We start from the raw sequence: 88867 nt of genomic DNA on the forward strand, positions 1-88867 counted from the left end.
AAGTGTGGTATGAGGACGCCCGCAGCGTGGCGGACAAGCTCCAGCTGGCCAGGATGTTCGGCATTACCGGGGTATCCCTGTGGCGGGTGGGCACCATCCCCGCCAGCAGCGGATATGACGTGTGGAGCGCCGTCCAGGCCGCCCGATGACCTGCTCCGCACCCCTTGAAGAAAAGGAGAGATGGACATGATATCGGACAAAAAGCGATTCTGGAAGGAATTTCTTTGGATGAACGTGGCCACGGTCATGATCTCCGTGGGCGTCTACTGCTTCAAATTCCCCAACAACTTCTCCATGGGCGGTGTGTCCGGCCTGTCCATCCTGCTGGGCAAGGTGCTGCCTGTGCTGTCGGCCTCCTCCTACAACACCATTATTAATGTGCTCTTCCTCATCCTGGGCTTTCTCATGCTGGACAAGAGCTTTGGGTTCCGGACAGTATACTGCTCCCTGCTGTCGGCGGGCCTGATCCAGGTGTTCTCCTGGGTGTGGCCCCTCACCGCTCCCCTCACCGACCAGCTGATGCTGGAGCTCTTCTTCGCGGTCATCCTGCCCGCCCTGGGGGCCGCCATTCTGTTCAACATTGACGCCTCCTCCGGCGGCACCGACATCGCCGCCATGATTTTGAAGAAGTACACCGGTCTGGACGTGGGCACCGCCCTGCTCATCTCGGACGTGGCCATTGCGGCCGCCGCCCTCTTCGTCTTTGACGCCACGGCGGGCCTGTGCTCCCTTCTGGGTCTGGCCCTCAAGTCGGTGCTGGTGGACTCGGCCATCGAGTCTCTCAACCGCCGGAAGGCCTTCTTTGTCATCACCTCCGACCCGGAACACGTCTGCGACTATGTGACCCATACCCTGGTGCGGGGCGCCACCGTCTGGACCGCTCAGGGCGCCTACACCCACGACGTCCACCATGTGGTGCTCACCGTCCTCTCCCGGGGCCAGGCGGTGGCCCTGCGCCGCCACCTGAAGCAGGTGGACCCCCACGCCTTTATGATCGTGGCCAACTCCAGCGAGATTTTCGGCAAGGGCTTCCTGCGGGCGTAGGGGCAGAACACCGATAGATCTATACCCCCTGTACCGGGGCGGCGTTTGTGAATTTTCGATGAACGCCGCCCCGGTTTTCTTGCCTGTAGAGAAAAAAAGGTGTACACTAATGCTGTTTCGCCGGAACAGTCCGGCAATCACAAGGAGGAACGAGATATGAATTGGAAGAAGCTCTTGTGCGCCGGACTGAGCGGCGCGCTTCTGGCCGGGGCCATGGCCGGTTGCAGCACGGCGGAGCCTCAGCCCACCCCCGCTGCCGACGACATCGCCTACCAGGCCACCGGCCTGAGCCGGGATACCGTACTCTTTACCGTGGACGGCCGGGAGGTCACCGCCGACCAGTATCTGTATTGGCTGCTGACCAGCATCTCCACCGCCAAGAGCGCCGGCTATCTGGCCGACGACGAGGCCTGGGAGGAGGAGATCGAAGGTCAGCCCACCGCCGACTATCTGAAGGAGCAGGCCCTGGAGATCAGCAAGCTGTACGCCTCCGTGGCTAACCACGCCGATGAGGCGGGCATCGTGGTCACCGAGGATCAGCGGGCCGAGGCTGAGGAGCAGCTGGACCAGATGGGCGCCATGTATGAGGCCTACTACGGCCTGACCACCCAGGAGTGGCTGGACCAGCAGTGCATCAGCCGGGAGGGCTACCTGGGCCTGAACGACGCCTACTACCTGGTGTCCGGCCTGGAGGAGTCCCTGAAGGAGTCCGGCGAGCTGGACCCCACCAATGATGACATCCGGAACATGATCGATTCCGAGGGCATTTACAGCTGCAAGCACATCCTGCTGGCCTTCCCCCAGCACGACGACGGCTCCGATCCCACCGATGAGGAGAAGGCGGCCACCAAGGCGGAGGCCGACGCCCTGTATGCTGAGATCACCGCCGCTGCCGATCCCGCCGCCGCCTTTGACGCCGCCATGAATGAGAAGAGCGACGACGGCCGGGACGAGACCACCGGCGAACTGTATAAGCCTGAGGGTTACACCTTCCTGTCCACCGGCGCCATGGTGGACGGCAGCGGCTCCCTGGTCACCGAGTTCGTCACCGCCGGTACCGAGCTGGAGGTGGGCCAGATCAGCCAGCCCGTGGAGACCGACTACGGCTACCACATCCTGCTGCGGCAGGACGCCGACAATGAGGAGACCCGCACCGCCTACACCGACTATGCCATGAACCAGCTGCTGGACCAGTGGACGGCGGACGCCAAGGTGGAGACCACCGAGGCCTATGACAACCTGGACCCCAAGGCCTTCTACGACTTCATGATGAACATGGTCCTGGAGTGGCAGGAGGAGCAGCAGGCCGAGGCCGAGGCCGCCGCCTCTGCCAGCCCCTCGGCAGAGACCGAGAGCCCCGCTCCTGAGACCGAATCCCCCGCGGCGGAGCCTTCCGCCTCCCCCGCAGCCTGAGGCCCTTTTTCGCATCCCCACGCAGCAGCCCGGCTTTGTCCCGGCTGCTGCGTTTTTTATTCATTCTTTCAACTATAATTATTTGATTTAAAACGATAGTTTCTTGTAAAAATACTGAGTTGTGACACCCTATATCTATAGTTGGGATATCCTCAGATATGCGGGGTGGCTGCTGTGGAAAAACAAGAGAAAAAGCGGTGGCTGGGTGAAGTGGGCACACGGGTGTGGAACTCCCGCGCCCAGCTGGGCATGAGCCGGGAACAGCTGGCCGAGCGGCTTGGCATTACAGCTCAGTACGTCAGCGACATTGAGCAGGGTAAAAAGTGTATGTCTATGTCTATTTTTGTCGAAATGAGCCAGGTGCTGGGAGTAGGACTGGACTTCCTGGCCCACGGCACTCCGCCGGAGGACCCGGCGGTGGATCGACTGGAGCGCCATCTGCGCCAGACCTCTCCTCTGGACCGGGAACTGGCCGCCCATATGCTTCTGCTGGCCCTGGAGGCGGCAGAGGCCATGGGCCCGGAGGAATAGGGCATGGCTGCCCACATTCGGGTGCTGGTGGCGGAGGACGACCCCGCCGCCCGGCGGCTGCTGAGCGAAGCCCTGCCCCGGCTGCCCGGGCTCTCCCTGTGCGGTGTGGCCGCCGACGGGCTGGAGTGCCTGGCCCTCATAGACCTGCTGCAGCCCGACGCGGTGCTGCTGGACCTGGTCATGCCCAACCTGGACGGGCTGGGGGTGCTGCGGGCCATGGGCCGGCGGCGGGATGGCCCTGTGGTGGTGGTCACCTCCCAGATCTCCCACCAGGGGGTGGTGGGGTGCGCCCTTTCCCTGGGCGCCAGCTACTATCTGGTCAAGCCGGTAAACGTTCAGGCCCTGCCGGAACTGCTCCAGTTCCTCTGCGGTGCGCCTCTGGAGCGTCAGGCTCTGGAACTGCTGTCCTCCATGGGAGCCTCCGGCCTGGGCATGGAGGCGGCTGCACGGGCCGCCGTGGTCCTCCATCAGCACCCCAACGCCCTGCTGAAGGAGGCTTACGCCCCCACCATTGCCGGTCAGCGCACCTGTTACGGCAGCGTGGAAAAGAACATCCGCTCCATGGTGGACAAGCTCCACGCCGCCGCCCGCCCGGCTTACATCGACCTGATGGGCGGCCTGCCGCCCCAGCGGCCCAGCAATCTGATCTTTCTCCGCCACCTGGCCCAGGCTCTGGACCAGGGCGGCGGGTAAATGGAAAATATTTCCCATTCGACACCCTTAGGCCTCTTTTGCGGAAAAATATGGTAATCTATAGTCAGACCAACTACTTACCACCGCGAAGGAGGCGCTTTTATGCCGTTGCTACGTCGAAAGGGCCTGTTTGAAAGCAACCGGGTCCAGTTTATGCCCATTTCCGCCATCTCCCCCAATCCGGCCCAGCCCAGAAAGGTCTTTGCCCAGGACGGGCTGGAGGAATTGGCGGCCAGCATTAAGGAGCACGGGGTGCTTCAGCCCCTGTCGGTGCGCCGGACAAGCACCGGGCTGGAGCTGGTATCGGGAGAACGCCGTCTGCGGGCCTCCAAGCTGGCGGGGCTCACCGAAGTGCCCTGTATCATTGTCAGTGTAGACGGGCAGGAGTCCTCCCTGCTGGCCCTGGTGGAAAATTTGCAGCGCCGGGACCTGGACTTTGTGGAGGAGGCCGCCGCCCTGTCCTCTCTCATTCAGACCTACCGGCTCTCCCAGGAGGAGGCCGCCAAACGGGTGGGCAAGTCCCAGTCCGCCGTGGCCAATAAGCTGCGGCTGCTGCGGCTCCCCCCTGCCGCCCTGTCGGTCCTGCGGGAACACGGCTGCACCGAGCGCCACGCCCGGGCCCTCCTGAAACTGGACGACCCTGCCGCCCAGGAGGCCGCCGCCCGCTATGTGGCGGAGGAGGGACTGACGGTGGCCAAGACCGAGCAATATGTGGAGGAGCTGCTCCACCCCGCCCCGGACAAGCCCGCCCGAAAGAAGCCCGCCTTTATTATTAAGGATGTGCGGCTCTTCCTCAACACCGTTACCCGTGGGCTGTCCATTATGAAGAGCGCCGGGGTGAACGCCAACTGCAAACGCCAGGAGACGGCGGACTCCATCCAGCTGACCATTACCATTCCCAAATCATAGCCTTCCCTCTCTTTTGGAGTGTTTCACTGTTTCACGTGAAACACTCCCTCTTTTTTTATAGTGCCCTCGCGCCAGCACAGCTGCCGCGACCTACGCTAAAAATGTGCCACCGGCACATTTTCTTTACGCTGCGGCGTGGAACATCCGGTCTTTTTCTGTTTGACAATTAAGCTGTGTTTCACGTGAAACACCCATTCTTTTTCTTTTGCTGTTGAATTGCGTCAGGCAAGGGGATATAATAGAGCCTGAACCTTTACAAGAAAAAGGCAGGTGCGCTATGGCAAAAACCATCGCTATTGTAAATCAGAAGGGCGGGGTGGGCAAAACCACCACCTGCGTCAACCTGGCCGCCGCCCTGAAAAAGCTGGACCAGCGGGTGCTGGTCTGCGACTTTGACCCCCAGGCAAATACCACCTCCGGTTTCGGCGTGGACAAGACCATCTCCCCCAACATCTACGATGTGCTTCTCAACGGCGCCGACGTACACAAAGCCGTGGTATCTACCCCCTATGTGGACGTGATCCCCGCCAACAAGTCTCTGGCAGGCGCCACGGTGGAGATGATCACCGCCGACCACCGGGAGTATCTGCTAAAAAACGCCCTGGATACCCTGGAGACAGACTATGACTATATCTTCATTGACTGTCCCCCCTCTCTGGAGCTGCTCACCCTCAACGCCCTGTGCGCCGCCGATTCCGTGCTGGTACCGGTGCAGTGTGAGTATTACGCGCTGGAAGGACTGAGCGACCTGCTCTCCACCATCCGCATCGTCAAGCGCTCCCTCAATCCCAGAATCGGACTGGAAGGTGTCATCCTCACCATGTACGACGGACGGACCAATCTGTCCATGCAGGTGGCGGAGGAGGTCAAGCGCCACTTCCCTGGGCAGGTGTACGCCACGGTGATCCCCCGCAACGTCCGTCTGTCCGAGGCCCCCAGCTTTGGCAAGCCCGTGCAGGCCTATGACCCCTATTCCCGGGGGGCCGAGGCCTATGGCGCCCTGGCGGCCGAGCTGCTGGAACACAACCAATTTGCCATTACCCGGGAAGAAAGGAGCGAATGACTATGGCATTGGAACGCGGCCTGGGCAGAGGCCTGGGCGCGCTGCTGGGCGACGCCGCCCTCCAGTCCCAGGAGGGTGGTTCCCTCTCCCTCCCCATCTCCCAAGTGGAACCCGGCCTGAAGCAGCCCCGGAAGCGGTTCGACGAGGAATCCCTCCAGGATCTGGCCGACTCCATCCGCACCCACGGGGTCATTCAGCCCCTCACCGTGCGGCGGCTGGCCTCCGGCTACTATCAAATTATCGCGGGCGAACGCCGGTGGCGGGCCGCCAAGATCGCGGGCCTCACCGAAATTCCCGCCGTTATTATTGAGGCCGACGACCGGAAGGTCATGGAGCTGGGCCTCATTGAAAACCTCCAGCGGGAGGACCTGAACCCGGTGGAAGAGGCCAACGGCTACAAAGTCCTGATGGACGAGTACGGCCTCACCCAGGAGGAGGTGGCCCAGCGGGTGGGCAAATCCCGCCCGGCGGTAGCCAACGCCCTGCGTCTGCTGGCCCTTCCCGATCCCGTCCACCAGCTGCTGGAGGAGGGCAAGCTGTCCGCCGGACACGCCCGGGCCATTCTGGCCGCCCCCACCGGCGAGCTGCAAAAGAAGCTGGCCCAGAAAGTCATTGCCGAGGACCTGAGCGTCCGGCAGACCGAAGCCCTGGCCAAGCGGTTGGCGGCCGGGGAAAAAGAGCCCTCCTCTCCCCCGCCCGGCCCCGACCTGACCATCTACCTGCGGGCAGCGGAAAAATCCCTGGCCGCCCGGTTTGGCCGCAAGGTCAATATTATCAGCGGTAAGAAAAAGGGTAAAATAGAACTGGAATACTATAATCCGGAGGATCTGAATACGCTGCTGGACCTGCTGGAACAGCTGCCTTCCTCCAATCAGGGAGGTGCCGACCTTTGAGCAAACCCGATCCCGAGAAGCAGGAGCGCAGCCGCCTCCAGCACGAGGCCGAGCATGAAAAGCCAACCAAGCGCAACCCGGTGCTCTTCTATCTGATGATCCTGTTTGCAGCGGCCTTCCTGCTGCTGCTCATGTCCTTCCTCATGCAGCGCCGGGCCAATCAGGAGGCCATCGACAACCTGCAGGAGACCTCCAACTCCGCCACCCAGTCCCTGCAAAATACCATTGCCCAGAATGAAACCCTGACCAAACAGGTGGAAGATCTGCAATCCGCTGTCTCCGACAACCAGCAGACCATCCGGGATCAGGAGGACCGTCTGGAGGAGCTGGAACAGGAGAACGAGGAGCTGACCAAGAGCACCCAGGCCATGGACTGGTTCTGGCAGATCAACGAAGCCTATGTGCGGGGCCGCTACACCCAGGCCCGCACCCTCATTGAGGATATGGGCGAAGAGCTGCCGGAGTACCTGCCCAAGGAGAGCATCACCGACAACGACCGCTTCTCCCCCTACGACCGCTATCAGGAGATCTACGAAGCCCTGTATTAAACGGTTTAGTGGGATATAACGCCCACCTTACCGAAGACATGATAGCCGAACAGAAGGCTTGGGCCACCTGTCACAACATTCTGCCCCGCACATTGTTTCACGTGAAACGGCAGGCGGAACAAAACCGCCTGCCTTCTCTTCCCTATCACACATCAGAAAGGTTGTATCACACCATGCTGGATATCAAGTTTGTTCGTGAGAACCCCGAGATCGTTAAGGAAAACATCAAGAAGAAGTTCCAGGACGAGAAGCTGCCCCTGGTGGATCAGGTTATCGCCCTGGACGCTGAGAACCGCAAGACCATCCAGGAGGCCCAGGATCTGCGTACCGCCCGCAACGCCAAGAGCAAGCAGGTAGGCGTGCTGATGGGCCAGTCCAAGAAGGACCCCTCCAAGCTGGTCGAGGCCGAGGCCCTGAAGGCCGAGGTCAAGGCGGACGCCGACCGTCTGGCCTTCCTGGAGAACCGGGAGACCGAGCTGGCCGAGGAGATCCGCAAGATCATGCTGGTCATCCCCAACATCATCGACCCCTCCGTGCCCATTGGTCCCGACGATTCCTGCAACGTGGAGGTTCAGCGCTTTGGCGAGCCGGTGACTCCCGACTATGAGATCCCCTACCACACTCAGATCATGGAGTCCTTCGACGGCATCGACATGGACGCCGCCGGCCGGGTGTCCGGCAACGGCTTCTACTATCTGATGGGCGACATTGCCCGCCTCCACGAGGCTGTACTGGCCTACGCCCGGGACTTTATGATTGACAAGGGCTTCACCTTCTGCGTGCCCCCCTTCATGATCCACGGCAACGTGGTGGAGGGCGTTATGTCCCAGACCGAGATGGACGCCATGATGTACAAGATCGAGGGCGAGGACCTGTATCTGATCGGTACCTCCGAGCACTCCATGATCGGCAAGTTCATCGACCAGATCATCCCCGAGGAGAAGCTGCCCCAGACCCTCACCTCCTACTCCCCCTGCTTCCGCAAGGAGAAGGGCGCTCACGGCATCGAGGAGCGGGGCGTGTACCGCATCCACCAGTTCGAGAAGCAGGAGATGGTGGTTGTCTGTAAGCCCGAGGACTCCATGAAGTGGTACGAGCAGATGTGGCGCTACTCTGTGGAGCTCTTCCGCTCCCTGGACATCCCCGTCCGTCAGCTGGAGTGCTGCTCCGGCGACCTGGCCGACCTGAAGGTCAAGTCCTGCGACATCGAGGCCTGGTCTCCCCGTCAGCAGAAGTACTTTGAGGTGTGCTCCTGCTCCAACCTGGGCGACGCCCAGGCCCGCCGCCTGAAGATGCGCGTCAAGGGCGAGAAGGGCACCTACCTGCCCCACACCCTGAACAACACCGTGGTGGCTCCTCCCCGTATGCTCATCGCCTTCCTGGAGAACAACCTCCAGGCCGACGGCAGCGTGAAGATTCCCGAGGTCCTGCGTCCCTACATGGGCGGCAAGGAAGTGCTGGTGCCCAAGCACTAATGAACGCAGGGTCGGCCCTTGTGGCCGCCCGCACAGAATAAAGGAGTACCAAATGTCCGCAAAAGAGAAAACCAAAGGCTTTATGGCCGAGTTCCGCAAGTTTATTGCCCGGGGCAACGTGATGGATCTGGCTGTCGGCGTCATCATCGGCGGCGCCTTCAAGACCATCGTGGATTCCCTGACCAACGACATCCTCATGCCCTTCGTGGGCCTGTTCATCGGCGAGTCCACCTTCGCCGCCCTCACCTTCCAGCTGGGAGGCGCCACCATCGCCTTCGGCAGCTTTATCCAGGCGGTGGTCAACTTCCTCATCATGGCCTTTGTCATCTTCTGTCTGGTGAAGGGCATCAACCGTTTCCACCGCAAAAAGGAGGAGGCCGCCGAGACCGCTCCGGCAGAGCCCGTGCTCACCACCCAGGAGCAGCTGCTCACCGAGATCCGTGACCTGCTGAAGGAGCAGAACCATGACTGACCGGCCCGACAACAACACCAACCGGGAGGAGCGGGAACCCTACGTTCCCGCCTCCCCGGTCAAGCGCATTATGGCCTGGGTGGGCATCGTGTATATGGTGGGCTTTGTGATCCTCAATATCTACCCCTTCTTTAACCAGGGGAACTACCTCACCGGCATCGCCCCCCTCTTCGCCTGCCCCGGCATTGCCGGCATCTTCGCCATCTCGGTCTATCTGGCCCGCCACCCGGACAGCACCTATTCCCGGAAGGTGTCTATGGCCATTCTGGCGGTACTCTGCGCCGTGGGGTTTGTGGTCAGCCTGATTCTGGGTGTGCCGCCCCTGCTGGCCAACTTCGGCGTCTGAACAAACAAAAGCCCGGAACGGCGCATCCCGCCGTCCCACCGTGAAATGGAGTACGCACGATGAAACGACTGCTCTCCCTGCTCGTGACCGGTTCTCTGCTTGTAACACCCGTCCTGGCCGCCCAAACCGGCGTGAAGGACTCCTTCCCCGCTGTGCGGGAGCCCGCGTCCTTCGCAGACGTGGCCAGCGGCAGCTGGTATACCGACGCCGCCGGTCTGTGCTATGCCACCGGCCTGCTCAACGGTACCGGCAGCGGAAACTTCTCCCCCAGCCGCTCCGTCACCATCGGCGAGGCTGCCACCCTGGCCGCCCGCATCCACCATATCCTGAGCGGCGGGGACGGCACCCTGCCTGAAGCACCGGCGGAGTGGGGCCAGGTAGTCCTCACCCGCGCCGACGGCGCCTCCGTCGGCCTCCACGAAAACAGTGACACCGGCTTCTGGCTGGATGAAAAGAGTCTCCAGCTCTGTTTCAATCTGGATGAAAGCTGGAATGCCGCCGAAGGCCAGACCGTTACCCTCACCTTCAACGGTACCAGCTACACCGGCACCCTCAATCGGCAGACCCAGAGCTGGAAGCCGCCGTTTTACTTCCAGCCTGACTTCCACAGTCAGAACTACCAGCAGTATTACGATGATCTGTGGGACGCCCTGTGGCGGCCCGCTCCCGGCAACTGGAGCCGAAACACCGCCTACTATCTGGAGACGGTGCTCCATACCGGTCCCAACCAGATCAACGATCTGGGCACAACCGCCACCCGGCTGGACTTTGTAAAGCTGCTCTCTCTGGTGTCCGGCGATCTGCTGGAGCCCATCAACGACATCACCGACTTCCCCGATGCCACCGAGGAGACCAAGGATGTGGTCCTCCCCTTCTATCAGGCGGGCATCCTCACCGGCACCGACGACTACGGCACCTTCCGGGCCAACGGCACCCTGAGCCGGGCGGAGATGGCCACCATGGCGGCCCGGCTCATCCGGCCGGAGCTGCGCCAGGAATTCACCATTAAGACGGTGGACGACAGCCGCTATACCCTTACTGCCCTGGATCTGAAGGGCGGTCAGGCCGAGGGCAGCTGGTCCACCTCCTCCCTGCTCCCTGTGACCTACGAGGACCACTGGGCCCTGTACCGTGCCGACGGCAGCTGGTACACCCCGGAGGAGGGCATGGTGTTCCTGGACGCCAACGAGGACGGCCTGGTGATGATGCAGGCCGCTGACGATAGCTACGCCGTGGCGGACAGCACCAAGGACTGGGCCGCCGTTCCCTTTACCCCCAACTGGTCCTGCAAGCTGCTGGGCGACGGTTTGTTTATCAGCCAGCCCTCCTATGGGGCCGATCCCATCCTCCACGACCGGACCGGCGCCTCCATTGCCACCCTCACCGGCGGCGGCCACTGGGACGTGCTCAGCGGCGGTCTGGCCCCCTGCCTGGACGAGAGCGCCCGGCTGTACGGCTTTGTGAACACCAAGGGCGAGTGGGTCATCCCGGCCCAGTACAACAGCGTGGAGCACTTTGCCGACGGCTATGCCATGGTCCGGAAGGACAGCGGCTGGGGCGTCATCGACACCACCGGCAAACTGGTGATCCCCTGCTCCTATCCCCAGCTCCGCCACCGGGGCGGCCCCTACTTCTACAGTTCCGCCGTGGGGGCGTCCGACGGCATCTGGCTCACCGCCGACGGCTCCGCCGTACCTGCCGCCGCCTCCTCCTACAACGGCCAGAACATCACCCTCACCGGAAACTACTTCCCCTGCGGCACCTACTACCTGGACCGGAACTTCCAGCCCGTCACCCCCCAGATCTTCGACTGGACCGGGCCGGTGGATGAAAACGGGCAGGCCTTTGTGGGGCTGGACGGGGCCACCTACCGGATCACTCTGAAGTAAGGGCCGGTTTTCCACATTCTCTCCCCTCTTGGGGAAACGTATCTGAAAAAGGAGTCAAATCCATGGCCGACGAGAAAAACACCACCCAGACTTCCACATCCTTTCGTCTGGACGCCCAGCTGCCCCGCATTCAGCAGGGGCTGGATACCCTGGGCATCCACACCCCGGGAGGCGCGGAAGCCCTGGCCCAATACGGCGCCATGCTGCTGGAGCAGAATCAGGTCATGAATCTGACCGCCATCACCGATCCCGACCAGGTGGTGGACCTCCACTTCCTGGACTGCGCCGCCCTGCTTACCATCGGCGAGGACTTCAAAGACAAGACCCTCATCGACGTGGGCACCGGCGCCGGGTTCCCCGGTATGCCCCTGAAGATCCTGGAGCCCTCTCTGAAGGTCACTCTGCTGGACAGTCTGGGCAAACGGGTCAACTGGTTGGAAACTGTATGTAAAGCGCTTTCCCTTGACGAAGTTACCTGTCTCCACGCCAGGGGCGAGGAGCAGGCTCACCAGGAGGGCTTCCGGGACAGCTTTGACTTCGCCGTGTCCCGGGCGGTGGCCTCTCTGGAGCTGCTCAGCGAACTGTGCCTGCCCTATGTAAAGGTGGGCGGCAAGTTCCTGGCCATGAAGAGCGTGGACAGCGGCGACGAGGTGGACAAGGCCTCCCGGGCCATCGCCAAGCTGGGGGGCCGCCTGCTGCCCCGGGTGGACTATGAGATCCCCGGCACCGGGGTCACCCACCGGGTGGTGGTGGTGGAGAAGGTCTCCCCCACCCCCAAAGGCTATCCCCGCCGGTGGGCCAGAATGCAGAAATCCCCCCTTTAGGGCAGATTTGTGCATATGTTACTAAGTTAAGCATTGCGTCTGACGAAATAATGTGTTATTCTAATCTTGTATGTCGGGAGTGAACCTATGTCCACAGCAATCGTTATCACTTCAGGGAAGGGCGGCACAGGAAAGACCTCCCTCACCGGCGGCGTAGGCTCCTGCCTGGCCGCTCTGGGGCATCAGGTCCTGTGCATCGATATGGATATCGGCCTGCGGAACCTGGACCTGAATCTGGGCCTCAGCGACCGGGCCCTGATGGACTTTACCGACGTGCTCTGCGGACGCTGTCCGCTGGAGCGGGCGGCAGTCCCCCACCCGGTGATCCAGGGTCTGAACCTGATCACCGCACCGGTGAATCTGCCCGACGAGCCCCTCAGCGAGTACGCCATGCGGGATCTGGTCCGCCAGGCCAAGCAGAAGTACGACTATATTTTGATGGACTCCCCCGCCGGACTGGGCGAGGGCTTCCGGCTGGCCTGCTGCGCCGCGGATCGGGCCATCGTGGTCTCCACCACCGATTCCTCCGCCCTGCGGGACGCACAGCGCACCGTGTCGGTGCTGCGCAAGCAGCTGCCCCAGCTCCACCTGGTGGTCAACCGGGTGCAGCCCAAGATCCTGCGGCGGCTCCACACCACCATTGACGACGCCATGGATACCGCCGGTCTGCCCCTGCTGGGCATCGTGCCGGAGGACCCCCAGGTCATCCTCAGCGCCAACCGGGGAGAACCCCTCATCCTGTGCGCCAGCCGAGGGGCTGCCATCGCCTACTTAAACATTGCCAAGCGGCTGACGGGACAAAAAGTCCCCCTGATGAAGCTTCGAGCCTGATATCTCGAAAGGAAGAGAAGGTGTAGTATGAATATCGCGTTGATGAGCCACGATCGAAAAAAAGAGCTGATGGTGCAATTCTGTATTGCGTACTGCGGCATCCTGTCCAAGCACACGATCTGCGCCACCAACACAACAGGCCGTCTGGTGGCGGAGGCTACCGGTCTGCCCGTCCAGCTCTTCCTGTCCCATGAGCACGGCGGCAGCCAGCAGATCGGCGCCCGCATCGCCTACAATGAGATCGATATGGTGCTCTTCTTCTCCGATCCTCAGTCCAACGATCTGGACGCGGATCTGAAGTATATCACCCGCCTGTGCGACCAGTACAACATCCCGGTAGCCACCAATGTGGCCACCGCTGAGATGTTGATTCATGGTCTGGAGCGGGGCGATCTGGATTGGAGAGACATCATCAATCCCAAGACCAAACCTTTTACCGCCTAAACAGCAAACCATCGCCCCGCTCCAGCACGCCGCCCCGGCGGCGCGGCGGCTCATGCCGCCGAAGGCCGGCGGAATTCACTTCCGGCGGCCGCATCTGAAATCACTGGGGTCCCCGCACGATGGATACCATCGGGTGGGGCGCGGGGCGACCTTGATTGGAGAGACATCATCAATCCCAAGACCAAGCCTTTTACCGCGTGATTCAGACGGGCGGCCCTGTGGGCCGCCCGTTTTATTGCCGCAAAGCGTGGAAAAGGATTGACTTTTCCCCCTTTTCGGGATAATATCGTAAGAGCTGAAACCGCAATGACGGAGCAAGTACCGCTCACACCGCCGCACCAGAGAAGGGTCCCCTGGCTGGAAGGACCTGCGGCAGGCGGCCGGGAGACGGCTCCACCAGCGGGCCCGGAGACGGGCGCGGTCCCCTTCCCGCAACAGAAGGCCAGAGGGCGCTTTTGAAGCGCCGAACATGGGTGGCACCACGAAAGCAGGCGCTTTCGTCCCGTGACAAGGGACGAGAGCGCCTTTTTGCGGCAAGACGGGCGACCATAAAGGTCGCCCCTACGTCCCCAACGGGCCGATGTGGGCATCGGCCCCTACACTCATACAGGAAAACCACAACAAAGGAGCATCACTATGGCCCAGATCAAACCCCGTACCCTGTCCGGTTTTATGGAGCTGCTGCCTGCCCGCCAGGTGCAGTTCGACCGGATGGTGGACATCCTTCGCAAGAGCTACTCCCTCTACGGCTTCACCCCCCTGGACACCCCGGCCATCGAGGCCAGCGAGGTGCTGCTGGCCAAGGGCGGCGGCGAGACCGAGAAGCAGATCTACCGCTTCACCAAGGGCGACAGCGACCTGTCCCTCCGCTTTGACCTGACCGTGCCTCTGGCCAAGTATGTGGCCCTCCACCAGAACGAGCTCACCTTCCCCTTCCGCCGGTTCCAGATCGGCAAGGTGTACCGGGGTGAGCGGGCTCAGAAGGGCCGCTACCGGGAGTTCTATCAGGCCGACATCGACGTCATCGGCGACGGCGCCCTGGACATCACCAATGAGGCCGAGATCCCCTCCATCATCTACAAGACCTTTACCGCCCTGGGCCTGCGCCGCTTTAAGATCCGGGTGAACAACCGGAAGGTCCTCAACGGCCTCTTCGCCCTGCTGGGCCTGGAGGAGCAGGCCGGCGACGTGATGCGCACCATCGACAAGCTGGAGAAGATCGGCCACGAGAAGGTGAAGGCCATCCTGGTGGACGACTTTGCCGTGGCCGCCGACACCGCCGACACCCTGCTGGGCCTGCTGGCGGCTGAGGACCCCATGGCCGCTCTGGAGCCCTTCAAGGGCAAGAACGAGCTGTTCGACCTGGGCGTGTCCGAGCTGGAGACCGTGGTCAAGTATATGTCCGCCTACGGCGTGCCGGAGGACCACTTTATGGTGGATCTTACCATCGCCCGCGGCCTGGACTACTACACCGGCACCGTGTATGAGACCGTCATGCTGGACCACCCCGAGGTGGGCTCCATCTGCTCCGGCGGCCGGTACGACAACCTGGCCGAGTACTACACCGACAAGCAGCTGCCCGGCGTGGGCATCTCCATCGGCCTGACCCGGCTGTTCTCCGTGCTGGAGGCCCAGGGCTACCTGAACGATGAGCTGCTCACCGCCCCCGCCGACGTGCTCATCCTGCCCATGACCGAGGACCTGTCCGCCGCCATCTCCTTCGCCACCACCCTTCGGGACGCCGGCGTCCGGGCCCAGCTCCACTGCGAGAAGAAGAAGTTTAAGCAGAAGCTGTCCTACGCCGACAAGCTGTCCATCCCCTACGCCGCCTTCCTGGGTGAGGACGAGATTGCCCAGGGCAAGGTGACCGTGAAGGACCTGACCACCGGCGAGCAGCAGACCGTCACCCCCGCTGAGGCCGTGGCTCTGGTCCAGGCCGGTCTCACCGCCCGGTCCGCCGGCGCTCCCATCCGGGACAAGGACTGAATGGAACTTTCCCCCTTTCAAGCCGTCTATAAAAGACAAACCTGTGCCCATTTGACAAGGAGGAATTTTTCCATGAAAAAGCTTGCCGCTCTGATTCTGTCCGCCGCCCTGCTGGTGGGCTCCGCCGCCGCCATCTCCCCCGAGGAGGCCTTCCCCAAGGTCAACGAGTACCCCGGCTTCATTGATGTGGAGGCCGGTTCCTGGTACGAAGATCCCGCCCGCATCTGCGCCGAGGTGGGACTGATGCAGGGCACGGGCCACGCCTTTGCCCCCTTCCAGATCCTCACCGTGGGCGAGGTGGCCACCATCGCCGCCCGCATGAACGAGGCCATCACCGGGGACCCTATCCCCATGGCCACCCCCAAGCCCGGCGAGACCCTGCCCTGGTATTTCTCCTATGTGAAGTACCTGGAGGATCTGGGCATTGACGTGCCCGACCCGGAAAAGCAGGCCACCCGTCAGGAGTTTGTGTCCATCCTGGCCGCTGTGGTGCCCGAGGAGATGCTCTCCCCCATCAACACCATCACCACCCTGCCCGACACCAAGGACGAGTCGGTGCTGCGCTTCTACAACGCGGGCATCCTCACCGGCGTGGACGACTGGGGCACCTTCGCTGCCAATAACAGCCTGACCCGTGCCGAGACCGCCGCCATGGTGGCCCGTGTGGCCCGCACCGACCTGCGCCAGACCTTTACCCCCGCCGACTACACCCCCTTCACCGCCGCCGGACTCAAGCCCTCTGACGTGCTGTTCACCAACGGCACCACCGCCGGGGCCTGGCTGCCCTATGTGCAGGAGCTGATCGACGGCCTGGAGGCCGACTGCGCCGCCGCCGGCATGGAGTTCAACTGGTTCAACACCGTGGACGGCGTCACCTTCCTGGACTACGTGAAGAACACCGCCCTCACCCACTTCGGCGTCACCGCCAAGCAGGGCACCGACCTGTACAAGAACTTTGACGTGCAGGTGTACTACAGCAAGGTCATCGACCTGCGGGGTTAATTGCAAACAAGGGCAAAAACCCAGCTATTTTGTAATATAGAAAAGAAATAATACAATCTGGAGTTGATTTCACATGGCTAATGTCAAAACCGCCTACCGCACCCACACCTGTGGGGAGCTCCGCATGGAGCACGTGGGCCAGACCGTCACCCTGGCGGGCTTCCTGGAGAACTTCCGTGAGGTGGGCGCCAGCCTGGGCTTCGCCGTCCTGCGGGACTTCTACGGCACCACCCAGGTGGTGGCCGAGACCGAGGAGATGGTCAAGACCATCAAGGCCCTGAACAAGGAGTCCACCATTGCCGTCACCGGCGTGGTGCGGGAGCGTGACTCCAAGAACCCCAAGCTGCCCACCGGCGACATTGAGGTGGTACCCGAGAAGATCGAGGTGCTGGGCCGCTGCCGCCACAACGAGCTGCCCTTCCAGGTCAACCGCAGCCGCGAGGCCGACGAGACCCAGCGGCTGAAGTACCGCTACCTGGATCTCCGTAACCCCGCCGTGAAGAACAACATCATCCTCCGCTCCCAGGTGGTGGCCGCCCTGCGGCAGGCCATGACCGCTCAGGGCTTTATGGAGATCACCACCCCCATTCTGACCGCCTCCTCCCCCGAGGGCGCCCGTGACTACCTGGTGCCCAGCCGCAAGCACCCCGGCAAGTTCTACGCCCTGCCCCAGGCTCCCCAGCAGTTCAAGCAGCTGCTGATGGCCTCCGGCTTCGACAAGTACTTCCAGATCGCCCCTTGCTTCCGGGACGAGGACGCCCGCGGCGACCGCTCCCCCGGCGAGTTCTACCAGCTGGACATGGAGATGGCCTTTGCCGGTCAGGAGGACGTGTTCGCCGTCCTGGAGCAGGTGCTTCCCCCCATCTTCGCCCAGTACGGCACCTACAACGTGGCCTCTGAGGCTCCCTTCCAGCGGATCTCCTACCGGTCAGCCATGGACAAGTACGGCTCCGACAAGCCCGACTTGCGCATCGACCTGACTGTCACCGACGCCACCCAGGTACTGGGTTCCTGCGGCTTTGGTCCCTTCGAGGGCAACACCGTCAAAGCCATCGTGGTGTCCGGCTTTGAGGGCACCCGCAAGCAGATCGACGGCATCTGCAACGAGGTGGAGGTCCAGTCCGGCAACAAGGCCTACTGGTTCCGTCTGGATGAGAAGGGCGAGATCGTGGGCGGCATCGCCAAGTTCGTCCAGCCCATTAAGGACGCCGTGGTGTCCGCTCTGGGTCTGGAGCCCGGCTGCTTCGTGGGCCTCACCGCCGGCAAGCTGCTCACCGCCCAGAAGACCGCCGGTGTGCTTCGCTCCAAGCTGGGCAACTTCTGCCCCAACCACATGGACAAGGAGCGCTACGAGTTCTGCTGGATCGTGGACTTCCCCATGTACGAGATCGGTGAGGAGTCCGGCGAGCTGGAGTTCTGCCACAACCCCTTCTCCATGCCCAACGGCGGCCTGGAGATCCTGAAGAAGGCCGCTGCCGGCGAGGTGGACCCTCTGTCCATTACCGCCTTCCAGTACGACCTGGTGTGCAACGGCGTGGAGCTGTCCTCCGGCGCCGTGCGGAACCACGACCCCGAGATCATGATCGAGGCCTTCCAGCTGGTGCGGCTGGGCGAGGAGGACGTGAAGGCCAAGTTCCCCGCCATGTACAACGCCTTCACCTACGGCGCGCCCCCGCACGCGGGCATCGCCCCCGGCGTGGACCGTATGGTCATGCTGCTGGCCGGTGAGGACTCCATCCGTGAGATCATCCCCTTCCCCATGAACAAGAACGCCCAGGACCTGATGATGGGCGCTCCCTCTTTCGTCACCGACGCCCAGCTCAACGAGCTGAACATCGTGTGCACCAAAAAGGAAGAGGACGAGTAAAGCGCCCATCATCAGGGGCCACGCACAGCGGGGCGCGCTTTGCGCGTACAAGCGTTTTCGCCTGTGGCGAAAACCTTGGCGCAGGCGGAATTCACTTCCGCCGAGCAAGTAAAATCATCCCTGGGTCCCCGGACAGCCCAGGCTGTCCGGGATCTGGGCGCTCCCTCCTTCGTCACCGACGCCCAGCTCAACGAGCTGAACATCGTGTGCACCAAGAAAGAGGACGAGGAATAAGACAACAGAGAACGGCCCCCATCGGATATCCTCCGATGGGGGCCGTTTTTTATTTTATTTCTTGCCCAGCAGCTCCATGCCCACCTGGCGGCCCAGCTCTTCGGCCTGGGCGGTGACGGTGTCCACGATCTCATGGACGTAGTCGCAGTTGCCGCACAGGGAGGCCCAGCCCGGCAGCTTCCCCCCCAGCCCCGCCAGCAGCTCCCGCTCGGGGATGAGGCCCAGGGCGGTTATGAGGGTGTCGCAGGCCACCTGTTCCTCCTTGCCGCTGTCCAGATGGCACAGCGTGACGCCGGTAAGCCGCCCCTCCCCGTGGAGCTGGGTGACGGTGGTCCGGGTGATCAGGGGAATGCGGTGCTCCAGCAGACAGGACCGGTAGTTGCGTACCATGCCGCCGCAGCTCCCCTTCTGCTCCACCACCCCCAGCACCTGGCAGCCCTCCAGCACAAACCGGCGGGCCATAATGAGGCCCAAATCCCCGCTGCCCAGCACCAGCACCTTTTTCCCCGGCCGCCAGTGGCGGAGGTTGATCATCCGCTGGGCCTCCCCGGCGGTAAATACCCCGGCGGGGCGGGTACCGGTGACGGGGAGAGAACCGATGGTCTTTTCCCGGCAGCCGGTGGCCAGAATGAGCCGCCGGAAGGCCACCGGCTCATATCCGCCGGGGCCGGACAGCTCCGCCGTCCGCCGCTGGGACAGGGAGAGCACGGTGGTGTTGAGGCGCACGCTCACCGCCGCCCCCTCCATCTGGGCCACAATGCGCCCGGCGTACTCCGGCCCGGTGAGGTTGCGCTGGAAGTAGCCCAGGCCAAAGCCCTGGTGGATGCACTGGGGCAAAATGCCTCCCAGCCGCTCCTCCCGGTCCACCAGCAGCACCGAAACCGGCCCCGCGCCCGCGGCGGCCAGAGCGGCGGACATCCCTGCCGCGCCGCCCCCCACCACCAACAGATCAACCTTCTCCATGCCGTCCTCCTGTCAGCAGCCGGGAACCCGGCCCGTCCTTTTGCAGATCTTCCGGGGGCACCCCCAGCATCCGGGCCATGAGGGCCATGATCCGGTCCCCGCAGAAGGCCCCCTGACACCGGCCCAGGCCGGCGCCTGTCCGCCGCTTCACCCCGTCCAGGGTGACCGCTCCCCGGCGGATGGCGTCCCGCACCTCCCCTTCGGTGATCCCGCCGCACCGGCACAGGATGCGGCCATAGGCCGGGTCCCGGGCCGCCAGGGCCGCCCGCGCCTCCCGGGTCAGCTCGCGGGGCCGCACCGGGGCCTTTTGCTCCGGCCGGAAGGTGGGGTCCAGCTCCCCCTTCCCCAGCTGGTCCGCCACCTGGGGGGCCAGCCAGGCCCCCAGGGCCTGGGCGCAGGTGAGGCCGGGGGTCTTGATGCCGATGAGGCTCCACAGCCCTCTGGCGGGATTGGTGACGGTAAAATCGTGGATGCTCTGGGCCCGCACCACGTTGTAGGGCTTGGGCCGCACCCCGGCAAAGGAGCGGATGGTGAGTTCCAGATCCAGCTCGGGGGCCACCTGGGCCGCCAGCTGGCGCAGCCGGTCCAGCCCCGCCCGGGTGGTGGCGGACAGAGGCCCCACCCCCGGCTGCTCCGAGGGACCCAGCAGCAGCTTGCCGTCCAGGGTGGGCACCATGGTCAGGCCCTTGCCCTTCTCCTCCGGCTCATGGAAGATCACATGATTGACATAGTGGCCCGCCCCCTGATCCAGGATCAGATAGTCCGCCTTCTCCGGGGTAATGCGTACCGTGGGCGGGGCGGCCAGCTCCTGGACCTGGTCGGCGTGGAGGCCGCAGCAGTTGACCACCGCCGCCGCCCACAGCTCCCCCCGGAGGGTGACCACCCGCCAGCCTCCGTGTTCCGGCAGCAGGTCGGTGACCGGGGCGTTGAGCCAGGGGGTGACGCCGTTGGCCAGGGCGTTCTCCCAGGCGGCGTAGCACAGGGCCCAGGGGTCGGTCACCCCGGTGTCGGGGGCATAGAGGGCGGAGGACACGCCGGGGGCCAGCCCCGGCTCCCACTCCAGGGCCGCCCGGCCCGACATGAGCTTGAGGCCCTCCACCCCGTTCTCCATGCCCTGGATCATCTTCCGCTGGAGGGTCTGGTCGGCGTTGGGCCCATAGCTCACCATCAAAGACCCCCGCCGGGCAAAGGGCACCCCCAGCTCCCGGCACAGGTCTCCGAAGCCCTTGCAGGCCGCCACGCACAGCCGGGTCTTGAGGGTGCCCGGCTTGGTGTCGCAGCCGGTATACACAATGGCGGTGTTTGCCCGGGAAATGCCGGTACACACGTCCTCCCGGGCCTCCACCAGGGCCACCTTCAGGGGGTGGCGGCGCAGCTCCCGGGCCATAAAGCAGCCCAGCAGCCCGCCCCCCAGTACCGCCACATCATAGCGCTCCATGGTCCATCCTCCTCTCTTGATGTGCCGCCTTAAAAGTGCCGCCGCACCCGGCCGGGCCGGTCCAGGGTGTAGCCCCCCAGGGCCTCCAGCCGGGCCTTGAAGGCGGGACATTGCAGCACCTCCAGCAAAGCCCGCACCGCCGGGGTGTCCCAGGCGTAGTCGGGGATAAGCAGGTCGTACTGCTCCACGCACACCGGCAGAAAGTCCAGGTCATACAGCCGGGCGGCGGACAGGATGCCCATACCGGCGTCGGCGGTGCCGGAAGCGATCTGGGCGGCCACCGAGGTGTGGGTCAGCTCCTCCCGGTCGTAGCCGTACACAGTGGCGGGGTCAATGCCCTCCTTCCGGCACAGGTAGTCGGCCAGAATACGGGTGCCCGAGCCCTTCTGCCGGTTGACGTACCGCAGGTTGGCGATGTCCCCAAAGCCCTTGATGCCCAGGGGATTGCCCTTGGCCACCATCAGGCCCTGGGTGCGGCCCACGCACTCCATCTGATACACGCCCCCGTGGGGGAAATACTTCTCCAGATAGGAGGTGTTGTAGCTGCCGTCGGCCTCGTCCAGCAGGTGGCACCCCGCCCCGTGGGCCTCCCCCCGGCGGAGGGCCATAATACCCCCCATGGAGCCCACATGGGTGGAACTCATGTACAGATGGGGGTGGGTCTGGTGGAGCAGGTCGGCCACCTCGTCCAGCAGGGGGTCGTGGCTGCCCATCATCACCAGGGTGTGCTCCAGCTCCTCACGGGGCCGCAGGAGAGAGACGGTGACCCTCTCCCCCGCCTCCAGGCCCTCCTTGCCCTGGGGGATATCCAGGATGCCGTCGGCCTTCAGGAAGGAGGACACCACTCCCGCTCCCCTAGCCAGGGGGGAGGCCACCAGCCTATCCCCCACCTGGCCCAGCCGCACCCGGACAAACTCCCGGTATTTCAGCCCCGACACCACCCGCCGGGCCAGCACCGCCTCCGCCTGTTCCCGGGCGGGGGCTTTCTTGCCGGTCCAGTGTTCGATGAGGGGGCGGAGCAGGTGCTCCAGCACCAAAATGCCGCTGACCGGATAGCCGGGCACCCCCAGCACCGGCACCGGACCTCTCCGGCCCAGAATGGCGGGCTTGCCGGGGCGGATGGCCAGCCCGTGGCACAGCACCTCCCCCACCGTGCCGATGACGGCGGCGGAGTAGTCCTCCCGGCCCGCCGACGACCCGGCGTTAAGCACCACCAGGTCGCACTCCTCTGCGGCCCTGGTGAGGGCGGCGGTGAGGTCGGCCCTGTTGTCCTTCACGATGGGGTAGGTCCTGGCCGTCCCGCCCCACTCCCCAATCATAGCGGAGAAGATGGAGGAGTTGAACTCCAGCACGTCCCCGGGCTGGGGGTGATCGGTGGGAGGCACCACCTCGTCCCCGGTGGGGATGATCCCCACCACCGGGCGGGTAAACACCTCCACTGCCAGCACGCCACCGGCGATCATGGCCCCGATGGCGGCCGGGGTAATGGAGGTATGGGCGGGGAGGAGCATCTCCCCGGCGCACACGTCCTCCCCGATCTGCCGGATGTGCTGCCAGGGGGCGGCGGCCTCATGGAGGACGGCCTTCTCCCCCTCCCACAGCACGTCCTCAATCATTACCACCGCGTCCTCCCCCTCGGGCAGGGGGTCACCGGTGTCCACCACGGTGAATTGCGTCGGCTCCAGGGTCACCGGCGTGGTCTCGGTGGCCCCGAAGGTGTCCGCCGCCGCCACGGCGATGCCGTCCATGGCGCAGGCGGGATAGTGGGGGGCGCACAGGGTAGCGTAGACCGCCCGGGCGGTCACCCGGCCTGCCGATTGGGCCACCGGCACCGTCTCGGTTTTGGGCTGAAATCCCCCCTCCGCCAGCCAGGCGGGGTAGCGCTCCTCCGCCTGCTCCAGGGGGAGGTTGGTCAGATAAGTAAAGGGCATAAAAACGCCTCCTGATATAAAACTACCCGAAGAGGGACACCTCTACAGATTCCCCCGCCGGGATGCCCTCCCGGTCCCGGGGGACGCAGAAGAAGCCGTCCGCCCCGGCCAGGGTGGTAATGAGCCCCGACTTGCCCCAGATGGGCACGGCCCACAGCCCGTCGGGCTTCTCCTCCAGAGTGACGCCGGTGTACTGGGCCCTGCCGTGGTTGGCGGGGACGGTCTGGGCCAGACGTGCCGACACCGTCCGCTCCACCCAGGTCCGCCCCTCCAGCCGGGCCAGCAGTGGGATGAGGAAGAGCTTTGCGGTAAACAGGGCGGCCACCGGGTGGCCGGGCAGGCCCAGGATGGGCTTGCCCTCCGCCTTTCCCAGCAGGGTGGGCTTGCCCGGCTTCATAGCCACCCCGTGGCACAGCACATCACCCAGCGCTGCCATCACCCGGCAGGCGGCGTCTTTCTCCCCCACCGAGCTGCCTCCCGACAGCACCACGCAGTCACATTTCTCCAGAGCTCCCTCCACCGCTTTCTTTAGCAGTTCCTCCCGGTCGGGGACAATGCCCAGGGGCACCGCTTCCGCCCCCGCCTGGGCCAGCAGAGCGGCCACCAGGGGGCCGTTCACGTCCCGCACCTGTCCGGGGCCGGGGTCCTGCTCCGGGGGCACCAGCTCGTCCCCGGTGGAGATCAGGCCCACCCGTAGTTTGGGGACTACCGGCACCTGAGTCACCCCCAGGGCCGCCAAAGCCCCCACGTCCTGGGGCTCCAGCCTGCGGCCCTTCCGCAGCACCAGGTCCCCCGGCTTCACGTCGTCCCCTTTAAAAATCAGGTTGGCCCCCGGGGGAACGCTCTTTACAATGCCGATCTCCCCGCCGCCGTAGTCCTCGGTGTGCTCCACCATTTGGACGGCGTCGGCGCCTTCCGGCAGGGCCCCACCGGTGGGGATGGCGCCGCACTGATAGGGGCCCACGGCAAAGGCGGGCTCCTTGCCCATCTCCACCGCCCCGGTGCAGGTGAGCAGGGCGGGGATGGACTCGCTGCACCCGAAGGTGTCCGCCCCCCGCAGGGCGTAGCCGTCCACGGTGGAGCGGTCAAATCCGGGGACAAATTGGGCGGCCCGGATCTCCCGGGCCAGCACCCGGCCCAGGGCACGGTCCAGCCCCACGGTTTCCGGGGGCCGGTCCAGGGGGCCGAAGGTATTTGCAATCCGTGTCAAAAGTTCCTCAGGGGTCATGACGGTGAGCATGGTCCCCCTCCTTTCCCACCCCGAAAAAGTCCAGGGCGAAGGCTTGAAATTCCAACCCCACAGGGCTGAGATGTTTTTCCCGCTTGAAGCACAGCATCAGGGGCCGGGCAAACCGGCCGCTGGCCAGCCGGGCCAGGGCAATGCGGGAGTCGGCCCGGTAGGGGGCGGCGGCTCCCTCGGGCACAAAGCCCAGGGCCAGTCCCGCGGCCACCACCTGCCGGTGACCCTCCCGGTCGTTGACCAGACAGCGGGTGGCCGGATGGAGGTTGAGCCCGGCGCACAGGTAGTAGGGCTCCTCCAGCCAGTGGCCGGGGCTGCTGAGAAAGACCATGGGCTGGCCCTCCAGGGCCTTCAGATCCACCGGCTCCCGGCGGGCCAGGGGGTGATGGGCAGGCAGGGCCAGCAGGTAACGCTCGCTGCCCAGGGGGTAGCCCCGGAACTTCTCATACCGGCTGTCGTCGGGACAGAGCAGCATATCGTATTTGTTGATGTCGGGGACCTCCAGCTCCTCAATGCGGCAGTCCAGCTGGAACTCCACCCCCGGCCGGGTATCGGCAAAGGCGGCCAGACAGGCAGCCACCTTCTCCTCTCCGCCGCAGCACCCTACCGACAGCCGCTTCACCGGCCCGGCGGACAGCTCCCCCAGCTCCAGCAGGGTGTCGTCCAGGTCCCGGAGCATGGCCCGGGCGCTCTCCAGAAACCGGCGGCCCGGCTCGTTGAGCAGGATACGCTTGCCGGAGCGGGTAAACAGCGGGGTGCCCAGCTCCTCCTCCAGCCGGGCAATGCTGCGGGACAGGGAGGGCTGGCTGAGGTGGAGGGCCTCCGCCGCCTTGGACAGGTTTTGCAGCTGGGCGGCGGTGACGAAATATCGGATCTGGGCGATCTGCAAGCTGCTCCCTCCTTATAGCCAAAAGGTATATGCCCTCAGGCCGGGAATCTCCGGCGTTCCCCGGTTTTCGCCCCGGTTTCTGTGGCAGAACGTACAGTTTAGCTGCCCTTATTATACGGCCCTTTATGCACAAAAGCAATATGAATTCCCAGTCCTTCCCTTTACTTCCCGCCCCCGTGCTCCTACACTAAAATCAGGAGTTCAAATTCTGTTTCAAAAGGAGGTGTGCCTCCCTTCCCGCCGGGAATGGGAGGAAGGGGATGAAACAACTCGTTGTCAAGCCGGAGAAATGCATCGGCTGCCGCACCTGCGAGCTGGTGTGCTCCTTCGGCCACTACCAGCAGTTCAACCCCCGCCTGGCCAACATCACCGTGCTGGAGTATGAGGCCGCCACCCTGGCGGTGCCGGTGGTGTGCCAGCAGTGCGAGGACGCCAGCTGCATGAAGGTGTGCCCGGTGAAGGCCATCCGCCGGGACGAAAACGGGGCCTGCGTCATCAACTACGACAAGTGCATCGGCTGCAAGATGTGCCGCAGCGCCTGCCCTCTGGGCAATATGTCCTATTCCACCATTGTAAAGAAGGTATTCAAGTGCGACCTGTGCGGCGGGGACCCCAAGTGCGTCAAGTACTGCCCCGGCGGGGCCCTGAGCTTTGAGGACCCGGACGCGCGGGACGTACGAAAAAAATTGACGGCGGACAAGATTGTGGCCGCCATGGGAACGGAGGGGTGAGCCATGGGAAACGGATATACCGGCACGATTTTACGCATTGATCTGGCGGCGGGGTCCATCCGCAGGGAGCCCCTGAACCAGAAGAACGCCCGGGAGTATGTGGGAGCCCGTGGTCTGGGCACCAAGTATTACTGCGACGAGTGCGACCCCAACTGCGACCCTCTGGGGCCGGACAACAAGCTGATCTTCATGACCGGCCCTCTGACGGGCACCTGCGCCACCTCCTCCGGCCGGTACAACGCGGTGGCCAAGTCCCCCCTGACGGGCACCATCGGGGCAGCCAACTCCGGCGGCCACTTCGGCCCCGAGCTGAAATACGCCGGGTACGACGGCATCATCTTTGAGAACATCTCGGAGAAGCCGGTGTACCTCTACATCAACGACGGCACGGTGGAGCTGCGGGACGCCTCCCACCTGTGGGGCAAGGACGTGTTCGAGACCACCGACCTGCTGCGGGAGGAGCTGGGGGACGAATTCCGCATCGCCTGCATCGCCCCCGCCGGGGAGACCGGCTGTCTCTTCTCCGCCATCATGAACGACAAGCACCGGGCGGCGGGCCGGGGCGGTATGGGCACGGTGATGGGCTCCAAGAAGCTGAAGGCCATCGCCGTCCGGGGCACCGGCTCGGTAACGGTGGCCAGGCCCGAGGCCTTCTTTGAGGCCTGCGTGGACGCCCGGGCCAAGCTGAAGGCCCACCCGGTCACCGGAGCCGGCCTGTCGGCCTACGGCACTCAAATTCTGGTGAACATCGTCAACGCCACCGGCGGCCTGCCCCTGAACAACGGCCGGGACGGCTCGGTGTTTGACAAGGCCGACGACATCTCCGGCGAGACCCTGGCCGCCAAGTACCTGCTGCGGAACAAGGGCTGCTTCGGCTGCTCCATCGGCTGCGGCCGGGCGGTGGAGATCAAGGAGGGCCCCTTCGCCTCCAAGGGCGAGGGTCCCGAGTACGAGGCGGGCTGGTCCTTCGGCGCCGACTGCGGCGTCAACGATCTGGCGGCGGTGTGCGACGCCAACTTCCTGTGCAACCAGTACGGCATCGACCCCATCACCATGGGAGCCACCGTGGCCTGCGCCATGGAGCTCTTTGAGATGGGGGCCATCCCCGAGTCCGACATCGGCTTCCCCCTCCGCTTCGGCGACGCGGCGGCCATGGTGAAGGCGGTGGAGATGACCTGCAAGGGGGAGGGCTTCGGCAAGATCATGGGCCTGGGCTCCTACCGCATGGCAGAAAAATACGGTCATCCCGAGCTGTCCATGTCGGTAAAGAAGCAGGAGATGCCCGCCTATGACGGCCGGGCCATCCAGGGCATCGGCCTGGAGTACGCCACCTCCAACCGGGGCGGCTGCCACGTCCGGGGCTACATGATCTCCCCCGAGGTGCTGGGCATCCCCATGAAGATGGACCCCCTGGTCACCGAGGGCAAGGCGGGTCTGCTGAAAACCTTCCAGGACCTCACCGCCCTGGTGGACGCCACCGGCATCTGCCTGTTCACCACCTTCGGCATCGGCCTGCCCGAGGTGGCCGCCCAGTACCGGGAGGCGGTGGGCAGCGACGAGAGCGACGAGGAGATCCTGCTGAAAGGTGAGCGGATCTGGAACCTGGAGAAGCAGTTCAACATTGCCGCCGGTGTGGAGAAGGACACCCTGCCTCCCCGGCTGCTGCGGGAGAAGCTGCCCGAGGGTCCGGCGGCGGGCAAGGTCAACGACCTGTACACCATGCTGGCGGAGTATTACGCCGCCCGTGGCTGGACGGCGGAGGGCATCCCCACCCCGGAGAAGCTGGCCTCCCTCAACCTGAAATAAGCCCATGACGGTGAAATTCTTTGCCTATCTGCGGGAAAAGGAGTTTGCCGGGACCAAGGAACTGGTCCTCTCCCCGCCCCCCACCGTGGGGGCGCTGGGGGAGGACCTGTCCCGGCGTTTTGGCCCCCGGTTCCGGGGGGAGTTTTTCTCCCCCGCCGGGGACGCACTGGGGGAAAAAATCATCGTGCTGGTCAACGGCCGCCGGGTGGAGTTTCTCTCCGGCCTGGACACCCCGCTGAAAGACAGCGACACGGTGCAGATCTTCCCGGTGGTGGCCGGGGGCTGAGCCCCCGCTCCCCCGCCAAACCCAAAAAAGGCGGTGAAACCCATATGGATATCCCCATGGAGGACATTCAGGCCATCTTACAGGCCTATCCCCCGGAGCAGCGGTTCAGCCTGGCCATGCTCCAGGATATGCAGCACAAGTTCAACTACATCCCCCGGGAGGGCATGGTGGCCCTGGCGGCCTATCTGGGCTGTCCCCTGTCCTCCCTGTACGCCATGGCCACCTTCTACAAGGCCCTGAGCCTCAAGCCCAAGGGCAGGCACATCATCAAGCTGTGCGACGGCACCGCCTGCCACATCCGGGGCTCCACCACCCTGCTGGACGGGGTACGGCGTCTGCTGGGCATCGACGCCGGGGAGACCTCGGAGGACGGGCTGTTCTCTCTGGAGCTGGTGAACTGCCTGGGCTCCTGCGCCCTGGCCCCGGTGATGGTAGTGGACGACACCTACTACGGGCGGGTGACCCTGGAGAAGCTGCCCAAAATTCTGGACCAGTACCGGGAGGTGGAGCGCCATGAATAAAACGGTATTGGTGTGCTGCGGCACCGGCTGCCTGGCCAACGGCAGCGCCAAGGTGGCCGCCGAATTCCACCGCCTGCTGGAGGGCTCAGACCACGCCGTGGCGTGGCTGGTAAAGGAGACCGGCTGCAACGGCTTTTGTGAGAACGGACCTCTGGTCAAAATCGACCCGGATGATATCACCTACTACAAAGTCCAGGTAAAGGACGTCCCCGAGATCGTGGAAAAGACCGTCCTGGGCGGTGAGACGGTGGACCGCCTCCTCTACAAAAACGACCAGGGCCAGCGGGTGCGCAGCCAGCGGGAAAACCCCTTCTACGCCCCCCAGCACAAAATCGCCCTGCGCAACATTGGCGCCATCTCCCCCACCAGTGTGGAGGACTATGTGGCCCACGGTGGCTATCAGGCGCTGCGCAAGGCTCTCACCATGACCCCGGAAGAGATTCTGGACCAGATGGACCGCTCCGGCCTGCGGGGTCGGGGGGGCGCGGGCTTCCCCACCGGCCGGAAGTGGCGCACTGCCGCCGGATACCACAAATTCCCCAAATATGTAGCCTGCAACGGCGACGAGGGCGACCCCGGCGCTTTTATGGACCGCTCCATTCTGGAGGGGGACCCCCACAGCGTGCTGGAGGGTATGGCCATCTGTGCCCTGGCCATCGGCGCGGAGGAGGGCTTCCTCTATATCCGGGACGAGTACGCTCTGGCGGTGAAAAATGTGCGGGAGGCCATCGCCCAGGCCCAGGCCTACGGCGCACTGGGTGATCACATTCTGGGATCTGACAAGAAATTAGAACTCTCCGTTGTCAGAGGCGGCGGCGCTTTCGTGTGCGGCGAGTCCACGGCGCTGATGGCCTCGGTGGAGGGCCGGGTGGGCGAACCCCGGGCCAAATATATTCGCTCAGTGCAGCGGGGCCTGTGGAACCAGCCCACCGTCCTCAACAACGTGGAGACTCTGGCCAATGTTCCGGTGATCCTCTCCGGCGGCGGCGACGCCTTCGCCCAAATGGGTACCGAGGGCTCCAAGGGCACCAAGGTATTCGCCCTGGTGGGCAAGGTGAAGCGCACCGGCCTGGTGGAGGTACCCATGGGGGTCACCCTGCGGCACCTGATCTACGATATTGGCGGCGGCATCCAGGGAGACCGGCCCTTCAAGGCGGTGCAGACCGGCGGCCCCTCCGGCGGATGTATCCCGGCAGAGCTGCTGGACCTGCCGGTGGACTTCGACACCCTGAAAAGCCGCGGAGCCATGATGGGCTCCGGCGGCATGATCGTCATGGATGACCGCAGCTGCATGGTGGAAGTGGCCCGGTATTATATCAAGTTCCTCTCGGAGGAGTCCTGCGGCAAGTGTACCCCCTGCCGGGAGGGATTGCGGCATATGCTCCGACTCCTTACCGATATCTGTGAGGGCCGGGGACAGCTCAGCGACCTGGATCTGCTGGAGCAGCTATGCGAGACCCTGGAGGGCAGCGCCCTGTGCGCCCTGGGCAAATCGGCCCCCAACCCGGTGCTCACCACCCTGAAGTATTTCCGGCAGGAGTACGAGGCCCACATCCTGGAGCACCGCTGTCCCGCCGGCGTGTGCCCCGCCCTCACCTCCTTCGCCATTCAGCCGGACAAGTGCGTGGGCTGCGGAGCGTGTAAGCGGGCCTGCCCCGCCGGGGCCATCTCCGGCGGCGTGAAGGAGCCCCATGTCATTGACCCCGCCAGGTGCATCGCCTGCGGCTCCTGCCGGGAGGCCTGCAAGTTCGGCGCGGTGGAGACGAAAGGCAAGGTGGCGGGATGATCATTACCATTGACGGAAAACAGTGCAGCTGTGAGAAGGGGGAATTTCTCCTCCAGGTGGCCCGGCGCAACGGCATCTACATCCCCACCCTGTGCCACCACGAGGCCCTGCCCGGTCAGGGCTGCTGCCGGGTGTGCATTGTGGAGGTGGACGAGGGCAAGGGCCCCAAAATCGTGGTGTCCTGCGTCTACCCGGTGGAGCGGGAGTGTACCGTATCCACCGACAGCGACAAGGTCCGCAGTCAGCGGGGGATGATTCTGTCCCTCCTCCGCAAGCGAGCCCCGGACAGCGAACTGATTGCCCAGATGTGTACCCACTACGGCGCGCCCCCTCTGGAGCGCCTCAAGCCGGTGGACAGCGGCAAGTGCATCCTGTGCGGGCTGTGCGCCCGGGCCTGCGCCGAGCTGAGCGTGGGGGCCATCTCCACGGTCAACCGTGGAGTCACCAAGGAGGTAGCCACCCCCTACCACGACCCCAGCCCGGTGTGCGTGGGCTGCGGCTCCTGCGCCAGCGTGTGCCCCACCGACGCCATCCCCCTCACCGAGACGGCGGACACCCGCACCATCTGGGGCAAGACCTTTACCCTGGTGCGGTGCGCCCGGTGCGGCGCGGTCATCGGCACGGCGGAGGAGCTGGCCCTGGCCGCCCAAAAGGCGGGCGAGGAGCCGGAAACGCTGTGTGAGCGCTGCCGGAAGGCCGCCCTGGCCCAGGTGCTGGCCCACACCTACGGAGACCAATAACAGCACAAAAAAGCCCGGCGCGTCACACGACGCGCCGGGCTTTTTATGTTTGATGATTACCCCAGGTAAGCCAGGGGGTTGACGGCGGTGCCGTTGATCTGTATCTCAAAGTGGCAGTGGTTGCCGGTGGACCGGCCGGTGGAACCCACACGGGCGATGGGCTGGCCCTGGTAGACCTTTTCGCCGGTGGAGACCAGCAGGCTGGAGCAGTGGGCGTACAGGGTGCGCTTGCCGTTGCCGTGGTCCACCACCACATAGTTGCCGTAGCTCCAGTAGCTGCCGGTACCGGTGCCCGACCACACCACGGTGCCGCCGTCGGCGGCCTTGATGGTGGTGCCGTAGGAGGTGGCGATGTCCAGACCGCTGTGGTAGCTGTAGGAGCCGAAGATGGAGCGGTAGCCAAAGCTGGAGGTGATGTTGCCGTACACCGGCCAGCTGTAAGTGCCGGTAGGCAGCCAGGAGGGCCGCACCTTGGTGCCCACCGCGATGACCTTGTTGGTGGCCTCACGGGTGACCTGGGTCTCCAGCACCGTGCGCTCCTGCTCCACGCCGTTGAGGTAGGACACATCGGCGGTGGCCACCTGCTCGCCGGGGGTACCGGCGTCCAGCACCTTGGACTCACCCTGGTACATGGAGTCATCCTCCACTTCCACCACAGGGCAGGCAATCTCCTCGGTGTAGGTCACGTGATCCACCGTCTTAACGGACAGGAAGGGGATCTCTTCCTTCACGTTGACGATCTGACCGATGTAAATGCGGCTGCTGTCCACACCGGGGTTGAGGGCCTCCAGCTCGGACAGGGTCATGCCGTTGGCCACGGCGATGTCCACAAAGGTATCGCCCTGCTGCACCTCATAGGTGGTCTGGCCGTTCTGATTGGCGGTGAGGGCGGCCACCATGGCGTCGGCATCCTGGTTGACGTCGGAGGCGGTGTACTCGTGGGTGATGTACACGCCGGAGGTAAACTCGGCGGAGATGGTGTTCTCATTGATATAGGGGGCCTTCACCTGGTCCAGAACGATATCCAGAGTCTCACGGTCCTGGGCGGCGCCGATAAACTGGCCGTTGACGGTGAGCACATAGTTCTTCATCACGTCGCCGATCTGATCGAAGAGATAGGTCTCAAACTCAGCGGCGGGGGTAATGTTCTCCTGCTCAACCAGGGCGAAGGAGTAGGCAATATCACCGTCCAGAGTGTAGTCATATCCCAGGATCTGCGTGGCCCGGGCCTCTACCCGATCCACCGCGTCCTCAAAGACCTGAGGAGAGGTGACGGTGCCCAGAGCCACGCCGTTCATCTCCACCACATAGGCGGGGGCGTAAACGGAGGTGACCACAGCGGCCACGCCCACAACGGCGGCCACAGCCAGGAAGTGGAACGGGCTGACAATGCGGCGGCCACCTGCGGTGGCGGCGTCGGCCCAGTGCTGGAACCGCTTGGCGCCAACGCGGATGGCGCCGCCGGCGGTCTGGGCCTTGGCCCGCAGCCGGGCGGTCAGACTCTCAGTCTCCCGTTCCTGTGGAATATGAAGGATCTCGTCCATGGGGGGATTCCCCTCCTATATCGTGGAATATCAATGAGTCTGTATCCGGTCTGTATCCGATCGGTAACAGCCGGAAACGAAAAGGTTACAAATGGTTACAGTCGTAATGATACACGCATCTGATCCAAAAGTCAAGGCTTTCCGGGAAAAGCGAACAGTTTCTCTCCCTGTGGAGAAAGGAATTTTCACACCACGACATCTGGTGGATAGGACAAAAAAGGAACCGCCCCACCCCCAAGACCGGCGGTTTTCCGCCCCTGTCCGCCAAACTTTTTTGTCAATTTGCCGGAAGCCTTCCATATATAAAAAACCGGAGCACCCTGACGAGTGCTCCGGTTTCCGTAAGTAACTGATTAAGCCAGCGCAGCAGTGATAATAGCCATAGAATAGACTTCCTGGGCGTTGCAGCCGCGGGACAGGTCGTTGATGGGGGCGTTCAGGCCCAGCAGCACGGGGCCGTAGGCGTCGAAGCCGCCCAGACGCTGGGCGATCTTGTAGCCGATGTTGCCGGCGTTGATGTTGGGGAAGATAAAGGTGTTGGCCTGACCGGCGACCTTGGAGTCCTTGCACTTGGTCTCAGCCACCTTGGGGGACACGGCGGCGTCAAACTGGAGCTCGCCGTCCACGGCGAAGTCGGGGTTGGTGGCCATCACCTTCTCGTAGGCGTGGCGCATCTTGTCCACGGTCTCGCCCTTGCCGGAGCCCTTGGTGGAGTAGCTCAGCATGGCCACCTTGGGGTCGATGCCGAAGGTGCGGGCGCAGTGGGCCACCTCGGTGGTGATCTCCACCAGGTCGTCCTCGGTGGGGTCAATGTTGATGGCACAGTCGCCCATGGCCAGCACGGTGTTCTCGCCCACGCCCTCACGGACCAGGATGAAGCAGGAGGACACGATCTTGTTGCCGGGCTTGGTCTTGATCAGCTGCAGGGCGGGACGGACGGTGTCGGCGGTGGAGTAGGTGGCGCCGCCCAGCAGGCAGTCGGCCACGCCCATCTTCACCAGCATGGTGCCGAAGTAGTTGCCCTTCTTCAGAGCAGCGCGGCACTCGTCGGCAGTCATCTTGCCCTTACGCAGTTCCACCATGGCGTCCACCAGCTTATCCATCTCGGGATAGGTGGCGGGGTCAATGATCTCGGCGCCCCGGATGTTGTAGCCGGCCTCCTCGGCGGCGGCGTGAACCGCCTCCTCGTTACCGATGAGCACGGGAGTCAGGAAGGTACCGGCCAGCAGACGGGCGCTGGCCTCCAGGATACGGGGGTCGGTACCCTCGGTGAAAATGATCTTCTTGGGGCTCTTCTTCAGAGTGTCAATCAGGGTCTGAAACATATGAATAGCCATGGGAATCTCCTCCATTTCAAAGTTCCGTACTTTTGCCAAATACTTGGCGGTATAGCTATTATACACCTGCTCTCAGGACAATCACAAGGACCAGTACGAAAAAATATTGTGGAAAAATCCGCTTTACTTTTGGTATTTTTGCAATTATACTATACACACTGTTTTTTAGGAGAGGTGTGCTATGACTTCTGATTTTTCCCGCTGCCTGTCTCTGCTGCGGCAGGAGAAGGGCGCGTCTCAGCGGGCGGTGGCCAAGGACCTGGGCATCAGCCAGGCGCTGCTGTCCCACTATGAAAACGGCGTCCGGGAGCCCGGCCTGGCCTTTGTCATCAAGGCCTGCAACTACTATAACGTATCCGCCGACTTCCTGCTGGGCCGGACCCTGAGCCGGGACGGCACAACCATCGCCGCCGAGGAGCTGTACGACTACTCCACCGAGAAGGACAACGTGCTCCACGGCTCCATCCTGGCCACCCTGAACAAGAAGCTGCTGGTCAACTCCACCGGCGTGCTCTTTGACCTGCTGGGCAAGACCGGCAAGAAGGAGGCCATCAACGCCGCCGCCGACTATCTGGGCACCGCCATCTATAAGCTGTTCCGCCACCTCTACCGGGCGGACGGCACCCAGAACGAGGACTTTTTCTCCGTCCCCGCCCGGCAGTTCACCGCCGGCGTGCCCTTTGCCGACATGATCTGCGCCGAGGCTGACTACACCGAGGCCCTGGCCGCCCACGTCAAGGACAAGGGCAACTTCCCTCCCATGAACAACGACGCCCTGATGGAGAACTACCCCGGCCTGTACCAGTCCCTGCTCCAGATTATCCACAACACCGGCGAACGTATCAACCGCCGGACGGCAGAGCGCCGGGAGAAGTAACAGACCTTCCCCCCACCCCATCACCAAAATCACATCATTACGGGAGGTATGACCTCGTCCTCCCAAACTCCATATCCTTCGCTTTCCCCTGACGGGCAAAGCTCACTCATTCCGTTGCTCGTCCTCTCCAAATCAAACCCGCTGCGCTGGGCTTTGATTTGGTTCATCCCCCAACTGGAGGTTTGTCTATGACTGATCAATCCAAGATTCGTAACTTCTCGATCATTGCTCACATCGACCACGGCAAGTCCACCCTGTCCGACCGGCTGATCGAGCAGTGCAACGCCGTGACCGCCCGGGAGATGGAGTCCCAGCTGCTGGACAACATGGACCTGGAGAAGGAGCGGGGCATTACCATCAAGGCCCGGGCCGTCAAGCTCAACTACGCCGCCGAGGACGGCAACACCTACGAGCTCAACCTCATCGACACCCCCGGCCATGTGGACTTCAACTACGAGGTGTCCCGGTCCCTGGCCGCCTGCGAGGGCGCCATTCTGGTGGTGGACGCCGCCCAGGGCATTGAGGCCCAGACCCTGGCCAACACCTACCTGGCCATGGAGCACGACCTGGAGATCCTGCCGGTGGTCAACAAGATCGACCTGCCCGCCGCCGACCCCCAGCGGGTGAAGGACGAGATCGAGAATATCATCGGCATCCCCGCTCAGGACGCCCCCGAGATCTCCGCCAAGGTGGGCATCAATATCCCCGCCGTGCTGGAGGACATCGTGAAGAACGTCCCCGCCCCCAAGGGGGACCCCAATGCCCCCTTGAAGGCCCTCATCTTCGACAGCCAGTACGACGCCTACCGGGGCGTCATCGTCTACTTCCGGGTGATGGAAGGCACCATCAAGACCGGCATGAACGTGAAGCTGATGGCCTCCGGCGCCACTTATCAGGTGCTGGAGTGCGGCCACCTGCTGCCCCTGGGCATGGAGAGCTGCAAAGAGCTCATCGCCGGCGAGGTGGGCTACTTCACCGCCTCCATCAAGAACGTGAAGGACACCCAGGTGGGCGACACCATCACCGGGGCGGAGGCCCCGGCGGCGGAGCCTCTGCCCGGCTACCGCCCCGCCCGGGCCATGGTGTACTGCGGCATCTACACCGAGGACGGCTCCAAGTACCCCGACCTGCGGGACGCCCTGGAGAAGCTCCAGCTCAACGACGCCTCCCTGTCCTTCGAGCCGGAATCCTCCGTGGCTCTGGGCTTCGGCTTCCGCTGCGGCTTTTTGGGGATGCTCCACATGGAGATCATCCAGGAGCGGCTGGAGCGGGAGTTTGACTTGGATCTCATTACCACCCTGCCCTCCGTCATTTACCGCATCACCAAGACCGACGGCAGCGTGGTCATGGTGGATAACCCCCACAACTACCCCGATCCCGCCGTCATTGAAATGGCGGAGGAGCCCTACGCCAAGGTGTCCATCGTCTCTCCCCCCGACTATGTGGGCAACATCATGCCCATGTGCCAGGAGCGCCGGGGCGAGTATAAGGATATGCAGTATCTGGACACCAATCTGGTGGAGCTCCACTACTCCATGCCTCTGGGCGAGATCATCTACGATTTCTTCGACACCCTGAAGGCCCGCACCAAGGGCTACGCCTCTCTGGACTATGAGATGGACCGGTACGAGCCCTCCGAGCTGGTGAAGGTGGATATGCTCCTCAACGGCGACCAGGTGGACGCTCTCTCCTTTATCGCCCACAAGGACAAGGCCTATCCCCGTGCCCGCCGGCTGTGCGAGAAGCTGAAGGAGAACATTCCCCGTCAGCTCTTTGAGGTCCCGGTCCAGGCCGCCATCGGCGGCAAGGTCATTGCCCGGGAAACCGTGAAGGCCATGCGGAAGGACGTGCTGGCCAAGTGCTACGGCGGCGACATCACCCGAAAGAAGAAGCTGCTGGAGAAGCAGAAAGAGGGCAAGAAGAAGATGCGCTCTCTGGGTACGGTGCAAATTCCCACAGAGGCGTTCATGGCTGTGCTTAAGCTGGACGAGGAGTAAACGAAAAGCATCTTCTTGTTGCCCTCCGGGGCCCCGCAAGGCGGGGCGGCGCTGTGCGCCGTACAAGCGTTTTGGGGCAACGTCCCAAAACCTTGGCGCAGGCGGAATTCACTTCCGCCGAGCATATGAAATAAAATGGGGTCCCCACAAAGAGCAAGCTCTTTGTGGGGCGGGCAAGAAGAAGATGCGCTCTCTTGGTACGGTACAGATTCCCACAGAGGCGTTCATGGCTGTGCTTAAATTGGACGAAGAGTAAACGAAAAGACCTGCCGCGAAATTGCGGCAGGTCTTTTTTACGGGCGAACACAAGGGTCGCCCCTACGGGTCAGCTCAAAAACAGCTCCACATCCTCCACCGTCAGGCCGGTCTGGAGGGCCAGGTTGATGCCGAACCCCACCACCTTGGCCAGGTCGGTGACCCGGGCGTCAATGTCTCTGGGGGTGACCATCAGCCCCTCCCCCGCCCCCCGGAGGGCCTGGGGGTCCAGATGGGCCTGGCCCGCCTCAGCCAGCAAGTCGGCGGCCAGGGTGGCCCCGTCCACCACCGTGGGCACCCCCACGGCAATAACGGGCACCCCCAGGCTGGCCCGGTCCAGAGCCGCCCGGGCGTTGCCCACCCCGGAGCCGGGGGTGATACCGGTGTCGGCCAGCTGGACGGTGGTACACACCCGGCTCAGGCTGCGGGAGGCCAGGGCGTCCACCGCAATGACGCAGGAGGGGCGGATCTTCTCGGTCACCGCCCGCACCAGTTCCCCGCTCTCCACGCCGGTGGTGCCCAGCACTCCCGCCGCCAGAGCGGCCACCGGCCGGAAGGAGCCGAAGTGCTCCGGCACCTGCTCCACCAGATGGCGGGTGACCATGGTGTGGTCGGCGGCGGCGGGTCCGATGTTGTCCGGGGTGATAGCCCGGTTGCCCAGCCCCACCACCAGGGCAGGGGCCCCTTCCGGCAGCTTGAGCAGAGCGGACAGCTCCGCCGCCACCGCCCGGACCGCCCGGCCAAAGGCGTCCTCCTCCCGGCGGACCAGAGCGGACAGGTCCACCGTCACGTAGGTGCCCACCGGCTTGCCGATGGCCTTTGCCCCCCGGTCGTCCAACACTTTGACTGTGGTCACCGGGTAGCCCTCCCGGGTGGATTCCTCCTGAGTCACGCCGGGCAGCTCCCCGGTATTTCCCCCCTCCCGCCACAGCTGGGCGGCCTCCAGCGCCAGATCCGTCCGTCTTTGTTCCATATGCGTCCTCCTGTACACCCCAAGATATGGTGTTTTGTATGCTGCTTGCCTCTATTTTTTGCGGAGAGCGGCCCCATATACAAAAAAAGTGAAAAAACCTAAAAAAACTGTTGCAATTTCTCTTGCTTCCTGCTAGAATGTAAAAATGCACAGGCAAACTATGTGTATTTACTATCGTCATCGGAGGAGGTGTTTGGTTTGCCGAATATTAAATCTGCCAAGAAGCGTGTCCTGGTGAACGAGACCAAGGCCATGCAGAACAAGGCCGCGAAGTCCGCTCTCAAGACCGACATCAAGAAGTTTGAGGCTGCGCTGGCTGAAGGCAACCGCAGCGAGGCCGAGGGCGCTTACAAGGTGGCCGTTAAGGCGGTCGACAAGGCCGTGGTTCATGGTCTGCTGCACCGGAACAACGCTGCGCACAAGAAGAGCGCCATGACCATCAAGCTGAACAAGCTGGCCTAATCTGTGGTCAACATGAAACCGCCTGCCATGCAGGCGGTTTTTTGCTGCCCAAACGGGACCGGCCGGTCTCTCCCCTTGCATTATCTTCCATTTTATGGTATATCTAAAAGGAACCTGTGTCCGGGAGGTGGGCCCATGCCCAAAGAGCTGCTGAAAAAGAAGCCGGTGAAATTTGCGCTGGAGATGGTGGACATTTATTTCTCCAAGCACATCTCCCGCTCGGCGGCGGAGCTGGCCTACTTTCTCATCCTGTCCTTTTTCCCGCTGCTCATCTGCATCAATGCTTTTATCAGCCTGCTGCCGGTGGATCTGGAGGAGGTGCTGGCTGCCGCCTCCCCCCTGCTGCCCAGGGCGGCCCGGGATATTCTGATGGAGTATGTGGGCTATATCACCACCAATCAGTCTCCCGGCCTGCTCATTGCAGGGGTTTTCATGACGGTGTTCTTTGCCTCGGCGGCCTTCCGGGCCCTGATGAACATTATGGAGGAGATCTATGGCCGTAAGGGCTACCGGGGCCTGCGGCAGGTGATTGCCAGCGTGCTCTTTGCCCTGCTGCTGCTGGTCACCATCTTCCTCTCTTTAGTGGTGCTTCTCACCGGCGGCTGGCTCTTCCAGGCGGCAGAGCGGCTGCTCCATCTGGATACCAACTCCCTGCCCTGGGACTGGCAGTGGATGCGCTTTCTGCTCCTCTTTCTGCTGGTATTTCTCTTCGTGATGCTGGTGTATCGGGTGGCCGCCCCCCAGGGCAAACCACGCCCGCCGGTGATGACCGGGGCCTTTCTGACCGCGGTGGTGCTCTCCGTCTTTTCCATCCTGTTTTCCTGGTTCATCGGCCTGTCCTCCCGGTACTCCCTGGTGTACGGGTCCCTGGCCTCCATCATTATCATGCTGGTGTGGCTCTACCTGTGCGGCAATATCCTCATCATTGGCAACATCTTCAACTGCGTGTGGTACAAGCACAAAAAGCTGAAGCTGCTGAAAGATCTGAAAAAAGAAGAGAAATAAAAAAGCACGCTGCATCAGCAGCGTGCTTTTTTATCGGTTATTTTGTTTCCAGATCTCTGCTAACCCCAGGAAGGTCAGGTGGGGTTCCCAGGCGGTAGCGATGGAGAGCAGAGGGCGTACCAGAGTGCTGTTGCCGCCGGTGAGCACCACCGTCAGGGGACCCAGCTCCTCCTCCAGACGCCTGACAATGCCCTCGATGGCCCCGGCGGCCCCGTAGAGGGCGCCGTACTTCATGCAGGACACGGTGTCTGTCCCCAGCAGCCCCTCCGGCGTGGACAGGGTGATGGGGGGCAGCTGAGCGGCCCGGGCGGACAGGGCCTCCAGGGACAGGGCCAGGCCGGGCAGGATCATGCCGCCCCGGAAGAGGCCGCCCTTGTCCACCACCGACAGGGTGGTGGCGGTGCCCATGTCAAAGACGGCCACCGGGGGGGTATACCGGGCCAGAGCGGCCACGCAGTCCACCACCCGGTCCATGCCCAGGTTGGCGGTATCGTAGCCGCTGAGATCCAGACCGGTGTGGGTGGTTTTGTCCACCACCAGGACAGGCTTTCCGGTGATGGCGTTCAGCCCCTCCCCCACCGGGCCGGTAAGGGCGGGTACCACCGAGGAGAGAACGGCCCCTTGGGCCTCCACCCTCTCCAGCAGATCTTGGAGAGATGCGGTCCAGTCCAGAGCGGGGTCACTGGGCAGCTTTTTTACAAAGGCCACCCGATCCCCCCGCAGGCCGGCGATGGCAACGGTGGTGTTGCCGATGTCAACCGTCAGCAGCATCTCAGGCAGGCTGCTCCACGGCGGTGGAAACCTTCTTCTCCAGCTTGAGAGCGCGCACCATGGGCACGCACACCGCGGGGGTAATGACGGCAGCCACAATGGCCTCAGGCACGCCGTTGGCGGCCACAATGCCCAGGATGAAGCCCAGCACCGCGTCGGCGGGGATGCCCTGGGCGGCGGCATAGGCCTCGGTGAAGATGACGCCGATGGAGCCCATGACCAGGGCGGTGTTGGTGAGCGCGCCCACAATACCGGCGATCACCATGCCAACCGTCTGGATACCGGCGTTGGACTTGCGGAAGAGGGTCTTAATGAGGGTGTACACCAGCCAGGGGGTGACGCCCACCAGGATACGGGGCACAAAGCAGATGAACAGGGCCCAGGGGCTGCCCCGGTCCAGGCCGGGCACGGGAATGAAGGGGGAAAACACAAAGGAGGAAAGACCGGGTACCAGCGTATTTTTGATCATGCTGGACAGACCGAACATTCCTCCCAGGAACGCGCCCTTCTTGGGCCCCAACAGAATGGAACCGATGATGACCGGCACATGGAGAATGGTGGCCTTGATCACAGGCAGGTCGATAAGACCCAGGGGTGTAAAGGTGAGCAAAAAGATGATGCCGGTAAACATCGCCAGAATGGCCATACCCTGCACCTGCTTGCTCCGCTGAGACCGGGTGAGCGCTTTTTTCATATTCAATTACCTCCAGCTGCCGTTCCTCTTAAGAGGATACAGCGCATATTTTGGGTGACTGACCACCGATGGGCTGGGACCTGCCGTCTCCTGAGAGTACAGCGGTCCCCGACGGGGACAGCCGCAGATATTATAGCGGTTTTATCCCCAAAATGCAATGGGAATGTGGAAAACTTACTTTGTGTCTGCTATAATTGAGGGACACATCACGGCGGCGGAAGGCCGTCCCTACAGATCATAAGGAGCTTCTTGCTATGCAGTTAAAAGGAAAAACCGTGCTGCTGGGGGTCACCGGCGGCATCGCCTGCTACAAATCCGCCAACCTGGCCTCCGCCCTGGTGAAGCAGGGGGCCAACGTCCAGGTGCTCATGACCAAAAATGCCACCGAGTTCATCGGTCCCCACACCTTTGAGTCCCTCACCGGCAACCGGGTGAGCGTGGACACCTTCGACCGCAACTATCAGTTCCAGGTGGAGCACATCGCCCTGGCCGATCAGGCCGACCTGGTGCTGGTGGCCCCCGCCACCGCCAACGTGCTGGCCAAGCTGGCCCACGGCCTGGCCGACGATATGCTCACCACCACTATTCTGGCCTGCAACTGCCCCAAGATCGCCGCTCCCGCCATGAACACCAAAATGTACGAGAACCCTGTCACCCAGGACAATCTGGACATTTTGAGAAAATACGGCTGGGAGATCGTGGAGCCCGCCAGCGGCCGTCTGGCCTGCGGGGCCGTGGGCAAGGGCAAGATGCCCGAGCCGGAGGACCTGCTGGAGACTGTTCTCCACGCCCTGAGCCACGAGAAGGACATGACCGGCCTCAAGGTGCTGGTCACCGCCGGTCCCACCCGGGAGGCTCTGGACCCGGTGCGCTATCTCACCAACCACTCCACCGGCAAGATGGGCTACGCCATTGCCAAAGCCGCCGCCGCCCGGGGGGCCCAGGTCACCCTGGTATCCGGGCCGGTGAACCTGAAAAAGCCCCCCTACATGGAGGTGGTGGACATTGTGTCCGCCCAGGATATGTTTGACGCGGTGACCAGCCGTGCCCCCGACCAGGATATCATCATCAAGGCCGCCGCCGTGGCCGACTACCGCCCGGCTTCCGTGGCGGAGGACAAGATCAAGAAGAGCGGCAATGATTCCGACCTCTCCCTCCCCCTGGCCCGCACCAGCGACATCCTGGCCTGGCTGGGGGAACACCGGGTGCCTGGTCAGTTCCTGTGCGGCTTCTCCATGGAGACCCGTGACATGGTGGAAAATTCCAAAAAGAAGCTGGAGAAAAAGCACATCGACCTCATCGCCGCCAACAACCTGAAGCAGGCGGGTGCAGGCTTCGGGGTGGATACCAACGTGCTCACCCTCATCGCCGCCGACGGGGCCAAGGAGCTGCCCCTCATGAGCAAGGAGGAGGCCGCCCACGCCCTGCTGGACGAAATTATGAGCCGCCGGTGAGGATTCCCCCCTTTTTGCCTTGACGGTAGGGGGAAAAAATGATAGAATAGCCCGCGATAAGGCAGTGATCGGGAAGAGTACCCCCATGTTTCCGCACCAGAGAGGAGCCGGACGGTGCAAGGCTCCGGCGGAGGTGGAGGGAAGGCGCCCGTGAGCCGCGGGGAGGCAATGCCCCGCCGGTCCCCCGCCGTTACCGGGTTCGAGTGCGGACAACTTGTCCGAATTCAGGTGGTACCACGGATTTTTCCGCCCTGAGCTTAGGCTCAGGGCGGTTTTTTCTTAGCCTTCCCCTGGGGGAAGGTGCCCCAGTGCGCACACTGGGGCGGATGAGGGAAACGGTACCATATATGTATAAATTACAAACAAAAGGAGTTTGATTGTACCATGAAAAACACCGAAAAGACCATGGAGCAGATCGTCACCCTGTGTAAGGGCCGGGGCTTCATCTTCTCCGGCTCCGAGATCTACGGCGGCCTGGCCAACACCTGGGACTACGGCCCTCTGGGTGTGGAGCTGAAAAACAACGTGAAGAAGGCCTGGTGGAAGAAGTTCGTCCAGGAGAACCCCTACAACGTGGGTCTGGACGCCGCCATCCTGATGAATCCCCAGACCTGGGTGGCCTCCGGCCATCTGGGCGGCTTCTCCGATCCTCTGATGGACTGTAAGGAGTGTAAGGAGCGCTTCCGCGCCGACAAGCTCATCGAGGACTGGTGCGCTGAGAACAGCGTGGAGCTGCCCAAGCCCATCGACGCCTTCTCCCAGGAGGAGATGAAGAACTTCATCGAGGAGAACAACATCCCCTGCCCCACCTGCGGCAAGCACAACTTCACCGACATCCGTCAGTTCAACCTGATGTTCAAGACCTTCCAGGGCGTCACCGAGGACGCCAAGAACACCGTGTACCTGCGGCCTGAGACCGCCCAGGGCATCTTCGTCAACTTCCAGAACATCCAGCGCACCACCCGCAAGAAGCTGCCCTTCGGCGTGTGCCAGGTGGGCAAGTCCTTCCGCAACGAGATCACCCCCGGCAACTTCACCTTCCGCACCCGTGAGTTCGAGCAGATGGAGCTGGAGTTCTTCTGCAAGCCGGGCACCGACATGGAGTGGTTCCAGTACTGGCGCTCCTTCTGCAAGGAGTGGCTGCTGAGCCTGGGTATGCAGGAGGAGAACCTGCGGCTGCGTGACCACAGCCCCGAGGAGCTGTGCTTCTACTCCAAGGGCACCACCGACTTCGAGTTCCTCTTCCCCTTCGGCTGGGGCGAGCTGTGGGGCGTGGCCGACCGTACCGACTACGACCTGACCCAGCATCAGAACGTCTCCGGCAAGGACATGACCTACTTCGACCAGGAGACCGGCGAGCACTATATCCCCTATGTGGTGGAGCCCTCCCTGGGCGCCGACCGCGTGACCCTGGCCTTCCTGGTGGACGCCTTCGACCAGGAGGTGGTGGGCCAGGACAAGAAGGGCAACGACGACATCCGCACCGTGCTGCGCCTCCACCCCGCTCTGGCCCCCTTCAAGTGCGCCGTGCTGCCCCTGAGCAAGAAGGAAGTGCTGGCCGGCCCCGCCCAGCAGCTGCGTGATGAGCTGGCCCGCGACTTCATGGTGGACTACGACGACGCCGGCTCCATCGGCAAGCGCTATCGCCGCCAGGACGAGATCGGCACCCCCTTCTGCATCACCCTGGACTTCCAGACCGTGGGCGACGAGAACACCCCCGCCGACAACTGCGTCACCATCCGTGAGCGCGACTCCATGGAGCAGGTGCGCATTCCCATGGACCAGGTCAAGGCTTATATTGCCGAGCGCGTGAAGTTCTAATTTCCATCAAAAAAATCCCTGTTGCTAACGCAACAGGGATTTTTTCTTACTTTTTATGCCTTCATGGCCTCCCGGGCGAAGTCGGCGGCCTGGTCCAGATCACTCTGGTCCGGGTGGGTCAGGGCCAGGTCAAAGGCCTGGATCATGGATTTCAGCTTGGCGTTGTCCGGGTCGGCCTTCAGCTGGGCCTCGTACCGGTCCTTCACCGTCTGGGGCATCTTGCCGGTGCAGAAGAAGCTGCTCACCACCTGGTTGCCCTTGGGGACCTCCGCCTTGAAGCGGTCGGACAAAGAGGCGAAGTACAGCTCGGAGATGCCGAAACCGGCGGTGCCGAAGATGGCCACCCGCTTGCCGTACAGGCTATGTAAAAATTCCTGCATAGCCGGAGTGAGGGTACCCTTGTCGGTCCAGGACCCGGCAAAGACCAGCTCCGCCTGGTCCACGTTCTGGGGCGGCGGGCCGAAGGCCACAATGTCGTGGCCCTCACAGGCCTCCCGGATGGCCTGAGCCACCTGGGCGGTGTTGCCGGTCTGGCTGTCAAATACAATGGCGATTTTCATAGGTCCTCCTTTGGACAATGGACGGGCCGATGTGGGCAGAAGGTGAATTGCCCCAAAGGGGCAAGAGAAGCCACCCTGGGGTGTCGGCCCCTACTTATACTTCCGGCTTTCGGTCACCGCCAGCTCATCGCAGCGGTTGTTGTACGGGTTATCAGCGTGGCCTTTGACCCAGTGGAGGTGGACGGTGTGGTAGTCGCACAGGTCCAGCAGGGTGGCCCACAGATCCGGGTTGAGGGCGGGCTTCTTGTCCCCCTTCACCCAGCCTCGGGCCTTCCAGCCCCGGGCCCAGCCCTTTTCCAGGGCGTCAATGACGTACTTGGAGTCGGAGTAGAGCTCCACGATGCAGGGCTCCTTCAGGGCCTTCAGGGCAGTGATGACGCCGGTAAGCTCCATACGGTTGTTGGTGGTATGGGCCTCCCCGCCGGAGAGTTCCTTTTTGAACTCCCCATATTGCAGAATGGCCCCCCACCCGCCGGGGCCGGGATTGCCCGAGCAGGCCCCGTCGGTGTAAATGGTAACTGTTTTCATAGTTCTCCTATTACAGCTCCTTCAAAATCTCCTGCCGCTTCTGCTCATACTCCTCGGTGGTAATGAGCCGGCGGTCATAGAGGGACTGGAGCTGCTCCAGCCGCTGCTCCGGGGTGCCCTTGGGGTTGTCCACCGACACCCCCTCCTCCTCGATGCGGATCTCGGGGCCGATATACTTCTTGCCGAAGGCAGAATAGAAGTTGGTACCGGCGATGACAGCGGCAAGGATGGTCCAAAAGATGCCGAAGATGAGGCCAAAGCCCCCCACCATGGCAAACTGGGGAATGACGACGAACAGGCCGATGAGCACAAAGACACAGCCCACCACGCCCCCCGCCACCGAGCCGGTCTTACTGGGACGGTAAGTTACCCGTTTTCTGGACATGGCTTATTCCTCCCCTTCGGTGGCGCCGGTGTCCTCCTCTTCTTCCTCGTGGTCGGTACGGGCGAAGGAGATGACCTTCACGCCCTCCTCCAGGTTCATGATCTTGACGCCCTGGGCGGTACGGCCGTAGGTGGAGATGCCGGACACCGCCATGCGGATGATGACGCCGGCGTCGTTGATGACCAGCACGTCGTCGTTGTCGCTGACCACCTTGACCCCCACCACGGGGCCGGTCTTCTCAGTGACGTTGTAGCCCTTCAGGCCGTAGCCGCCTCTCTTCTGGGGACCGTCGGCACGGATATACTCGTCCATCTCGGTGCGCTTGCCGTAGCCGTTCTCAGTGATCATAAGCACCTGATGGTCGTACTTGGCCCGGGCGGCGCCTACCACGAAGTCGCCCTCCCGCAGGCTGATGCCCCGGACGCCGCAGGCGTCACGGCCCATGCAGCGCACGTCGGTTTCCTTGAAGCAGATGGCCATGCCGTCGTGGGTGACGATGAGGATGGCCTGCTCCCCGTCGGTCTCCCGGACGGTGATGAGCTCGTCTCCCTCCTCCAGGGTGATGCAGCGGATGCCCGCCTTCCGGGCGGTGTGGATGGAGGAGAGCTGAATCCGCTTGACAGTGCCCGCCCGGGTGACCATCACCAGATACCGGTCCTCGGGGAACTCCCGCAGGTGGATCATGGCGGTGACCTTCTCGTCCTGCTCGATGGGCAGCACGTTCACCAGGTTGGTACCCTTGGCGGTGCGGCCGGCCTCGGGGATCTGATAGCCCTTCTTCCGGTGGACCCGGCCCTTATTGGTGAAGAAGAGGATGTAGTCGTGGGTGGAGGCGGTAAACACCGTATCCACATAGTCCTCCTCCTTGGTGGCCATGGCAGTAATGCCCTTGCCGCCCCGGCGCTGGGTACGGTAAGTGGAGGCGGGGGTGCGCTTGATGTAGCCCCCGTCGGTGAGGGTGAACACGCACTCCTCCTCCTCGATGAGGTCCTCGATGTCGATCTCGTCCTCCACGTCCTGGATCTCGGTGACCCGGTCGTCGCCGTACTTGTCCCGAATGGCGGACAGCTCGTCCTTCAGCACGCCCCGCAGCATCTCCTCGGAGCCCAGCAGCTGCTGGAAGTAGGCGATGCGCGCTTCCAGCTCCTTGTACTCGGCCTCCAGCTTCTCCCGGTCCAGGCCCTGGAGAGCTTTCAGGCGCATATCCAGAATGGCCTGGGCCTGCACGTCGTCCAGGCCGAACCGGTTCATCAGGTTCTCCCTGGCGTTGTCGTAGCTGGAGCGGATGATGCGGATGACCTCGTCGATGTTGTCCTGGGCAATGAGCAGACCTTCCAGCAGGTGGGCCCGCTCCTGGGCCTTCTTCAGGTCGTACTTGGTGCGGCGGATGATGATCTCCTCCTGGAAGGCGATGTACTCGTCCAGGATGTGCCGCAGGGACAGGATCTTGGGCTGGGACTGGTCGTCCACCAGAGCCAGCATATTGATGGCGAAGGTGGTTTGCAGCTGGGTCTGGGCAAACAGGCGGTTGAGCACCACCTGGGGGTTGGCGTCCCGCTTGAGCTCAATGACCACCCGCATACCGTTGCGGTCGGACTCGTCCCGGATGTCGGAGATGCCCTCCAGACGCTTGTCCTCCACCTGGTCGGCCATATTCTTAATGAGCTGGCGCTTGTTGACCTGGTAGGGGATCTCGGTGACGATGATGCGGGTACGGTTCTGGCCGAACTCCTCAAACTCGGTGCGGGCCCGGACGCACACCCGGCCCCGGCCGGTGGCGTAGGCGGCCCGGATGCCGGAGCGGCCCATGATGATGCCCTTGGTGGGGAAATCGGGGCCCTTCACGTGCTCCATCAGGTCGGCCAGGGTGGCCTCCGGATTGTCCAGCACGCAGATGGTGGCATTGATGACCTCCCGCAGGTTGTGGGGCGGGATGTTGGTGGCCATGCCCACGGCGATGCCCGCCGAGCCGTTGACCAGCAGGTTGGGGAACCGGGAGGGGAGCACACGGGGCTCCTTCCGGCTCTCGTCGAAGTTGGGGTCCCAGTTCACCGTGTCCTTCTCGATGTCCCGGAGCATCTCGTCCGAAATCTTGGACATCCGGGCCTCGGTGTAACGGTAGGCGGCCGGGGGATCGCCATCGATGGAACCGAAGTTGCCATGGCCGTCCACCAGGGGATAGCGCATGGAGAAGTCCTGGGCCAGACGAACCAGGGCGTCGTACACGCTGGCGTCGCCGTGGGGATGGTACCGGCCCAGCACATCGCCCACGCAGGTGGCGGACTTCTTGAAGGGCTTGTCGGCGGTCAGGTTGTCCTCGTACATGGCGTACAGGATACGCCGGTGGACGGGCTTCAGGCCGTCCCGCACGTCGGGCAGGGCCCGGCCCTTGATGACGCTCATGGCGTACTCAATATAGGACTGCTCCATCTCCTTCACCAGAGGTGAAGTGACGATGGTCTGGTCCGGATACCGGATCTCCTCCGGATCGTACTGTGGCTTTTTGCTCATGCTGTTGCCTCTCAATCTTTATGATAGGGTGGTTCACGGCGGGCGGCCGCAAGGGCCGCCCCTACGTCAGGGCCGTGTAGGGGCGACCTTTATGGTCGCCCGACCTCCCTTAATAATCCAAATTCACCGCGTACTTGGCGTTGCGCTCGATGAACTCCTTCCGGGGCTCCACCTTCTCGCCCATGAGGACGGTGAAGGTCTGGTCGGCCAGCACGGCGTCGTCCAGCTCGATGCGCTTGAGGGTGCGCCGCTCCGGGTCCATGGTGGTCTCCCACAGCTCGTGGGGGTTCATCTCGCCCAGGCCCTTATACCGGGAGATATCCACCTTGGCGTTGGGGTTGTCCCCCCGGAGCTCGGCGGACACCTGGTCCCGCTCCTCATCGGAGAAGGCCACCCGGGTGGTCTTGCCCCGGGTCAGCTTGTACAGCGGAGGTACGGCGGCATAGACGTAGCCGTGCTCGATGAGGGGCCGCATGAAGCGGAAGAAGAAGGTCAGCAGCAGGGTGCGGATGTGGGAGCCGTCCACATCGGCATCGGCCATGATGATGATCTTGTGATAGCGCAGCTTGTCCAGGTCGAAGTCGTCCCCGATGCCGGCGCCCAGGGCGGTGATGACGGGGGTCAGCTTGTCGTTGCCGTACACCTTGTCGGCCCGGGCCTTCTCCACGTTGAGCATCTTGCCCCACAGGGGGAGGATGGCCTGGAAGCGGCTGTCCCGGCCCTGGGTGGCCGAGCCGCCTGCGGAGTCGCCCTCCACGATGTAGAGCTCGGTGAGCTCGGGGTTGACCTCGTTGCAGTCCCGCAGCTTGTCGGGCATGGCGGCGCCGCCCAGGGCGGTCTTGCGGCGGATGGACTCTCTGGCCTTCCGGGCGGCCTCACGGGCCCGGTTGGCCATGAGGGCCTTCTCCAGAATGGCCTTGCCCACGGCGGGGTTCTCCTCCAGGTACTCGGACAGCTTCTCGGTGACGATGTTGTTCACCAGGGTACGGATGGAGGCGTTGCCCAGCTTGGCTTTGGTCTGGCCCTCGAACTGGGCCTCGGTGAGCTTGACGGAGATGACGCAGGCGATGCCCTCCCGGCAGTCCTCGCCGGACACCTTGTCCTCGTCCTTGAGGATCTTCATTTTTTTGCCGTAGTTGTTGAGCACGGTGGTGAGGGCACGCTTAAAGCCCTCCTCGTGCATACCGCCTTCGGGGGTGTGGACGTTGTTGGCGAAGGAGACGATGGTCTCGTTGTAGCCGTCGTTGTACTGGAAGGCCACCTCCGCCATGGAGTCCTCCTTCTGCCCCGCCATATAGATCACGTCGGGGTGGATGGGGTCCTTGGAGCGGTTGATGTAGGACACGAACTCCCGGATACCGCCGGCGTAGTGCATGGTGTCGCTCTGCTCCCTGCCGGGGCGGTTGTCGATGGTGTGGATCTTCAGGCCGGCGTTGAGGAAGGCCTCCTCCCGCATCCGGGTGTGGAGGGTCTCGTAGTTATACTCGGTGACCTCGAACATCTCGGGGTCGGGCTTGAACACCACCTCGGTGCCGTGGCGGTCAGTGTCCCCCACCACCTGCATGGGCTGGGTCACCTTGCCCCGGGAGAACTTCATCTCGTAGATCTTGCCCTCCTTGTGGACCCGGACCTCCAGCCACTCGGACAGGGCGTTGACCACGCTGGCACCCACGCCGTGGAGGCCGCCGGACACCTTGTAGCCGCCGCCGCCGAACTTACCGCCGGCGTGCAGGATGGTGAACACCACCTCCAGGGCGGGCAGGCCGGTCTGGGGCTGGATGTCCACGGGGATACCGCGGCCGTTGTCCACCACGGTGATGATGTCGCCCTCCCCAATGGCGACGGTGATCTCATCACAGTAACCGGCAAGGGCCTCGTCGATGGAGTTGTCCACGATCTCATACACCAGGTGATGCAGGCCGGACTCGCTGGTGGAGCCGATATACATACCGGGGCGCTTGCGGACGGCCTCCAGACCCTCCAGCACCTGGATCTCGGAGCCGCCGTACTCATGCTCCACCTGGGTGGTGTTCAGTTCCAATTCTAACTCGTCAGACATAATAACCTCCGCTAGATTAACCATAGGTTGGGTATGGCTCTGTGAGAGCGGCCATACCCCAAATTTTTTTATTCAAAACTGTTGTTCTCCGCCCGGCGCAGCAGGGTGGCGGCGGAGAGCTGGCACAGGTAGATCACCGGCGGCCCCTCCCGCCGGGCGCACAACACAAAAGAGCGGGGCAAATCGTCGGACACGTTGACCAGCCGCCCCTCCTTTTCCGCCCGCTCCAGAAAGGACCGGGTCAGGTGGGAGGAGGAGGTGTTGTCCAGATCGAAGAGCCCCACCACGTCTCCAAAGGGCACCACCACGTTCTGACCGATGTGCAGATACATCTACTTGCCCTCCTTCTTGTCCCGGACGATTTTGGGCTTCCACAGCCAGCGGTACAGCTTCCAGCCCAGAAAGAGCCCCACAAAAAAGCCCAGGGCGGGCAGGCCGGGAATGAAGAGCAGCTGGGTCACCGGGGAGGTATCCGCCTCCCACAGGTTGAGCCGGTGGACCACAATGGCGGCTGTCACCAGAACGGCAGCCACCGGAGGAATCAGCTTCCACAGCTTGCTTCCCTTCCGGGTAAACTGGCACACCAGAAATTCCAGCAGAAAGCCCCCCACCAGGGGGACCAGGGCAAGGATCAAAAGTATCATAGTGTTCTCCTGAATCTGATCTGTATCACGGGCCGGTTTGTCATCCCACCAGTACGCCGTTGTGAATGTGGAAGGTCTTGCCCTCCCCCAGCCGGTCCAGGCTCATTTCCTCGCAACAGGTGATAAAGACTTGACCGCCGGTAATCCGCTTCAAAACGAACTCCTGCCGCCGGTGGTCCAGCTCGGACAGTACGTCGTCCAGCAGCAGCACCGGCCACTCCCCGGTCTCCTGGAAGAAAATTTCCCGGGAAGCCAGCTTGAGGGACAATGCCGCCGTCCGGGTCTGGCCCTGGGAGGCGAAGGTTTTGGCGCTCACCCCGTCCAGTTCCACCACCAAATCGTCCTTGTGGGGCCCCGACAGGCACTGCCGGGCCTCCAGCTCCGCCTTCCGGTGGGAGTCCTGATGTTTCAGCAGCTGCTCCAGCAGAGTACGGGTAGGGGCCAATGGATCATCGATGGTGCTCACCGTCTGGTAGCTCAGCCCCAGCTCCTCCCGTCCGCCGGAGAAATTCCGGTGGATGGGAGGCGTCACCTCCCGGAGCCGCTTGATGAAGTAGGCCCGGTAGTGGATGAGCATGGCCCCGGTCTGGGCCATGCGCAGATTGAACTCGTCCAGAGTGTCCAGCAGCGAGGGATGCTCCTCCCAGTCCCGCAGAATCCGGGTCTTATGTTCATAAAGACGCCGGTATTCCGCCAAAGCCTCGGCATAGCGGGGCCGCAGCTGACAGATGCAGTCGTCCAGGAACCGGCGGCGCACCGCGGCCCCCTCCCGGATGAGCCACAGGTCCTCCGGGCAGAAGAGCACCGTGTTGAGTACCCCCGCCAGCTCCCCGGCGGTCTTTAATTTCACGCCGTTGGAGAAGAGCTGCCGCCGCACCCCCCGGCCCAGCTTGGCCTCCAGGGTGAAGTCCCGCCCCCGGGAAAAGACCTCCGCCTTCACAAAGGCGTGGTCCACCCCCATCTGGATCAGCTCCCGGTCGTACCGGGCCCGGTGGGAGGAGGCGGTGGACAGGTAGGCGATGCCCTCCAGCAGGTTGGTCTTGCCCTGGGCGTTCTCCCCCCAGATCACATTGACGTTGGGAGAAAAGCTCCCCTCAAAGTGAAGATAATTGCGAAAAAAGTCCAGGCAGACCGACTTTACGATCATAAAACTTCTACGCGCAGGTCATCCAGGGTGACCACGTCGCCGGGGCGCAGCTTCTTGCCCCGCATGGTGCACACCTCGCCGTTGACCTGGACCTCTCCGTCCTGGATGCGCTCCTTGGCCTCCCCGCCGGTCTCCACCAGACCCTCAAATTTCAGCAGGGATTCCAGTTTGATAAATTCCGTTGTGATTTTGGACTGAATGGTCTTCATACTTCTGAATTTCTCCCTTCTTCGTGCAGGGATTGCAGCAGTTCCCACAGGTCGGGCAGGGCCTTTTTCAGGGCCACCGGCCGGGCCTTGGCCCGGTCATAGAAGAAGTGGCCGGAGGTACCCTCCGCCCGCAGCTCCCCGGTGTCGGCGTTGACCATCTTGTAGGACAGCTGCATTTTGGCGGGAGACAGGGACTCCACCGCCATGTGGATGGCTACCGTCTCCCCAAACCGGGTCATGGAACAGTACTTGCAGCTCACGTCGGTAACGGCAAAGTCGATGCCCACGTCCACCGCTCTGTGGTAGCTCCAGCCGATCTGGTCCATAAAGTCGGTACGGGCCTCCTCCATCCAAAGGATATAATTTCCATGGTGGACGATGCTCATGCCGTCGGTCTCATAAAATTGAACCTTATGCAGGTAAGGATGCAGTTCCAAGGTGTTTTTCCTTTCTTTCAGAACCTTTGTGCCTAATTTATTCCCCGGCTTTCAGGCGGACGGGCAGTACCATATACAGGAAATTCTCCTCCCCCTCGGTGGGCAGGATGACGCAGGGGGACACGCTGGTGGACAGCTCCAGCCGAACCTTGTCGGCGGGGGCGGCCTTGAGGGCGTCCATCAGGTACTTGTTGTTGAAGCCGATCTCCAGACCCCGGCCGTCGCCGGTGACAGGGCACTGGTCGTAGGCGTCGCCGATGGCGGTTTTGGTGGAAATCTTCATCAAACCGTCCTCAAACACGCACCGCAGGGGACATTTCAGCTTCTCGGTGATGATGAGGGACACGCGCTCGATGGAGGACAGCAGCGCCCGGGTCTCGCCCTCCAGGCAGATGTCGTTGCTGCGGGGGATGGCCTGGCGGTAGGCCAGGAACTCACCCTCCAGCCGGCGGGTCACCAGCATGGTGGAGCCGGCCTTGAACATGACGTGCCGGGCGCCCTGGGTCACCGACACCGGCTCGTCGCAGTCGGTGCAGATTTTTTCCACCTCGGACAGGGCGGAGCCGGGGACCACGAAGGAGAATTCCGGAGCGCCGTCCTTTTTGTCGATGGCCTCGTGGCGGAGGGCCAGCCGGAAGCCGTCCACCGACACCACGGTGAGGCCGTTTTCGTCGGCCTCAAAGAGGGAACCGGTGTGGACCGGGCGGCTCTCGTTGTCGCTGACGGCAAAAATGGTCTGGGAGATCATGGCTTTCAGCTTGGACTGGGACAGGGTAAGGGAGTTCTGATATTCCACCGTGGGCAGCTCGGGGAACTCCTCCGGGTCGGTGCCCAGGATGTTGAACTCACTGGGTCCACAGGTGATGTGGACCATATAGTTGTCGGTCTGGAAGGTGACGATGTCGTCAGGCAGCTTCCGGATGATCTCGCCGAAGAGCCGGGCGGCCAGCACCAGGGTGCCGGTTTCGCTGATGTCGGCAGGGACGATGGTGCGGATGCCGGTGTCCAGATTGTAGCCGGTGAGCCGCAGCTCCTGTCCGGCCTCCAGCAGAATGCCCTCCAGAGCGGGAATGGAGCTCTTGGGGGAAACGGCACGGGAGGCGGTGGAGATGGCGGATTGCAGCAGGGCTTTTTCGCAGGAAAATTTCATATTTGTTCGGTCCTCCGTTTCGTGGGGAGAGAAGGGGCTCCCCGGGATCTCTCGCGCTCCTCCGGAGAGAGGAGGGATATAGTTCGTAATAGTAAGCCGTAGGGGAAAACATTGTGGAAAAGTGGCGAAACTCCTTGAGGCCCATGGTTTGGCCCGTCCACAGGGGGTGTGGACAAAAAAGAGGGGGTTTCCACAGGGGAAAAGGAGCAAAAAAGTTTTCCACATCCCCTTTTCCACATATCCCCGAAAGAGGGTGGAAATGTGGAAAGCGGTCTGGAAACCGGATTTCCAGTGGGAATCCAGTTCCATTCATATTTATGCAGGAATATTCAGAAGCCATTCGGTCTTATTCATACCGGGCGTTGATGTTGGCGTTGATGTCCTTGATGACTTCTGCAATTTCGGGGCTCTGCTTGGTCAATTTCTCGATCCGGTCGATGGAGTGCATGACAGTGGTGTGGTCCCGGTTGTCAAATTCCTTGCCGATCTCCTTCAGGGACAGGTTGGTCATGCGGCGGATCTGGTACATGGCGATCTGGCGGGCCAGCGCGGTGTCCTTGGTGCGGCCCTGGCCCCGGAGGGCCTCCTCATCGATGTTGTAGAACTTGCTGACCTCATCAATGATGATCTCCGGCGAGGGGAGGAACTCCGCCTTGTCCTTGAACATATCCCGGACGGCCCGGGTGACGGTGTCCACGTCCACGCTCTCCCCCATCAGCTCCTGGAAGGCCAGGATCTTGTTGACGGTGCCCTCGATCTGCCGCACATTGGAGGTGATGTTCTCGGCGATATATTGGAGGACGGGATCGGGCAGGTTCATACCCCGGCGGATGGCCTTGGTCTTGATAATGGCCACCCGGGTCTCATAGTCGGGGGGCTGGATGTCCACGGGCAGGCCCCACTCGAACCGGGTACGCAGCCGGTCGTCCAGCCGCAGCATCTCCTTGGGGGGACGGTCGGCGGTGAACACAATTTGCCGCTTGGCCTCGTACAGGGTGTTGAAGGTGTGGAACATCTCCTCCTGGGTGGACTCACGGCCGGCGATAAACTGCACGTCGTCCATGAGGAACACATCGGCGGAGCGGTACTTCTCCCGGAACTCCGGGTTGCGGCCTTCCCGGATGGCCTGGATCAGCTCGTTGGTGAAGGAGTCGCCCTTGATATACACGATGCGGTAATCGGGGTGGGACTGATGGATTTTGTGGGCGATGGCGTAGAGCAAGTGGGTCTTGCCCAGGCCGGACTCGCCGTAGATAAACAGGGGGTTGTAGGTCTGGGCGGGCTGCTCGGCCACCGCCAGGGCGGCGGCGTGGGCAAACTTGTTGGAGGCGCCCACCACAAAGCGCTCGAAGGTGTATTCCTCAGTGCCCGGGAGAAATACATCGTCCACCTTCTTCTTGCCGTAGCCCTCCAGCTCCCCCTCTCCCAGCACCACAACCTCGAAGTCGGAGGAGAACAGCTCATGGAGGGCCTTCTGGATGTTGGGGATGTAGCGGGAGTTGATGATATCCCGCTTGAAGTTGGTGGGGGTGTGGAGCACAAACCGGTTGGACTCCAGCGCCACGGGGGTGGCGTCGTCAAACCAGGTGTTGATGGCGGTGGCTGTCATCTCCCCCTCCATCAGGGAGAGGACCTTGGCCCAGAGATCGGCCGGTAGATTCACGGAAAGACCACCTCTTTTGTAGAATAGATGGCCGCTGTGGGCGCAGCAAAACAAGACCTTGAAAGCCTGGGCTTTCAAGACCTGGGTCGTGGATGCTGCCGCCAGCGGCGGGAGTACAGATAATTTAACGCGTATCATTATAATGCGTACGGAACAAAGCCGAAATCCTTGGTTTTCAAGGTTTTCGGCTTTGTTCTAGTGCAAGAATTTTGGACAATAATTCTCAAAATCCTTGCACCTTTCATTGGAACGCAGGACGTTCCAATGAAAATACGCATTGTAACAATGTCTGAATTCCATAAAACGGCCCCCCTGAGCCGTTTTATGGAATTGCGCGGCTGCTGCCGCGCAAATAAACTGATTTGCAGTTTATTCAGTAGACATTATTATAGCAAATCACCCTGTGGAAAGCAACGATACAATTATAAAAAGAAACTACTTTTCCACACAGGTTTCCACACAGTCTGACGGTGGCCGGCGGGCAGCCGGAACGGCCGCCTCTGCCCGGAGCCTCAAAAAAATAGGGCAGAAGGGCTTATGCGTGGGGGTGTGCTCAACAGGGGCCACAAGATATGGTATTTCCCTGCCGGACCCAGAAAAAAACCAAAAAAGAAACCAAATTAGTGGTTGACAGCCTATTTTGAAATAGGCTATAATACCATGTGCATCATGTAAACTGCTATGGTGTAAAGCAGTTTTGTTTGACGACCGCAGCCGAAAGGCTGTTGTGGTGGGCGGGGCAACCCGCTTGATTTTTGTACAGGAGGTGTCCCAACATGGTTCGTACCTATCAGCCCAAGAAGCGCCAGCGCTCCAAGGAGCACGGGTTCCGTAAGCGTATGCGTACCGCCAACGGCCGCAAGGTCCTGGCTCGCCGCCGCGCGAAGGGCCGCGCCCGTCTGACCCACTGATGGGTCCGCAAATGGAATAGGGCATTTCATAGGGGCGGGGGAGCTTTTCCCACCGCCCCTGCGCAGCATACGGAAGTTTGGACCGGGAAAGGAGGACCGCCGTGGAGCACACCGTATCCCTGAAGCAAAATCATGTGTTCCGCCGCCTTTACAGCAAGGGTAAGAGCGCGGTCAATCCCTGTCTTGCACTCTATTGCCGGAAGAACAACTCCCCCCGCAGCCGTCTGGGCATCACCGTGGGGGTGAAGGTGGGCAAGGCGGTGGTGCGCAACCGCACCCGCCGCCGCATCCGGGAGGCCTACCGCATCCATGAGGACCGCTTTCTGCCGGGGTACGACCTGGTGGTGGTGGCCCGTGTCCGGGCCGGCCACAGCCGGTACCGGGAGGTGGAGCGCAGTCTCCTCTCTCTGGCGGACAAGCTGGGTCTGCTCCGAAAGGAGGAGGCCTGAATTGAAGCGCCTTCTGCTCGCTCTCATTCGGTTTTACCGCAAGCATATCTCCCCTGCCCGTCCCCCCTGCTGCCGTTTTATCCCTACCTGCTCCCAGTATGCGCTGGAGGCGGTGGAGAAATACGGCGCGCTCAAGGGGGGATTTTTGGCCATTCGCCGTATCCTCAAATGTCAGCCCTTCCATAAGCAGGAATCCATCGAGTACGACCCCGTGCCGTAACGGCAAGACAATGTAACTTGGAGGCGCACAAATGGAAATTATCCTCACCCCCTTTGCGTGGCTGCTGAAGGCTTTTTACAGCTTCTGCGGCAGCTATGGCCTGGCTCTGGTGTTCTTTGCCCTGGTGGTCAAGGTGGTGCTCTTCCCCCTCTCCCTGAAGGGCAAGCGCAGCATGATCCAGATGAACATTCTCCAGGGCCAGATGCAGAAGCTGCAGAAGCAGTATGGCAAAGACCGGCAGCGCTATAATCTGGAGGTCCAGAAGCTGTATCAGAAGGAGAAGATCAACCCCATGGGCGGCTGCCTGTGGTCCTTCATCCCCCTGCTCATCCTGATGATCCTCTACCCCATCATCCGTGAGCCTATCCACTACATGATGGGCATCAACGACGCCAATTCCCTCAATGCCATTGCCCAGGCTGTGGGCTGGAGCACCCAGGCCGTGAACATGGGCTGGATTAAGGAAGCCGCCGATACCTTTACAAACAGCGGTTATAACCAGCTGTACCTGGCCTCCCTCATCAATGCGGACAATCTGGCCGCGGTCCAGCAGGCGGTAACTGCCGCCGGCGGTGTGGGCGCCAACGTGTTCTCCATCAACTTCAGCCTGTTTGGTCTGGTGGACCTGTCCCAGATCCCTCAGCTGCAGTTCTGGACCATTGCCGGCGGCTTTGGTCTGTTCCTGCTGCCTGTGATCTCCGCTGTGTCCGGCGTGGTCTTCTCCCTGATCTCCATGAAGACCAACGTGATCAACAAGCAGAGCGCTCAGGCCAACAATAGTACCGCCAAGACCATGCTCATCATCTCCCCCCTGATCTCCCTGTGGATCGGCTTCACCATGCCCGCCGCCCTGTGTCTCTACTGGGTGGCCAACAACGTGCTGAGTATGATCCAGGAGTTCCTGTGCAGCCGTATCCTGAAGAAGGACTACGAGGAGGCCGCCCGCAAGCAGGCCGAGCGCGAGCAGCAGGAGAAGGAAGAGGAGAAGGAGGAGCGCCGCCGCAAGGCCGAGGAGCGCGCCCGCCGCATTGAGGAAGAGAAGCTCAACAAGGGCAAGAAGAAAAAGGCCGAGAAGAAGCACGAGGACGAGGAGAAGATCCCCGGCATCGTGAAGGAGTACAGCCGGGTGGGTATCCGGCAGTACGCCCGCGGCCGTGCCTATGATCCCTACCGCTACAGCGAGGACGGCCCCACCTGCTATCCCGGCGAGGCCCCCATTTTCGGCAGAAAGCCGGACAAGGCCGCCCCTGTGCAGGAGACTGCCGCGGTGGAGGAGGCCCCCGCTCTGGAGGCCGCTCCCCAGGTTGAAACCTCTGCCGCTGACACCCCTGCCGCCGGTGACGGCGAGACCAAGGAATAACGGCGCCTGCCGTGGATTCATAAGGAGAGATACCCAAAATGCTGAAATGGATCGAGAGCACCGGCAAGAGCGAGGAGGCCGCCATCGAGGCCGCCCTGCAGAAGCTGGGCATGGATCGGGACGAGGTATCTGTGGAGGTCCTGGAGCGGGCCAAGTCCGGCTTCCTGGGGATCGGCAGCTGTCCCGCTAAAGTGAAAGTAACCTACGAGGCTCCCGACGAGCCCGAGACCCCCGCCCCTGTGGAGGAGGTCCCCGCCGCTCCTGTGGCCGAGCCTGTCAAGGAGGAGAAGCCCGCCCCCGTGGTGGAGGCTGAGGCTCCCGCCGCCGCCCCCGCCCAGGGGGAGAAGGCAGAGCAGATCGACGCCTTTCTCACCGGCCTGCTGTCCCACATGGGGGCTGCCGCCAAGCCGGTGATCAAAATGGACGAGAACGGCACCTATCAGGTGGAGCTGGTGGGCCAGGACCTGGGCGGTCTCATCGGCCGCCGGGGCGAGACCCTGGACGCCATCCAGCAGCTCACCGGCTACGCCGTCAACCACGGCCAGTCCAAGCGTGTCCGCATCCACGTGGACGCCGAGGGCTACCGGGCCAAGCGTGAGGAGTCCCTCATCCGTCTGGCCCACAAGGTGGCGGGCAAGGTGGTCAAGTACCGCCGGAACGTGACCCTGGAGCCCATGAACGCCTATGAGCGCCATGTGATCCATACCGCCCTGCAGGATACCCCCGATGTGACCACCTACTCCATCGGTACCGAGCCCAACCGCCGGACCGTGGTGGCCTACAGCCGGGGCGAGCACCGGTAAAAAAATTTGACGAAAAAGACCCTGCGGGTCTTTCCCGTCAGGGGGCTGCATGAGGAATGAGGTTCGATTTCTGACGAAATTGTCACCCCATTCCTCATGAGAAGAGTCCTTTCCGAGGCTCATGTCCCCGGAAAGGACGAATTTTGATTTGATTCCACCGCCTGCGGGCGGTGGAACTCTGCGAGGCTGAAAAAAGTCCCTGAGCCTATGGCTCAGGGACTTTTTTCGCTTGTAGGGGCGACCTTTATGGTCGCCCGCATTCTCAGACGGAGGGGTTCTCAATGGCCCGCACCGGCTTGCAGGGATTGCCCACCGCCACCACATTGGAGGGAATGTCATGGACCACCACGCTGCCCGCGCCGATCACCGACCCGCTGCCGATGGTGACACCGGGCAGCACCGTCACGTTGCCGCCAATCCATACGTTGTCCTCCACGGTGATGGGTTTGGCAAACTCCAGGCCGCTGTTGCGGGTGGGGGCGTCCAGGGGATGGCCTGCGGTGTAGAACCCGCAGTTGGGGGCAATGAACACATTCTCCCCAAAGACCACCGGGGCGCAGTCCAGCACTACTAGATTGTAGTTGGCGTAAAAATGCTCCCCTACCGTGATGTTGGAGCCGTAGTCGCACTTAAAGCCGTGGTTGATGGTGAGGTGCTCCCCGGTCTTGCCCAGCAGCTCCTTCAGCAGGGCCAGCCGTTCCTCCTCCGCCCCGGGAGCCAGTCCCTCCAGCTGGTGGCACAGCTGGGCCGCCCGGGTCCGCATGGCCTGCAATTCCGGCACTTCGGCGTTGTACAGCTCACCGGCGAGCATCTTTTCCAGTTCTGTCATAGCGCATACCTCCAAAAAACGGGCGGCCAAAAGGCCGCCCGTCCTGTTTTATTGGGGATTGGGATTCTGGGGCTTGTCCCCACGGGGACGGCGGTGATACCGGCGGCGGGGCCGCTTCTTCTCCCCGGCGGCATTTGCCTGTCCGCCCTCGGCGGCGGGCTTTTCAGGGGCGGGCTTCTCCTGGGCCTTGGGCCTGCTCTCAGGCCGGGGCTTGCCCTCTCCCTTGGGGGCCTTGGGCTGGGCGGCCTTCTGAGGAGGCTTGGCCTCCTCCTTCTTGGCCTGGGCCTGGGGCTGCTGCTCCCCGCCGCTCTTCCGGCGGCGGCTGCGGCTCCGGCGGGGCTCCTGGGCGGGGGCGCTCTCCTCCTCCACAACCGCGCTCAGCCCCGCCAGGGCGGCGCTGACGCTGCCGGTCAGGGTGCGGGGCTCCTCCACGGGGGTCACCTTCCGCAGCTTGGCCAGCTCCTGAGCGGGGGGCTCCACATAGTCCTCCGGCCGCTTGCCCTTGCCGTTGCGGATCACCCGCAGCTCACAGTTGTGGAAGCACTTGGGGGTCTCGGGGGCGCTGTCCAGCCGTACCTTTACCGTCTCCTTCAGCAGGTCCACCTGGCACACGTTGCCCGCCCCCTCGGGGGTCTCCACAAAGGACTCGTTCTTGGGCATCCGGTGGACCGCGTCCTCATAGGCCTCCTGCTCGTACTTCAGGCAGCACATGAGCCGCCCGCAGGTGCCCGAGATCTTGGTGGGGTTGAGGGACAGGTTCTGGGTCTTGGCCATCTTGATGGACACCGGCTGGAACTCGTCCAGGAAGGAGGCGCAGCACAGAGGCCGGCCGCAGATCCCCAGGCCGCCCAGCATCTTGGCCTCGTCCCGGACGCCGATCTGCCGCAGCTCGATGCGGGCGTGGAACACGCTGGCCAAGTCCTTCACCAGGGCCCGGAAGTCCACCCGGCCGTCGCTGGTAAAAAAGAAAAGGATCTTGTTGCCCTCGAAGTTGTACTCCACCTCCACCAGCTTCATGTCCAGCCCGTGGGCGGCGATCTTCTCCTGGCAGATGGTGAAGGCCTTCTTCTCCTTCTCGTGGTTCTTCTCCACCGTCTCCAGGTCCTTGTCGGTGGCGATGCGCACCATGGGGCGGAGGGGCTGCACCACCGCTTCATCCTCCACCATGGTGTTGCCCTGGGCGCACTCGCCGTACTCCAGGCCCCGGGAGGTCTCAATGATGACCCCCTGACCGGGCGCGACCTGCTGTCCCTGGGGATCGAAATAATATTGCTTGCCTCCGCTTTTAAAGCGGACGCCGATGATCTCGGTCATGGTTACCTCCAAATTGGAAATATTGGGGCCGGATTTACCGGCACAGCTGGGCTAATCCCGCCCCCAGCCAGCCGGCCATATGGCCGGGGCCCACATAGAAGCCGCAGGCGGTGCGCAGCTGTTCCGTCAGGGCGGCGGCCCCGGTAAGGGCCTTGGGGGGCAGGGCCTTGGCCCCCTTTTCTGCCAGCGTCCGGCGGCGGGGGTCGCTCTCATGGAGGGCCCCGGCGGCACACACCAGGCAGTCCCGCACCAGCAGCAAAAACTCATCCAGCAGAGCGTTGAGGGAATCCCGGTCCCACTTGTCCCGCTCCAGTCCGGCGCAGAACTCCAGCAGGGCCAGCTCGTCCTTGGCACAGAAGCGCTCCAGCAGGGCTGCCGCCCCCTCCAGAGCCTTGCCGTCGGCGGCCTTGCCCTCCAGCTGGTCCACCGCCCGGCCCAGAATGCCCTCGCATCGGGCGGCGGCGTTGGAGATCTCCGCCGGGGAGCGGTCGGGGTACCGGGCGGTCAGCCAGGTCTCCGCCTCCTGTACCGTCACCGGGGAGAGGGCCAATACCTCGCACCGGGAGCGCACTGTGGACAGCAGGGCGGCGGCGTTGTCGGTGAGCAGGAGGAAGGCGGCGTAGGCCGGTCCCTCCTCCAGCAGCTTGAGCAGCGCGTTCTGGCTGGGGTCCTTCATGTTCTGGGCCCCCTCCAGGATGTACACCTTCCGGGGGGCCTCGTTGGGCTTGATGTAGGCATCGCTGCGGATGGCCCGGATGCGGGCCACGTTGAGCTCGTCCCCCTCCCCGCCGGCGTGGATCACGTCGGGATGGATATGCCCCAGGGCCTTTTTACAGCCGGAGCAGGCCATGCAGGGGACCTCCCCTCCGCCGGTACACACCAGGGCAGCGGAGAGCAGGCCGGCCAGGGTGCGCTTGCCCGACCCCGCCGGCCCGCTGATGATGTAGGCGTGAGACAGCCCCCGCCGGGCAGTCTCCAGAGAGAGCTGCCGCTTCAGGGGGGCGTTGCCCGCCAATAAGGACAGGTCCATCTTATACCCGCTCGAACCGCTCGATATCCACCACAAAGATGGTGGCGCCGCCTACCACAACCTCCACGGGCATACTGGGATAGTAGCCGTAGCTCATCTCGGTGGTGGTGGGGATCATCTGCTTGCGGGAGTGGGAGTGCTCCTTGATGATGTCAATGACGTTCTGCACCTTCTCCTCATCCACGCCGATGAGGATGGTTACGTTGCCCGCCATGAGAAAGCCGCCGGTGGTGGCCAGCTTGGTGGACGAAAAGCCCTTTTTCGTCAGGGCCTGAGTGACAGTGTTGGCGTCGTCGTGATTAATGATAGCCAGAACCAGTTTCATGGGTATCCCTCCTGCTCAAAGATGCCGGAAGTCCGGCGCTGAGGCCGCTTTTCACAGGACGGCCACAGAAACATCTTCCAGTGTATTATAACCTATTTGTTTCAAATATGCGATACTTTTTTTGTCCACCCGCTCCCCCGGCGCAATGACGGGAACCCCTGGGGGATAGGGGGCCACCTGGGAGGCTGCCACCAGCCCTTCGGCCTCCTCCAGCGGGAGGCTCCGGCGGGAGGAAAAAAGGGCCTGCCGGGGGGTGAGCACACCCGCCGGCGGAGCCGGCGGAGCCGGATAGCCGGGGCATGGCCTCAGATCCACCTGCCTCAGCGCCCCTTCCAGCCTTGTAAAGTCCTCGGGGCCGTCAGCGCAGGTGAGAATAAACACCACATGGCCTCCGTCGGCCATCTCGGGCCACACGTTGCGCGCCTCCAGCGCCTCCTGGGCGGCGTACCCGTCGGGGGCGCACACCACCAGCCGGGTTGGGTCCAGAGGGGCGTCCCGTTCCGTGAGGGCGGGGAAGGTGTTCCGCAGCCGGGCCACCTCCTCCGCCGTTTTGCGGTAGGCATCCGTCCCTCCCTCCAGCATATGGGCCCGGCACAGGTCCAGTGCGGCCATCATGGCATAGGAGGGGCTGGAGGAGCCGTAGATGCTGGCCGCCCGCCGCAGGTCGGCGTGGGAGAAGGTACCGTTGGAGAACAGCAGGGCGGTCTGCCCCGGGGCGGGCAGGGTCTTGTGGGCGGACACCACCAGCAGATCGGCGGCGGACAGCCCGTAATCCCCCAAAAAGGGCAGATGGGCCCCGTGGGCCCCGTCTACCATCAGCACGCCCCCGTGGCGGTGCATGATCTTCGCCAGAGCGGGCAGGTCGGACAGTACGCCATAATAAGTAGGAGAGGTGATGCACAGGGCCTTGATCTCCGGGTTGGACTCCAGCAGCTCCTCCACCCGTTCCGGGGAAACCGGCCCGGTCACCCCCGCCTGGGCCAGCCAGGGCCGGTCCAGATACACCGGCTTTAAGTCCAGCAGGGCCAGGGCGTTGTAGGCCGAGCGGTGGCTCCCCCGGTCCAGCAGCACGGCGTCCCCCGGCCGGCAGGCCAGGGTGAGGGCGGCCAGCACTCCCTGGGTGGAGCCGCCGGTGAGGAAGAGGCAGCTGTCCATATGCAATGCCTCCGCCCACAGCGCCTCCGCCTCCCCAATGGCCCCGCCTCCGTCAAACAGGTTGCCGGTGGGGGGCAGCTCGGTGAAGTCGATGGCGGCCAGATTGTCCAGCCCCAACAGAGGCTTGCCCTTATGGCCGGGCATATGCATCCGCAGGGGGTCCCGGGCCGCAAAGGCGGTCAGGGCGTCATACAGCGGCGTATGTTCCACAGGGTTTCCCTCCTTTGTGGAGCATCATCACATGGCCCCCTCGATCCAGGCGGACCCGGCTACCGTGTCCCCCAGATAGAACACCGCCAGCTGGCCCGGTGTGGGGGCCCGGGCGGGGGCCTTCATCTCGATGCGCACCCCGTTTTCGTGGGGATAGAGGATACCCTCCGCCTGGGTGCGGGAGTGGCGCAGGCGGACGGTGACCTCCAGGGGCCCGTCCAGCCCCTCCACCCCGATCCAGTTGGGGGAAGAGCCAAACACGGTGGACTTGCCCAGGTCGGAACCGTCGGACAGCACCACCTCGTTAGTGTCGGGCCGCAGGGCGGTGACGAAGTACCGGTGGGGGCCGGACACCCCCAGCCCTCTCCCCTGACCCAGGGTGTAGTGGTGGACCCCCTTGTGGTGGCCCAGCACCTTGCCATCCTTATCCACAAAATTACCATCCGGTGTGGAAAACCCACGGCGGTCCAGCCAGGCGGCGTAGTCCCCGTCGGGGATGAAGCAGATCTCCATGGAATCCGGCTTGTCGGCCACGGGAATGCCGAAGCTGCGGGCCAGCTGCCGAACCTCTGCTTTTTCGTAATTTCCAAGGGGGAAAATCACTCTCTGTAATTGTTCTCTGGTCAATCGGGCCAGCATATAGGACTGGTCGTTGGCGGGTCTCCCCTTTTTCAGCACCCCGTTTTCCACATTGGCGTAGTGTCCGGTGGAAACATAGCGGGCCCCGATTTTGTCGGCCAGCCGGAACAGGGCGGGGAATTTCACCGTGGGGTTGCACAGGGCGCAGGGCAGGGGCGTGCGGCCGCTCTGATAGGCGGCGGCAAAGGGGGCGCACACCTGCTCCTCCAGATCGGCCCGGATGTCGGCCACCTCAAAGGGGATGGACAGACGCTGTGCCACGGCGGCGGCGTCAGCCGCCCCGGTTCCCCCCAGACCGATGTCCAGATAGAGGCCGGTAACGGCAAAGCCCCCCTCCTTTAGCAGACTGGCCGCCACGGCGGAGTCCACCCCGCCGGACAGGCCCAGAACGATTTTTTCCATATAAACTCCTTATTTCTCCAAGGCCACCATCAGCACGGCAATATCCGCCGGGCTGACGCCGGAAATGCGGGAGGCCTGGCCCAGGTTCAAAGGCCGGATCTGGTCCAGCTTCTGCCGGGCCTCCAGCCGCAGGCCCTCCATGGACAGGTAGTCCAGGTCGGCAGGCAGGGGCCTGTCCTCCATCTTCCGCTGCTCGGCCACCTGCCGCAGCTGCCGGTCGATGTACCCCTGATATTTTACCGAGATTTCCACCGCCTCAGTCACTTCTGTGGATAACTCCGGGCGGTTGGGGTCCACCGCGGCCAGACTGTGGTAAGTATTCTCCGGTCGGCGCAGCAGGTCCACCAGACGGCCCTCCGCCGTGCCGGTGTGGGTGAGACGTTTGATCTCACGGTCCACGGCGGCGTACTTCTCCTCCACCGCCGCCATCCGCCCATCGCTCACCAGCCCGATGGCGTGGCCGATGGGGTACAGCCGCCGGTCGGCGTTGTCCTGCCGGTGGAGCAGCCGGTACTCGGTGCGGGAGGTCATCATCCGGTAGGGCTCGTTGGTGCCCTTGGTCACCAGGTCGTCGATGAGCACCCCGATGTACCCCTGGTCCCGCCGCAGGATGAGGGGGTCCCGGCCCAAAATCTTCAGGGCGGCGTTCACACCCGCCACAAAGCCCTGGACGGCGGCCTCCTCATAGCCGGAGGAGCCGTTAAACTGGCCCGCGCCGTAGAGACCCTTCACCTTCTTGTGCTCTAGGGTGGGCAGCAGCTCGGTGGGGTCCACACAGTCGTACTCGATGGCGTAGGCGGGCCGGGTCATTTCGGCGTGCTCCAGGCCGGGGATGGTGTGGAGCATCTGGATCTGCACCTCCTCGGGCAGCGAGGAGGAGAAGCCCTGAAGGTACAGCTCCTCGGTGTTCAGCCCCATGGGCTCCAGAAAGAGCTGGTGCCGCTCCTTGTCGGGGAAGCGGACGATTTTGGTCTCAATGGAGGGGCAGTACCGGGGGCCCACCCCCTCGATGGTGCCGTCGTACAGGGGGGAGCGGTCCAGATTGGCCCGGATGATGTCGTGAGTTTTTTGATTGGTGTAGGTCAGCCAGCAGATGGCCCTGTTTTCCGGGGGTGTTTTGGTCTCAAAGGAGAAGGGCACCACCTGCTGGTCCCCCGGCTGGACCTCCAGCTGGGAGAAGTCCACGCTGCGGGCGTGGATGCGGGGAGGCGTGCCCGTCTTGAACCGGCGGAGGGTGACCCCCAGCCCTTTCAGACTGTCGGTCAGGGGCAGGGCGGCGGCCAGGCCGTCGGGGCCGGAATCACGGGTCACCTCGCCGATAATGGTGCGGCCTCCCAGGAAGGTACCCGAGGCCACCACCACCGCACGGACCTGATATTCTGCGCCGTATACCGTGCGCACGCCGGACACCTGGCCGTTTTCCGTCAGAATATCAGTGACCTCCGCCTGCTTGACCCATAGGTTGTCCTGGTTTTCCAGGGTGTGCTTCATGACCTCCTGGTACCGGCGGCGGTCGGCCTGGGCCCGGAGGGACCACACCGCCGGGCCTTTGCCCCGGTTGAGCAGCCGGTACTGGATGCAGGCCTGGTCGGCGGCTCTGGCCATCTCCCCGCCCAGGGCGTCCAGTTCCCGGACCAGATGGCCCTTGCCGGTGCCGCCGATGGCCGGGTTGCAGGGCATATTGCCCACCGCGTCCAGATTGACGGTAAAGCACAGGGTACGCAGGCCCAGCCGGGCGGCGGCCAGCGAAGCTTCAATGCCCGCGTGGCCCGCTCCAATCACAGCAATATCAAAGGTTCCAGCGTCGTAAGTCGTCATATTAGGTCCAAGTCCTTTTATTCCAAAATAAAATCGTGGGGACAGGCGTTACGCCCCGTATACGATGGTCACCGCCTGGTGGCAGTTTGTCACCTCCACCACCCGGTGATCTCCGCCGTACTCCCCGTCCAGGGTCCAGGCCAGATCCTGGTCGCTGATGATGCGCAATTTGTTGGCCCGGAAGCAGGTCACCAGCCCCTTGTCGTCGCTCTCCACATTGGTGAGGGCCTTCAAGATCCGCTGGGGCTGGAGCAGAGTCTTGGGCTGGCGCACCAGCATCACCTCAAACAGGCCGTCGTCCAGGGCGATGGGCCGGTGAGGATTGGCCTGGATACCAGCGATGGAGTGGCTGTTGGACACAAACCCCAGACAGTAGCTGCCCAGTTCTATCTTTCCGTCGTGCTCCACCGTCATGGAATAGGGCTTGATGGACCCCAGCCGGGAGAGCACCCCCATCAGGTAGGCCATATGGCCGAAAATGTGCTTGACCTGCTGGGGGGTGTTGTAGGACAGGTCGGTAAAGGCCCCGAAGGCGGCCACATAGAGGAAATCCTGATCGTTAAACTTACCCACATCCACTGGCCTTGGCTTTCCCGCCGCCGCCACCACCGCCAGCTCCTCCAGGGTGCGGGGCAGCTCCAGGTTCTTGGCGAAGTCGTTGGTGGAGCCCGCCGGGATGTAGCCCACCGTGGGCCGCGCCTCGGGAGGCAGTTCCATCAGACCGGTCACCACCTCATGAAGGGTGCCGTCGCCGCCGGAGCATACGATGCGGTCAAACTCCCCAGCCCGGTCCCGGGCCACCGCCGTGGCGTCCCCCGCCCCCCGGGTGGGATGGACGGTCACGTCCCACTCCGCCGTCAGCTCATCCAGAATGGGGGCCAGCCGTCCCCGCAGGGTGCCCTTGCCTGCGTACAGATTGTAGATAAATAACAGCTTTTTCATCTCGCTCGCTCCAAAAATGGGACGCCGGTGGGTCCCAGCATAACATTGTTCCATATTATATACCGCCCCGGTGGAAAAACACAACTCTTTTACGCATAAACTGCCTATATTCCCTTAAAAACAGAAAAATCCACAGCCCCACTTGCTTTTCTGCGCTAAAGTGTGTAAAATATGGATTTAATCTCAGCGCAAAGGAAGTGTACGCTATGGACCGCAAAGCCCTGTCCGCCGCCTTTCCGGTGACGGTGCCGGTGCTGATGGGCTATCTGGCCATCGGCATGGCCTTCGGCTTTATGCTCCAGGCCGTGGGCTATAACTTTATCTGGGCCTTTTTCATGTCCCTCACCATCTATGCCGGGTCGGGCCAGTACCTGGGGGTGACCCTGCTGGCCACCGCCGCCTCCCTGGGTACGGTGGCCCTCATGACCCTGCTCATCAATTTCCGCCACCTGGTGTACGGTCTGTCCATGCTGGAGAAGTTCCGGGGCATGGGCTGGCGGAAGTTCTATATGATCTTCTCCCTCACCGATGAGACCTACGCCCTGCTCTCCTCCGCCCAGGCCCCGGTGGGGGTGAACCCCAGGAACTTCTATTTTGCCATCGCCCTGCTGGACCACAGCTACTGGATCATCGGCTCGGTGATCGGCGCGGTGGCGGGGGCCCTCATCCCGGTGGATACCAAGGGCATCGACTTTGCCATGACCGCCCTCTTTGTGGTCATCGCCGTGGACCAGTGGAAGGCCTACCGCAGGCACCTGCCCGCCCTGCTTGGGTTTGGGGTTACCATCGTATTTCTCATTATTCTGGGCCAGATCTTCGGCCAGCAGCAGATGCTCATTGTCTCCCTGGGCGTCATCGTACTGCTGCTGCTTATCCTGCGGGATAAGCTGGAGGAAAAGGAGGAAGAAAAATGCTGACCACCGCCGGGGCCATTGCCGCCATCGCGGTCATGGCTGTTGTCACCTTTCTCACCCGGGCCCTCCCCTTCCTGCTCTTTGACCGGGGGAGCGCGCCCCCCAAGATCATCCTCTACCTGGGCCGGGTGCTGCCCCCTGCCGTCATTGCCATGCTCATCATCTACTGCCTGAAGGACATCTCCTTTGCCCAGGCCGGAAGCTGGCTCCCCCAGCTTATCTCGGTGGCGGTGGTGGTGGTGCTCCACCTGTGGAAGCACAACAATCTGCTGAGCATCTTCGGCGGCACCATCCTGTACATGGTTCTGGTCCAGGCCGTCTTTGTGTGAAGGCGGCCTTCCACAGGGCCGTTTTTCCACCGGCGGAAGGGCCGGGGTTAGCTTCGGCTCATTTTCCAACCTGCCAGATCATGATTGCCCCAACCCATTGGGGCACAAAGGTTTGAAAGAAAAACAGAAAGAAGGGGCGCCGCGCAGCGGCGCCCCTTCTATTTACCTAAGAAAAGAGTTTTGCACATTATCCACATGGTTTTCCACATAGGTTAATGAAGCAGTGCCTGGTACTCCTCCGCCTTGCCTACCCGGCCCACGGCGGACAGGGAGGCCTGGGACAGATCCATCAGCTCCTCCGCCAGCGCGCGCACATCCTCCCGGGTGACGGCGTCGTAGGCGGCGATGATCTCCTCCTCGTCCAGTACCCGGCCCACCAGCATCTCGCCCCGGCCCAGGCTGCTCATATGGGCCTGGGTGGATTCCAGCCCCATCAGCACATTGGCCTTGGACTGCTCTCTGGCCCGGTCCAGCTCCTCCTGGGTGACGCCGTGTTCGTTGAAATCCCGGATGACGGCCAGAATGGTATCCAGAGCCTGGCGCTCGGTCTCCTTGCCCAGGGCGGTGTAGATGCCGAAGTAGCCCGCGTCGTCGTGGCAGGTGCCGTAGGAATAGACGGAGTAGCACAGCCCCTTCTGCTCCCGCACCTGCTGGAACAGCCGGGAGGACATCCCGCCCCCCAGAATGGAGGACAGCAGCTGGAGGGTGAACCGCCGGGGGTCGGAGAAGGACAGTCCCGGGAAGGCCAGGGTCAGGTGGTTCTGCTCGATGGCCTTCTTCTTGACCACAATGCCGCTGCGGTAGGCGGCGGGCTTGCTGATGATGGGTTTGCGGGGTTCCAGCACCGAGAACCGGGCGGCCAGATCGTCCACGCCGGCCTGGGTGAACCGGCCCGACAGGGCCACCACAATGGACTCCGGGCCGTAGTGGCTGTCCTTGTACTGCCGAAGCCAGGCCCCGTCCATCTGTTCCAGGGTGGCTTTTTTGCCCAAAATGGGCCGGGCCAGAGGGGAACCCTGAAAGACCACCCCGGCCAGCCGTTCGGCGCACAGGTCCTCGGGGTTGTCCTCGTACATTCCGATTTCCTCCAAAATGACCCCACGCTCGGTCTCCACATCGCCGTCGTCAAATTTGGAGTGGAAGAACATATCGCACAGGATGTCGGTGGCCATAGGCAGATGGGTGTCCAGCACCCGGGCGTGGAAGCAGGTGCACTCCTTGGTGGTGAAGGCGTTGACCTGCCCGCCGATGGCGTCCATCTCCTCCGCCAGCTGGGCGGCGGTGCGGGTGGCCGTGCCCTTGAAGAGCATATGCTCGATGAAGTGGGCGGCGCCTCCCTCCCCCGGCTTTTCGTGGCGGGAGCCGGTGCCCACCCAGATGCCCAGGCAGGCCGAGCGCACACCGGGCACCTGCTCGGTGAGAATACGCACCCCGTTGGGGAGCGTCCGTTTTTCATACTTCAAACAAAAGGACCTCACATTCATTTGTGTGGGGATCAACCCCGGAGGGCGATCAGGAGCAGTACCACCCCGGTGATCGCCAGGACAAGGGCCAGGTATCCGATGACTTTCATTTTCATGCCGTGCCGCTCCTCTCCTCAGATTGCCCTACACGACATTATATCATACCTGAAATGGCTTGTCAGCCGAAAAACAAAGGGCCCAGGGGGCAAAATAGAAAATTCTGTGAAAATCGCCTCCTTTACGATGGGGCTGGAAACGAGTATACTGAGTTTAGTAATCACAGCCCCAGAGGCGGAAAGGAAGTTGGATTATGAATCAGGAAGCGCTGAAGGTACTGGAAGAGCGGCGCAGCTGCCGGGCCTACAAGCCGGAGCAGATCACCGAGGAGGAGCTGCAGGCGGTGCTCAAGGCGGGCACCTACGCCCCCACCGGCATGGGCAGACAGTCCCCCATCATTGTTGCTGTGCAGGACAAGGAGATCATCGCCGCTTTGAGCAAGCAGAACGCCGCCATTATGGGCAAGCCGGATATGGACCCCTTCTACGGCGCCCCCACCGTGCTCATCGTGCTGGCCAACAAGCAGTTCCCCACCTGGTTCTATGACGGCTGCTGCGTCATGGACAACCTGCTCAACGCCGCCGAGGCCGTGGGGCTGGGCTCCTGCTGGATCCACCGGGCCAAGGAGGAGTTTGAGTCCGCCGAGGGCAAAGCTCTGCTGGCCAAGTGGGGCATCGAGGGGGATTACGAGGGCATCGGCCACTGCATCCTGGGCTACCGGGCCGACGAGAAGCCCGCCGCCCCCGCCCGCAAGGACAACTACGTCTATTATGTGCGGTAAAAGCCGAAAATAAGCAAAAAGCGCGCCGAAAGGCGCGCTTTTTGTGTTAATGAGGGCTAATTCGGCTTTACGTCAGTCCAGCTTCAGATCTCCCTCTTTGATCCAGCCGATCCTGCGGAAGAACAGGCCGAACAGCCAGGTGAGGACGGCGGGGAGCACAAAGCAGATCAGGATCATTCCCGTCCAGTCGAAGGCGGTAATGGCGGCCTTGGCCCCGGTGGCCACGTCGTTGACCCAGCCGGTGTATACCCCGATGGGGCCCACCATGCCGCAGGTGCCCATGCCGGAGGCCACGCCGGAGGCCGGGTCGTTCATCTGGAATCCAAAGACACAGGTGGCCAGAGGCCCGGTGATGGCGGAGGTGAGAATGGCGGGCAGCCAGATTTTCGGATTTTTCACGATGTTGCCCATTTGGAGCATGGAGGTGCCCAGGCCCTGACTCACCAGGCCGCCCCAGCGGTTCTCCCGGAAGGAGAGCACGGCGAAGCCCACCATGTTGGCGCAGCAGCCCGCCACCGCGGCGCCGCCTGCCAGGCCGGTGAGGCCGATGGCGGCGCAGATGGCCGCCGACGAGATGGGCAGGGTGAGGGCGATGCCGATGACCACCGATACCAGAATGCCCATCCAGAAGGGCTGGAGGACGGTGGCCCACTTGACGAAGTCACCCAGGGCGGAGGCCGCCGTACCGATGGCGGGGGCCCACAGGGCGGACAGTCCCACGCCGGAGAGAATGGTCACCAGAGGGGTAACCAGCAGATCAATCTTGGTCTCTTTGCTTACCACCTTGCCCAGCTCGGCGGCGATGATGGCGATAAAGAGCACCGCCAGAGGTCCGCCGGCTCCCTTACCGCCGTCCAGGGTGGTGGAGCCCAGGGCGTTGGCGGCATAGCCCACCGTGGCCAGGGAGAAGAGCACCAGGGGGGGCGACTGGAGGGCGTAGCCAATGGCCACCGCCATGGCCGCGCCGCTCATGGCCGAGCAGTAACCGCCCACCTCCACCAGGAAGGCCAGCCCCAGCTGTTTGCCCAGGGTGTCCAGGATGGTGCCGATGAGCAGGGAGCAGAACAGACCCTGAGCCATGGCTCCCAGGGCGTCCACGCCGTACCGCTTGGCGGAAATTACAATGTTTTTCTTTTTGAGAAATGCCGAAATCTGTCCCATAACCAGTTCCTCTGTCAAAAAGTCATTACAGGTGTCATGACACCTTAATGCACTATTATAATGCGTATTGAACAAAGCCTTGGCTTTGTTCAGGTGCAAGGTTTTTGGACAAAATATTTCAAAAACCTTGCACCTTCCGCTGATGCGTTGAGACGCACCAGCGGAAATACGCATTGTAACAATGGCTGAATTCCATAAAAGCGGCTTTCTTAAGCCGTTTTTATGGAATTGCGCGGCTATCGCCGCGCGAATAAACCGATTTACGGTTTATTCAATAGACATTATTATAACGAGGGAAGAAATTTTGTCAAGGAAAAGATGCCCCCTTTGGGGGAATGTGGTACAATGAAGAAAACACGCCAGAGAAAAAGGGAGAACGCATATGACATTATCTGATCGTCTCGGTTCCCGGGCGGACATCACCGCCGGGGTGATTACTACCTTCCGCACCCTGTCCCGCCACCCTCACCCCTCTCACCACGAGGAGGCAGTGGGTCAGGACTACATGGAGTTTCTCCGGGGCCTGGGCCTCTCCCCCGTCCGGGATGAGGCGGGCAACGTGATGGCGGACTGCCCCGCCACCCCCGGCCGGGAGGACGAGCCTCTGCTCATCCTCCAGGGCCACATGGACATGGTGTGCGCCGTCTCCCCCGGCAGCGGCTTTGATCCCCTGACCGACCCGGTGACCATTCTGGAGCAGGACGGCTATCTGTGTACCGACCGCCGCTCCTCCCTGGGGGCGGACAACAACCTGGGCAATGCCGCCGCCTTGTGGGTGGTGAGCCGGGGGATAAGTCACGGCCCCCTGCGCTTCCTCTTCACCGTAGGCGAGGAGATGGGCCTGGAGGGGGCCAAGGTGGTGGACCCGGCCTGGCTGGCGGGTGCGGCCTGGCTGCTCAACACCGACGGCTTCCATCTGGGCAGAGCCATTGTGGGCTCCGCCGGAGGCCGGCGGGAGTGCTGGACCCGGGCTCTGGATACCTGCCCCGCTCCAGGGGGTGAGGCTTGGCGCATTTCTCTCACCGGCGGCACCGGCGGCCACTCCGGCGATGACATCCACCTGGGCCGCATCAACCCTATCAAGGTGCTGGCCGCTTATCTGAAGGACCGGCCCGCCCTGGCGGTGGCCGATTTCACCGGCGGCTCCGCTTTCAACGCCATCCCCGCCGGGGCAGAGGTTGTGGTGGTGGGTCAGAAGCCGGACCTGGGAGCGCTGGAGGAGGCCCTTCTCCCCTTCCGGGCCACTGATCCCAACCTGAAACTGGACCTGTCCCCCGCCTCCCGGCCCGAGACGGTGTGGACGGCAGATTTCCGCCGGGAAGTGCTGGACCTGCTCACTACCCTGCGCCACGGTGTGTTTGCCATGGACCCCCAGTTTCCCGGTGTGGTGGGGGCCTCGGTCAATCTGGGCGTGGCCCGGCGGGAGGAAAATACCTTCGCCGTCCGCCTCTTCCTCCGGGCTGCCCGGCAGGAGGACGAGGGCGCCATGGCGGCGGACAACCGCCGGTTGGCGGAACAGGCCGGCTTCTCCCTCACTGTCACCGGCTATCCCGGCTGGCCGGGAGATAAAAACAACCCCCTGGCCCAGGTGCTGGACCGGGTGTACCGGGGCCAGACCGGGCGGGGGCTGGAAATCAATATGGTCCATGTGGGGTTGGAGCCCTCGGTGTTCCGGGCGAAAGCGCCGGGACTGGTGATGGCCTCCACGGGGCCGGATATTCTGGACGCCCACTCGGTGGACGAGCGGGCGCCGCTGGCGGGGCTGGCGGATTACGCCCTGCTGCTGGCGGGGCTGCTGGAGGAGCCCCTCAGCTGAGCAGCTCCTTGTACAGGGCGGGGGCATCGGCCTTGCCCACGTGCTCGGCCACCGACAGCACCTCCACTTTCACGGTGCGCTCGCCGAAGCGCAGCTCCAGCACGTCGCCTACCTTCACGTCGTAGCTGGCCTTTACCGGCCGGCCGTTGGCGGTGACCCGCTGGTTGTCGCAGGCCTCGTTGGCCACCGTCCGGCGCTTGATGAGCCGGGAGACCTTGAGCCATTTATCCAGGCGCATATTGAGTCCTCCTTGTTATAAAAAAACGTAATATTACAAAAGTGCCAGTCCTTCCGGACTGGCACTTTTTATCAGGTCAGATTACTGAGCCACGACGTCCTTCAGGGCCTTGCCGGGCTTAAACACGGGCACCTTGGAGGCGGGGATCTTGATGCTCTCCTTGGTCTTGGGGTTGCGGCCGGTGCGCTCGGCACGGCACTTCACCTCAAAGGCGCCAAAGCCCACCAGCTGGACCTTATCACCCTCGGCCAGGCACTGGGAGATAACCTCGATGGCGGCGTTGAGCACGGCCTCGGTATCCTTCTTGGACAGGCCGGCCTTCTCGGCGGCCGCATTGATCAGTTCAGCCTTGTTCATTTGGTGCGTTCCTCCTGTTTGCTCTGTTATACTTGATATTTACTTAAGGCGGTGCGCCTTTAAGTTTCTTTGGCGTGTTCCCATAGCTTGTCCAGTTCTTCCAGAGTCATGCCCTCCATGGACTGATTCTGGGCGGCGGCCTGTTCCTCCACCTTGGCAAACCGGCCGATGAACTTATCTGTGGCCTTGCCCAGCGCCACCTCCGGGTCTACCTTCAAAAAGCGGGAGACGTTGACGGCGGAGAAGAGCAGGTCGCCCAGCTCCTCCTCCACGTTGGTGCCCTCAGCCACGGCGGTTTTCAGCTCCTCCAGCTCCTCGGACAGCTTGTCCAGAGCGCCGGAGATATCCGGCCAGTCGAAGCCCGCCTTTTTGGCCTTCTTCTGCACCTTCTCCGCCCGCCACAGGGCGGGCAGAGAACGGGCCACGGCGGAGAGGGCGTCGGTATTGGTGGCCTGGCCCTTTTCCTTGCGCTTGAGCTCCTCCCAGTTGGTGAGCACCTCGCCGGTGCCCGACACGCTCACATCCCCAAACACATGGGGGTGGCGGTAGATGAGCTTTTTGCACACGCCGTCGGCCACATCGTCCAGATTGAACCGGCCGGCCTCCTGTTCCATGCGGGCGTGGAAGAGCACCTGGAGCAGCACGTCCCCCAGTTCCTCCTTCAGGTGGTCGGGGTTCTGCTCGTCGATGGCCTCCACGGCCTCATAGGCCTCCTCCAGGAAGTTGCGGCGGATAGACTCATGAGTCTGTTCCGCGTCCCAGGGGCAGCCGCCGGGGGCGCGGAGGATGCGGACAATCTCCTCCAGGTCCCGAACGTCATAGAAATCCTTATACTGAAAATCTACCATATTTCAAGGCCTCCTGCAACCTCTTTTTCCAAAAAAGTCAGCGAATCCGCAAGAGTTTCGCGATCTTGTCCCCCTTGGGCATCATTTCCAGGTCCTCCTTGGACAGCACCTTCAGCACCACGATGAGGATGACGTACACCACCGCGCCGGCCAGGATGCCGCCGCCGGTGGCGATGGCGTTCTTGATAAAGGAGCCGGAGAAGTACCGGGCCAGCAGGCCCTGGCAGCCCCAGGCAGCTGCAGCCATAACGACCGAGGCGATGAGGGGCTTGACAAAGACGGGAATGAGCCGGGGGGGATTGGGCACCATGCGCTTGATGACGATGAGGTTGAGCACCGACACGATCACGAAGCAGGTCAGAGTGCCGATGGGGGCGCCGAAGATCATGAACTTGGGATTGCCCACCAGGGTGTAGCTGACGATGACCTTGGCCACGCCGCCGATCACCATGGTGATGATGGGCAGGTTGACAATGCCGTTGGCCTGGAGGATGGCGGAAGCCACCACCTGGATGCACACGAAGAGGGCGGCAATGCCCAGGATGGACAGCAGGGGTCCGGCAATGGTCTCGTCCACGTTGCCCACGGTGAGCAGCTGGATGATGGGGGTGCCCAGGGCGAACAGGCCGAAGCCGCAGGGCAGGGCGATGAGGGCGGAGATGCGCATGGCGGACTCGGTGGTACGCTGGGCACCCAGCCGGTCCCGCCGGGCGATGCAGGCGGACACGCCGGGCACGATGCAGGCGGTCAGCGGTACCATCAGGTTGAAGGGCAGGTTGTAGATGCTCATGGTCTTGCTGTACACGCCGTACAGCTCCCGGGCGGAGTCCAGAACGGGGTTGAGCTGGGTGCCCGGATTGACCAGCACCTCCGTCTGGAAGGCGGCCAGGTTGTCCTGGAAGATCGCCACCGCCTTGGGGAAGATGTCCAGCACACTGTTGGAGATGCCGGTGAGGCCGTCCTGAATGGCGGTAAATACGGTCTGCAGCTGGCTCTGCACCAGGCCGGTGTCGATGAGGTTGACGATGGTCAGGGTGCAGGAGCTGAGGGTGATGGGGATGGCCAGCTTGAGCAGCCGGGACAGGATCTGTTTGGAGGTGTCGGGGGTGTCGTTGGAGGTAATCCGTTCCCGCCTGTTGGTGCGGATGTGGTTGACCGCCAGAAAGACAACCGACAGAATGGAGCCGATGGACACGCCCAGCAGGGCGCCGGAGGCGGACAGACGGCTCTTCAGGTCCTCGTCGGGGATGGCGGAGTTGAGGATGAGGAAGGCCAGCGCCAGGCCCAGGAACATCTTGGACACGGCCTCAATGACCTGGGAGATGCCGGTGGGCACCATGTTCATGTGGCCCTGGGCGTAGCCCCGGAAGGCGGAGCAGATGCAGGTACACAGCACCGACGGGGACAGGGCCAGCACGGCAAAGACGGCCTTCTCATTCTGCAGCACATACTTGGCCACAATGGGAGAGAACACCGACATACACACGAAGCTGAACAGGCCCATGAACAGGAAGGCGAAGAAGGCCACCTGGAACACCTTGGCCTTCTGGTTCTGGCGGCCCAGGGTGTTGCACTCGCTTACCGTCTTGGACAGGGCCACAGGCAGGCCGGCGGTGGAGATGGTGAGGAAGAAGGTATAGATGTTGTAGGCAGCGTTAAAGTCGCCGTAGGCCTCGTCAGGCAGCAGGGCGGTCAGCGGGATCTTGTAGATGGCGCCGATGACCTTGACGATGATGGTGGTCATGGCCAAAAAGGCCGCCGCGCCGTAGAAGGTATTTTTTTTCTGCTGGTTTGACAACGGTAGTCCCCCTTAGTTGTTCTGGAACAGCAGGGGCAGGGCGTAGTCCGCCACTTCCCGTCGTACCCGCTCCAGGTCGATGGTCAAAAAGTCCCCATCCTTGTATATGACCTTGCCCCGGGCCATATTCATGCACACATCGGAGCCGTGGGCGGCATAGGCCAGATTGGAGATGACGCTGTGGCAGGGGGTCAGGTTCAGGTGGGAGAAGTCCACCAGGATCAGGTCGGCCTCATACCCGGCCTGGATGACGCCGGTCTGGCGGCCCAGAGCCACGCCGCCGTCCCGGGTGGCCATCTTCAGAGCGTCCAGAGGCAGCAGGGCCAGGGGATCGCAGCCCGCCCCGTTGTGGAGGATGGCGGCAAACTTCAGGTCGCTGAAAAAGTCGGTGCAGTTGTTGGAGGACACGCCGTCGGTGCCCAGACACACGTTGACCCCCGCCTTCTTCATGGCGGGCACCGGGGCGATGCCGCTGCCCAGCTTCAGGTTGGAGATGGGGTTGTGGATGGCGGAGATCCCCTTCTCGGCCATGATGGCCCAGTCCTCCGGGGTGGTCCACACGCAGTGGGCGGCGATGGCCCGGCCGTCCCACACGCCGTAGTCATTGAGGATCTGGATGGGGGTCTTGCCGTGGCGGGACAGGCAGGCCTCGTGCTCGGCGCGGGTCTCGGAGATGTGGACGTGCATCCCCAGCTTATGCTCCCGGGCATAGTCGGCCATCCACTGCCACAGCTCCTTATGGGAGGTGTACTCCCCGTGGATGGAGGCGTCGATGCGGATCTGGCCGTCGTTGTAGTTGTGCCATTTTTCGGTCAGCTCCCGCTGGACCACGCAGTCGTTGTGGGTGGCGGGGTCAAGGCTGTCGGAGAACTGGACGCCGCCGCAGCTCAGGTTGGCGCTGATGCCGGCGGAGGCAACCTCCTGGGCGATGATGTCGGTGTGCATATACATATCGGCAATGGTGGTGACGCCGGAGGCGATCATCTCCGCCAGACCCAGGGCGGTGCAGGACCGGACGGCCCGGTCGTCCCAGCGGGCCTCCACCGGGAAGATGTAGTTGTTCAGCCAGTCCTGAAGGTTGTTGCCGTCGCCGTAGCCCCGCATGGCGGTCATGGGCACATGGGTGTGGGCGTTGACAAAGCCGGGCATGAGCACGTTGCCCTTGCCGTCGATCTCCTGGTCAAAGGTCCCCTGAGGGCGGACGGTGCCCACGGAGACGATCCTGGTGCCCTCCACCGCCACATAGGCGCCGGGCATTACGGTGCCCGCCTCGTCCATCAGCACGGCGGTGCAGTTGTGAATGAGAATGGACATAAACTGTTGATCTCCTTTATTTGTGATACAGAAGAAAGCCCCGTCTTACCCGATCTGCTTCAGGCAGGCCAGTACCAGCCGGGAGAACTTGTCCTTGCAGGCCTCGGCAGCCTCCAGCACCTCCTCCTCGGAGAGGGGCTGATCCAGGATGCCGGCGGCCATGTTGGACAGGAGGGTGAAGCCCAGCACCTGCATCCCGCAGTGGCCGGCCACGATGACTTCGGGGGCGGTGGACATACCCACCGCGTCGGCCCCGGCGATGCGGGCGAAGCGCACCTCGGCGGGGGTCTCGTACTGGGGGCCGGGGAAGTACATATACACGCCTTCCTTCAGCGCAATGCCCAGCTCCCCGGCGGCCTTCCGGGCCACATCCTGGAGGGCGGGGGTGTACAGGTGGGAGGCGTCGGGGAAGCGGACGCCGAACTCGGGCAGGTTCTCGCCCCGCAGGGGGGACTCCATGAAGATCTTGATCTGGTCGGTGATGAGCATCAGGTCGCCCGCCTTCCAGCTGGTGTTGACGCAGCCGGCGGCGTTGGTGACAATGAGGGTGTCGCAGCCCAGCAGCTTGAGCACCCGGACGGCGTAGGCCACCTCCTCATAGGAGTAGCCCTCATAGTGGTGCATCCGGCCCTGCATGACGGCCACGCTCTGGCCCTCCAGGGTGCCGAACACCAGACGGCCCTTGTGGCCGGGGGCGGTGGAGGCCTTGAAGTGGGGGATCTCCCCGTAGGGCACGGCGATGGCGTTCTCTACAATATCCCCCATGTAGCCCAGGCCGGAGCCCAGGATCATGGCCACCTTGGGGGCAAAGGTGCCGATCTTGCTGCGGATGTAGTCGGCGCTCTCCTGATACTGCGCAAAGGTATAGTGCATAACAGATCCTCCTTAACAGCGGATGAAAGTAAAAGTTTTCGGTCCTATGAAAGGTTAATCTATGCAATTATACACCTTGTAATAGGAAAAAGCAATGAGGATTGCAGGACGGAGTGGGGAACAAAAGTTCCAGAACTCCCCTCTTGACTGGTACGTTTGTTCGATATATAATGGGGCCAAAGGGGGGAGTACGGTGGATCTGATGGACAAGCTGACCATTCTGGCGGACGCGGCCAAGTATGACGCTGCCTGCACCTCCAGCGGGGTGGACCGGCGGGGGGGCAAGGGCATGGGGAGCACCATGGCCGCCGGATGCTGCCACTCCTTCTCTGCCGACGGCCGGTGTATCTCCCTTTTGAAGGTACTGTACACCAACCGCTGCATCTACGACTGCGCCTACTGCGTCAACCGCCGGTCCAACGACCTGCCACGGGCGGCCTTCACCCCAAGGGAACTGGCGGAGCTGACCACCGGATTCTACCGGCGCAACTATATTGAGGGGCTGTTTCTCTCCTCCGCGGTGTGGGTCAGCCCCGACCGCACCACCGAGGAGATGATCTCCGCCCTCACCCTCCTGCGGCAGGAGTACGGCTTTCATGGCTATATCCATGCCAAGGCCATCCCCGGGGCCGACCCGCTCCTCACCCGGCGGCTGGGTCAGCTGGCCGACCGGCTTTCGGTGAATATTGAGCTGCCCAGCGAGGACAGCCTCCATAAATTGTGCCCCGACAAGGAGAAAAAGGCCATTCTGGCCCCCATGGCCCAGATCCGGGACGGCATCACTCAGGCCAAGGGGGAGCTGGTGAAGTATAAGCACGCTCCCCGGTTTGCCCCGGCGGGCCAGTCCACCCAGATGATCATTGGGGCCACGCCCGAGAGTGACAAGCACATTTTGACCCTGACTCAGGCTTTATATGACCAGTACAAGCTGAAACGGGTGTTTTTCTCCGCCTATATGCCGGTGTCCGACAGTTCCCTCCTCCCCGCCCGGCAGGACTTCAAGCCGCCCCTGCTGCGGGAGCACCGGCTGTACCAGGCCGACTGGCTGCTGCGGTTCTACCACTTCCGGGCGGAGGAACTGCTGGACGAGGCCCACCCCAACTTCGACACCCGGGTGGACCCCAAGTGCGCCTGGGCCCTGGGGCATATGGAGCAGTTCCCGGTGGAGGTGAACCGGGCCGACTATGAGACCCTGCTGCGGGTGCCCGGCATCGGGGTGGTGTCCGCCAAGCGGATCTTGACCGCCCGGAGGGTGGGGCCTCTCACCTTCTCGGGCTTAAAGACCCTGGGGGTGGTGCTGAAACGGGCCCAGTATTTCATCACCTGCTCGGGAAAAATGCTGGAGGGGCTGCGGGTGAACCCCGACGGGGTGCTCCGCCACCTGGTGGCTCTGGAAAGGCCCGCCCTGGCGGGTAATGAGCCGGAGCAGTTGTCGTTGTTTTGAAGGTTACGCCCTCTGGAAAGGAGGTTCCCATGGATTGGCCCAGATTTGCCTACGAATACGACGGCAGCTTTGCCGGATTCCTCACCTGCGTCTTTGCGGCCTACGCCAATAAGGAGGAGCCCGCCTGTTTCCTCACCTACGGGGACGGCCGGGTGACCTTGTGGCCCCAGCGGGCGGTGGACACCGACGACCAGAAGGCCCGGCGGGTGTACCGCTCTCTGGACCGGAGCATGGGCCAGCAGGGCCGCCGCCTGGTGACTTACGGCTTTCTTACCTGCCTGGAGGAGCGGGAACTGGCTCTGTGGGATTTCCTCCGGCTGGGCTATGAGCGGGGGCCGTCGGTGGTGCGGGATCTCACCGACCCCCGGGTGGCTGTCCTGGGCAAGGCGGTCCAGCACCTGACCCACGAGGCCCACCTGCTCAAGGGCTTTACCCGCTTTTCCGACCAGGACGGGGCCCTGGTGGGAGAGATCGATCCAAAAAACCGGGTGCTTCCCCTGCTGCGGCCCCACTTTGCCGCCCGCTACCCCGGGGAGACCCTGGTGCTCTACGACCGCACCCACCGGGAGGCCCTGTTCTGCCAGAAGGGGAAGTGGGCCATTGTGCCTCTGGACCGGTTTGATCTGGCCCCGCCCAGGGCGGGCGAACTGGATTACCGGGCCCTGTGGCGGCGGTTTTACGACACCATCGCCATTGAGGGCCGCTATAACCCCAAATGCCGCATGACCCAGATGCCCAAGCGGTACTGGGGTACCATGACAGAGTTTCAGCGGGAGGAGCCCCCTGCCCCTGGCGCCATGGCACAAAATTGACGGACGCGCTGCAAAATTGCGGCGCGTCCTCCCTTTTCCCGAGAAATCAGGCAGGAATGGATTCTTCCGGAGACGAATTTTCTTGACAGAAGGGGCGGACAGCCTTAAAATAGATTCGGTGCATTTTTTGAAGAGCAAGGGGTACGCTCTTCAAATTTTTGTGCGGGTCGGACAAATCCGTGCCCGCCGCCCACATGGGAATTGAACAAAACGATTGAAACAAAAATCAAAACAGATGGAGGTGTAAACCCGGCTCATGTTGCCTGTCATATTAGCAGCCGTCATCGCGTTCGTGGTCGCGGCTGTGGTGTTTTTTGTGCTCGGCATCCAGTACCGCCGCCGCGTGGCAGAGAAGGAGATCTCCAGCGCGGAGGAGGAGGCCAAGCGCATCATCAACGAGTCCATCAAGAGCGCCGAGAGCAAGAAGCGCGAGGCCCTGGTGGAGGCCAAGGAGGAGATCCTCCAAGCCCGCAACGAGTACGAACGGGAAGTAAAAGAGCGCCGGGCCGACCTGCAGAAGCAGGAGCGGCGCTTGCAGCAGAAAGAAGAGAACCTGGACCGCAAGACCGAGAACATGGAGAAGAAGGAGGACACCCTGCAGCGCAAGCTGGCCGAGCTGGAAGAGGCCCGGGAAGAGGTGGCCACCGTCAAAAAGACCCAGATGGAGGTGCTGGAGCGCATCTCCGGCTTTACCGCCGAGGAGGCCAAGGACTACCTGATCAACCAGCTGGCCGAGGAAGTGACTCACGAGTCGGCCATGAAGGTGCGGGAGATCGAGGCCCAGTTCAAGGAAGAGGCCGACCAGCGGGCCAAGGAGATCCTGTCCCTGGCCATCCAGCGCTGCGCCGCGGACCATGTGGCGGAAGCCACCGTCTCTGTGGTACCCCTGCCCAACGATGAGATGAAGGGCCGCATCATCGGCCGCGAGGGCCGCAACATCCGCACCCTGGAGACCCTGACCGGCGTGGACCTGAACATTGACGACACCCCCGAGGTGATCACCGTCTCCTGCTTCGATCCCGTCCGCCGGGAGATCGCCCGGCTGGCTCTGGAGAAGCTGATCCAGGACGGCCGCATCCACCCCACCCGCATCGAGGAGATGGTGGAGAAGGCCAAGCGGGAGGTGGACGCCACCATCAAGGCCGAGGGCGAGCGCGCCGTGTTCGAGACCAACGTCCACGGCCTGCACCCCGAGCTCATCAAGCTGCTGGGCCGGATGCGCTACCGCACCAGCTACGGCCAGAACGTGCTCAACCACTCCATCGAGGTGTCCCACCTGGCGGGCCTGCTGGCCGCCGAGATCGGCGCCGACATCACCGAGGCCAAGCGGGCCGGCCTGCTTCATGACCTGGGCAAGGCCATCGACCACGAGGTGGAGGGCTCCCACGTCCAGATCGGCGTGGAGCTGGCCCGGAAGTACCGGGAGAGCGAGAACGTGATCCACGCCATTGAGGCCCACCACAACGATGTGGAGCCCCAGACGGTGGTGGCCTGCCTGGTTCAGGCGGCCGACGCCATCTCCGCTGCCCGGCCCGGCGCCCGGCGTGAGAACCTGGAGAACTACATCAAGCGTCTGGAGAAGCTGGAGGAGGTCACCTCTTCCTTCCCCGGTGTGGAGAAGTCCTACGCCATCCAGGCGGGACGGGAGGTCCGCATCATGGTGGCGCCCGACAAGGTCAGCGAGGACCAGATGGTGCTGCTGGCCCGGGACATCGCCAAGAAGATCGAGGAAGAGCTGGAATACCCCGGCCAGATCAAGGTGAACATGATCCGGGAGACCAAAGTGGTGGATTACGCCAAGTAATCAGAGGGATGAAACCGGCGGGCTGCGTCAGTGGCCCGCCGGTTTAGACTGTCGAAAAAGACCCCTGGCCAAAGGTTTCGGAGGGAAGGATAGTGTGAAAGGGAACCGTCAGGGTTCCCTTTCGCGTGCAATCAAACAACTTTTGAGGACTTATGGAAGGCCTCAAAAGTTTAGCAGACAGTCAAAAAAGTGGCCGCAGCCACTTTTTTGACTGTCTGAACCGGCGGGCTGCATCAGCAGCCCGCCGGTTTTTGTTTAGATGCCTTTGTATTTTCGCCGGGTGGCAATGCCCCCCCGGATGTGGCGCTCGGCCTTGTTCTCCTCCAGCACCCCCTTTACCTGGAGGTACAGGGGCCGGTTGAAGGAGGGCAGGCGTTCACTGAGGTCCTTATGTACGGTGGATTTGCTGATGCCGAACTGCCGGGCGGCGGCCCGCACCGTGGCACGGTTCTCTATGATGTAAAGCGCCAGCCGGCAGGCGCGTTCCTCGATGTTCCCTTTCAAGCAGCAACACTCCTCCATTCATTCACTGGTGGAGTATATGAAGGGGGACCGACAGATATTTCTGCTCCGGCAGGAAAGGGACTTGTAATGTAGAGCGGCTTGGTAGATAATAGAGGAGCCTCAAAGCGAAAAACAGGCCCTCTTATGGAAGAAAAAGGACAAAAACGGGCATGATACAGGAGCGCACAGCTCCAGAGCCCTCCCTGCTGTTTGCCGCTGCGGAGGCCAGCGATCCTATTACGACAAAGAAAAGAGACACATCATGCAATTTAAGCAACTGACGCTGAATGAGATCCCTCTTGTTCAGCCTTATTTCCGGCAGATGAAATCCAGGACCTGCGACTTTACCGTGGGCGGAATGTTCATGTGGCGGAATTACTATAAAATGGAATATGCCATGGACGGGGAGATCTTTTATTCCCGTCTCCACGACCAGGACGGCCAGGTGTACTACAATCTCCCTCTGGGGGGCGATGTGGCCGTCGGCATCCAGGTGCTGAAGGGGCAGACCGAGGGCGGCCCGCTGCGGTTCTGCACCGTCCCGGAGTGCTATCTGGAGGAATTCCAGGCCATCTGTCCGGGGTGTGCCGTCAGCGAGCAGACCGATTTTGCCGACTATCTGTATCAGGCCTCCGATCTGGCCCAGCTGGGGGGGAAGCGGTACAGCGGCCAGCGCAACCAGATCAGCCAGTTCAAGCGGGGGGTGGAGGGGTGGTCCTTTGAGCCCCTGACCGCTGGAAACGTAGGGGCGGTGGAGGCCTTTTTCACCCAGACCTATCTGTCCGGCGCGGGCGCCGGGGCCACGGAGCGGGAGGAAAACGACCGGGTCCTGGAGGTGCTGCAAAATCTGGACCGGTACGGCATGGTGGGGAGCGTGCTCACCGCCGACGGGTCCATCGTGGGCTTCTCCCTGGGGGAGATTGTCAACGACACCCTGTTTACCCACATCGAAAAGGCCGACCGAAGCTGCAAGGGCGCCTATCAGATGCTGGTCAATCAGTTTGCCGCCGCTTACACGGGGGGAGACGTGACCTATATCAACCGGGAAGAGGATATGGGGGACCCCGGCCTGCGGCGGGCCAAGCAGGCCTACCACCCCATAGAACTGCTGAAAAAATATGTGGTTGAGGTAATGTGACATGACGACCGGGATGCTGCGAGACTGTCATATGGAGCAGGTGATGGAGCTGTTCTGTCAGTGCTTCCAGGACGATCATTTCTACAAGCGCTCCTTCCCCTCGGAAGCCACCCGTATGCAGGATATGAGGAAGGCCTACGGGCCCAGCCTGCTGTACTGCCTCCGGCACGGAGACTGCCGGGGGATCTGGGACGGGGACACCCTGACGGCCTTTCTGCTCTGCTTTGATTACCGTAAGGTGCGGGGGGAGGACTTTGCCTCCTTCCGGATGATCTTCGCCGGGGAGGATGGGGGCCAGGGCCTCCCCTACAGCGCGTCCCTCCACGACGTGGTGGAGGGGCTGCCTGGGGATGTGCTCTACCTGCTGTCGGTGGCGGTGCGCCCCGCCTGCCAGAACCGGGGCCTGGGGGCCTGCCTCATCGACCTGATCCTGAAGGACTATCCCCGGCACTACCTGGTCAGCGACGTGTCCAACCCGGACTCCCTGGGGATCTACCGGAAGCGGAACTTCTCCATCCGGGAGATCGAGAAGGACTACAATCTCATCATCCATGCCCCCCAGGACCCCGCCCATACCTGCTCCATCGGCAGCACGGTCAAGCTGCTGCTCCCCTCCCCCGGCCTGCTGGAGCGGTATCAGATCCCCTGCCGTGTGGTGAAGGAACAGACGGCGGTGGCCGGGTACGGCACAGTGGAGGACCACGGCGTGGCCTGCTTTGTGACCCGGGAGGGGGAGTTGGCCATGGGGGCCGTGGTGGAGCTGGACTACGACAGCTATTTGCAGTACCAGCGGCTCATCAACGTGGCCCAGTATGAGGAGCATATGGCGGGGGACCGGGTCTTTTATGTCCAGAAAACCCCCTATCCCGCTCCGCCCCTGATGAACCGTGTGCTGGAGGAGATGCTCCCTTCCCGCCAGGCGGAATGGGCGGTGATCCCCGATGTGTTTGTGTCGGTGCCCGTTCAGTACCGGTCCATGGACCTGCTGGAGCGCTGCCCGGCTCAGCCCGACCGCAAAGCCGCCGCCCTGCTGAAGGACATGGACTTCCGCACCCACTATGAGGCGGGGGTCCCCTCCCAGCTGGAGGATGTGGACGATCTGGCCGGCTTCAAGCGCCGCATTAAGCGCTATTACCTGGGCAAGATTCCGGTTCAGATCACCAGAGAGGGAACGGTGGACTGCTACGACGAGGCAGGCGACCCCATCGGCGCTCCCGCCTTCGTGGATCTGTACATCTCCATTGACACCGACAGCAACTGCGGAGTGCTGACCTGGTACTCCCTCTCCTCCCCCTTCCTCATCAGCCACCTGATGGACAACATCATCCGCAACAATCTGATGGTGGTGGGAGCGGACGGCAGCCACACCAATTTCTTTGACTTTGTCAGCCTGAACTATGGGGTCATCAAGCGGGGCACCCCCAAGATCTTTGCGGTTATCCCCAAGGCCAAGAGCTGCCTGAAGTCCAGCCAGATCGCCTCCCTGCTGGCCGCTGAGACCATCTACCCCGACGGGGAGAATTTCGGCGAGATTGTGGACCGGGAGATCGTGGCCGCCATCAGCTCGGAAAAGGGCATGGGGCAGTATGACCGGGCCTTTGTGTGCGCCTACAGCAACGTGGTGCTCCAGTTCACCCCCGACTTTCAGGCCACCCTGCGGGACCGGCTGTGCGAGGAGTCCATCACCCTGTTTTACATCGAGCTCATTCTGCTGGAGGAGGCCGCCATCCAGATCGCCGACCGGGAGATCATCCGCCTCATTACCTCAAAGGCGGTGGACGAGCCGGTGGAGTTTCTCAAGCAGGTGGAGAATATCTACGACAATTTCTCCAAAACCATTGATTTCTGGGACATTCAGGTGAACTACCCCACCTCCCAGAAGTCCATCGATATGCTGCGCCAGGCCTTCAAGATCAAGGACCAGCTGGCGTTTATGCAGCGCAATCAGGCCCAGATGCAGACGGTGTTTGACACCAAGTGCGATATCATCGACCGCAACGACTCCAAGCGGATGGACACCTCTCTGGCCATCATCTCCATTCTGGCCATCTTTTCCGCCTGGATCGACGGGTATGACTATATCGCCACCTGGAGCGATGTGTTTTCCGGCTCCGTGATCCATCTGCTCCAGCGGATCCTGTTTGTTGGGGTGGCCATCACTGCCGGGTATGCCATCTTCCATCTGTTTGGAAACAAGTTCAGACGTTTCCTCAGCAGGCGGAGGGACCGCAGGCGGAGGCGGGATCAGAAAAAATGACCTTATCAACCGCAGAGCAGGACGGGCCCTGAAAAGGCCCGTCCTGCTTTTGTTGTCTCGGGCTGGGGAATGATGGTACAATGGAGAAAAAGTGAGACAAAATTTTCGCGGGATAAAACCGGCGGAGCCTTTTCCAACACAAACAGACAGAAACGTTCCAAAGGGAGGAAGTCATATGCAGCTTTTGTCCGATTTGTCCAACACCGAGGCGGTAGCCCGGCTTCGGGCGGGGGATGAGGAGGTCTTTACCCGGCTGTATCAGGCCTGTTATCGCATGGTCTATCTCCAGGCCATGAAAATCCTGGGGCAGGCCGATCAGGCCGAGCAGGTGGTGCAGGACGTATTCATCGCCGTGTTCCGCTCCATCGACAAGCTGAAGGACCCGGAGTCCCTGCGGTCCTGGATCGGTGGCATTGCGGTCCGGCTGGCCCTCCATCAGCGGAAGATGCAGGCCGACTCCCGTGAGTTCGCTCTGGAGGAGGAGGCTATGTTTGACCTTCTGGATTCCGGCCCGCCCGTGTCCTCGCCGGAGGATACCCTGTGCGAGCGGGACACGGGCCTGATTTTGGGGGAGCTGGTGGACCAGCTCCCCGACGAGCAGCGCACCGCCGTCATGCTCTACTACTACGACCAGTGCCCCATTAAGCACATTGCGTCCATTCTGGAATGTGCCGAGGGCACCGTCAAAAGCCGCCTGAACTACGCCCGCAAGGCGCTGGAGAAGCTGATCCTCCAGCGGGAGCAGCGGGACGGCGTGCGGCTCCATGCCCTCAACCCGGGACTGCTCTTCCTGGCCATGGTGCTCCAGGAGCAGAATCTGGCGGTGGACCCGCAGACCATGGAGCGGGGGCTGCTGGCCGTCAAGGGGGCTCTGGGCCTCACCGCGGCGGCAGCGGCAGGCTCCTCTGCTGCGGCTTCCACCTCGGCGGCTTCCACCGCAACTGCTGCCGCCTCCGCTTCGGCGGCGGTTGGTGCCGGGGGCGGGGGTCTGACCCTGGGCAGCAAGGTGGCCATTCTGCTGGTGGCGGCGGCTGTGGCTACGGGAGGCGGCGTGTTTCTGGCCACCCGGCCCCCGCAGGAGCCCCAGCCCAGTGTCCCGGTGATGGCTGTGGTCTCCCCCACCCCATCGGCTATGCCCTCGGCCGCGCCCAGTCCTACGCCCTCGGCCACGCCGTCGGTTACTCCCAGTCCCGCCCCCACAGCCACCCCCAGCTCAGCGCTCATGCTCCGGTTCTCCACCACCGGGGTCACCGGGGTTGGTGTAGCCGTGGGGG

The 88867-nt window shown here is 62.8% G+C and carries 86 protein-coding genes and 1 other annotated feature (1 of these 87 running past the window's edge); of the genes, 47 read left to right on the forward strand and 39 right to left on the reverse strand.

Going from position 1 to position 88867, the window contains the following annotated elements; translation table 11 throughout:
• The 20 genes from B5G42_RS05440 to B5G42_RS18095 all read left to right on the forward strand — a co-directional run.
• Positions 1-149 carry the final stretch of an S-layer homology domain-containing protein gene (locus tag B5G42_RS05440; protein ID WP_087267563.1) on the forward strand. 1507 nt of this gene lie to the left of the window's left edge, so 149 of the gene's 1656 nt are visible here — the last part of the coding sequence; its start codon lies beyond the left edge, outside the window; it ends in the stop codon at positions 147-149.
• Positions 150-186: 37 nt separating this feature from the next.
• A complete protein-coding gene (locus B5G42_RS05445; protein ID WP_343286691.1) occupies positions 187-1044 on the forward strand; it encodes a YitT family protein in 858 nt (285 codons plus the stop codon).
• A 156-nt stretch (positions 1045-1200) separates the two neighbouring features.
• Positions 1201-2457, forward strand: coding sequence for a peptidylprolyl isomerase (locus B5G42_RS05450; protein WP_087267566.1), 1257 nt, complete (start codon positions 1201-1203; stop codon positions 2455-2457).
• A 174-nt stretch (positions 2458-2631) separates the two neighbouring features.
• Positions 2632-2988 carry a helix-turn-helix domain-containing protein gene (locus B5G42_RS05455; protein WP_087267569.1) on the forward strand — a complete coding sequence of 119 codons (357 nt, stop codon included), beginning with the start codon at positions 2632-2634 and terminating at the stop codon, positions 2986-2988.
• Positions 2989-2991: 3 nt separating this feature from the next.
• The gene (locus B5G42_RS05460; protein ID WP_087267572.1) at positions 2992-3681 is read left to right on the forward strand and encodes a response regulator; all 690 of its coding nucleotides are present in this window, start codon (positions 2992-2994) and stop codon (positions 3679-3681) included.
• A gap of 102 nt (positions 3682-3783) precedes the next feature.
• Positions 3784-4590 (forward strand): ParB/RepB/Spo0J family partition protein, encoded by an 807-nt coding sequence (locus B5G42_RS05465; RefSeq protein ID WP_087187289.1) that lies wholly within the window; start codon positions 3784-3786, stop codon positions 4588-4590.
• Between the two features lie 277 nt (positions 4591-4867).
• Entirely contained in the window at positions 4868-5653 is a 786-nt protein-coding gene (locus B5G42_RS05470; RefSeq protein ID WP_087187288.1) for a ParA family protein, read from the forward strand.
• A 2-nt stretch (positions 5654-5655) separates the two neighbouring features.
• Positions 5656-6546, forward strand: a complete 891-nt coding sequence (locus B5G42_RS05475; RefSeq protein ID WP_087267575.1) for a ParB/RepB/Spo0J family partition protein — start codon at positions 5656-5658, stop codon at positions 6544-6546.
• A complete protein-coding gene (locus B5G42_RS18630) occupies positions 6543-7094 on the forward strand; it encodes a hypothetical protein (protein WP_242955299.1) in 552 nt (183 codons plus the stop codon). The genes B5G42_RS05475 and B5G42_RS18630 overlap by 4 nt, the downstream gene beginning before the upstream one ends.
• 173 nt (positions 7095-7267) lie before the next feature.
• Positions 7268-8569 (forward strand): serine--tRNA ligase, encoded by a 1302-nt coding sequence (serS, locus tag B5G42_RS05485; RefSeq protein WP_087267578.1) that lies wholly within the window; start codon positions 7268-7270, stop codon positions 8567-8569.
• A gap of 52 nt (positions 8570-8621) precedes the next feature.
• Complete coding sequence (mscL, locus tag B5G42_RS05490; RefSeq protein WP_087187285.1) at positions 8622-9041, forward strand: large-conductance mechanosensitive channel protein MscL; 420 nt, start codon at positions 8622-8624, stop codon at positions 9039-9041.
• On the forward strand, positions 9034-9387 hold the full coding sequence (locus B5G42_RS05495; protein WP_087267581.1) for a hypothetical protein: 354 nt from the start codon (positions 9034-9036) through the stop codon (positions 9385-9387). Before mscL ends, B5G42_RS05495 begins: the two co-directional genes overlap by 8 nt.
• Positions 9388-9446: 59 nt before the next feature.
• Positions 9447-11276 carry a WG repeat-containing protein gene (locus B5G42_RS05500; protein ID WP_087267585.1) on the forward strand — a complete coding sequence of 610 codons (1830 nt, stop codon included), beginning with the start codon at positions 9447-9449 and terminating at the stop codon, positions 11274-11276.
• 62 nt (positions 11277-11338) lie between these two features.
• Entirely contained in the window at positions 11339-12100 is a 762-nt protein-coding gene (gene rsmG / locus B5G42_RS05505) for a 16S rRNA (guanine(527)-N(7))-methyltransferase RsmG (protein WP_087267588.1), read from the forward strand.
• An 87-nt stretch (positions 12101-12187) separates the two neighbouring features.
• The gene (minD, locus tag B5G42_RS05510) at positions 12188-12931 is read left to right on the forward strand and encodes a septum site-determining protein MinD (protein ID WP_087187281.1); all 744 of its coding nucleotides are present in this window, start codon (positions 12188-12190) and stop codon (positions 12929-12931) included.
• Between the two features lie 27 nt (positions 12932-12958).
• Entirely contained in the window at positions 12959-13375 is a 417-nt protein-coding gene (locus B5G42_RS05515) for a methylglyoxal synthase (protein ID WP_087267592.1), read from the forward strand.
• 636 nt (positions 13376-14011) lie between these two features.
• A complete protein-coding gene (gene hisS, locus B5G42_RS05520) occupies positions 14012-15361 on the forward strand; it encodes a histidine--tRNA ligase (protein ID WP_087267595.1) in 1350 nt (449 codons plus the stop codon).
• A gap of 72 nt (positions 15362-15433) precedes the next feature.
• On the forward strand, positions 15434-16363 hold the full coding sequence (locus tag B5G42_RS05525; RefSeq protein WP_087267598.1) for a hypothetical protein: 930 nt from the start codon (positions 15434-15436) through the stop codon (positions 16361-16363).
• Between the two features lie 73 nt (positions 16364-16436).
• A complete protein-coding gene (gene aspS, locus B5G42_RS05530; protein WP_087267601.1) occupies positions 16437-18230 on the forward strand; it encodes an aspartate--tRNA ligase in 1794 nt (597 codons plus the stop codon).
• A gap of 75 nt (positions 18231-18305) precedes the next feature.
• Positions 18306-18464: a hypothetical protein gene (locus B5G42_RS18095; RefSeq protein WP_162611050.1), complete on the forward strand. Its 159-nt coding sequence runs from the start codon at positions 18306-18308 to the stop codon at positions 18462-18464.
• Positions 18465-18518: 54 nt separating this feature from the next.
• On the opposite strand, the gene B5G42_RS05535 is transcribed toward B5G42_RS18095, so the two are convergent.
• The 5 genes from B5G42_RS05535 to B5G42_RS05555 are packed head-to-tail and all read right to left on the reverse strand — an operon-like array spanning position 18519 to position 24925.
• Positions 18519-19427, reverse strand: coding sequence for an NAD(P)/FAD-dependent oxidoreductase (locus tag B5G42_RS05535; protein WP_087267604.1), 909 nt, complete (start codon positions 19425-19427; stop codon positions 18519-18521).
• Complete coding sequence (locus tag B5G42_RS05540) at positions 19414-20865, reverse strand: NAD(P)/FAD-dependent oxidoreductase (protein WP_162611051.1); 1452 nt, start codon at positions 20863-20865, stop codon at positions 19414-19416. Before B5G42_RS05540 ends, B5G42_RS05535 begins: the two co-directional genes overlap by 14 nt.
• A gap of 29 nt (positions 20866-20894) precedes the next feature.
• Positions 20895-22796, reverse strand: coding sequence for a molybdopterin biosynthesis protein (locus tag B5G42_RS05545; protein WP_087267610.1), 1902 nt, complete (start codon positions 22794-22796; stop codon positions 20895-20897).
• 22 nt (positions 22797-22818) lie between these two features.
• Complete coding sequence (glp, locus tag B5G42_RS05550) at positions 22819-24036, reverse strand: molybdopterin molybdotransferase MoeA (RefSeq protein WP_087267615.1); 1218 nt, start codon at positions 24034-24036, stop codon at positions 22819-22821.
• Complete coding sequence (locus B5G42_RS05555; protein ID WP_087187342.1) at positions 24014-24925, reverse strand: LysR family transcriptional regulator; 912 nt, start codon at positions 24923-24925, stop codon at positions 24014-24016. Before B5G42_RS05555 ends, glp begins: the two co-directional genes overlap by 23 nt.
• Positions 24926-25185: 260 nt before the next feature.
• Between B5G42_RS05555 and B5G42_RS05560 the strand changes: the two genes are divergently transcribed.
• The 6 genes from B5G42_RS05560 to B5G42_RS05585 are packed head-to-tail and all read left to right on the forward strand — an operon-like array spanning position 25186 to position 30795.
• Positions 25186-25656: a 4Fe-4S dicluster domain-containing protein gene (locus B5G42_RS05560; protein WP_087187272.1), complete on the forward strand. Its 471-nt coding sequence runs from the start codon at positions 25186-25188 to the stop codon at positions 25654-25656.
• A 3-nt stretch (positions 25657-25659) separates the two neighbouring features.
• A complete protein-coding gene (locus B5G42_RS05565; protein ID WP_087267618.1) occupies positions 25660-27462 on the forward strand; it encodes an aldehyde ferredoxin oxidoreductase family protein in 1803 nt (600 codons plus the stop codon).
• Positions 27463-27466: 4 nt separating this feature from the next.
• Positions 27467-27748, forward strand: a complete 282-nt coding sequence (locus B5G42_RS05570) for a MoaD/ThiS family protein (RefSeq protein ID WP_087267620.1) — start codon at positions 27467-27469, stop codon at positions 27746-27748.
• A gap of 44 nt (positions 27749-27792) precedes the next feature.
• Entirely contained in the window at positions 27793-28269 is a 477-nt protein-coding gene (locus tag B5G42_RS05575; protein WP_087267623.1) for a complex I 24 kDa subunit family protein, read from the forward strand.
• The gene (locus B5G42_RS05580) at positions 28262-30055 is read left to right on the forward strand and encodes an NADH-quinone oxidoreductase subunit NuoF (RefSeq protein WP_087267626.1); all 1794 of its coding nucleotides are present in this window, start codon (positions 28262-28264) and stop codon (positions 30053-30055) included. The genes B5G42_RS05575 and B5G42_RS05580 overlap by 8 nt, the downstream gene beginning before the upstream one ends.
• Positions 30052-30795, forward strand: coding sequence for a 2Fe-2S iron-sulfur cluster-binding protein (locus B5G42_RS05585; protein ID WP_087267630.1), 744 nt, complete (start codon positions 30052-30054; stop codon positions 30793-30795). The genes B5G42_RS05580 and B5G42_RS05585 overlap by 4 nt, the downstream gene beginning before the upstream one ends.
• Before the next feature lie 56 nt (positions 30796-30851).
• Here B5G42_RS05585 and B5G42_RS05590 read toward each other — a convergent pair whose 3' ends face one another.
• Both B5G42_RS05590 and pta read right to left on the reverse strand, forming a co-directional pair.
• Entirely contained in the window at positions 30852-32339 is a 1488-nt protein-coding gene (locus B5G42_RS05590; protein ID WP_087267633.1) for a peptidoglycan DD-metalloendopeptidase family protein, read from the reverse strand.
• 353 nt (positions 32340-32692) lie between these two features.
• Complete coding sequence (pta, locus tag B5G42_RS05595) at positions 32693-33676, reverse strand: phosphate acetyltransferase (RefSeq protein WP_087187265.1); 984 nt, start codon at positions 33674-33676, stop codon at positions 32693-32695.
• Between the two features lie 181 nt (positions 33677-33857).
• Between pta and B5G42_RS05600 the strand changes: the two genes are divergently transcribed.
• Together B5G42_RS05600 and lepA are read left to right on the forward strand one after the other, a co-directional pair.
• Positions 33858-34553 carry a helix-turn-helix domain-containing protein gene (locus B5G42_RS05600; protein WP_087267636.1) on the forward strand — a complete coding sequence of 232 codons (696 nt, stop codon included), beginning with the start codon at positions 33858-33860 and terminating at the stop codon, positions 34551-34553.
• 188 nt (positions 34554-34741) lie between these two features.
• Entirely contained in the window at positions 34742-36550 is a 1809-nt protein-coding gene (gene lepA / locus B5G42_RS05605) for a translation elongation factor 4 (RefSeq protein ID WP_087267639.1), read from the forward strand.
• A 325-nt stretch (positions 36551-36875) separates the two neighbouring features.
• On the opposite strand, the gene gpr is transcribed toward lepA, so the two are convergent.
• Entirely contained in the window at positions 36876-37778 is a 903-nt protein-coding gene (gpr, locus tag B5G42_RS05610) for a GPR endopeptidase (RefSeq protein ID WP_087267641.1), read from the reverse strand.
• 198 nt (positions 37779-37976) lie between these two features.
• Between gpr and rpsT the strand changes: the two genes are divergently transcribed.
• Positions 37977-38240: a 30S ribosomal protein S20 gene (gene rpsT, locus B5G42_RS05615; protein ID WP_087187261.1), complete on the forward strand. Its 264-nt coding sequence runs from the start codon at positions 37977-37979 to the stop codon at positions 38238-38240.
• Between the two features lie 135 nt (positions 38241-38375).
• Complete coding sequence (locus B5G42_RS05620) at positions 38376-39245, forward strand: YihY/virulence factor BrkB family protein (protein WP_087267643.1); 870 nt, start codon at positions 38376-38378, stop codon at positions 39243-39245.
• 30 nt (positions 39246-39275) lie between these two features.
• On the opposite strand, the gene B5G42_RS05625 is transcribed toward B5G42_RS05620, so the two are convergent.
• Both B5G42_RS05625 and B5G42_RS05630 read right to left on the reverse strand, forming a co-directional pair.
• Positions 39276-40016, reverse strand: a complete 741-nt coding sequence (locus tag B5G42_RS05625; RefSeq protein ID WP_087267646.1) for a type III pantothenate kinase — start codon at positions 40014-40016, stop codon at positions 39276-39278.
• Between the two features lies 1 nt (position 40017).
• Positions 40018-40710 carry an ECF transporter S component gene (locus tag B5G42_RS05630; RefSeq protein ID WP_087267649.1) on the reverse strand — a complete coding sequence of 231 codons (693 nt, stop codon included), beginning with the start codon at positions 40708-40710 and terminating at the stop codon, positions 40018-40020.
• A gap of 254 nt (positions 40711-40964) precedes the next feature.
• On the opposite strand from B5G42_RS05630, the gene coaBC reads away from it, so the two are divergent.
• Together coaBC and B5G42_RS05640 are read left to right on the forward strand one after the other, a co-directional pair.
• Positions 40965-42164 (forward strand): bifunctional phosphopantothenoylcysteine decarboxylase/phosphopantothenate--cysteine ligase CoaBC, encoded by a 1200-nt coding sequence (gene coaBC, locus B5G42_RS05635; protein WP_087267652.1) that lies wholly within the window; start codon positions 40965-40967, stop codon positions 42162-42164.
• Between the two features lie 55 nt (positions 42165-42219).
• Positions 42220-42421, forward strand: a binding site (T-box leader).
• A gap of 127 nt (positions 42422-42548) precedes the next feature.
• Entirely contained in the window at positions 42549-43985 is a 1437-nt protein-coding gene (locus B5G42_RS05640; RefSeq protein WP_087267655.1) for a glycine--tRNA ligase, read from the forward strand.
• Positions 43986-44038: 53 nt separating this feature from the next.
• Here B5G42_RS05640 and bilS read toward each other — a convergent pair whose 3' ends face one another.
• The 12 genes from bilS to dnaA all read right to left on the reverse strand — a co-directional run bounded on the left by bilS (position 44039) and on the right by dnaA (position 55278).
• Positions 44039-44545 (reverse strand): flavodoxin family protein BilS, encoded by a 507-nt coding sequence (bilS, locus tag B5G42_RS05645; protein ID WP_087267658.1) that lies wholly within the window; start codon positions 44543-44545, stop codon positions 44039-44041.
• A gap of 90 nt (positions 44546-44635) precedes the next feature.
• Complete coding sequence (gene rnhA / locus B5G42_RS05650; protein ID WP_087267661.1) at positions 44636-45073, reverse strand: ribonuclease HI; 438 nt, start codon at positions 45071-45073, stop codon at positions 44636-44638.
• Positions 45074-45083: 10 nt separating this feature from the next.
• A complete protein-coding gene (locus B5G42_RS05655; protein WP_087267664.1) occupies positions 45084-45458 on the reverse strand; it encodes an SHOCT domain-containing protein in 375 nt (124 codons plus the stop codon).
• Positions 45459-45461: 3 nt separating this feature from the next.
• Positions 45462-47969, reverse strand: coding sequence for a DNA gyrase subunit A (gene gyrA / locus B5G42_RS05660; RefSeq protein ID WP_087267669.1), 2508 nt, complete (start codon positions 47967-47969; stop codon positions 45462-45464).
• 109 nt (positions 47970-48078) lie between these two features.
• Complete coding sequence (gyrB, locus tag B5G42_RS05665) at positions 48079-50028, reverse strand: DNA topoisomerase (ATP-hydrolyzing) subunit B (RefSeq protein WP_087267672.1); 1950 nt, start codon at positions 50026-50028, stop codon at positions 48079-48081.
• A gap of 68 nt (positions 50029-50096) precedes the next feature.
• Entirely contained in the window at positions 50097-50360 is a 264-nt protein-coding gene (locus B5G42_RS05670) for an extracellular matrix regulator RemB (protein WP_087267675.1), read from the reverse strand.
• Positions 50361-50672 (reverse strand): Tat pathway signal protein, encoded by a 312-nt coding sequence (locus B5G42_RS05675; RefSeq protein ID WP_087267679.1) that lies wholly within the window; start codon positions 50670-50672, stop codon positions 50361-50363. It lies immediately after the preceding gene.
• A gap of 40 nt (positions 50673-50712) precedes the next feature.
• Positions 50713-51819, reverse strand: a complete 1107-nt coding sequence (gene recF, locus B5G42_RS05680; protein ID WP_087267681.1) for a DNA replication/repair protein RecF — start codon at positions 51817-51819, stop codon at positions 50713-50715.
• Positions 51816-52028, reverse strand: a complete 213-nt coding sequence (locus B5G42_RS05685; RefSeq protein ID WP_087187244.1) for an RNA-binding S4 domain-containing protein — start codon at positions 52026-52028, stop codon at positions 51816-51818. The genes recF and B5G42_RS05685 overlap by 4 nt, the downstream gene beginning before the upstream one ends.
• Entirely contained in the window at positions 52025-52465 is a 441-nt protein-coding gene (locus tag B5G42_RS05690; RefSeq protein ID WP_087267685.1) for an acyl-CoA thioesterase, read from the reverse strand. The genes B5G42_RS05685 and B5G42_RS05690 overlap by 4 nt, the downstream gene beginning before the upstream one ends.
• Before the next feature lie 37 nt (positions 52466-52502).
• A complete protein-coding gene (dnaN, locus tag B5G42_RS05695) occupies positions 52503-53615 on the reverse strand; it encodes a DNA polymerase III subunit beta (RefSeq protein ID WP_087267688.1) in 1113 nt (370 codons plus the stop codon).
• A 346-nt stretch (positions 53616-53961) separates the two neighbouring features.
• The gene (dnaA, locus tag B5G42_RS05700) at positions 53962-55278 is read right to left on the reverse strand and encodes a chromosomal replication initiator protein DnaA (RefSeq protein WP_087267691.1); all 1317 of its coding nucleotides are present in this window, start codon (positions 55276-55278) and stop codon (positions 53962-53964) included.
• A 776-nt stretch (positions 55279-56054) separates the two neighbouring features.
• On the opposite strand from dnaA, the gene rpmH reads away from it, so the two are divergent.
• From rpmH to jag, 5 genes are all read left to right on the forward strand, one after another.
• Entirely contained in the window at positions 56055-56189 is a 135-nt protein-coding gene (gene rpmH / locus B5G42_RS05705) for a 50S ribosomal protein L34 (RefSeq protein ID WP_006570963.1), read from the forward strand.
• Positions 56190-56290: 101 nt separating this feature from the next.
• The gene (rnpA, locus tag B5G42_RS05710) at positions 56291-56638 is read left to right on the forward strand and encodes a ribonuclease P protein component (protein WP_204220706.1); all 348 of its coding nucleotides are present in this window, start codon (positions 56291-56293) and stop codon (positions 56636-56638) included.
• A gap of 1 nt (position 56639) precedes the next feature.
• Positions 56640-56858 carry a membrane protein insertion efficiency factor YidD gene (yidD, locus tag B5G42_RS18460; RefSeq protein ID WP_204220704.1) on the forward strand — a complete coding sequence of 73 codons (219 nt, stop codon included), beginning with the start codon at positions 56640-56642 and terminating at the stop codon, positions 56856-56858.
• A 31-nt stretch (positions 56859-56889) separates the two neighbouring features.
• Positions 56890-58218, forward strand: coding sequence for a YidC/Oxa1 family membrane protein insertase (locus B5G42_RS05720; RefSeq protein ID WP_087267697.1), 1329 nt, complete (start codon positions 56890-56892; stop codon positions 58216-58218).
• A 38-nt stretch (positions 58219-58256) separates the two neighbouring features.
• The gene (gene jag / locus B5G42_RS05725; protein WP_087267701.1) at positions 58257-59021 is read left to right on the forward strand and encodes an RNA-binding cell elongation regulator Jag/EloR; all 765 of its coding nucleotides are present in this window, start codon (positions 58257-58259) and stop codon (positions 59019-59021) included.
• 262 nt (positions 59022-59283) lie between these two features.
• Here jag and B5G42_RS05730 read toward each other — a convergent pair whose 3' ends face one another.
• The 8 genes from B5G42_RS05730 to B5G42_RS05765 are packed head-to-tail and all read right to left on the reverse strand — an operon-like array spanning position 59284 to position 67685.
• The gene (locus B5G42_RS05730; RefSeq protein WP_087267703.1) at positions 59284-59850 is read right to left on the reverse strand and encodes a sugar O-acetyltransferase; all 567 of its coding nucleotides are present in this window, start codon (positions 59848-59850) and stop codon (positions 59284-59286) included.
• A gap of 48 nt (positions 59851-59898) precedes the next feature.
• Positions 59899-61164 (reverse strand): regulatory iron-sulfur-containing complex subunit RicT, encoded by a 1266-nt coding sequence (ricT, locus tag B5G42_RS18845; RefSeq protein ID WP_087267706.1) that lies wholly within the window; start codon positions 61162-61164, stop codon positions 59899-59901.
• Positions 61165-61198: 34 nt separating this feature from the next.
• Complete coding sequence (locus B5G42_RS05740; protein ID WP_087267709.1) at positions 61199-62194, reverse strand: ATP-binding protein; 996 nt, start codon at positions 62192-62194, stop codon at positions 61199-61201.
• A 1-nt stretch (position 62195) separates the two neighbouring features.
• A complete protein-coding gene (locus B5G42_RS05745) occupies positions 62196-62519 on the reverse strand; it encodes a cyclic-di-AMP receptor (protein WP_087187235.1) in 324 nt (107 codons plus the stop codon).
• Positions 62520-62570: 51 nt separating this feature from the next.
• Positions 62571-63884, reverse strand: coding sequence for an aminotransferase class I/II-fold pyridoxal phosphate-dependent enzyme (locus B5G42_RS05750; RefSeq protein WP_087267713.1), 1314 nt, complete (start codon positions 63882-63884; stop codon positions 62571-62573).
• A 27-nt stretch (positions 63885-63911) separates the two neighbouring features.
• Positions 63912-64925: a tRNA 2-thiouridine(34) synthase MnmA gene (mnmA, locus tag B5G42_RS05755; RefSeq protein ID WP_087267716.1), complete on the reverse strand. Its 1014-nt coding sequence runs from the start codon at positions 64923-64925 to the stop codon at positions 63912-63914.
• 9 nt (positions 64926-64934) lie between these two features.
• On the reverse strand, positions 64935-66743 hold the full coding sequence (gene mnmG, locus B5G42_RS05760) for a tRNA uridine-5-carboxymethylaminomethyl(34) synthesis enzyme MnmG (protein ID WP_087267719.1): 1809 nt from the start codon (positions 66741-66743) through the stop codon (positions 64935-64937).
• A 48-nt stretch (positions 66744-66791) separates the two neighbouring features.
• A complete protein-coding gene (locus tag B5G42_RS05765) occupies positions 66792-67685 on the reverse strand; it encodes a diacylglycerol/lipid kinase family protein (RefSeq protein ID WP_087267722.1) in 894 nt (297 codons plus the stop codon).
• A 206-nt stretch (positions 67686-67891) separates the two neighbouring features.
• Between B5G42_RS05765 and B5G42_RS05770 the strand changes: the two genes are divergently transcribed.
• Positions 67892-68602 carry an AzlC family ABC transporter permease gene (locus tag B5G42_RS05770; RefSeq protein ID WP_087267725.1) on the forward strand — a complete coding sequence of 237 codons (711 nt, stop codon included), beginning with the start codon at positions 67892-67894 and terminating at the stop codon, positions 68600-68602.
• Entirely contained in the window at positions 68596-68928 is a 333-nt protein-coding gene (locus B5G42_RS05775; RefSeq protein ID WP_087267728.1) for a branched-chain amino acid transporter permease, read from the forward strand. Before B5G42_RS05770 ends, B5G42_RS05775 begins: the two co-directional genes overlap by 7 nt.
• A 212-nt stretch (positions 68929-69140) precedes the next feature.
• Here the strand turns inward: B5G42_RS05775 and B5G42_RS05780 are convergent, their stop codons facing one another.
• Positions 69141-70391, reverse strand: coding sequence for a M16 family metallopeptidase (locus B5G42_RS05780; protein ID WP_242959460.1), 1251 nt, complete (start codon positions 70389-70391; stop codon positions 69141-69143).
• Between the two features lie 310 nt (positions 70392-70701).
• On the opposite strand from B5G42_RS05780, the gene B5G42_RS05785 reads away from it, so the two are divergent.
• On the forward strand, positions 70702-71229 hold the full coding sequence (locus B5G42_RS05785; RefSeq protein WP_087267733.1) for a nitroreductase: 528 nt from the start codon (positions 70702-70704) through the stop codon (positions 71227-71229).
• A gap of 72 nt (positions 71230-71301) precedes the next feature.
• Here B5G42_RS05785 and B5G42_RS05790 read toward each other — a convergent pair whose 3' ends face one another.
• Positions 71302-72390 carry a PTS transporter subunit IIC gene (locus B5G42_RS05790; protein ID WP_087187226.1) on the reverse strand — a complete coding sequence of 363 codons (1089 nt, stop codon included), beginning with the start codon at positions 72388-72390 and terminating at the stop codon, positions 71302-71304.
• Positions 72391-72772: 382 nt separating this feature from the next.
• Here B5G42_RS05790 and B5G42_RS05795 point away from each other — a divergent pair, with 382 nt between their 5' ends.
• Positions 72773-74206 (forward strand): M20/M25/M40 family metallo-hydrolase, encoded by a 1434-nt coding sequence (locus tag B5G42_RS05795; RefSeq protein ID WP_087267736.1) that lies wholly within the window; start codon positions 72773-72775, stop codon positions 74204-74206.
• On the opposite strand, the gene B5G42_RS05800 is transcribed toward B5G42_RS05795, so the two are convergent.
• From B5G42_RS05800 to B5G42_RS05825, 6 genes are all read right to left on the reverse strand, one after another.
• Complete coding sequence (locus tag B5G42_RS05800; protein ID WP_087267740.1) at positions 74199-74444, reverse strand: RNA-binding S4 domain-containing protein; 246 nt, start codon at positions 74442-74444, stop codon at positions 74199-74201. The genes B5G42_RS05795 and B5G42_RS05800 overlap by 8 nt on opposite strands.
• Before the next feature lie 81 nt (positions 74445-74525).
• Positions 74526-74801 carry an HU family DNA-binding protein gene (locus B5G42_RS05805; protein WP_087267743.1) on the reverse strand — a complete coding sequence of 92 codons (276 nt, stop codon included), beginning with the start codon at positions 74799-74801 and terminating at the stop codon, positions 74526-74528.
• Between the two features lie 59 nt (positions 74802-74860).
• Positions 74861-75649 (reverse strand): nucleoside triphosphate pyrophosphohydrolase, encoded by a 789-nt coding sequence (gene mazG, locus B5G42_RS05810; RefSeq protein WP_087267747.1) that lies wholly within the window; start codon positions 75647-75649, stop codon positions 74861-74863.
• A gap of 37 nt (positions 75650-75686) precedes the next feature.
• Positions 75687-77447, reverse strand: coding sequence for a putative polysaccharide biosynthesis protein (locus B5G42_RS05815; RefSeq protein ID WP_242961141.1), 1761 nt, complete (start codon positions 77445-77447; stop codon positions 75687-75689).
• 12 nt (positions 77448-77459) lie between these two features.
• On the reverse strand, positions 77460-78761 hold the full coding sequence (locus tag B5G42_RS05820; protein WP_087267751.1) for an amidohydrolase family protein: 1302 nt from the start codon (positions 78759-78761) through the stop codon (positions 77460-77462).
• A gap of 45 nt (positions 78762-78806) precedes the next feature.
• Complete coding sequence (locus B5G42_RS05825; RefSeq protein ID WP_087267754.1) at positions 78807-79634, reverse strand: purine-nucleoside phosphorylase; 828 nt, start codon at positions 79632-79634, stop codon at positions 78807-78809.
• Positions 79635-79827: 193 nt separating this feature from the next.
• On the opposite strand from B5G42_RS05825, the gene B5G42_RS05830 reads away from it, so the two are divergent.
• From B5G42_RS05830 to rny, 3 genes are all read left to right on the forward strand, one after another.
• Positions 79828-81078 (forward strand): putative DNA modification/repair radical SAM protein, encoded by a 1251-nt coding sequence (locus B5G42_RS05830; RefSeq protein ID WP_087267758.1) that lies wholly within the window; start codon positions 79828-79830, stop codon positions 81076-81078.
• A gap of 29 nt (positions 81079-81107) precedes the next feature.
• Complete coding sequence (locus B5G42_RS05835; RefSeq protein ID WP_087267761.1) at positions 81108-81890, forward strand: TIGR03915 family putative DNA repair protein; 783 nt, start codon at positions 81108-81110, stop codon at positions 81888-81890.
• 256 nt (positions 81891-82146) lie between these two features.
• Complete coding sequence (gene rny, locus B5G42_RS05840; protein ID WP_087267765.1) at positions 82147-83694, forward strand: ribonuclease Y; 1548 nt, start codon at positions 82147-82149, stop codon at positions 83692-83694.
• 255 nt (positions 83695-83949) lie between these two features.
• On the opposite strand, the gene spoIIID is transcribed toward rny, so the two are convergent.
• Positions 83950-84198, reverse strand: a complete 249-nt coding sequence (spoIIID, locus tag B5G42_RS05845) for a sporulation transcriptional regulator SpoIIID (protein WP_087267768.1) — start codon at positions 84196-84198, stop codon at positions 83950-83952.
• Between the two features lie 262 nt (positions 84199-84460).
• On the opposite strand from spoIIID, the gene B5G42_RS05850 reads away from it, so the two are divergent.
• The 3 genes from B5G42_RS05850 to B5G42_RS05860 form a co-directional block, all read left to right on the forward strand.
• Positions 84461-85336: a DUF2156 domain-containing protein gene (locus B5G42_RS05850; protein ID WP_087267772.1), complete on the forward strand. Its 876-nt coding sequence runs from the start codon at positions 84461-84463 to the stop codon at positions 85334-85336.
• A gap of 1 nt (position 85337) precedes the next feature.
• Positions 85338-87593, forward strand: a complete 2256-nt coding sequence (locus B5G42_RS05855; protein WP_087267775.1) for a GNAT family N-acetyltransferase — start codon at positions 85338-85340, stop codon at positions 87591-87593.
• A gap of 175 nt (positions 87594-87768) precedes the next feature.
• Positions 87769-88867 (forward strand): RNA polymerase sigma factor (locus B5G42_RS05860; RefSeq protein WP_087267778.1); only part of this gene is annotated, 1099 nt, incomplete at its 3' end.

Source organism: Flavonifractor sp. An91 (assembly GCF_002159225.1).
GTDB classification, from domain to species: Bacteria; Bacillota; Clostridia; order Oscillospirales; family Oscillospiraceae; genus Flavonifractor; species Flavonifractor avicola.

Excerpts from the sequence above, each read along its gene's own strand:
- ricT (WP_087267706.1), bottom strand. The coding sequence starts at position 61,164 with ATGACCGAGATCATCGGCGTCCGCTTTAAAAGCGGAGGCAAGCAATAT.
- gyrA (WP_087267669.1), bottom strand. The coding sequence starts at position 47,969 with ATGAGCAAAAAGCCACAGTACGATCCGGAGGAGATCCGGTATCCGGAC.
- B5G42_RS05525 (WP_087267598.1), top strand. The coding sequence starts at position 15,434 with ATGAAAAAGCTTGCCGCTCTGATTCTGTCCGCCGCCCTGCTGGTGGGC.
- rny (WP_087267765.1), top strand. The coding sequence starts at position 82,147 with ATGTTGCCTGTCATATTAGCAGCCGTCATCGCGTTCGTGGTCGCGGCT.
- B5G42_RS05545 (WP_087267610.1), bottom strand. The coding sequence starts at position 22,796 with ATGCCCTTTACTTATCTGACCAACCTCCCCCTGGAGCAGGCGGAGGAG.
- B5G42_RS05800 (WP_087267740.1), bottom strand. The coding sequence starts at position 74,444 with ATGCGCCTGGATAAATGGCTCAAGGTCTCCCGGCTCATCAAGCGCCGG.
- pta (WP_087187265.1), bottom strand. The coding sequence starts at position 33,676 with ATGGCTATTCATATGTTTCAGACCCTGATTGACACTCTGAAGAAGAGC.
- B5G42_RS05675 (WP_087267679.1), bottom strand. The coding sequence starts at position 50,672 with ATGATACTTTTGATCCTTGCCCTGGTCCCCCTGGTGGGGGGCTTTCTG.
- B5G42_RS05465 (WP_087187289.1), top strand. The coding sequence starts at position 3,784 with ATGCCGTTGCTACGTCGAAAGGGCCTGTTTGAAAGCAACCGGGTCCAG.
- coaBC (WP_087267652.1), top strand. The coding sequence starts at position 40,965 with ATGCAGTTAAAAGGAAAAACCGTGCTGCTGGGGGTCACCGGCGGCATC.
- B5G42_RS05745 (WP_087187235.1), bottom strand. The coding sequence starts at position 62,519 with ATGAAACTGGTTCTGGCTATCATTAATCACGACGACGCCAACACTGTC.
- jag (WP_087267701.1), top strand. The coding sequence starts at position 58,257 with ATGCTGAAATGGATCGAGAGCACCGGCAAGAGCGAGGAGGCCGCCATC.
- B5G42_RS05805 (WP_087267743.1), bottom strand. The coding sequence starts at position 74,801 with ATGAACAAGGCTGAACTGATCAATGCGGCCGCCGAGAAGGCCGGCCTG.
- B5G42_RS05825 (WP_087267754.1), bottom strand. The coding sequence starts at position 79,634 with ATGCACTATACCTTTGCGCAGTATCAGGAGAGCGCCGACTACATCCGC.
- B5G42_RS05470 (WP_087187288.1), top strand. The coding sequence starts at position 4,868 with ATGGCAAAAACCATCGCTATTGTAAATCAGAAGGGCGGGGTGGGCAAA.
- gyrB (WP_087267672.1), bottom strand. The coding sequence starts at position 50,028 with ATGTCTGACGAGTTAGAATTGGAACTGAACACCACCCAGGTGGAGCAT.
- recF (WP_087267681.1), bottom strand. The coding sequence starts at position 51,819 with ATGATCGTAAAGTCGGTCTGCCTGGACTTTTTTCGCAATTATCTTCAC.
- B5G42_RS05835 (WP_087267761.1), top strand. The coding sequence starts at position 81,108 with ATGGATTGGCCCAGATTTGCCTACGAATACGACGGCAGCTTTGCCGGA.
- B5G42_RS05495 (WP_087267581.1), top strand. The coding sequence starts at position 9,034 with ATGACTGACCGGCCCGACAACAACACCAACCGGGAGGAGCGGGAACCC.
- B5G42_RS05770 (WP_087267725.1), top strand. The coding sequence starts at position 67,892 with ATGGACCGCAAAGCCCTGTCCGCCGCCTTTCCGGTGACGGTGCCGGTG.
- lepA (WP_087267639.1), top strand. The coding sequence starts at position 34,742 with ATGACTGATCAATCCAAGATTCGTAACTTCTCGATCATTGCTCACATC.
- B5G42_RS05795 (WP_087267736.1), top strand. The coding sequence starts at position 72,773 with ATGACATTATCTGATCGTCTCGGTTCCCGGGCGGACATCACCGCCGGG.
- B5G42_RS05740 (WP_087267709.1), bottom strand. The coding sequence starts at position 62,194 with ATGGACCTGTCCTTATTGGCGGGCAACGCCCCCCTGAAGCGGCAGCTC.
- serS (WP_087267578.1), top strand. The coding sequence starts at position 7,268 with ATGCTGGATATCAAGTTTGTTCGTGAGAACCCCGAGATCGTTAAGGAA.
- B5G42_RS05855 (WP_087267775.1), top strand. The coding sequence starts at position 85,338 with ATGACGACCGGGATGCTGCGAGACTGTCATATGGAGCAGGTGATGGAG.
- B5G42_RS05820 (WP_087267751.1), bottom strand. The coding sequence starts at position 78,761 with ATGTCCATTCTCATTCACAACTGCACCGCCGTGCTGATGGACGAGGCG.
- B5G42_RS05670 (WP_087267675.1), bottom strand. The coding sequence starts at position 50,360 with ATGTATCTGCACATCGGTCAGAACGTGGTGGTGCCCTTTGGAGACGTG.
- B5G42_RS05570 (WP_087267620.1), top strand. The coding sequence starts at position 27,467 with ATGACGGTGAAATTCTTTGCCTATCTGCGGGAAAAGGAGTTTGCCGGG.
- B5G42_RS05500 (WP_087267585.1), top strand. The coding sequence starts at position 9,447 with ATGAAACGACTGCTCTCCCTGCTCGTGACCGGTTCTCTGCTTGTAACA.
- rpmH (WP_006570963.1), top strand. The coding sequence starts at position 56,055 with ATGGTTCGTACCTATCAGCCCAAGAAGCGCCAGCGCTCCAAGGAGCAC.
- B5G42_RS05640 (WP_087267655.1), top strand. The coding sequence starts at position 42,549 with ATGAAAAACACCGAAAAGACCATGGAGCAGATCGTCACCCTGTGTAAG.
- B5G42_RS05590 (WP_087267633.1), bottom strand. The coding sequence starts at position 32,339 with ATGGACGAGATCCTTCATATTCCACAGGAACGGGAGACTGAGAGTCTG.
- aspS (WP_087267601.1), top strand. The coding sequence starts at position 16,437 with ATGGCTAATGTCAAAACCGCCTACCGCACCCACACCTGTGGGGAGCTC.
- B5G42_RS05585 (WP_087267630.1), top strand. The coding sequence starts at position 30,052 with ATGATCATTACCATTGACGGAAAACAGTGCAGCTGTGAGAAGGGGGAA.
- B5G42_RS05775 (WP_087267728.1), top strand. The coding sequence starts at position 68,596 with ATGCTGACCACCGCCGGGGCCATTGCCGCCATCGCGGTCATGGCTGTT.
- B5G42_RS05720 (WP_087267697.1), top strand. The coding sequence starts at position 56,890 with ATGGAAATTATCCTCACCCCCTTTGCGTGGCTGCTGAAGGCTTTTTAC.
- bilS (WP_087267658.1), bottom strand. The coding sequence starts at position 44,545 with ATGAAAATCGCCATTGTATTTGACAGCCAGACCGGCAACACCGCCCAG.
- B5G42_RS05655 (WP_087267664.1), bottom strand. The coding sequence starts at position 45,458 with ATGTCCAGAAAACGGGTAACTTACCGTCCCAGTAAGACCGGCTCGGTG.
- gpr (WP_087267641.1), bottom strand. The coding sequence starts at position 37,778 with ATGGAACAAAGACGGACGGATCTGGCGCTGGAGGCCGCCCAGCTGTGG.
- B5G42_RS05765 (WP_087267722.1), bottom strand. The coding sequence starts at position 67,685 with ATGAAAAAGCTGTTATTTATCTACAATCTGTACGCAGGCAAGGGCACC.
- dnaN (WP_087267688.1), bottom strand. The coding sequence starts at position 53,615 with ATGAAATTTTCCTGCGAAAAAGCCCTGCTGCAATCCGCCATCTCCACC.
- B5G42_RS05535 (WP_087267604.1), bottom strand. The coding sequence starts at position 19,427 with ATGGAGAAGGTTGATCTGTTGGTGGTGGGGGGCGGCGCGGCAGGGATG.
- glp (WP_087267615.1), bottom strand. The coding sequence starts at position 24,036 with ATGCTCACCGTCATGACCCCTGAGGAACTTTTGACACGGATTGCAAAT.
- B5G42_RS05850 (WP_087267772.1), top strand. The coding sequence starts at position 84,461 with ATGCAATTTAAGCAACTGACGCTGAATGAGATCCCTCTTGTTCAGCCT.
- B5G42_RS05445 (WP_343286691.1), top strand. The coding sequence starts at position 187 with ATGATATCGGACAAAAAGCGATTCTGGAAGGAATTTCTTTGGATGAAC.
- rnhA (WP_087267661.1), bottom strand. The coding sequence starts at position 45,073 with ATGAAAACAGTTACCATTTACACCGACGGGGCCTGCTCGGGCAATCCC.
- B5G42_RS05785 (WP_087267733.1), top strand. The coding sequence starts at position 70,702 with ATGAATCAGGAAGCGCTGAAGGTACTGGAAGAGCGGCGCAGCTGCCGG.
- B5G42_RS05620 (WP_087267643.1), top strand. The coding sequence starts at position 38,376 with ATGCCCAAAGAGCTGCTGAAAAAGAAGCCGGTGAAATTTGCGCTGGAG.
- B5G42_RS05625 (WP_087267646.1), bottom strand. The coding sequence starts at position 40,016 with ATGCTGCTGACGGTTGACATCGGCAACACCACCGTTGCCATCGCCGGC.
- B5G42_RS05515 (WP_087267592.1), top strand. The coding sequence starts at position 12,959 with ATGAATATCGCGTTGATGAGCCACGATCGAAAAAAAGAGCTGATGGTG.
- B5G42_RS05565 (WP_087267618.1), top strand. The coding sequence starts at position 25,660 with ATGGGAAACGGATATACCGGCACGATTTTACGCATTGATCTGGCGGCG.
- mazG (WP_087267747.1), bottom strand. The coding sequence starts at position 75,649 with ATGGTAGATTTTCAGTATAAGGATTTCTATGACGTTCGGGACCTGGAG.
- B5G42_RS05450 (WP_087267566.1), top strand. The coding sequence starts at position 1,201 with ATGAATTGGAAGAAGCTCTTGTGCGCCGGACTGAGCGGCGCGCTTCTG.
- B5G42_RS05790 (WP_087187226.1), bottom strand. The coding sequence starts at position 72,390 with ATGGGACAGATTTCGGCATTTCTCAAAAAGAAAAACATTGTAATTTCC.
- B5G42_RS05475 (WP_087267575.1), top strand. The coding sequence starts at position 5,656 with ATGGCATTGGAACGCGGCCTGGGCAGAGGCCTGGGCGCGCTGCTGGGC.
- mnmG (WP_087267719.1), bottom strand. The coding sequence starts at position 66,743 with ATGACGACTTACGACGCTGGAACCTTTGATATTGCTGTGATTGGAGCG.
- B5G42_RS05600 (WP_087267636.1), top strand. The coding sequence starts at position 33,858 with ATGACTTCTGATTTTTCCCGCTGCCTGTCTCTGCTGCGGCAGGAGAAG.
- mscL (WP_087187285.1), top strand. The coding sequence starts at position 8,622 with ATGTCCGCAAAAGAGAAAACCAAAGGCTTTATGGCCGAGTTCCGCAAG.
- B5G42_RS05575 (WP_087267623.1), top strand. The coding sequence starts at position 27,793 with ATGGATATCCCCATGGAGGACATTCAGGCCATCTTACAGGCCTATCCC.
- rsmG (WP_087267588.1), top strand. The coding sequence starts at position 11,339 with ATGGCCGACGAGAAAAACACCACCCAGACTTCCACATCCTTTCGTCTG.
- B5G42_RS05685 (WP_087187244.1), bottom strand. The coding sequence starts at position 52,028 with ATGAAGACCATTCAGTCCAAAATCACAACGGAATTTATCAAACTGGAA.
- B5G42_RS05540 (WP_162611051.1), bottom strand. The coding sequence starts at position 20,865 with ATGGAGCGCTATGATGTGGCGGTACTGGGGGGCGGGCTGCTGGGCTGC.
- B5G42_RS05730 (WP_087267703.1), bottom strand. The coding sequence starts at position 59,850 with ATGACAGAACTGGAAAAGATGCTCGCCGGTGAGCTGTACAACGCCGAA.
- B5G42_RS05580 (WP_087267626.1), top strand. The coding sequence starts at position 28,262 with ATGAATAAAACGGTATTGGTGTGCTGCGGCACCGGCTGCCTGGCCAAC.
- hisS (WP_087267595.1), top strand. The coding sequence starts at position 14,012 with ATGGCCCAGATCAAACCCCGTACCCTGTCCGGTTTTATGGAGCTGCTG.
- mnmA (WP_087267716.1), bottom strand. The coding sequence starts at position 64,925 with ATGGAAAAAATCGTTCTGGGCCTGTCCGGCGGGGTGGACTCCGCCGTG.
- B5G42_RS05630 (WP_087267649.1), bottom strand. The coding sequence starts at position 40,710 with ATGAAAAAAGCGCTCACCCGGTCTCAGCGGAGCAAGCAGGTGCAGGGT.
- B5G42_RS05560 (WP_087187272.1), top strand. The coding sequence starts at position 25,186 with ATGAAACAACTCGTTGTCAAGCCGGAGAAATGCATCGGCTGCCGCACC.
- B5G42_RS05460 (WP_087267572.1), top strand. The coding sequence starts at position 2,992 with ATGGCTGCCCACATTCGGGTGCTGGTGGCGGAGGACGACCCCGCCGCC.
- minD (WP_087187281.1), top strand. The coding sequence starts at position 12,188 with ATGTCCACAGCAATCGTTATCACTTCAGGGAAGGGCGGCACAGGAAAG.